This window comes from Rhizobium favelukesii (assembly GCF_000577275.2).
In the GTDB taxonomy this organism is placed as follows: Bacteria; Pseudomonadota; Alphaproteobacteria; order Rhizobiales; family Rhizobiaceae; genus Rhizobium; species Rhizobium favelukesii.
On sequence record NZ_HG916852.1, the window covers coordinates 1,018,040 to 1,128,503 of the forward strand.

Consider the following 110,464-nt stretch of genomic DNA (forward strand, 5'->3'; position numbering starts at 1 on the left):
TGGGTGCCGTTGCCGTGATGCACGTCCCAGTCGACGATCGCCACGCGTTCAGCGCCGTGCGCCTTCTGCGCATGACGGGCGGCAATGGCGGCATTGTTGAAGAAGCAGAACCCCATCGCCGTCGATTTTTCGGCATGGTGGCCGGGCGGACGCGAGGCGACGAAGACGTTGTCCGCCTTGCCGGTGAAGACGTCGTCGACAGCGGCCATGGCGCCGCCGATTGCCGTCAGCGCCGCTTCCAGACTTTTCTGGCTCGCATAGGTGTCGGCTTCGAGCTGATTGATCTCGCCATCCTCTTGCGGCACCTGGCGCATGACCGAAAGCAGGTGCTCTTCCGGATGGGCGAGCAGAACGGCCTCCTCTGCGGCCTGCGGCGCACGCTTGCGGTCGAGCGATGCGAAATTCGGATGCTCCAGAGCCACGTTGATCGCCCGCAGACGGTCGGACCGTTCGGGATGGCCGGCGGGCGTTACGTGTTCCAGGAAGATCGGGTGCTCGTAAAGGCGGGTGCTCATGGGATCACTCTATCGTTCCGTCCCGTCATGATCCACAGCAGATGGGGCTCGACGCTGCGATTTCAACAAGCGGGCGCCGCTGCCACCGCGTCAGTCCGCCGTTTACTTCGGTCGACCTCGCCGCTAGTGTCTGGAGAGGGGAAAATTGGCAGAAAGATCAATGAACGAGGTCACGCGCACCGTTGAAATGAATGTGCCGTTCCGCGACGTCGACATGAACGGCCAGGTATTTTTGGGTTCCTATATTTCCTATGCCGAGTCCGTGCTGGCAACCTTCTGGTCGTCGAGGCCGCAGCTCGAGGATGAGCCGCTTTATATCGCCAGCAAGCTGACCTGCATCCTGCATCGGCCGCTGCATTATGATGAGAGAGTGGTGTTCACTGCGTCGGTCGACAAGATCGGCGTGCGTTCGGTTGGCTTCATTATTGCGGCCGACATTGGCGATGAGCGCTCTGCCGAGGTCGAGATCATCTTGCAGGCGCGCTCGCGCGAAGATCGTTCGCCAGTCCCGCTTCCCGAAGACACGCGCGACTGGCTTTATGGCTTTGTCGACTAGCTGCGCACCGGCAGCAGCGGATAGCCGACCATCACTGCGCGGCCCACGAGTGCTGCGACAAACGCCTTGATGACATCACCCGGGATAAACGCCATCGAGCCAAGGAAGGCCTTGGAGAGGCCAAGCTGGGCGGCGACGGCCAAATAGACGATGCCGAAGGCGTAGAGAACCACGATTCCGCCGATCATCGCCGCAAAGAAAAAGCCGACTGTTTGCACCAGCGCTGACTGCTCGGACTTGACCAGCCGCTCGCTGAGATAGCCGGTGACGAAAGCGGCAAACACCCAGCCGATGAGGTAGCCGGTGGTCGGTGCGGCGAAGGCGGCAAGCCCGCCGCGGCCGCCGGACAGGACCGGAAGGCCGATCGCGACAAGCACCAGCACGATCAGGACAGCGATCGTGCCGCGGCGTGCGCCGAGTACGACGCCTGCCATCATCACGCCGAGCGATTGCGCCGTGATCGGCACCGGAATGAAGCCGAGTGTGATCGGCGGAAGAATGCCGAGCGCGACGATGATTGCCGCAAAGAGGGCGGAGAGAACGAGGTCGCGGGTGTTCATGCAGGGCTCCTGTTAGCGAGTTCTCAAATTGACATGCCGCCGAACGCCGCGCGCGTCAATCGCCGCGGCAATGTTATCCGCATCCCTCAGTGTCAGGATGATCAGCGGTACGAGCACTGTTGTCGGCCTTACCTTGAGGCCGCGCGCGGCGTGCGCTTCGCGGATAGCCTGGTAACGGCCAAGAATCTCTGGAACAAAGCGGACGACGAGCCCGACAGCGAGCCCGACGTCGTCGGCCTGCACCACGCCGATGCTCTCTAATGGTCGAGCGAGCTGCGTAATCTCATCGATGAATTGCGCGATCGTCGTCGTCGCCGTGACCGTGGCGGCAAACAGCATCAAGGCGGTCAGCCGCAGCAATGCGACGACCGCAACATGCCAGGGATTGAAGGCAAGACTGAACAGCGCAACGACGAGGATGGTCAGGAATATCGGCTTTAGCCGCGCAAGCGCTGACCGCGCCGGGAGGCCGATGCTGAAGTAGATCGTGGCCGCTACGACGACGGCTATAGCAAGCAGCAGAAGGTTCGCCGAAACGAACAGCATGACGCCGAGAGTGGCGAGCGCAAGCAGCTTGGCGCGAGCCGACATGCGGTGCATGGCGCTATTGCCTTCGACGAAGAGCGACTTCATCAGCTGGCGATCTCCTTGTAGCGGCGGATCGCTTCTGCGGCAGCTGTGTCGGCAACAAGGCTGCCCTCATGGAAAACCAGCACGCGCTCGTAATCCGCAACCAATTCCAGATCGTGACTGATGACGATTGCGCTTTCAGGAAGGCTTTCAACCAGTTTTTGCACGAGGGCGCGGTTCTTGAGGTCCAGCTGGTTGGTCGGCTCATCCAGGATAAGAATGTCGGGTCCGGTGGCCAGCACCGAGCACAGTGCCGCAAGTTGAAGCTCCCCGCCGGAAAGCTCGTGGGCCCGGCGGTCGGCGAGATGGGCGGCGCCAAAGCGCTCTAGGACTGCCTCCACCTTCGCGGTGATTTCTGCCGGCTTGTAGCCGCGGCTCTTCAGTCCGAAGGCAATGTCGTCACGCACGATAGGCAGGATGATCTGGTTTTGCGGGGACTGGAAGATGAAGCCGACATCGGTAAGGACCGCCATCGCGTTGGCTGTGTCACGGCCGTTGACGACGACGCGTCCGACACTCGGCTTGGTCAGGCCGTTGATCAGACGCGCAAAGGTCGTCTTGCCCGAGCCGTTCAGGCCGATGATGCCGACGCGCTTTTCTGTGAGCTGGAGCGTCACCGGTGCCAGGGCGACGCGCGCACCATAGTTGACCCCTGCGCCTTCGAAACGGATATCCACTTGGTCCCTCGTGAATGAAGAGGCCGTTCTATAATGAATTTCGCGCTTTGAAAGCTCAAAATCTCGCAATGAATGCCGCTTGCTCTTACCTGACTGCTCGCGCAAACTTACCGGGTGGCTAGGAACATTTTCCGTCCTATGATGCGCACATGACGAATCTCATTTTGAATTCCGATGCCCGCCGCATATTTCTCGCCAAGCAGGGTCTGAGCGCGCCGCCGAACAAGGCGCTGACGAAGGCCGGACTGCTGCAGCTCATCCACGATCTCGGCTTTGTCCAGGTCGACAGCATCCAGACGGTGGAGCGGGCGCACCACCAGATCCTGTTTTCCCGCAACCAGACCTACAAGCGCGAGCACCTGACGGCGCTGCTTGAGAAGGAGGGCTCGCTTTTCGAACACTGGACGCATGATGCCTCGATCCTGCCGAGCGCCTTCTTCCGCTACTGGAAGCACAAGTTCCGCCACGAGGAAGAGGTGATTATCGAGCGTTGGCGTAAATGGCGAGGGGAGGGCTTCGAGCACGCCTTCGATGAGACGTATGAGCGGGTCCTTCGTGACGGCGCGATCATGGCCCGCGAGATCAAGGCCGATGGGCACGCCTCCGGCGGCTGGTGGAACTGGCATCCGAACAAGACGGCGCTGGAATATTTCTGGCGAACCGGCAAGTTCGCCATCGCCGGACGCTCCAATTTCCAGAAGATCTATGATCTCGTCGAACGCGTCATTCCTGTCGAATTTCATGAACCCGAGGTCAGCCACGAAGAATTTGTCGACTGGGCCTGCCGCAGCGCGCTGACGCGACTGGGCTTTGCCACGCACGGCGAGATCGCTGCTTTCTGGGATTTGTTATCGCCCGACGAAGCGAAAGCCTGGGTGAACACGCATCGCGGCGACCTCGCCGAGGTACTGATCGAACCGGCGCTCGGCGGCAAGCCGCGGGCGTCCTGGGCGTTCCCCGATTTGCTCGCGAGCCTTTCGGACTTTCCAGAGGCCCCGCCGCGGGTTCGCGTGCTCAGCCCTTTCGATCCGATGATCCGCGACCGCAATCGCACCGAACGCCTCTTCGGCTTCTTCTATCGCATCGAGGTTTTTGTGCCCGAGCCGAAGCGCGAATACGGCTATTACGTCTTTCCGCTCCTTGAAGGCGACAAGCTGATCGGGCGCATCGACATGAAAGCCGACCGCAAGAACGCAAGCCTTGACGTCAAGCGTCTATGGCTGGAGCCTGGAGTGCGCGCATCGACCGGGCGGTTGGACCGGCTCGACGCAGAGCTGCAGCGCCTCGCGCGCTTCTCCGGTCTCGAGAAGATCACTTATCTCGACGGTTGGCGCGCTTAATAGATCTCGGTCTTGCTGATCTTGATGCCGAAGCCTTCGAGGCCGACATAGTGGCGCTCGCGGCTGGTCAGCAGCCGGATCGAGGATACGCCGAGGTCCTTGAGGATCTGCGCGCCGAGACCGATTTCCAGCCATTCGCTGTCACGGATCTTTGCCTCGACATGTGCTTCCCGGCCCTGGCTGCGCGACTTGCGGCCGCTATCGGAATGACCGACGCCGACAGATCCTTCGCGCAGATAGACGATGATCCCACGGCCTTCGTCGGCGATCTTCTTCATGTAATGGTCGACTGGGCGGCGCTTGCCGAAAAGGTCCTCGGCGACGTTCTCCGGATGCAGACGCACCGGAATGTCGATGCCGTCGCGAATGTCGCCGAAAACGACGGCGAGGTGCTGCATCGTATCCCAGGGAAGCGAATAGGTATGTGCCTTGGCCTTGCCGAAGGGCGTTTCGATATCGAAACTCTGACCGAGTTCGATCAGTGTTTCCTTGCGTTGGCGATAGGCAATTAGATCGGCCACCGACACGAGCTTCAAGCCGTTCGTCTCCGCGAATTCGACCACCTGCGGTCCGCGCGTGACAGTGCCGTCATCATTGACGAGCTCGCAGATCACGCCAATCGGCGGAAGCCCGGCAAGCTTGCAGAGATCGACGGCGGCTTCGGTGTGGCCCGAGCGCATGAGCACGCCGCCTTCGCGCGCGACAAGTGGAAAGATGTGGCCCGGACGCACAAAGTCGCTGGCGCCGACATTAGGGTTGGCCAGGTTGCGAACGGTCAGCGTCCGGTCATCGGCGGAAATGCCCGTCGTCGTGCCGTGCTTGAAATCGACCGAAACGGTGAAGGCCGTCGTGTGAGCCGAGTCGTTTTCAGCAACCATCGCATTAAGGTTGAGCCGGCGGGCTTCTTCCTTCGGCATCGGCGTGCAGACGATGCCGGAGGTATGGCGAACGATGAAGGCCATCTTCTCCGCGGTGCAGTGGACAGCCGCAACGATCAGGTCGCCTTCGTTCTCGCGGTCGTTGTCATCCATCACCACGACGATTTCGCCGGCCTCGAAGGCTCGGATCGCATCGACGACGCGCTTCTGATCGTAAGGCATGTCAGTGTTCCTATTTCAGCCGGCCGGTCTGGCCACGGTCACGCAGATAGTGGTCGGCAAGGGCGCAGGCGACCATCGCCTCGCCGATCGGCACGGCGCGGATGCCGACGCATGGATCGTGCCGCCCCTTGGTGCGAACATCGACATTTTTGCCGTCGGCATCGATCGATTGGCGTTCGGTCAGGATCGATGAGGTCGGCTTGATGGCGAAACGCGCGATGACAGGCTGGCCTGTGGAGATGCCGCCGAGGATGCCGCCGGCCTTGTTCGACAGAAACAACGGCTTACCGTCATTGCCCATGCGCATCTCATCGGCGTTTTCCTCGCCGGTGATCTCGGCGGCTTCGAAGCCGTTGCCGATTTCGACGCCCTTGACGGCGTTGATCGACATCAGCAGCGAGGCGATGTCCTGGTCGAGCTTGCCATAGATCGGTGCACCCAGACCTGCCGGTACGCCTTCGGCCACGACCTCGACAACGGCGCCGATCGAGGAGCCGTTCTTGCGAATGCCGTGGAGATAGTCTTCCCAGACCGGAACGATCTTTGCATCGGGTGCAAAGAACGGATTCTGGTCGACCTGATCCCAATCCCAGTTCTGGCGATTGATCTTGTGCTTGCCGATCTGTACCAGCGCGCCACGTACCTTGACGCCGGGCGCGACAAGACGGGCAATGCCGCCAGCTGCCACACGTGCAGCCGTTTCGCGGGCTGATGAACGGCCGCCGCCGCGGTAGTCGCGGATGCCGTACTTTACATCGTAGGTGTAGTCGGCATGGCCCGGCCGGTACTGCCGCGCGATTTCGCCGTAATCCTTGGAGCGCTGGTCGGTATTCTCTATCATCATCGAGATCGGCGTGCCGGTCGTAATCATCGTCTCGCCGTCGGCATCCAGCATCACGCCGGACAGCACCTTGACCAGATCGGCCTCGCGCCGCTGCGTCACAAAGCGCGACTGGCCGGGTTTTCGCTTGTCGAGCCAGGCCTGAATGTCCTCGAGCTTGAAGCGCAGGCCGGGAGGGCAGCCGTCAACGACGCAGCCGAGCGCCGGTCCGTGGCTCTCGCCCCAGGTGGTTACGCGGAAAAGATGACCGAATGTGTTATGCGACATGTGTTCCGACCGGATCGCGCCACCCGGTCGTCACCGGCAGCGTCGTTCATCTGAAAAATGCGCGACACTCATAGGCCAAAAAGCCGCGGCGACAAAAGCCTTTCTTTGCTCGAAACCGTCAACGAAAGGAAATGGTGTTTCCGCAGATTGTAAACGATGGTTTTCAGGACGCGATGCGCCAGGAACTTTCGATCGCCATAAGCGTGAAGTCCTCGAAGGACAGCGGGCGGGAGAATGCGTAGCCCTGCAGGAGGTCGCAGCCGAGTTCGTTGAGGAGAGTGGCGTGAGCCGTCGTTTCGACGCCTTCTGCTACCGTCTCGACACCGAGCGAGCGGGCGATCTCGATGATCGAGCTGACAAGGGCGCGCTCCTGCGGCGAATTCATGATCGGCTGGACCAACTGCCGGTCGATCTTGAGCCGCTTCGGCTTCAGCTTGAGGAGGCTGACGATCGATGTGTGTCCGGTTCCAAAATCGTCGATCTCGATGTCGATCCCAAGTGCCTTGATCCGCTCGAGGTTATGGGCAGCCACATCCTCGCTTTCGTCGAGAAAGATCGACTCGACCAATTCGAAGGACAGTTCACCGGGCCGAATCTGCAGGCCGCTCAGTGTCTCTGCCAGTGTCTCGTCATGCAGCCGTCGCGCCGAAACGTTGACCGAGATCTTCGGAACGTAGATGCCCTTTGCTGTCCAGCGCATCTTATCCTTCAGCGCGGTGTCGAGAACGATACGGTCAAGGGTTTGGACCACATTGATCTCGTCGGCGATCTTCAGGAATTTGTCCGGGGTCAAAAGTCCCCGGGACGGATGATGCCAGCGAACCAGGGCTTCGATGCCGGTCAGTTTCATCGTGCGCGCTGAGAACTGCGGCTGATACCAGGCGGTAAATTCGCCGTTCTCGATACCCGTGAGGATCTCGTCGGCCAGGCGCTTGTTGTTGATGATGTCAGCCTGGAGGTTGTGGTTGAAGAATTCGTAGCGATTCCGCCCCTGGCTCTTGGCGCGGTAAAGGGCGATGTCGGCGTTGATCAGCACCTTGCGCGCATCGACGCGCACGCCGTTGGCGAGTGCAATGCCGATGGAGACACCGCAACGGCAGGCGAACCCTTCGAAGTCGATCGGCTGGCGCATTTGTTCGATGATCCGGCCGGCAAGCGCGGACATATCGCCATCACTGGCATTGAGGGCCAGGATCACGAACTCGTCGCCGCCGATGCGCGCGACGAGGTCATCGCCGCGCAGATTTCGCGACAACACCTGCGACGCATGGATCAGCATCGCATCGCCGGCGGCGTGGCCGAGCGTGTCGTTGATCTCCTTGAACCTGTCCAGGTCGATGTGGAGGATGGCGAACTTCTGCCGTTCGCTGCAGCCGTCAAGCGTCAGCCTTTCAAGGGCGATGTCAAGTTGGCGGCGGTTGGCGAGAGCCGTTAGCGGGTCGTGCAGCGAGTTGTGTTCGATGCGGTTCTTGGCAATCTCGAGCTCGATGTTCTTGGCGATCGCCTCGTCCTTGGCCGCCTTGAGTTGGGCCGTCATCAGCGCATCTTCGGTGATATCGAAAGCAACGCCGATGATCTTCATGTGACCGCTCGGGGTCTGGTGAACCTTTCCGGTCGAGCGTACGTAACGCATCAAACCGTCCTCGGTCGGAACCCGACAGATCAGGGTATGAGTGTCACCGAGTTGCTTGAAATGACGAGCGCTCTCGAGCGCAAGGTCTCGGTCTTCGGGCAAAATGCAGGACAGCCAGACCGGTTCGGTCATAAAGCCGGCCCTTGGCTTCAGCCCATAAAGCTCGTGCATCCGATCGTCCCAAATGGAACCCTCATCGCCGAGCGTCGCTTCCCAGATGCCGCATTGATACGAGTCGAGTGCCAGGTCGAGCTTGCCGGAGAGCTCGGAAAGTTCGGCCTCGCGCCGTGACAGTTCGTCCAGCGCCATCTCCAGTTCGGCATTCTTGATGTCGCTGACATCCTTTGCCTTGCGCAGGGTCTCGGCCGCTTCCGCGTCGGCGGTGACGTCCCAGACGATGCCGATGGTTTTGTCGTCGCCGGCCGCATCCGTATAGAAGGAGCCGATGGAGCGCAGGTGTCGGACAGTGCCGTCCTCGGCCACGACACGGTATTGTGTTTCATAGGCGGAACCGGCGACGTTGTAATTGAAGAAGTGGACTTCCGCGATATGCCGGTCTTCGGGAACGATCGCAGCAAGCCAGTCTTCCAGCGAATGGCTCCCGTCTTCTGCGGGTTTGCCGTGGAGCGCTGCGGCGCGGGCATCCCAGAACAGCGTATGCCCGTGATCATGCAGCTCCCATATGCCGATGTTCGACGATTCCAATGCCAGATCGAGGCGTTGCGACAGCTTCAGCAGCGCAGCCTCGCGCACCTTGAGCTGCTCGATATTGCGGTTGCGCTCGCCAAGTAGCAGGGTCGCAAAGAAGACCGGAATGATCGTGATGCAGGCGGCGGCCGCGATGATCAGGCGAAGCGTTGACTGGTTGTCGGGAACCGCATTCCAGCCGGTCTTCGGGACTGCCGCGATCTGCCAGCGCCCACCGGCAAAGGCGATCTTTCGCGTTATCGGTTGCTTGTCGTGCAGATCCTGCGCACCGAAGAAGGGCGTGGCCGAGTCCGCCATAGCGAGGTCGCGTACCGAGATCGAGAGGTGATCGAGGTGCGGATACTTCTCCTGATTCTCGCTGTTGCGCGCTGGCTGCAAGCCGGTGTTCTGATAGAACATGTCTGCGTCGATCATAACCTCGACCGCGCCCCAGACCCGGCGTTGCCCATTCTCCTTCACGAAGACAGGAAAGAAGATCGCGAAGGCTTCCGTGCCGTCGGCCGCCGTGATCGGGCCAGAGAAGCGCGCCTGCTGCGTACCGGCGGTGCGCATCACCGACTGACGCGCAGCGAGAACGTCGCGGACATCTTTCCCGATTCGGCCTTTGCCGGCCTGTGGCGGATAGACGGCGCTGACGATGAAATCCGGTGCGACGGCAATAGTCAGGAAGTGGGGGTTCTGGATGAGCAGCCAGTTGATCTGCCGCTCCATCTCATCGGCGTTTACGCTGGAATTGACCGCCACCATGTTGGCGAGGTCGCGAACGACCGTGATGTCCATGTTGATCTGCGCGGTCATCCGCGCGCGTATCAAACTTACTTCGTTTTCTGTCCGCATCGTCAGTTCGCGCAGATGAGCGGCAGTATTGGCGCGGTCTAGTCCGAAGCCGACGACGACGACAACAATAGCAACGAGGCTGGAAACCAGGAAGGCGATACGGGTATTCCTGAAGACGCGCCGCAATGTATTGCTGCCTTTGAGGCGGAATAGCAAAACCCAGTCTCCCATGTTCGTGGACGACTTTAGATAGAAGCGGTTAATTTACGATTGCCCGCAGATGCTCTTTGCCGGGCGTGGAAACGTACTGGAAATGCGATTAACGGACGCATGCGGTTATTGTTAAAATACTATTCACCAATTTGGCGCGATGGGTCATTCTTCAGGGCAAATTTCGCCATATTCGGGAGGTTATCTGTGCGCCGTCGGATTATCGAGTCGCGTTTTCGAGGGAATGCCGCCATGCGCTTCGTAGTAGCTACGCTTTTGGCCACAGCCAGTTTTTTGTCGCCGATCAGCGGATTTGCAGAAAGCGCGGATGTCGAGGCGACGATCAAGAAGGTCGATATGACCAATCTCAGCCTCACGCTGGATGACGGAAAAACCTATCAGGCACCGGAGGAGTTCAATTTCGAGGGGCTGAAAGCGGGCGTGAAGGTTATCGTCTTCTACACTGAGGTCGATGGCAAACGCGTCATCAACGATCTCGACATCGTTCAGTAGGCGGACCTAGATCCAGCCGATCAACCCGTTCTCCCGATCGATCTTCAGGATGCGGTCCTGTGGAATTTCACCTTCGGCAGCCTCTTCCTTGGGCAATGCGGCAATCGTCCTGAAGAGACTGCGTATGACGCCGCCGTGGGTCACGCAAACCGTTGGTTTGTCGACGGAATTCAGCCAGGATGCAACGCGCCAGGACATGATTTCGTAGCTTTCCGCGTCGTCTCCCGGCGGAATGAAATCCCATTTGTTGAGATTGCGCTCGGTGACGCGGTCACGGGCCGTGGCCTTTAATTCCTTGATCGTGAATCCTTCCCAATCGCCAAAGGAAACCTCGACGAGGCGCTCGTCGGTCCGATAATCTTTCGATGCAAGACCCATTGCTTCGCGCATGATCTCCATGGTGGCGCGGGTGCGCGCCAGCGGGCTTGCTACGAAATCGAAGGGGATTGCCTCGACTTGGAGGATTTCTGCTAGATCGGTACCGTTCTGCCACGCTTGCGCTCTGCCGACGGCATTGAGCGGAATGTCCTTCTGCCCCTGCAGGCGACGTTCCGCGTTCCAGTCTGTCTGGCCGTGTCTGACGACGTAGATAAGCAATGATCGGCTCCGTTTAGGGCGCGCAACCCCTCAATCGCTGTCGCGAAGAAAGGGGTCGCGAGCACGACGCAGCAAAGGGAGCGCGATCAGTCCTTTATGACGGAAATGTCCGGCGCGTCTACCGCCTTCATGCCGATGACGTGATAGCCGCTGTCGGCGTGGTGGACTTCGCCGGTGACCGAGCGCGAGAGATCGGAAAGCAGATACAGGCCGACATCGCCGACTTCTTCGATCGTCACGGTGCGACGCAGCGGCGCATTGTATTCGTTCCACTTCAGGATGTAGCGGAAGTCACCGATGCCGGACGCCGCAAGCGTCTTGATCGGCCCGGCGGAAACGGCATTGACGCGAATGTTCTTCGGTCCGAGGTCGACCGCCAGATACTTGACGCTGGCTTCGAGTGCCGCCTTGGCAACGCCCATGACGTTGTAGTTCGGCATAACCTTCTCGGCGCCGTAATAGGTGAGCGTTAGCATCGAGCCGCCGTCCGTCATCAGCTTCTCGGCGCGACGCGCGACCGAGGTGAACGAATAGACGGAGATCTGCATCGTCTTGGCGAAGTTGTCAGCCGAGGTATCGACATAGCGACCGGTCAGTTCGTCCTTGTCGGAAAAGCCGATCGCGTGAACGATGAAGTCAATCCTGCCCCACAGCTTTTCGACGTGGTCGAAGACGGCATCGATGGTCGACTCGTCGCTGACATCGCAATGTCCGGCAAGAACGCCGTTTACCTCGGCAACCAGTGGCTCAACGCGCTTCTTCAGCGCATCGCCTTGGTAGGTAAAGGCGATTTCGCCGCCCTGTGCATGAATAGCCTTGGCAATACCCCACGCAATCGAACGATTGTTGGCAACGCCCATGATGACGCCGCGCTTGCCTGACATGAGGCCTGTTGCCTGAGCCATATTTTGCCCCCTAAGGAATTCTGATCGGTCCTGCCTATGGCATAGGCTGCTAATCGGTTCAAGATTGGCAGCAATCATCAACTGTTAGGGATCGTAACAAAGGGTGCGTATGTCACCAAAATTTCACAGAAACAGCCCGTTCTTCATGATTCGCATCAGATCGGTGACTTTGTCGTCGGGTTTTTCCCACAACATAATACGCAGTTCGACGACAAGATCGCCCCTGCCGCCCTCGGCGTTCGCCAGCCCCTGACCCTGAAGTCGGATCGTCTTGTCGGAGCCTGACCAAGCGGGAATCGTGACGGTGATGGGACCATTGGGGCCTTCGAAGCGCGCCTCGGTTCCCAGTACGGCATTTTCGATTGTTACCGGCAACGCCGTATGCAGATCGAAGCCATTGATCGTAAACCGTTCATCGGTAGCAATGTGGATGCTGACAACGGCATCGCCGCGCTGCATGCCGGCGAGCTTGTGACCCTGGCCCTTCAGACGGACCTGATGACCTTCCGTCGTGCCAGCCGCCAGCGCAAATCCGATGTCCCGGCCTTCACCCAGGTCGATGGAGACCCAGCTGCCCTTGATGACCTCGTCGACGGTGACGGTCTTGGTTACGAATTGGTCCGGCGCTTTTTCCGGCGCGGCAGCGCCGCTGCCGGTAAAGCGGCGAACGAGCGAAGTCAGCAAGCTAAGCGGCTGCATGACCGCAGAGGCCTGAGCGGCTGCGTCCTCAGCAGCCTGCTGTTCAGCCTCGGCCTTGCCGGCATCCGGCTGTTTGTCTGAGGTCGCAGGCTCCGCTTCCGGCCGCTTTGCAGCACCGGCGGTAAAGCCTTGGGCGCGGCCGCCACCGGCCGCAGCGCGTGCCTGCGTGCCGAAGATCCGTTCGATCATTTCTTCGGGCGGCTCGGCCGTGCCCGTCTTCTGCTGCATTGCGACGTCGGCTGCAGCCTTTTGCGCGGCGGCGCGGGCAAGCTCTTCCATCACGCGCTCGGCATTGGCCTGCGCTGCCTTGGCACGCACGGCAGCTTCACGGGCTGCCTGGCGCTGCTGCATGATCGTGCCTTCGTTGGCCTTGGCTTCGGCCATGCGGGCGGCATTGTCGAACAGAACCCGCTTCTTCGGATCTTTGAGCGTTTCATAGGCACGGCCGATTTCGGCAAAGCGGGCGCTCGCCGTCGGGTCACCCTGATTGTGATCAGGGTGAACTGCCTTGGCCATGTTGCGCCAGGCTGCCTTGATTTCGTCCTGCCCCGCGTCTCGCTTGACGCCCAAAATCTTATAAGGATCGCGCATGTTCCAAACCGCCGGTGTTCCGATGCGGTGTGCCTGTCCTCTGCCCTAGCACCCCGAAGCCTCTCATTCGGCGCCCGAGCTCATCCCCAGGAAGAAACCGAGCGCACATGAGGAACGATTGTCGGGAGAAGTTGCTAATCAGTTCTTATTCAGCGCGGCGGACATCTCGCTTTTGCGCCGAATGGTTAGCCTTTTGCTAAACATCAGAAGAGAAGGGGGAGCGCGTGTTAAGCATGCTCCCGGTGTTAATTAGCTTTCCGGCTGGAAACTCATGAGTTGCCAGTTGCCACCGCCGACCAGGCAGGTCTTGCCGTAGAAATTTGCGATGCCGACATAGGAGTGCCGCGTTGTGCGGAACTGGCGGCAAACCTGGCCGGAATCCGTATTCTCGACAATGGTGTCGATGACACCGGCGCTGCCGGTCGAAGCATTGGCCCAGGGAAGGGGGCGCCCCTCCAGCCCCTGGATATCGGCTGAGGTCACGGCGTTGCCGACGGTCATTTCGTCGGAAATCGAGTCACTCGTCGGCGCCGGCTGTGGCACGGTGCCGGTTGCAACCGACCGATCGACCTTCGAGCTGCTGAAGAGATCCAACCCGCTGGAGACGCAACCGGAGAGGGAGAGCACCGCCGTACCGACAATGCAGAAGGTCGCGCTTCGACGCAGCAGACCCTTTGTATGACGATCTGACTTTGCTATGACTTCCACCCTGCGTCCTGTCCAGTAGCTAAAGGCTGGGCAAATTTCGAATAAACCCGGGGCATTTGAGCTAATATGTCGGCAAATGAGTTAATAAGCGGTGACTTCACCGAGCGAAACGAACCGTTCGATCTTTTTGCCGAGTGGCTGAAGGAAGCTGAAGCTTCCGAGATCAATGACCCGAATGCGGTAGCGCTTGCGACGGTCGATGAGGACGGCCTTCCCAATGTCCGCATGGTTCTCCTTAAGGGATTCGATCACGACGGTTTTGTCTTCTACACGAATTTCGAGAGTCAGAAAGGCCAGGAAATTCTCGGGCAGAAGAAAGCGGCCATGTGTTTCCACTGGAAAACGCTGCGCCGGCAGGTTCGGCTGCGCGGGCCTGTGGAAGTCGTAACGGACGAAGAAGCCGATGCTTACTTCAAGACGCGAGCCCGCGGCAGCCGGATCGGTGCCTGGGCATCGAAGCAGTCGCGGCCGCTGGAGAGCCGATTCGCGCTAGAGAAAGCCGTGGCTGAATACACTGCCCGCTATGCAATCGGCGAGATCCCGCGTCCGTCGCATTGGTCAGGCTTCCGGATCCGGCCGGTGTCGATCGAGTTCTGGAAGGATCAGAAGTTCCGTCTTCACGATCGCATCGAGTTCCGTCGAGCCTCGCCCGATGGCGATTGGAAAAAGGTTCGCATGTATCCCTGATCAGGCATAAGCAGGAGTGCTCATGCCCTGTTTGATTCGAACTGGAACGGGATGCCCGAGGCCAGCCCGGAAACGTACCGCACCTTCTGGTAAAGGCCGTTGATCGAGAGCCTTGGCAGATAGGTGATGCTGCCGATCGAGCGCTGGGTGACGACGCCGGGCTGCGTCGTCACGGCAATGTCAAAGCCGACCTCGCGTGCGATCGCGGCTTGCCTCTGCGTTACCGCCTCGCGAGTACCGTAGGGGTAGGCGAAGGAGCCGGGTCGGGCGCCGGTGATCGCTGCGACGTAGTCGCGGGAAGCCTCCATCTCGTCGCGAACCTCCCGGTCTGAGAGGCGCGAGATCGCCCTATGGCTGATTGTATGAGCGCCGAGCGAGACCAGCGGGCTAGCTTCAAGCAAATTGAGTTCCGCCGGTGTCATGACGAGATCATCAACGATTTCGTCCGGATCGATCTCGTGCGTTCGCGCCATCGCGTCGATGGCTGTGACGGCGGCGGTCTCGTCATGTCGATGAAGATGGTTGGCGAAACGCGCGAAGGCGCGTTCCTTGGCGAGTGGAACCGCGACGTCCAGCATCTCATGGCCGTGGCCGAAATCGAAGCCGAGCTTCTCTTCCTTGCGCAAAACCGCCGCCAGCGTCTCCCACCAGATCGTATGCGTGCGCTCGGAAAGACCCCTAGCGACGAAGACGGTGAAGGGCACCTTGTGTTTCTCGAAGATCGGCAGGGCGTAGACAAGATTGTTGCGGTAGCCGTCGTCGAGCGTGAAAGCGGCGAAGGGTTGGCTGGAGCCGGATTGCGAAAGCAGCGCGGGAATCTCGTCAAGCGCCACGAAGCGATAGCCGTCCCTTTTCAGGCGAACGAGGACTAGATCGAGGAATTCCGGCGTGATCTCCAGATGCGCATTCGGCGCGAAGGCGGTCTCTTCGTGTGGGCGGACATGGTGGAGCGTGAAGATGGCGCCAAGTCCGCGGGCACCGCGCATCACGCCGGCTGCACGCAGGAGATTGGCAGTCTCAAGGCTGCCTGCAATCGCAATCCGCTTCGCAAGCGTTTTGACACTCGCCGTCATCTCATCTGCCCACTGGTTTCTGGAGCGGCGAAACTAGCAAATCCGCGGTTAAGTCTTGCTGAATGAAGATTTTCGAGTGTCCTCTTTACGGGATTTTCACTATGAAGGATAAAACTTGACAAAAATGGTACCAGTTGCCGCAAAGTCGCGCCACATTGGCGGCTTCTGTAGCGGAACGGGACAAATCCGAATGGCGCCGGCTATTCGTTCATCGAGGGGAATTGCATGAAGAAGCTGTTGGCCGCGATTATGACCGCGACGCTCGTCGCTATGGCGCCGTTGACGGCGATGGCAGGCAGTGCCTCCCTCATTCTGGATGCCCGAACCGGCAAGGTGCTCAGCGCCGAAAATGCCGACGTCCTGAACCACCCCGCTTCGCTGACGAAGATGATGACCATCTACATGGCTTTCGAGGCGATCAACCGCGGCAAGCTCAGCTGGAACACACCGCTCGTCATGTCGAAATACGCCGCCTCGCGTCCACCGACGAAGCTCGGCGTTCGCGCTGGTGATTCCGTTACGGTTCGCGACGCGATCCTCGGCATGATCACCAAGTCGGCCAACGATGCCGCTGCTGCCATGGCCGAAAAGCTCGGTGGTTCGGAAAGCAATTTTGCTCGCATGATGACGCAGAAGGCACGGCAGCTCGGCATGACCCGTACGGCCTTCTATAATGCGTCCGGCCTCCCGGATGGACGCCAGGTCACCACGGCGCGCGACATGTCCACGCTTGCCGTGGCGCTCATGCGGAATTTCCCAAGCGAGTATCGCCTGTTCTCGACAGCCAGCTTCACTTTCCGTGGGCGCACGATCCGAGGCCACAACAACCTGATGTACCGCTATCAGGGCATGGATGGCATCAAGACCGGTTACACCAACGCGTCCGGCTTCAACCTCGTCAGCGCCGTAAAAGACGGCAACCGCCGCGTCGTCGGTGTCGTGCTTGGCGGCCGCACGGCCCGCAGCCGCGACGCCAAGATGGCGGGTCTGCTCGACAAGTATCTCGGCCGTGCGTCAACCAGCGGCAAACTGGTTGCAAGCGTCAATGCGCGCCAGCAGGTGGAAGTCGCCTCGGCCGCCGATGACAGCGACATGCCGGTCCCCGAAACCACGCCGCGCACAAATGAACTCTCGCCAAAGGCGCTCGGCTATCTGAGCGATGCGACGGTTCCGATGGAGCGCCCGTCCGCTCTTGCCGAAGTAGCCAATGCCGGCAAGTCCGCCGGCGCGCCGTCTGCTTCCGGCGACTGGCAGATTCAGATCTCGGCGGCACCGAGCGATGATGCTGCTCGCGCTCTCCTTGCCCAGGCCAAGGCCGAGGGTGGTCCGGCCCTGAAAACCGCGTCGCCCTTTACCGAGGCTGTCGGCAATGGTGCCAACAAGATCTATCGCGCTCGCTTCGTCGGATTCCAGAGCCGCGAAGCTGCCACGGCAGCCTGCGATGCCCTGAGACAGCGCTCCTACGACTGCATGCTGCTGCCTGACCACGGCTGAACCTTCTGGACTTTCCAGCAGAATCAAGGTCCTCCTTTGTAAACAAAAGGAGAACGCCATGCTGAATGATCTCGCCGAAAAATTCGAGCGCGCTTCGCGCACCTATGCCGATGCCAATGGCATAGCGCGCGACGCCGACTGGTTTCTCCTGAAGCTTCAGGAGGAAATCGGCGAGCTCACCCAAGCCTGGAACCGCGTCAGCGGCAGAGGGCGTCGGAAAGGCAGGTCGGATGAGCAACTGGCGCGCGACCTCGCTGATGAAGCAGCCGATGTGCTCGGCCACATCCTGCTTTTTGCGCATAGAAACGATCTGGATCTCGCAGCGGCGATCAAGCGCAAATGGCTGTTCCAGCCAGAGCGGGGCTAGCTTTCGGCCGTGCCGATCCTGCGCCGGTAGAATTTGGTATCCACGGCCATCAGCGGAAATGATCGCGGAAGATCGCCCTTGGGAACCTCCGTGAATCCGTTCTTTTCGTAGAACCGATGCGCGGCGAGGAATTTGTCCGTCGTTCCAAGGAAGATCTCCTTGATCCCCTGATTTTCTGCGTGTCCCACCAGTTCCGCCAGAAGTCGTGCCGCGACGTTATGCTCGCGACCGCGCACATCAGCCGCGACAAACATCTTGCGCAACGCCGTCTGGTTGTTGCCGATGTCCTTCAGCCCAAGCGTGCCGACAACCTGGCCGTTACGGACGGCGACCCAGAACTGACCCTTTCCGGACTGATAGAAATCAGAAATAACCGCGAGATCCGGCTGGTCGTCGGCCGTGATCGCGATGCCGAATTCCTCGCGCTGGATCGGCAGGATCACCGAGAAAACATCATCGAGATCGGCGGCAACGAACGGTCTGATCTCGATTTCGCTCACCACCGCTCCTCGTTCCCGACTAGGCCTTCGTGCCGCCCACGGTCACCTGGTCCATCCGCAGGTGCGGTTGGCCGACGCCGACGGGAACCCATTGCCCGGCCTTGCCGCAATTGCCGATGCCGGTGTCGAGTTTCATGTCGTTGCCGACCATCGAAACACGCTTCATCGCCTCCGGGCCGTTGCCGATCAGCATCGCGCCCTTGATCGGCGCGCCGATCTTGCCGTTCTCGATCAGGTAGGCCTCGGTGCAGCCGAACACGAACTTGCCGGAGGTGATATCCACCTGGCCGCCGCCGAAGGAGACGGCATAGATGCCCTTCCTTACGGAAGAGATAATTTCCTCCGGCGTCTTGTCGCCGCCGAGCATGTAGGTGTTGGTCATGCGAGGCATGGGAACGTGCGAATAGCCCTGACGGCGGCCGTTGCCAGTTGGCTTCATGCCCATCAGACGGGCATTCTGTCGGTCCTGCATGTAGCCGACAAGCTTGCCATTTTCGATCAGCACATTGTAGGCCGAAGGCGTCCCTTCGTCGTCGATGGTGATCGAGCCGCGGCGGTTGTCGATCGTGCCGTCGTCGACGACGGTCACGCCGGGTGCCGCGACCATCTGGCCGAGCAGGCCGGCAAAGGCGGAGGTCTTCTTTCGGTTGAAATCGCCTTCGAGCCCGTGGCCGACGGCTTCGTGCAGCATGACCCCCGGCCAGCCGGAGCCGAGCACGACATCCATGGTGGCGGCCGGCGCGTCGATTGCCTCCAGGTTCACCAGTGCCTGGCGTAACGCTTCGTCGGCGCCGTACTGCCAGCTGTCCTCGGCGATGAAATCGCCAAAGCCGACACGCCCGCCGCTGCCATAGGAGCCGCTCTCCTGGCGCTCGCCTTCACCGACGATGACCGAGATATTGATGCGCGTCATCGGCCGGATATCGCGAACGCGGTGACCATCGGCGCGCAGAATGTCGACGACCTGCCAGCTGGCGGCGACCGATGCGGTCACCTGGCGCACCTTGTCGTCCTTGCCGCGTAAATAAGCGTCGATATCCTGCAGCACCTTGACCTTCGCCTCGAAGGTCGGCGTACCGATCGGGTTCTCGTCCGAGTAGAGCTTCTTGTTGGTTCGCTGGGGAGCCGCTGCATAGCTGCCGGCATAGCCACGGGTGACGGCGCCAACTGCATCGGCTGCACGCTTCAAGGCCGCAACGGAGAGGTCGCCCGCATGCGCATAGCCGACCGCTTCGCCGGCAACCGCACGCAGGCCAAAGCCCTGCTCGGTGTTGAAGCTGCCGCCCTTCAGGCGCCCGTTGTCGAACATCAGCGATTCCGCCTGGGCGTGTTCGATGTAGAGCTCCCCGTCGTCCGCGCCCGAAAGCGCCTCGGCAACGAGCGAGCGCATCTTCGCTTCGTCGGCATCGAAAAGCGTGAGGAGATCCGTATTCATGTCTTTATGCTCCGCTGAAGCAGGAATGCTTTCAGCCGATGTAGGTCCGGTTTACCGTTGCAGCAAGCCCCGAAATCGAGACGATCAGGGGAGGGCGTCGTAGCCTTCGGCAAAACCCTTGAGATCGACGGGGATGCCGATGCCTTCCTCAGGCGTCTGGAAAACGATGAAGGTGGCGCTGGCGCCGCTGCGGAAGGTCTTCAGCAGTTCGTCCTCGAGCACGACTTCGGCATAGCAGCCATCGGCAAAGCAGCGGACGAAATAGGCGCGGCCGATGTCCTTGCCGTCGACATTGAGGCCGAGGCCGTTCGGCAGCAACACGCCGAGCGGGGCCAGAACGCGCAGAATCTTCGACTTGCGGTCGGCGGTCTTCAGCACGACGACCGAGAGGCCGACCTCCGGCCGGTCTTCGGCAATGACGTTCTGCATCAACGCGCACTGCTCGGTCGCGGCGCCCGCCGGCTTGTCGCACACGACCGACCATGCGCCGTGGTTCGACTTTACGGTGCCGGGTGCCTGCGGCTGCGTCTGGCCGGGCGTTGCCCGCGCTGCCGGAGGCGTTGGCGCAGGTTGTGCCGGCGCGGGTTGCTGCTGGGCGAAAGCGGGAGCAGTCGCTGCGGCCGCGATGCACGCTGTCAGCACGAACGGCCGTGCGAGGGAACGGAAACCCATGAAAACCTCTGCAATTCGAATCAGTGCCGCTAAGTTGGGGCGCGCCATCAAAAATGAAAAGCCCCACCCGCTGAAAAGCCGGGGACTACGGCGGAAATGGGACGTTTCCCAGAGAATGTTGGCGCGGCGGCGCGAGTCGCAAGCTATATTTCGCGAATGATAACGAAAAGGTGGAATGTTTCGTTATGCTTGGGTCAGCCTGTTTGAAAGCGAAAATGCCGCACAGACAAATGCTTTGGCCTGTTGCGGCGAATGGCAAACTGTGGTTTGAAGCGCAGAAGATGGCAAGGATTCTGCGTGCATTTTACGCAGATCAGCGCTCGAGGGAGATATTAACGTGATTAAGAAGGCTTATGCAGCTCTGACCGCGCTGGTCTGTCTGCTTTTTGCTTCCGGCAGTTATGCCGACCAGCCGAAGCCGTGGCAGGCGACCTTACAGCCGGCAGCCACGCCTATCATGCGGGACATTCATTGGTTCGAGCAGTATACCTTGTGGTTTATCGTTCCGATCACGCTCTTCGTACTGGTTCTTTTGATCGTTGTCTGTTTCAAGTTTCGTGCCGGTGCCAATCCGGTGCCGTCCAAGACGAGCCACAATACGCTGATCGAAGTCGCCTGGACCGTGGGGCCGGTTCTCGTTCTTCTGTTTCTTGCCGTTCCTTCCTTCAATTTGCTGACCGCCCAGCTCACGCTTCCGGAAAATCCGGATGTGACGATCAAGGCGACCGCAACCCAGTGGCAATGGAATTACGAGTATGAAGGCACCGACGACAGCCCGCTCGCCTTCGATTCCTTCTTGCTCAAGGATCAGGACCGTGCCGCTGCCGGCAAGGAAGACAAGGCGATCTATCCGCGCCTGCTGACTGTCGATAACGAGCTTGTTCTGCCGATCAACAAGACGGTCCGCGTTCTTGTGACCGCCGCCCCGACCGACGTCATTCACGCATTCGCCATGCCGTCCTTCGGCGTCAAGATCGACGCCGTTCCGGGTCGTCTAAACGAAACCTGGTTCAAGGCCGAGCGCGAAGGTCTCTTCTATGGCCAGTGTTCCGAGCTCTGCGGCAAGGACCATGCGTTCATGCCGATCGCCATTCGCGTTGTCTCCGAGGACAAGTACAAGCAGTGGCTCGCCGCTGCCGCTACCGATCTGCCTGGGGCGTATAAAACACTCATGGCCGCAACCGATGGTCCCGCAAAGACCGTCGACGTTGCCGAAAACGTCGCACAGTAAGGGAAGAGGGAACGGGATATGGCTGGACCTTCCGCACACGACGATCATCACTTGCATGATCACTCTCATGGCGCGCACGCCCATGACGACCATCACGATCACTCGCACAAGCCGAGCTTCATCAATCGTTGGTTCTTTTCGACGAACCACAAGGACATCGGCACGCTTTACCTGATCTTCGCGATCATCGCCGGCATCATCGGCGGCGCGCTCTCCGTTGCCATGCGCATGGAGCTGCAGGAGCCGGGCATCCAGATCTTCCACGGTCTGGCATCGATGGTTTACGGTTACGAAGGCGACGCGGCCATCGACGGCGCCAAGCAGATGTTCAACATGTTCACCACCGCTCACGCGCTGATCATGATCTTCTTCATGGTCATGCCGGCGATGATCGGCGGCTTCGCCAACTGGATGGTGCCGATCATGATCGGCGCGCCTGACATGGCGTTTCCGCGTCTGAACAACATCTCCTTCTGGCTGATCGTTCCGGCCTTCCTTCTGCTCATCCTGTCGATGTTCGTCGAAGGACCTGCCGGCGCTTACGGTGCGGGCGGCGGCTGGACGATGTACCCGCCGCTGTCGAGCTCGGGTACGCCCGGTCCTGCAGTCGACCTTGCGATCTTTGCGCTCCACATTGCCGGTGCGTCCTCGATCCTCGGTGCGATCAACTTCATCACCACGATCCTGAACATGCGCGCTCCGGGCATGACGCTGCACAAGATGCCGCTCTTCGCCTGGTCGGTGCTGATCACCGCCTTCCTGCTGTTGCTGTCGCTTCCGGTTCTGGCCGGCGCCATCACCATGATGCTGACGGACCGCAACTTCGGTACCTCCTTCTTCGTACCGGAAGGCGGCGGTGACCCGATCCTCTACCAGCACCTGTTCTGGTTCTTCGGTCACCCGGAAGTGTACATTCTAATCCTGCCGGGCTTCGGCATCGTCAGCCACATCATCTCGACCTTCTCGAAGAAGCCGATCTTCGGCTATCTCGGCATGGCCTACGCCATGGTCGCGATCGGTGCCGTCGGCTTCGTTGTCTGGGCGCACCACATGTACACGGTCGGCCTGTCGCTCGATGCACAGCGTTACTTCGTGTTTGCAACGATGGTCATCGCCGTTCCGACGGGCGTGAAGATCTTCTCCTGGATCGCAACGATGTGGGGTGGCTCCATCAGCTTCCGCACGCCGATGGTCTGGGCGATCGGCTTCATCTTCCTGTTCACGGTCGGTGGGGTGACGGGTGTACAGCTCGCCAATGCCGGTCTCGACCGCTCGCTGCATGACACCTACTACGTCGTGGCCCACTTCCACTACGTTCTGTCGCTTGGCGCCGTCTTCGCCATCTTCGCTGCCTGGTACTACTGGTTCCCGAAGATGACCGGCTACATGTACAACGAGTTCCTTGGCACGCTGCACTTCTGGGTCATGTTCATCGGCGTCAACCTGGTGTTCTTCCCGCAGCACTTCCTGGGCCTCGCGGGCATGCCGCGCCGCTACATCGACTATCCGGATGCATTTGCCGGCTGGAACTACGTTTCCTCGATCGGCTCCTACATCTCGGCCGTCGGTGTGCTGATCTTCCTGGTCGGCGTCTTCGAAGCCTTCGCCAAGAAGCGCGTTGCCGGTGACAATCCGTGGGGTGAGGGCGCAACGACGCTCGAATGGCAGCTGTCTTCGCCGCCGCCGTATCATCAGTGGGAACAGCTCCCGCGCATCAAGTAAGATGCAAGGATGATGCAAGAAATTGCGACCGCCGCGTGCTACAGTGCGGCGGTCGGCTTACAAGTTTGCAGGACAAGAGAATGACAGTAATCGGCAATCGCAAAGCTCTGGCACACGACGGCGAGTTCCGCCTGTCGGAGGCGAGTGCGCGCGATTATTTTGAGCTCCTGAAGCCGCGCGTCATGTCGCTCGTGGTCTTCACGGCATTTGCCGGTCTCGTTATGGCGCCGGGCCACATCAATCCGGTTCTCGGCCTTATTGCCATCCTTTGCATCGCCATCGGCGCGGGCGCTTCGGGCGCACTGAACATGTGGTACGACGCCGATATCGATGCGATCATGACCCGCACCGCCAAGCGCCCGATCCCGGCCGGCCGGATTGCGCCGCGCGAGGCGCTGGCATTCGGTCTGGTGCTTTCCTGTTTTTCGGTGACGATCCTCGGCCTCGCCGTCAATTGGCTCGCAGCCTTCATCCTCGCCTTCACGATTTTCTTCTATGCCGTGATCTACACGATGTGGCTGAAGCGCTCGACGCCGCAGAACATCGTCATCGGCGGTGCTGCCGGTGCCTTTCCTCCCATGATCGGCTGGGCCTGCGTGACCGGTACGGTCACGATCGAAAGCTTCGTCCTTTTCATGATCATCTTCCTGTGGACACCCGCGCATTTCTGGGCGCTGGCTCTTTTCAAGATGGAAGACTATGAGGCGGTCGGCGTGCCGATGCTGCCGAATGTCTCGGGCGAGCGCACGACCAAGCATCAGATCGTCGCCTACGCCGTCCTGACGGCGGTCTGCGGTGTCCTGCCGACAGCCCTCGGCTTTGCGAGCCTCGGCTATGGCCTGGTCGCCGCGGCGCTCGGCGCGATCTTCATCTACTGTTCCATCGCCGTCTGGCGGATGCCAGACGGCGATGAGAAGATGATCCCGGCGAAGAAGCTCTTCGGCTTCTCGATCCTGTATCTCTTCGCGATTTTCTCCGCCCTGATGTTCGACCGGCTCGCGGCCGTGCTCGTTTCACATGCGGGAGGCATTTTCTGATGGACGTCGTCAAGCTCACGGAAGCGCAGCGCAAGTCGCGCCGCAACCGCAACGTCGCTCTTGGTCTGGTTCTGGCCGGCCTCGTCGTGCTCTTCTACGCGATCACGATCGTGAAGTTCACCTCGGGGCATATGTGATGAGCGAGATGCAGAGCGCACCGAGGAAGCCGCGCAACAACGGCGCCATCGTTCTCATGTGCCTTTCCTTCGTCGTCGGCATGGGCGCTGCGAGCTATGCCGCGGTGCCGCTTTACAGGATGTTTTGTCAGCTCACTGGCTACAATGGGACGACGCAGCGCGTCGAGCAGGCCTCCAGCGTGGTTCTCGATCGCAAGATTCGCGTCACCTTCGACGCAAACATTGCGCCGGGTCTCGACTGGGAGTTCAAGCCGGTCGAGCGCGAGGTCAATCCGCGCATCGGCGAAACCATTCAGGTGAATTTCGTCGCGGTGAACAAGTCGAACGAGCCGCAGCGCGGTCAGGCGGTATTTAACGTGACGCCCGGTGAGGCGGGTGCCTATTTCAACAAGGTGCAGTGCTTCTGCTTCAATGAAACCATTCTGAAGCCGGGCGAAAAGCTCGAAATGCCGGTCGTGTTCTATATCGATCCTGATATTACCAAGGCTGTGGAATCGAAGGATATCCACACCGTTACCTTGTCCTATACGTTCTATCCCAAAGAGGGTCCGAAGCCGCTCGCTTCGAACGAGGGTGGAACGGTAAAGCTTGAAAAGAAACTTTGATTGAGGTTCGTTTCCGGCTATGCCGGAGCGGAGAGGAAGAGATCCGGGGATAGCTTACATGGCTGATGCTCATCAGAAACATCACGACTACCACATCATCGACCCGAGCCCGTGGCCAATAATTGCGTCGCTAGGGGCTTTCATCATTACGTTCGGTGGCGTCGGCTTCATGCGCTACCTCAACGGCGGCTCGCTGCACCTCTTCGGCGTCGAATGGGCTCATCCGTGGCTGTTCTTCATCGGGCTTGCGATCATTCTCTACGTCATGTTCGGCTGGTGGTCGGACACTGTGAAGGAAGCTGATGAGGGCGCCCATACGCGCGTCGTCTCGCTACACCTTCGCTACGGCATGATTATGTTCATCGCTTCGGAAGTGATGTTCTTCGTCGCCTGGTTCTGGGCGTACTTCGACGCGAGCCTCTTCCCGAATGAAGCGATCCAGGCCTCGCGCCTTGCCTTCACCGGTGGCCAGTGGCCGCCGAAGGGAATTGAGGTCCTCGATCCGTGGCACCTGCCGATCTACAACACGGTCATCCTGCTGCTCTCTGGCACGACGGTGACCTGGGCGCACCACGCGTTGCTGCACAACGATCGCAGGGGCCTGATTCAGGGCCTCACGCTGACCGTTCTGCTCGGTATCCTGTTCTCCACGGTGCAGGCTTACGAATACGCACACGCTCCGTTCGCCTTCAAGAATTCGATCTACGGCGCGACCTTCTTCATGGCGACCGGTTTCCACGGTTTCCACGTTCTGGTTGGTACGATCTTCCTGCTGGTCTGCCTGCTGCGCGCGATCCGCGGCGACTTCACGCCGAAGCAGCATTTCGGCTTCGAGGCAGCGGCCTGGTACTGGCACTTCGTCGACGTCGTCTGGCTCTTCCTGTTCTTCTGCATCTACGTCTGGGGCGGCTGGGGCGCGCCGCTGGCCGCAGGCTGAACGGACAGCATGGAATCGAAAAGGGCGGGTGCCACGGCACCCGCCCTTTTTTCCGGTCACCGCATGGCGGCGATCCGCTCGAATGCCGAGGGTTCGGGAATGCCGAGGTCCAGGCGCTGCCGGATTGCTTCGGCGCATTCGAAGGGTGTCAGCACCGAGGTATCGACCTCAAGATCGTAGATACCGGGGATATGGACCTGCTCCTGCCAGAGCTGGACGGGATTGGGCACGGCTTCGTCCTCGGTTGCGCGCACATACAGCGTGTGTCGTCCCGGCGAAGGGATGTCCCTTCTCTTCAAGATGACCTCGATCGGACATCTGACGCCGACGAAAAGAACCGGCAATCCCTCAAGCCGGCGCGCGCAATCGGCGAGGATGCCGAGCGGCTGAGAGTAGCTGTCGTGATGGCCGAGGTCGGCAACCACATTGAGGCCTAGTCCGGCATGAATGGCGATCGACTCGTAGAGCGCCACATAGAAAAACGGCACCATCTCCTCAAGATCGGGCCGTTCCCCTCCCGGGCGCAGGCCTATGCCCGGCAGATAGCGCTCCGGCGTCATCTCGTTGTAGGTGTCGACGCCAAGGTTCATCCATGGGCCGTCGAAGTGCTCCTGGATTGCGTTGGCGATCGACGATTTTCCACTGCGCGGGGCGCCGTTCAGAATAATGATCTGTCCGGACGAGCTGTCATATGTCATCAGTTTTCTTCTTCTGTTTGGCGCGAATCGCTGAGGCGAAAGAGCGCAGGTATTTCCTTTCCCTCTGCGAATACTTTATGGGTGAGTTAAGGCGGACGCTCCGGTTGGCCATAGGCAATTGGAAGGATGGCATGAACGACGACAGCGCGCATTTCCCACCGGTCGATCCGGTGAAGACAGGCATCAAGGGGTGCTGCCCGCGCTGCGGCCAGGGAAAGCTGTTCAACGGCCTGCTGGCGCTGAAACCGCGCTGTTCTGCCTGTGGCCTCGATTACGCCTTTGCCGATGCCGGCGATGGTCCCGCGGTGTTCGTCATTCTCATTGTCGGCTTCATCGTTATCGGCTCGGTGCTGTGGCTGGAGGTCAACTACGCGCCGCCGATCTGGCTGCACATTCTGCTGTTCGCTCCCCTGACGATCGTCCTCTCCCTGCTTGCTCTTCGTTGGTGTAAGGGAATTCTGATCGCGATGCAGTATCGCCACAACGCCAGGGAAGGGCGCCTTTCCCGTGACTGAACGTCAAGTGTCGGCGCCCAGTCGAAAGCGGTCGGTCCTGACCGGCATCGCCGTGCTGGTCGCGCTCGCCATCCTCGTTTCGCTCGGGACGTGGCAGGTCGAGCGGCTGCGTTGGAAGGAGAAGCTGCTCGCCGATATCGCCGAGCGCCGCCAGGCGCCGCCGGCATCGCTTGCAGATATCGAAGCTTTGGCGGCAACAGGCGAGGATATCGACTATCGTCACGCCACGGTCAGCGGCGAATACGTAAACAGCAAGGAGCGGCACTTCTTCGCCACCTGGCACGGCCGGACGGGTTTTTACGTTTACACACCGCTGCAGCTTGCCGATCGCCGCTATCTCTTCGTCAATCGCGGGTTCGTTCCCTATGAGAATAAGGAACCCGCAATGCGCATGCAGGGCCAGCTGACCGATCAGCAGACGGTGACCGGTCTTGCCCGCGCGAAGCTGCCCGGCAAGCCATCCTGGGTAGTGCCCGACAACGATGTCGCCAAGAACATCTTCTACTGGAAAGACCTCGATGTGATGGCGTCCAGCGTCGAGCTCGACAAGGCGCAAGTCGTTCCCTTCTTCGTCGATGCGGACGATACCCCCAATCCGAAGGGTCTCCCGATCGGCGGCGTCACCGATGTCGATCTGCCCAACAACCATCTGCAATATGCCTTCACCTGGTACGGCCTGGCGGCAACGCTTGTTGTGATCGTCGTGGTGGCCCGTTTCCGCAAGCGCGGTCCGGCGCAATAGTATCGCTTCAATTCTTGCCTATATTGGGCTAGAGAGCCCTATCCCTACAAACCGGAACAGACATGAATATTGCGGCGAAACCTCCTTTGACGATCAGGCTGTGCGGACCGCGCGGCTTTTGCGCGGGCGTCGACCGTGCCATCCAGATCGTCGTGCTGGCGCTGAAATCCTACGGTGCGCCGGTCTATGTCCGTCACGAGATCGTCCACAATCGTTATGTGGTCGAAGGCCTGGAAGCCAAAGGCGCCGTCTTCGTCGAAGAGCTCGCCGAGATCCCGGAAGAGCACCGCGCCCAGCCGGTCGTCTTCTCCGCCCATGGCGTGCCGAAATCCGTTCCGGAAGACGCGAGCGCCCGTAATCTCTTCTACCTCGACGCCACATGTCCGCTGGTGTCGAAGGTTCACAAGCAGGCGATGCGCCACAACCGCCTCGGCCGCCATGTGATACTGATCGGTCATGCCGGTCACCCTGAAGTCATCGGCACGATGGGCCAGTTGCCGGAGGGCTCCGTGTCCCTGATCGAGACCGTCGAGGACGCAGACGCCTACAAGCCCGCCGACCCGGATAATCTGGGGTTTGTGACGCAGACGACGCTGTCGGTGGACGACACGGCCGGCGTCATCGCGCGCCTGCAGCAACGCTTCCCCAATCTGACGGCGCCGGCCGCCGACTCGATCTGCTACGCCACGACCAACCGTCAGGAAGTGGTCAAGCAGGCTGCCCCCGGCTGCGATCTGTTCATCATCGTTGGTGCGCCAAATTCGTCCAATTCCAAGCGGCTGGTCGAGGTTGCGTTGCGGGCAGGGGCCAAGAAGTCGCTGCTCGTGCAGCGCGCTTCGGAACTCGATTGGGCGGACATCGGCCCGATCTCGACGCTCGGACTTTCCGCCGGCGCATCGGCGCCCGAGGTGATCGTCAACGAGATCATCGAGGCCTTCCGCGCCCGCTTCGATGCCAAGGTCGAGCTCGCCGAGACGGTTCAGGAAAACGAACATTTCCTCGTCAACCGCGAGCTGCGCAACATAGAGCTGACGACATCAGACATGGCTTTCGTAAACGGGTGAGTCGTGATCCCGCTTGAGCGGGAGCAATCGTCGAGGGGATGATTGCAGCGGCCGCCAGCGCCCGGACCGGGCGGGGGCCTTCCATTGATCAAACACTTTCGCGGGACGTAAATTGGCTGTCTACACCGATATTTCCGAAGACGATTTGAAGTGGTTCCTGACGGAGTACGATACCGGCACGCTGCTGTCCTACAAGGGCATCGCGGAAGGTGTCGAGAACTCGAACTTCCTGCTGCACACCACCAAGGAACCGCTGATCCTCACGCTTTATGAAAAGCGAGTCGAAAAGAACGATCTGCCCTTCTTCCTCGGGCTGATGCAGCATCTGGCCGCCCGTGGACTGTCCTGCCCGCTGCCGCTGCCGCGGAACGATGGTGCGCTGCTCGGGACGCTCTCCGATCGCCCGGCCGCGCTGATCTCGTTTTTGGAAGGGATGTGGCTGCGCAAGCCGGAGGCCAAGCATTGCCGCGAAGTCGGAAAGGCGCTCGCGCAGATGCATGTCGCCGGTGAAGGCTTCACGCTGAAGCGGCCGAATGCGCTGTCGGTCGATGGTTGGAAGGTGCTGTGGGAGAAGTCGGAGGCCCGTGCCGACGAGGTGGAAAAGGGCCTGCAGAACGAGATCCGCGGCGAACTCGATTTCCTCGCCGCCAACTGGCCGAAGAACCTGCCGGATGGCGTCATCCACGCCGATCTCTTTCCCGACAATGTCTTCTTCCTCGGCGACGCGCTATCCGGTCTGATCGACTTCTATTTCGCCTGCAACGACCTGCTTGCCTATGACGTCTCGATCATCCTGAACGCCTGGTGCTTCGAAAAGGACGGCGCCTACAACATCACCAAGGGAATGGCGATGCTGGAAGGCTACCAGAGCGTCCGACCGTTGAGCGCTGCCGAGCGCGCCGCGCTGCCGATGCTGTCGCGCGGCTCAGCGCTGCGCTTCTTCCTGACGCGCCTGTACGACTGGCTGACGACGCCCGAGGGCGCGCTGGTCACCAAGAAGGATCCGCTCGAATATCTGCGCAAGCTGCGCTTCCACCGGCAGATCGGCTCTGCCGCCGAATATGGGCTTGCGGCATGAAACACGTCGATATCTTCACGGACGGCGCCTGCTCCGGTAATCCCGGGCCTGGCGGCTGGGGCGCGGTTCTGCGCTATGGCGAGGTCGAAAAGGAGCTCTGCGGCGGCGAGGCCGAGACGACCAACAACCGCATGGAACTGCTCGCGGCGATCTCAGCTTTGTCAGCTTTGAAAGCACCCTGCGAGGTCGATCTTTATACCGACAGCGTCTACGTCAAAGACGGGATCTCCAAGTGGATCTTCGGCTGGAAGAAGAACGGCTGGAAGACCGCCGACAAGAAGCCGGTGAAGAACGCCGAGCTCTGGCAGGCGCTCGAGGAAGCCCGCAACAGGCACAAGGTCACGCTGCACTGGGTCAAGGGCCACGCCGGCCATCCGGAAAACGAGCGCGCCGACGAACTCGCCCGCAAGGGCATGGAGCCGTTCAAGAAACGCTAGAACGTTCTGCGCAAAATTTCGTAGAAACAAAGACGTGGGGCGTTTGGCTGAATCAAGTCGGGAAACGCGTTAGCGCGAAGCGGGAGGAATGCCGTGCGGATTGTCTCGCTGAATGCATGGGGTGGAAAGCTGCATGCGCCGTTGCTTCACTATCTCGCCGAGATCAACGCCGATGTTCTCTGCCTACAGGAAATTACCCGTTCCGTTGCCGTTGCCAGTGACTGGCTGGTCTACCGCGACGGCAGTCATATCCTGCCGCAGCGCGCCAATCTGTTTGCCGAGATCAAGGCGATCCTTCCCACGCACGATGCGTTCTTCGCGCCGACCGCCAGAGGCGAGCTTTTCGACGGCGATGCGTCGGTCATGTCGGAATTCGGTCTGGCGACCTTCGTGCGCGCGTCTCTTCCGGTCATCGGCCAAGCCACGGATTTCGTCCATGGCGACTTCTCGAGTGACGGCTATGGGCCGCATCCTCGGGCGCGCAACGCCCATTGCCTTCGCCTGTTCGATTATCGCGCCAACCGCGCGATCACCGTCGCCCAGCTGCACGGCCTGCGCGATCTGGCCGGCAAGGGCGACACACCGGCGCGTCGCGGGCAGGCGGATGCGTTGGTCGCTCTCATCCGCCGCATATGGCGCGAAGGCGAGCCGCTGGTCGTCTGTGGCGACTTCAACGTTCTCCCCGAAAGCATGATGTTCCAAGCACTTGCCGCGCTCGGCCTCAGCGACCTCGTGACCTTCCGCGGCCATACGGACACGAGAACCTCGCACTACATGAAGGAAGGCCGCTACGCCGACTACATGCTGGTGAGCGCCGATGTGGAGGTCAGGTCCTTCGAGGTCGTCAAGCAGCCTGAGGTCTCCGACCATCGTGCCCTTCTGCTGGAGATTGAATAGGCAAGCCTTGCCGCAGCAGCCGTTCGGGGCGACGCCGAGCATATCCGTGCCATCGCGCTCGTGGCCCTCGGCATCGGCCACAGCGCGAGCGGGCTGTTTGCCCATGAGGGGCAGGGGGCGATACGTCGCTCCCTGCCAAAAGCCTGGGAGGCTTGTCGATTACGCTGCCTTGGCGACCTCGCCATGCGGGTCGAGGACGAACTTCGTCGCTGCGCCGTGGTCGAAGCTTTCGTAGCCCTGCACCGCCTCTTCGAGAGGAATGACCTTGGCATTGACGATATCGGCAATCGGCAGCCGGTCGTGCAGGATCGCCTGCATGAGCTGGCGATTGTACTTCAGCACCGGCGTTTGACCCGTATGGAAGGACTGGGCCTTTGCCCACCCTAGGCCGAAGCGCAGCGACAGGTTGCCGTGCTTGGCGGCATTGTCGACAGCACCCGGATCCTCGGTCACGTAGAGGCCGGGAATGCCGATTGAGCCGGCCGCGCGGGTGATTTCCATCATCTGGTTCAACACGATCGCCGGCTGTTCGCCGCCGCTATGGCCGCGCGCCTCGAAGCCGACGGCGTCAATGGCGCTATCCACCTCGTTGCTGCCGGTCACCTGCGCGATCATGTCGCCCAGGCGATCGCTCTTCGAAAGATCGATCGGTTCGAAGCCAACCTTGGCTGCATGGGCAAGGCGATCCTTGTTGAAGTCGCCGATCATCACGACGGCGGCGCCAAGAATGCGGGCGGAAGCAGCTGCCGCGAGCCCGACCGGGCCGGCACCGGCAACATAGACGGTGGATCCGACGCCGACGCCGGCCCGCACCGCGCCGTGGAAGCCGGTGGGCAGGATGTCCGAAAGCATGGTCAGGTCGCGGATCTTCTCCATTGCCCGGTCGCGATCGGGGAATTTCAGCAGATTGAAATCGGCATAGGGAATGGTGACGTAGCGGGCCTGCCCGCCGATCCAGCCGCCCATATCGACATAACCATAGGCACCGCCGGCGCGCGACGGGTTGACCGTCAGGCAGACGCCGGTGTCCTGCGACTTGCAGCAACGGCAGCGGCCGCAGGCGACGTTGAACGGCACCGAGACGATATCGCCGACCTCGAGCATCTCCACGTCGATGCCTTTTTCGATGATCTCACCGGTGATCTCGTGGCCGAGGACGAGGCCGGGCATGGCAGTGGTGCGGCCGCGGACCATGTGCTGGTCCGACCCGCAAATATTGGTGGAAATCACTTTCAGGATGACACCGTGCTCGATTCTGCGGCCATCGGGCGCTTCAAGCTTCGGATCGTCGATGTCGTGGATTTCGACCTTGCCGGGTCGCATATAGACGACGCCTCGGTTCTTGCTCATTTCCATCTCCTCCGTTGAAAACCTGCCGACCGTGCGTGGCTCCTCAACCCCATACAGCCGTTGATGACAGACTAGAGAAGAATGACCGCAGCACCGTTCCGATTACGACGGTTTGAGGGACGGAAATGGTCGTCGGCCGCGGAGGGCTTCGTTTCCTGTTGAGAGCAGGCTTTATTGTTGCCCCGTCGACACTTCTCTCTCTATGTTTGCAGGCAATGTTGTTTGGGAGGATGCCATATGATCCTGCACTGCGTGCTGATGCGGCTGAAAGCCGCGATGACGGCCGAAGAGAAGCAGTCCTTATTTGAATCGATCGTCGCGTTGCAGCAGGTGATCCCCGGCATCATCGATATCAAATACGGTCCGAACGTCTCGCCGGAAGGTCTGCATGCCGGTTACGTTGACGGTTTTGCCGTGACGTTCGAAAGTGCCGAGGCGCGCGATGCCTACCTTGTGCATCCGGAGCATGTGGATGTCGGCGAGCGCATCGTCTCCTCGACAGATGGCGGATTGGGTGGCTTGATCGTTTTCGATCTCAATTATTGAGGCCGGGCCGAGTCTTTGCGCAATCCGGTGTTTGCCGTCAACTGGCCTTTGCCATGGCCGCCACGAGTTGGTCGACATTATAGCGGAACATCTTTTCGTAGGTTGATGCAGGTCCTTTGGCGTCGGAAAGAGATTCGACATAGAGCTCGCCACCGGGCTCGGCGCCTGTCGCCTTGGCAATCTGCCTGACGAGGCGCGGGTCGTTGGAGTTCTCGAAGAAATACGTCTTCACGTGCTCGGCCTTGATCTGTTCGATCAGTCTTGCGATCTCGGCGGCCGAGGCTTCGCTCTCCGTCGATACGCCGATCGGCGCGAGGAACTGCACGCCGTATTCACGTCCGAAATAGCCGAAGGCGTCGTGGCTGGTCAGGACCTTGCGATGGTCCAGCGCGATCTTTCCGAGTTTCGAATGCGCGTAGGCATCGAGCGCATCGAGCTTCTTCATGTAGGTCTCGGCATTGGTTTTGAACGCAGCGGCATCGGCCGGAGCTGCCTTCGCAAGCGCTTGCTCGATGTTGGCGACCCAGACCTTGACATTGACGGGGCTGTTCCAGACATGTGGATCGGTCACGGTTTGCGCATTTTCGGCCATGGTCCGGAACTTTATCCCGTCTGAGACGACGACCGGCTTGCCCTTATAGCCTGAGGCGCTAATCAAGCGATCCATCCAGCCCTCCAGACCATCGCCGCTGACGAAAGCGATCTGTGCCGCATTGAGGTTCTTCGCGTCGCTTGGCGATGGTTCAAACTCATGGGGATCGCCGTTCGGGCCGACAAGGCTCGTGACCGTTACGTGGTCGCCACCGACTTGGTGGACCACGTCGGCGAGCACGGTGAAGGAGGCGACGACCTTCAGCGGCGCGGCGGAAGCCGACGACGTCGTCGAAAGCGCCACCAGCGCCGGGATCATCACTGAGAGAAGCAGTCTGCGGGAAATCATGCGAAGTCTCCGGGGTTGTCAGCCGTTCAGGTGCGGGCGAGGGAAATACCGCCGGGCGAGGCCCGACGGGGCGAGGAAGATCGAAAGGCCGTAGATCAGCGCCGCCGTCATGATGATCGTCGGTCCGGACGCGAGTTCGAGATGGTAGGAGGCAACAAGCCCGAGATAGCCTGCGGCAGTTGCGCTCGCAGCCGCAATCGCCATCATGGATGGGAGGTTGCGTGACCAGAGTTGTGCGATCGCCGCCGGCAGCATCATCAGGCCGACCGCCATCAGCGTCCCCAAGGCTTGGAAACTGGCGACCAGATTAAGCACGACCAGCAGCAGGAAGAGAAAGTGATAGGTCGGTCCGCGCCCGCCGATGGCCCTTAGGAAACCGGGATCGAAGCATTCCGCGACCAGCGGCCTGTAGATGATCGCGAGCACTGCCAGTGTCACCGTGCTGATGGCGCCGATCTCATAAAGGGCCGGACTGTCGATAGCGAGGATGGTGCCGAAGAGGACGTGCAACAGGTCGATATTCGAACCGCGCAACGAAACGATGAGGACGCCGAGCGCCAGCGAGGACAGGTAGAAGCTGGCGAAGCTCGCATCCTCCTGCAAGGAGGTCACGCGGCTGACCATGCCCGACAGGAGTGCAACCGAAAGCCCGGCAACGAGCCCGCCGAGCCCCATTGCCGTCAGCGAGAGCGAGCCGGCAACAAGATAGCCGATGGCGGCGCCAGGCAGCACGGCATGGCTCATCGCGTCGCCGACGAGACTCATGCGCCGCAACATCAGGAAGACCCCGATCGGACCGGAGCCAAGTCCCAGGCACAGGCAGGCGACAAGCGCGCGGCGCATGAAGCCGTAGTCGGCGAAGGGCGCGAAAAGGAGATCATAGGCCGTCATGCTGCGGGCTCGCACATGCCGGCGCTTTCGTCCCACCGCTCGGCCATGGCACGCGCTTTGCCAAGGTTGAGGGGAGACATAACGTCTGCCGTCGCGCCCCAGCCGATGGTTTCGCGCGCAAGCAGGAGCGTTTGCGGAAAATGCGCCCGGATCTGCTCGAAATCATGAAGGACGGCGAGTACCGTGCGCCCTTCGGCGTGCCAGCGTGCGACGATGTCCAGCAGATCCCGCGTCGTGCGAGCATCGATGGCCGTGAACGGCTCGTCGAGAAGAATGACGCCGGCATCCTGCAGGAGCAGTCGCGCAAATAGGACGCGCTGAAACTGGCCGGCAGAGAGAGACCCAATGCTGCGCCCCTCGAAGCCTTCCAGTCCGACCACGCCAAGCGCCTTGTGCGCCCTGTTTCGCGCCGCCGGTACGACGCATCCGAAGGCTCCAGTTTGCCGCCAGGATCCCAACAGGACCGTGTCGAGCACCGAAATCGGGAACCGGCGGTTGATATCGGCAGCCTGTGGCAGGTAGCCGAAATCGGTGCGCTTCAACTCGTGCCTGACGATCCCCGAGGTGGGACGAAGTTCACCTATGATGGCCTTCAGCAGGCTGGATTTGCCGGCTCCATTCGGGCCGGCGATCGCGATCAGGCTTCCAGCCGCAATCGTTCCGGAGACATGATGGACGGCGGGATGCCGCTCGTAGGCGACGGTCAGATCCACAAGTTCGATCGCCGCGGTGCTCATGGCAGCAGCGTCGCCCAGTGGATCGCCGCCCAGAGCGGGAGGCTGATCAGCGCGACGTAGAAGACACGACGCACGGCGGAAAGCTCCATCAGCCCCGCCGGACTATGATCTCGAATCTTTGAAAAACGCATATCGCACCAAAATGTAATAACATTACAGTTATGGTATAACGACTAAGGCGAAAAAGTGGCGATGGTCAATCATCTTTGATGTGAAAACAAAAAAGCGGCCGCAGGGGCTAATGCAGTTCACTTAGGTTTGCTTACGGCTCTTATCGGGTATCTGGCAGGCAGTTTTTTGACGACACGGGGCATGATCGCCCCCGTTTTTCTGTCAGCAGCAAGTCTGCCAATCTGTTTCTCAATCTGGTGAGGTGGGCGGGGATTTTGCCGGGTGCTTCGATCGCCATCCATCCCCATTCGTGACGCAGGTAATGCAGGGCTGTGATAAAGCTTAGTCGGGTTGGCTCGACTTGGGCTTCGGTCGCGACCTCTGCCATTTCGAGCCGCACCAGATTGTAGGCCAGCAACGCGCCCCAGACCTCCTGATAGACAGTCTCCGGCGTGCCGCTTCGCAGGGTCAGTTCGCTACCGAGAAGCTCCTGCTTGAGTTCGCGATAACTTGTCTCGATGCGCCATCGCTCTTCATACTGATGGACGATTTCGCTTGCCGGATAAGTTTGTCTGTCCATCAGCGATGTCAACAATATGCGCTTTTTGCCATGGCTGGTGGTCGTCTCGATGGCCCTGACCTCCCAGAAGGCCGGCAAGTCCGGTTCTGCCTGCCGCGCCTGGGGCGAGACCTTCATGCGCACCCGATAATCGGTGGGGTGCGGATCCAGTCGTTCCCATGTGCTGTTGGCTTTGGCCGGAATCAGCCAGTGACGCTCATGTCCCTTCGTCTGCAATTGCAAGAGAAGGCTGGCACTGAAGAAGCCCTTGTCGAAGACCGTCAGCGAATGGTCCGGAACCCGGTCGAGCAGGCTTTTGGCATAGAGCATCTCGTTTGTGCCATAGGCTCCGAACACCGCATCACGCACCAGATGCGTCGCCAGCGCCGTCAGCGTCAGCAGCCGCAATTGCGGATAGCTTGCGACAACGCCAGACGCGTAGGCCTGCGCTCCAAAATGCGCCCGGTTCTCCGGGCTGTCGGACGTCCGCAGCGTGCTGCCGTCCACGGCATAACGACAAAGACCCCGCCAGGCACGCCCGGATTGGTGGCGTTCATCCCAGCATGATGCACTCATTGCAAACAACTGCGCCAACGGTGCCTGACCCAAGCGCTGCCGTGCCTGTGTCAACGCGCTCTTGGCAATATCCGCGTTGACCTCATCGGGCAAAACCAGATCAAGATGGGCCACCACCTCCGGGATCGACTGATGACGATAAAGGGCCAACGCAATCACCAGCCAGACGACCTGCTCGGCTGGCAGCTTGCGCTTGCGGATGCTCGCCTTGCCTGTCGTGGCGAGAGCCTGAGCGATCCAGTCCGGGTCGATCGCCTGCGAAAGAGCCGATAATTCGGCCGAATGTCCAAGGGTGCGTGACATCACAAACAAAAACAGGATGGGAAAACGAATCCCCATCCTGAACCATCAAACTTGCCCGCAGCTCACTAAGTGAACTGCATTAGGCCGCAGGGGCCGCTTTCTGATGATCGAGATGCGAAGGCTTACAGTTGCCCTAGCATGGTCGCGGCGCCGGAAACGGTGGCCTGACCGGGGCTCTCTTCGATGTTCAGCGATTTCACGACGCCGTCCTCGACCAGCATGGAGTAGCGCCTCGATCGGACGCCAAGGCCGCCTGCCGAAAGATCGGTGTCGAGACCGAGGGCTTTGGTAAACCCTGCATCCCAATCGGCAAGGAAGTGGATCTTGCCCATGCCGCCGGAGGACTGAGCCCAGGCCCCCATCACGTGCCAATCGTTGACGGCGACGACGGCGATGTCATCGACGCCTCTGGAAAGAATGGTATCGCGGTTCTCCAGATAACCCGGCAGGTGGTTCAGCGAGCAGGTGGGCGTAAACGCGCCAGGGACCGCAAAGAGGACGACGCGCTTGCCCTTGAAGAGTTGCTCCGTGGTGATCTCGACCGGGCCATCCGCCGTCTTTTCCTTGAAGGTGGCCGTAGGAAGCTTGTCGCCGATTGCGATGGTCATGGACGTCTCCTTGTCATGTCTATTCAGGCGGCGCAAATACCGCGATTTGGGCGCGACTATAGAACGCGATCACTCAAAGGCAAGCGGTGCCTCGATGGCGCGCGTGCCATCGATGATGAGTGCGCTCCATGTCTTTCCATGGACATCGTATCCCTTGGGAAGCTTGCCAATGGAAAGCGTTGTCGCGAAGCTTTTGCCGTCGCGGTGGGTGGCCATCTGCCTGGTGAAGACGTGCCCGCTCGGGCCCGCCACAATCACCTCAGGTGCGCTCTCACCGCTCTCCGGCAGGGTAATGTTGAGGGAGAGTTCCTTCATGTCGGTCGACAGCTCGTGGTGGTCGACTTTGAATTCGGAAGAGGCGGCTTCCGGCAAGGTAGAATCGGCGTCCCTGAGAATTGCCTCCTCGGCCGGGCGCGATTGCGCCGATGGCTCAAGGGTCAGCGACAACTCGGCTTGAAAGGGGATACAGATTTCCTTGCAGATGCCGATGAAGGCATTTGCCTTGAGCTCGCGGACAGCGGGGTTTTTCGCCGTCAGCTGCAGCGGGAACGTCACCGACGCGTCGTAGGCGACCTCGTCGACCTTTCCGTCGACGATATGTTTCGGGATCGGGTAGCTGATCCTGTCAAGGGAAACACCCTCGGATAACAAGGTGACCTGCGGCGGAATGCCGCTGTTCCCGGGCTCGTGCCAATAGGTGATCCAGCCTGGCTTAGGCTCGATCTGCAGTCCGGCGCGTATCGTCCCGCTGTCGTCGGGCGGAAGCGCGATCAGCCGCATCCGGCCGCCTTCATTGTCGGCCCAAGCGCTCGTCTGCGCCCGCGCCGGCTGGGAAAGGTGCAGCATGGCCACGAGCAGGCACGAGGCGGGCCAGAGTTGGCGAACGGCGAGTGAAATAGTCTCCATGGATCAACCGTTTATTGAAAATCCCCATGCTCGGCTAGAACTCACCATCGTTTAAGTTTTCATTTTCAGTTGATTGATCTGTGACATTGGCTCATGCTCATCGTGTCGGGGCCTCGTGCGGTCTGGCAGCAGGAGGAATAATGTCCTTAGCAACCCTGAAAAACAGACGCGAACGTGGCTTCTTCGATGGCCAGTTCCTCATTGCCATGCCGGCCATGGAGGATCGCAACTTCGCCCGCACGGTAATCTACATCTGCGCCCATTCTGATGCCGGCGCGATGGGGTTTGTGATAAACCGCCCCCAGAATCTGACCTTTACCGATGTTCTCCTGCATCTCGATATGATCAAAGATGAGGAGGCGATCGTACTTCCCGCTCATGCGCGCGACTGCCCAATCCAGACCGGCGGGCCGGTGGAGAGCGGCCGCGGGTTCGTGCTGCACTCCGACGACTATCTCTGCGATTCCAGCATTCCGGTCAGCGACGATATCTGCATGACGGCGACGCTCGACATCATCCGGGCGATCTCCAAGGGCAAGGGACCGAAGCGGGCCACCATGCTGCTCGGCTATGCCGGCTGGGGCGCCGGCCAGCTGGAGGCCGAAGTCGGAAACAATGGCTGGCTCACATGCCCGGCGAACGAGGAACTGATCTTCGATCGCGGCCTCGACGACAAGTACGAGCGCGCGCTGGCCACCATGGGCATCAATGCTGCCATGCTTTCGGCCGATGCAGGCCACGCATAATCCGCGGAACGATCTGCAAAGAGCGCATTTGCTCCTGGCGCCGGGGCAGCAAGCCTGAGCTTTGAGCGCCGCCTGACGGCAGTCGAACACGCCCGCTGCGTTCCGCCTCGCGGGCTTTTTCGATGATGATATAGGCGAGGGGCGCGATGAGACTGTTTGCCTGCGACAACTGCGATCAGGTCGTGCATTTCGACAACCGTCAATGCGTCCGATGTCATCATCGGCTCGGCTTCCTGCCGAATGACCTTACCATGCATGCGGTGGAGCCGCTGGACGGTGATGTGTGGCAGCTAGCAGGCCGCCCGGATCGATCCGTCCGCTTTTGCGCCAATGCGGGGCTCGATATCTGCAATTGGCTGATCGGTGAGGGGGATGACGGCGATTTCTGCGTCGCCTGCCGCCACAATCGACTGGTACCGAACACCAACACACAGGACGGTGTGGACCGTTGGCGAAACATCAGCCAGGCACAGAGGCACTTGTTCTATTCCCTCCTGCGGCTGAAGCTTCCGCATCCGGATCGGCGGCAGGATCCAGAGGGCGGCCTGGTGTTCGATTTCCTCGAGGACACCGTGCAGAGCGACGGCAACGTCGTTGCCGCGATGACGGGCCACGAAGAAGGCGTGGTTGCGATCCGTGCGGCGGAAGCCGATGGCGTCACCCGCGAACTGGCGCGCACGTCGATGAACGAGCCCTATCGTACGCTGCTCGGTCACTTCCGTCATGAAGCCGGACACTTTATCTGGAACAAGCGGGTTCGCGACCGCAATGCCCTCGACGACTTCCGCACAATCTTCGGCGACGAGCGACAGGACTACGCCACCGCGCTGCAGAACCACTATGCAAACGGCGCGCCGCTCGGGTGGCAGGAAAACTTCATCAGCGCCTATGCGGCAGCACATCCCTGGGAGGATTTCGCCGAGTGTTTCGCCCACTATCTCCATATTGTCGACACTCTGGAGGCGGCGCGCGCATTTGGGATTGCGATCGATCCCCGAGGACATGAGGAGATGGCGGCGGAGGTGGACTTCAAGCCGTATCGGGCGCGCAGCGCCGAGCAGCTTGTCAGCGCCTGGATCCCGCTGAGCGTGGCGATCAACGCCATCCAGCGCAGCATGGGGCAGCCGGATTCCTATCCGTTCGTCCTGTCACCGCCTGTGGTGGCCAAGCTTGAATACGTGCATCAACTCGTCCAGTAACGCGACAGCAGAGCTGCCGCGACCGGCTTACGCGCGTTTCGTCAGCGGGAACCGCTCCTTCAGCAAGCGCAATACGGATTCCGATGCCATGGGCGGCCCGAAAAGATAGCTCTGCCCAAAGGTACAACCCATCTTGGCGAGCTCGATCGCATCCTCGTTCGACTCGATCCCCTCGGCAACGACCTTCATATCAAGTTCGCGCGCCATGGCGATCACGGAGCGAAGCACGGTCGCCTTCTTGTCACTGGCGTCGCGCACCATCGTCTTGTCGAGCTTGATCGTGTCGAACGGGAAGCGCGTCAGATAGGCGAGGGAGGAATAGCCGGTTCCGAAATCGTCGAGAGCAAGGCCGAGACCCATTTCCCTCAGCTTCTCGAGTACAAGGCGTGCCTGCTCCGGGTTCTCCATGACCATGGATTCCGTGAGCTCGAGCTTCAGACGCGAAGGATCGCAATGGGTCTTCGCCAGCACCGACCGCACGTCGTCGTAGAGCTCGTTGTTCAGCAACTGCGCACTGGAGAGATTGATCGAGACGAAGATCGGCAGCTCGCCGGTCTGGTTTTCCCAGCCCATCAGGTCGTTCGTCGCCTGCTCCAGAGCAAAGATCCCAAGCATGTCGATGATATCTGATGTCTCCGCAATCGGAATGAACTCCGAAGGCGGGATGCTGCCGCGCTTCGGATGCTCCCATCGCATAAGGGCTTCGAAGCCGGCGATCTCCACGTCCTCCAGCCCGGCGATCGGCTGGTAAACCATCGACAGTTCCTTGCGCTCGATGGCGCGGCGCAGATCGGATTCGAGCTGCAGCCTGTCGGCGCCGAAATCGCGGAAGGCTGGTTGGAACGGCTCGACGCGATTGCCGCCGGCGCGCTTGGCGCGGTACATCGCGAGCTCCGCGTCGCTGAGCATGCCAGCGGCGCTTTCCTGTTGATCAACGAAGGAGGCAAGCCCGATCGATGCCGTCAGAATGATCTCGCGATTGGCGAAGTTGATCGGCACCATGATCGCCTTGCTGATTGCATCGGCGAAGTCGGCAACCTTGGTCGGATCACGCTCGGAAGTCAGGATGAGGCCGAACTGGTCACCGGAGAGACGGGCGAGCGTATCCTGCGGCTTGAGCAGACGACGCAGGCGGCGCGTGAGCGCTATCAGGATATTGTCGCCAGCGGCGATCCCGAGCGTGTCGTTCACCAGCTTGTAGCGGTCGATATCGATCACCATCACGGTCGGGCGCAGCGTCTCGCCGCCGGGCGCCAGCGCAAGCACGGACTGCAAGCGATCGAGGAACAGCTGGCGGTTCGGCAGGCCGGTCAGGTTGTCGTGCAGCGCGTCGTGCAGCAGCCGCTCGACGGAATTCTTCTGTTCGGTGACGTCGACGATCGTGCCGACGCAGCGGATGATCTCGCCGTTGGAGCCAAGCACCGGCCGGGCGCGGATGAGAAGCCAATGGAAATGACCATCTTCCGCGCGGATACGGAATTCGTGGTTCAGCCGCCCGCGGCGATGTTCGAGCAGGACGTCGAGCGTCGCCCGGAAGCGATCGCGATCGTCGGGATGGAGCCGCGGCAGCCAGTTGCGGGCGGCGCCATGCATCGCGCCGGCCGGAAGGCCGAGCTTGACGGAAACATCCGGGATCGTGACGACGCGGTCGCGCGCCACATCCCAATCCCACACCATGTCTCCCGATCCCGTCAGAGCCAGCGATTGACGCTCCAGATCGGAAAAAAGACCCTGCTGGAACGCGCCGCCGGCAAAGGCGTGCTGCATGACGGTAAAGCCGATCAGCAAGACGATGAGAACGAGGCCGCCGCCGAGAGCCGGCTGGATGATGTCGTTGTCGAGCCGGCCGGTGATCGTCAGCCAGGCTCCGAAGATCCAGACGAGGATCAGCGCCCAGGCAGGCACCAGCAGGATAGCGCGGTCATAGCGGTTGAGGCCGAGATAGACGATCAACAGAAGGCCCATCGTCGCGGTCAGCGCAAACGACAGGCGTGCGATGCCGGCGGCGATTGCCGGGTCGTAGATCGCGACGCCGAAGAGCAGCGCCAGGCCGAGCACCCAGGCAAGCGTCAGGTAACCGAGATGCGTGTGCCAGCGGTTGAGGTTGAGGTAGGTAAACAGGAAGATGACGAAGCTGGAGGCGAGGGCGACTTCCGCACAGGCACGCCATATTCGCTGGTCGGTCGAAGCAATGCTGATCAGCTTGCCGAGAAAGCCGAAGTCGACGCAGATATAGCCAAGCACCGCCCAGGCGAGCGCGGCCGTTGCCGGAAGCATCGATGTGCCCTTGACCACGAAAAGGATCGTCAGGAACACCGCAAGCAGGCCGGCAATGCCGAGCACGATGCCGCGGTAGAGCGTGAAGGCGTTGATTGTGTCCTTGTAGGCGTCGGGTTCCCACAGATATATCTGCGGCAGCTCCGGCGTCGTCAGTTCGGCAACGAAGGTGATCACCGCACCGGGGTTGAGCGTGATGCGGAACACGTCGGCCTCGTCGCTCGGCTGCCGGTCGAGTGCGAAGCCTTCACTCGGCGTGATGGCGATGATGCGTTGCGAGCCCAGGTCCGGCCAGAACAGCTTCGAATTCACGAGACGGAAGTGGGGCGCTACGATCACGCGCTCAAGCTGCTCGTCGGAAACGTTGGCGAGCGCGAAGACGGCCCAGTCGCCCTGATGGTTGTCGGAGCTGGCACGTACCTCAATACGGCGGCGGATACCATCGGCAGCGGCAGCAGTGGAGACCTGAAAGGCTTCCCCCTGATTGGCGTAAATTTCCGTCGTGGCAGTCAGATCGAGTGCGGTATCGTCGCGGGAGATCTTGACCGGTTCGGCTGCCTGAACATGACCTGCCGCTAGCATGAATGCCGACAGCAAGAGAGCTGCGATCACCGCGATCAATCGTCCGGCCGGTGATGAGAGCAGCATGCGGTTGTTAGTCATCGGCTGTCGGTTATCCTGCCTTTATCCGTGTCGGTGGCGAGCAATGAGAACATCATATGGTCGTGCCACTGACCGTTGATTTTCAAGTATCCGCGCAGATAGCCTTCCCGCTGAAACCCGGCTTTTTCAAGCAGGCGGATGCTCCGAGCATTGTCTGGAATACAGGCTGCTTCGATACGGTGCAACTCAAGCCCTGCGAAGATGTAGGGTATAACCAATTGAAGTGCGGCGAACATATGGCCCTGGCCGGCGTATGCCTCGCCCATCCAGTAGCCGATCATACAGCTTTGTGCTGCGCCACGGCGGATGTAGCCGATCGTGATGCCGCCGAGCAGCGTCGCGTTCTGCTTGTGAAACAGGAAAAGCGGAATGGCCTGGCCGGAGGCGTATTCCTGCTTGCCGCGGATGACGCGGGCGCGGTAGGCGCCCTCCGTCAACTCATCGCGGCGCCATGTCGGTTCCCACGGTTCCAGAAACTGCCGGCTGGCCGCCCGCAGCTTGTGCCACTGGTTGAAATCCTGGTAGCGCGGCAGTCGCAGCACATAGTGCTCGTTCTCGAGCTCTACTGAATCCGGCTGCCGCGACAGGAACCGAAAAACCGATTTTGGCATCGATCACTCCCGGCAGGATGGATGTCAGATCAGACGAGGGCCTGTTTGCTCTGAGGAGCGGGCGAGGAAAGAGACGCGGCGATGTCTTCCATCGGCGCCAGATGTTCGAGCGGGCCGATGGCAGAGAGCGTCGGCACGGTATCGAAGAACAGGCGTCCTGCAAGATCCGTCAAGCGTTCGACCGTGATACCTTCCAACCGTTCCATCATCTCCGGGTTGGAAATAGGGCGGCCGTAGAGCATCATTTGCCTTGCGATCTGGCCGGCGCGGGCAGCCGGGCTTTCCTGGCCCATCAGCAGCTGGGCGCGGATCTGGGCGCGGGCGCGTTCGATTTCCTTCTGCTCGATGGTCGCTGCCGACTTGTGCAGCTCGTCAATGATAACGGGCACCAGTTCCGGCAGGTTCTCGCCACCGGTGGCGGCATGGATGCCGAAGATGCCGGTATCGGAAAAGCCCCAGTGGAAGGCATAGATGGAGTAGCAGAGGCCGCGGATCTCCCGCACTTCCTGGAACAGGCGGGACGACATGCCCCCGCCGAGGATGTTGGCGAGAATCTGCGAACAGTAGAAGTCGCGGGCGTGATAGGCCTTGCCTTCGAAGCCGAGCAAAATCTGCGCATCCATCAGGTCGCGCGTCTCGCGGATATTGCCGCCGATATATTTTGCCGGCTCCATGACGGGCGTTGCCGATGGAGAGGTCGGAAGGCTGGCGAAGCGTTCCTCGACCATGCGGACGAATTCGTCATGCTGGACGGCCCCGGTCGCGACGACGAACATCCGGTCGGTCGTGTAGTTGCGGCTGAGATAGCCGCGAATCTGCTGTGGCGTGAACGATACCACCGTCTGCGGCGTGCCGAGGATCGCCCGGCCGAGTGTCTGGTCGCGATAGGCGGTCTCGGAAAACTTGTCGAAAACCACGTCGTCAGGCGTGTCGTTCGCGGCGTTGATTTCCTGCAGGATGACCTGCTTTTCGCGCTCGAGTTCTTCCTCCTCGAAGGCCGATTCCGTCAGGATATCAGCAAGGATGTCGACCGCGAGCGGCACGTGGTCCTTGAGGACGCGGGCATAGTAGGAGGTCGTTTCCGTGGAGGTCGCGGCATTGACCTCGCCGCCGACATCCTCGATCTCTTCGGCGATTTCACGTGCGCTGCGGCGTGCAGTGCCCTTGAAGGCCATATGCTCGAGCAGGTGGGCGATGCCATGCTCGTCTGTCGTCTCATTGCGCGATCCTGATTTGATCCAAACACCCAGCGCAACGCTTTCCAGATGCGGCATGGTCTGTGTGACTACTGTCAGCCCGGATTTGAGCCGGGTGCACTCAACTGTCATTGGCTATCTTTCTGCGCCTGCGTTCCTTAGGCCCGAGCATGCTCGCCGATGAAGGTCTCAATGGCTTTGAGCTCAGGCTTCACAATCTGAAAGCGCTCCTCCTTGTGCATCAGATCAGCAAGCCACGTCGGAAGCGCGGGGTCAATACCGGAGGCCGATTTTACGGCGGCGGGGAATTTCGCCGGGTGTGCGGTGGCAAGGGTCACCATCGGCGTGTTCGGCTTCTCGTGCTTTGCTGCAACGAAGGTGCCGATCGCCGAATGCGGATCGAGAAGATAGCCCGTTTCGGCGTAGGTTTTCTTGATCGTCTGGGCGACCTGCTTCTCGCTGGCGCGGCCGGCGCGGAAGTCCTTCTTGATAAAGGCTAGCGCGTCCTTTCCAATTTCGAAGCCGCTGGACTGCTTCAGGCTGTCCATCGCTGCGCGAACCTTCGAGGCGTCGCGATCATAGGCTTCGAACAGCAGCCGCTCGAAGTTCGAGGAGATCTGGATGTCCATCGATGGCGAGGTCGTGGCCTTAACGGCCTTCATCTCGTAGCGGCCGGTTTTCAGCGTGCGGTCGAGGATATCGTTCTCGTTGGTGGCGACCACCAGCTTGCCGATTGGCAGGCCCATGCGCCTCGCGCAGTAACCGGCAAAGATGTCGCCGAAATTGCCGGTCGGTACGGTAAACGAGATCTTGCGATCCGGCCCGCCGAGCGCGATTGCCGTTGTGAAGTAGTAGACGATCTGGGCCATGATGCGGGCCCAGTTGATCGAGTTGACGCCGGAGAGCTTGACGCGGTCGCGGAACGGCGCGTCGTTGAACATCGCTTTGACGAGGTTCTGGCAGTCGTCGAAATTGCCTTCGACGGCAAGCGCGTGAACATTGGAGGCGGTGGAGGTCGTCATCTGGCGCTGCTGCACCGGCGAGACCTTGCCGTGCGGGAAGAGGATGAAAATGTCGGTGCGTTCGCGGCCGGCAAAGGCGTCGATCGCAGCTCCTCCCGTGTCGCCCGAGGTGGCGCCGACGATGGTCGCGCGCTGGCCGCGCTGTTCCAGCGCGTAGTCCATCAAGCGGGCGAGCAGCTGCATGGCGACATCCTTGAACGCCAGCGTCGTGCCATGGAAGAGCTCCATGATGAAGCTGTTCGGGCCGGTCTGCACGAGCGGGGCGATCGCCGGGTGGCGGAAAGTGCCGTAGGCCTCATCGATCATCGCGCGGAAGGTTTCGTCCGGAATTTCACCGTTGGTGAAGGGCGACAGGACCGCAAAGGCGACCTCCTGATAGCTCTTGCCGCGAAGCGCACGGATTTCCTTTTTCGAGAAATGCGGCCACTTGCGCGGTACATAGAGGCCGCCATCGCGCGCCAGACCCGCCAGCAATGCATCGCAGAAACCGAGGGAAGGGGCTTCGCCGCGGGTCGAGATATAATCCACTGTCGTTATCCTTGATGTGCCGGCCGGAGAAAGTCCGGGTTGGAGGGAAAGTAGGCCTCGCGCCGCATCTCGCTTGCTCTGCCGGCCGTCGCCTGCGATCCGGAAATGTGCATCAAAACGGTTCTTACCCAATCGATTTTTGTTTGCGCCGCTGATATAGACCATCGCAAACTGTCACGAAAGGCCTGCCATCAAGTGATTGGGCCTGCCAAAAAACTTTGTGGAGAGGGTGGAATAATCGTGCTTGGCAAGGTCTCGCGTCTCATCGTTTCGGCTTCGTTTGCGACAATGCTCGCCGGCTGCAATTCACTCGGCGTCGGCGGTGGCTCAGACAGCGCAACGGCACCAGCCCAGCCGAATGGCAATGGGCAGATCATGCCGCTGGCGCCGGCCAATCCGTCGTCCAACAATCCTTCGATCGGTACCGCCACGACTGCGTCGGGCACAACTGCCCCCGTCGTCCAGGGTGCGTGCCCGCAGATGTTCATGAAGGACAGTGATGCGATCTTCCGCACCTATGCGGGCGGCGCCAAGACCGGCGATGCGCAGAAACTCGCCTACCAGGCATCGATCGGCGACTACACGCGCCAGTGCAGCCTGAACGATACGAACCTGACGATGACCGTGGTAGCGCAGCTTCGCGTTCTCGCCGGTCCGAGCGGTGGTTCGTCCGGCAAGATCACACTCCCGGTTCGCATCACGGTCTACGACGGTGAGGACGCGCTCTACTCGGAGGTGACGAATTTCCCGGTCGAGGTCGGCTCAGGAGCCTCGCAGGCCTTGTTCCGCAAGGACGGCATCAAGCTGCCGGTCGGTTCCGGCGCGCTGGTTCGTGTGAACATTGGCTTCGACCAGGGGCCGGTGCCGACGAGCAAGAAAAAGAAGACCTGAGGAACGCCCGTGTTTCCGCATCGCCATGCTGGCCGGCGCGGGGAGAGCAGATCGCTTGAAAATCGGTATCGTATTGAATCCGGCGTCGGGCCGTCGCGGGAAGAGGTTGTTCTGGTCGGCGCTGCGGCGCGCCATCGAGGCGAGATTCACCGATCTTAGCCTGCGTGAAACCAAGGGTTTCGGCGATGCCGAACGCTTCGGGCGCGAGCTGGCGGATGACGGGGCCGATCTGGTGATCGCCGTCGGTGGCGACGGGACGATCGGCGAGGTCGCCGGCGGCATTCTGAAGTCGCATCGGCCGGCCACGGCTTTCTCTTTCATCGCCACTGGCACCGGATGTGATTTCGCCCGCAATTTTCCGATGTCGCGCGATCCTGCCAAGATTGCCCATGAGCTGATCTCTCCTTGCGTTCGGCAGATCGATGCCGGATTGCTCACCTGCGACGATGAGGACGGCGATACGGTCGCGCGCCACTTCGCCAACATCGCGAGCTTTGGCGTGTCCGGTCATATCGTGCGTGCCGTCAATGCGGCGCGCAGGGGCAGACGCCTGACGGGACCGACAGTTTTTTTCTTCCACAGCCTGCTGCAGATCCTGCGCTACAAGCCTCCCAATATCCGCCTTCGGCTCGATGAAGAGAATATTTACGAGGGTCCGATCACGGCGGTCGCCGTTGCCAATGGCGCCTGGTTCGGTGGCGGCATGATGGTGGCTCCCGACGCGGATGTCGCCGATGGCCTGTTTGACGTGGTCATCATCCGCGGTGCGGGCAGGCTGAAGGTGCTGTCGCTGATGAACAGCATCTACAGTGGCGGCCACCTCAAGAGCCCGCTTGTCAGCATCCATCGCGCCAGGCTCGTTGAGGCTTGGCCGATTGGCAAGGCCGCGGTCCCGATCGACAGCGACGGCGAGGCGCCCGGGCAGCTCCCGGCGCGTTTCGAGATTTTGTCGGGCGCCCTCAGCTTGAAAGTGTAGTCTTTGCGGAGGAATTTGTGACCGGCCTCGAAAACCGCCGCCTGGTCAAGCTGGGCGCCGGCGCACACTCCCCGCAGGAAGATCACCCGAGGGATCGGCAGGGCCGTGGCTCAGTGAATGACCGAACACGGCTTATGCAACAGCGCAGATCTGCGGGAAAGCAAAGGTTCGGAGCCAGATCCACGATGCCCCCTGTGGAATTGCGCGTGAGCCAGCGAAAAGCCGCTCGTTGCAGCAGGCCGCGAGCGGCTATCTTATGCGAAGTTCAACCCTTCTATGCGTGCCTGAACCGTCGCGCCGAGGTTGTTTTCGTGGCATTTCTCATAGAATTCCACCACGTGCTGTGCCATGTCGGCCGGGATTGCGACGAAATCCTGAAGCCGAAGGCCAGTTGATTTACCTAGCTCGGGATTCGCTAACTGTGCCTCGCTTAAATTTGCGACGCAGCCGGCCAATGCTTTGAAGTATAACAAGTTGTCGTTCACTGTCGAAGGAGAGAGCGTCCTTCCATGGGCAGGGATGACGAATTCTGCGTCCAAGTCGCGTATTCGTTTGAGGGATGAGCAGATCAGCCGAAGATCACGCGCATTTCTGCCCCAGACCTCCGGGATGGGGTGCTCCACGGCGTCAACGGCCAAGCACACGCGGATTTCAGGAATCCATACCGCAATATGGTCAGGCGTATGCCCCGGTGTATGAATCAATTCGAGCGTGAGATCGCCGCCATGAAGGACCGTTGAACCTGAAAAGGTAATGTCTGGACCTATGAGTTCGACGTTTCGAAATCGCGAATCCTCACGTGTCTTATCTTTCAGAGCTTGAAGAGAAGACGGATCACTCAACCGTTCACGCGCTGCAGCGTGGGCCACAACAAGGGCTTTCCCTGCAATCGCGGCGTTACCCCAGAAGTGATCCCAGTCCATGTGGGAGTTCACGACGACCAAGGGACGTGCGCGCACTTCCTCACCAAGTAGGTCCAGCGCCATCCGGCACTGCTCAGGCGTTCCGAGAGTGTCGATCAGGACGTTCAATCTCTCGGTGCGTACGAACATGGCATCAACTTCGTCTCCTGCCCTGACAACGGTGATCCGATCGTCGAGTTCGGGAAGAGAGCACAATTCCACGGAAACGTTCATGCGAGACAGCCCCACTGGACGGAGATTGTTGCTTCGATATCTGAATAGGTCCGCTTCGTCGCAGAGAGCAGACGTTCCGCTGCGACGGCGCAATTTATCGCAGTTCCCGCCGAAAAGGGGGCGCAGAGCTTCGACTTCTGGTACCGGCTGGGAACTAGCTTCGAATAGGGCTGGGCGCGAGCGCCGCCTGCGCTCGAGAGCAAGCTGAGTTACAAAACGCCTTCCCACTCGGCGAGTGCGGCGACGACGCCGGGCAGATCGCTCATGCGGGAAATCACCGTTTCAGCACCGGCATCGGTCAGTTTGTCGGCATGGGCGGGATAGGTGTGCGAGGCGCCGGTAAAGCCGATGACGCGCATGCCCGCAGCCCGCGCGGCGTGGATGCCATGAACGGAATCTTCGACGACAACGGCGCGATCAGGCGAAACGCCCATCTGCTTGGCGCCGTGCAGGAAGATATCCGGCTTCGGCTTCACGCGATCGGGCCCGAGGTCCTTCGCCGAGAAGATGTGGGGCGCAAAGAGGGGCTTCAAGCCCACCTTGCCGAGCATCATGTCGAGCCGCGCGCTGCCGGAGTTCGAGCAGATGCAACGCTTCAGCTTCAGTCGCGAAATCGCGGTTTCGGCGCCTGATATCGCCTGCACTTCTTGCTCCAGACGGAGATCGAGCAACGTCTCGGACTTATCAAGCAGGGAGGCCGGAATCGGAATGCTGGCCTCGCGCTCGACCTGGAAGAGAATGTTCTGCCAAGTCATGCCCGCGAAGCGCTCGCCCATTTCCTCGACGCTGATCGGGTAGCCCGCTTCGGTGAGAAGCTTGGATTCCACATCCGCAGCGATGATTTCCGAATCGACCAGAACGCCGTCGCAGTCGAAGATGATGAGGTCGAAGCCGTCCATTTACTCGCGCCTTGTTTGGGATGATGCCCCTTTACACGATGCCTGGGCGAAGCTCAACCGATAGCAGGGCATGGCTGGATTGCGCGCCGCGGGCGGCTTGGATCTTGCGGTCGTTCGCAGCTATTTGGTGGCGGGAAACAGGGCAAGAAACTGTCGTTCGCCTTCCGGGGAAAATATGACGGAGCGGCTTTCCGCGGTGCGACGGGCCCAACCCGTCTCCAGGAAATTGGAAAGCAGCGCCTTGCCGAGGCTGCCGGCCAGATGCGCCCGTCGCTCGCTCCAGTCCAGGCAAGAGCGGCAGAGCGGTCGGCGCGACGACTTCAGGGCGTGCACATCTATGCCGATGCGCTTCAGTTCGCTTTCGCCGTTCTCCGTTAATGCAAGGCCTTCGCCGATCGCATCGATCGCGCCCCGGGCAATCAGGCTGTCCAGCATCCGCACGCCGTAATCGCCGGCGAGGTGATCGTAGCAGATGCGGGCTTTGCGCAAGGCCGGCTCCTTCGGCCCTGGCTTGTGGCGCAGATGGCCGCGCCCTGCCGCAAAGCCCATGATGCTTTCCAGGAATTTGCCGACGCTGTCATCTGCCAAGGTGAAATAGCGATGGCGGCCCTGCTTGCGTTGCGCGAGGAGATTGCCTGCCTCGAGCTTGGCGAGGTGCGTGCTTGCCGTCTGCACAGTAATGCCGCCCACCGCTGCGAGCTCTGTCGCCGTCAACGCCTTGCCGCCCATTAGCGCGGTCAGCATGTTGGCACGGGCGGGGTCGCCGATCAGCGCACCGATCTGGGCTATGTCAGGTCCTTCATTCATACTTCGATCTTAACCGAAGCATCGTCGTCGGGCAATGTGCGAAAACTGTTTCCAGATAACAAGGAGACGACGATGATTACCTGTTTCATCCGCTATGAGATCGATCCGTTCAAGAAGGACGCCTTTGCCGAATATGCCCGCAACTGGGGCCAGGCGATCCCGCGCAATGGTGCCGATCTGATCGGTTATTTCGCACCGCATGAGGGCTCGGCGACGACCGCCTACGGCGTCTACAACATCGAGAGCCTCGCCGCTTACGAAGCCTATCGCGTTCGTCTTGCGACCGATCCGCTCGGCAAGGAAAACTACGAGTTTGCCAAACGCGAACGTTTTCTCCTGAAGGAAGATCGCATCTTCCTCAGGAACATTTCCCTGCCTCACGCAAAGCTGGTGATGCCATGATCGCTGTAATCTTCGAAGTTCTGCCCTTCATGGGCGAACGCCACACCTATCTCGATCTCGCCGGCGAGCTTCGGGGTGAACTGGAAAAGATCGACGGCTTCATCTCGATCGAGCGCTTCGAAAGCCTTACCAACCGCGGCAAGCTGCTCTCGCTGTCCTTCTGGCGCGATGAAGAGGCAGTAAGGGCATGGCGAAACCTGGAGGCACATCGCGCCGCCCAGCACGCCGGCCGCAACGGTATCTTCGCGGACTATCGGCTGCGCATCGGCCATATCGTCCGCGACTACGGCATGAACGAGCGAGCGGAAGCTCCCGCCGATAGCCGCAAGGAGCATGACGTCGCGGCTTAGATTAGGCCCCGTTCGCGAAACGCACAGAATGTCGATGGCGCCGCGGAGCCGCGCAATCTCATCGACGATTACACCCCAAAATATCTTGCCGGAGAGACCGTGATATTCGTGGCGTCCGCCGTTTCCGATTGCTTTGATCTGCGGCCAAGGAACCTCTGGACGGATTGCCTTGACGTCTTCTGGCAGGGCTCGGCTTGCGTGCCGGATTTCGCGCGGCATCAAAAGACCTGCCTGGTCGATTCTTCGATCCTTGATCGAAGGCGCGGATGCAAACCGTCACGCGTTGTAATGTCCACGGAGGCGTCAAGCCTTTCCCAGAGCATCAGCTTGATGCTGATCAGGTCGAAAGCGTTGAAACGACTGCTCGGGTCGTAATCGATGAACAATCGATATCACCTTCCCGTTCCGCCTCATCACGGGAGACCGAGCCAAACAGATAAAGCGAAGTAGCACCGAGTGCGCGGATCGCTTCGGCGTTGCTCTTCAATCGTTCGATTGTTCGCTCCTTCCCATGAAATCTGTCTCTAGCATTCCGCTGCGCTTTTCCACGAGACGAGTTATTTTCCTGAAATCGCTCATGCCTTCAGGCTTTGGTAACCAAACTGAGTAACCATAACAGACAGTAAAAGCGTAATGTGTATGAGCGAGTTTCCAGATGGCGTCAGTATTTCCGCTTGCCGATCTCAAGGCCTCCGCAAAGCCGGACTCCTGGATCGACACGATCATCAAGGGCGATTGCGTTGCTGCCCTTGAAGCCCTGCCGAACCATTCCGTAGACGTTATTTTCGCTGACCCGCCCTACAACCTCCAGCTCGGTGGCACCTTGCATCGTCCCGATCAGTCGCTGGTCGACGCCGTCGATGACGAATGGGATCAGTTTGCCTCCTTCGAAGCCTATGATGCCTTCACCCGCGCCTGGCTGCTCGCCTGCCGCCGCGTGCTGAAGCCGACGGGCACGATCTGGGTGATCGGCTCCTATCACAATATTTTCCGCGTTGGCGCCACGCTGCAGGACCTGACCTTCTGGATCCTGAACGACATCGTCTGGCGCAAGACCAACCCGATGCCGAACTTCAAGGGCCGTCGCTTCCAGAACGCGCATGAGACGATGATCTGGGCGAGCCCGAACGCCAAGGCCAAGGGCTACACGTTCAACTACGACGCAATGAAGGCGGCGAACGACGACGTGCAGATGCGCTCCGACTGGCTGTTCCCGATCTGCAGCGGCAATGAGCGCCTGAAGGGCGACGACGGCAAGAAGGTGCATCCGACACAGAAGCCGGAAGCGCTGCTTGCCCGCGTCATCATGGCCTCCTCGAAGCCAGGCGACATCATACTTGACCCGTTCTTCGGCTCGGGCACGACGGGAGCCGTCGCCAAGCGCCTCGGCCGCCACTTCGTTGGCATCGAGCGCGAGCAGGATTATATCGACGCAGCTTCCGCTCGCATCGAAGCGGTCGAGCCGCTCGGCAAGGCCGAACTGACCGTCATGACCGGCAAGAAGCAGGAAGTCCGCGTGGCTTTCAACGTGTTGGTCGAAAGTGGTCTGATCAAGCCCGGCCAGGTGCTGACCGATGCGAGACGCCGTTACAGCGCGATCGTTCGCGCTGACGGCACTGTCGCCTCCGGTGGCGAGGCAGGTTCCATTCATCGCCTTGGGGCAAGGGTCCAGGGTCTTGATGCATGCAACGGATGGACATTCTGGCACTTCGACGACGGGCAGTCCCTGCGCCCGATCGACGATTTGCGGTCCGTTATTCGCAGTGATCTGGCAAAGGCGGAATGACACCCGCTTCGACCTGACGAGACTGCCTTCTTCCGGTGTTTTGTACCTCCAGTTACGGAAGAAGGCCTGGCGCCCGGGGATCAACACCCCGGGCGCTCTTCATTTTGGCTCGCGCGGCGGCGCAATTCCGTGTCATGTATCGGCGACTGATGATCCGAAGCAGGCAAGGAACCCGCCATGTATTTTGCGATCATACTGTTGCTGATGCTTGTTCTGCCGTTGGGCTCCGTTGTCGCCGAAGCGCTCTGGAGCACAGATGCAAACCTCGTCTTCCTCGTCGGAAAATGGTTCGTCTTCTGGGGCGTAGGCCTGCGTCTGCTTGTTGCCAGCCTGAAGCAGATCATCAATCCGGCCTTCACGGCCGAGACGATTTTCGGTGTGACCGATCACAAAGCCCAGTCGCTGGTGCAGGAGATCGGCTTTGGCAACCTGTCGATCGGTATGTTCGGCGTGCTCAGCCTCTTCGAGCCGCAGTGGATTGTCCCGGCAGCGATGACCGGCAGCCTGTTCTACGGGCTTGCCGGTCTCAAGCATCTCCTTGAGCCGGCCAGAAACCGGTCGAGGAACATCGCCATGATCTCCGACCTGTGGCTCTCTTTTGTGCTCGTCTTCTATCTTTCCGCAGCGTTGTTTCAGAACACCTGATAGTCCGTCACTTCGACGTGGGTGACACGACCATCTTCGTTGAAGGTGATCGTCTCTTCGCCCTCCCGCACCAACGGTTTTCCCGTTTTGCTGTGCGTCGCGCGAACCGACCACACGGCGCGGCCGGCATTCGGGCTGACCTTCTCGACCAGCGTGTCGATTGCCGTCTGGTCCGGGTAGTCGTCGAAATACTTGCAGAAGGCGACCATGATGTCGGCTCGCCCGGAAAGGCTTCCAACACCATTCGAGACATAGGTCGCATCCTGCGCGAAGCAGTTCTCGATCGTATCGAAATCCAGCGCATTGATGGCGCCGTGGAAGCGCTTGATTTCCTCAACCGGATCGAATGCCATGGTCAGACCCTGACGCCGCGCGCTGCAAGATCGGCACGCAGCTTGTCGGCGCCGGTAAAGAGAACCGCATCCCAGCCGGCGGCTTTGGCGCCCTCGACGTTGGGGGCGGAGTCGTCGATGAAGATCGTCGCCGCCGGCTTGAGGCCGAAGCTCTTCGCATGCGTTTCGTAGATCGCGATATCGGGCTTGATCAGGCCGACGTCGCCGGAGACCGTGACGCCGCGCGGCTTGGTCAGGAACGGGAAGCGGACCTGTGCCTCGCGGAAGGTGTCGGATGCGAAGTTGGTGAGCATCGTCACATCCTTGCCGTCGGCAATCAGGCCCTCCATGATCGCGACGCTGTCGTCGTAGGAGTGCGGGACCATCTCATGCCAGTGCTTCCGGAACGCGCGGATATGCTCCTCACGATCCGGATGAACCTCGATCAGCAGGGCTTCGGCATCGGCCCAAGTGCGGCCGCGGTCCTGCTCGACGTTCCAATCATGGGTGCAGACATTCTCGAAGAACCACTTGCGCTCGCCATCATCAGGAATGAGGCGGCTGAATGGAATACTCGGATCGTAATGGATGAGAACTTTTCCGATGTCGAAAACAATATGATCAATGGGCATCGATTAATCCTTGGCATGTTTGAACGCGAGCGGGATAGCCGCGGCGATTGCTTTTTTCATGACAGTCGGCAGCGCCTGCGAGTCAAGATTTGTAACCGCTTCCCACCAACCGTTATCTGTTTGAATTAGAGAAGCGATCGCGGCCCGGTAGATCGAAAGCCGGAGTTCGAAATGGGTGAAGACGTGGATCACTGTCCCGCAAGGCTCCCAGGCTGCCGGGAAAGGCGCCGCATCGGCCGACGTCGCTCCGTCCTGTCGCGCCGTCCAATTCGTCGTCGGCACTTCGGTCATGCCGCCGAGCAGGCCGCTCTCGATGCGCCGCCGTAGCAAAATGTCGCCATCCGCCGTCACCGCGATGAAGGCTGCGCCATGGCGAACCGGCTTTTCTTTCTTGGTCGCCTTGACCGGGAAATGCTCGGGATCGTGCAGGCGCAACGCTTCGCACGATCCCCGGAAGGGACAGAGCGAACAAGCTGGCCGCTTCGGCGTGCAGATGGTGGCACCGAGATCCATCATTGCCTGCGCAAAGTCGCCGGGCCGGTGCTGCGGCGTCAGTAGCCCAACCTTCTGCTTGATCAGTGGCTTGGCTGTGGGCAGCGGCGCGGCGATCGCGAAGAGGCGGGAGATCACACGCTCGACATTGCCGTCCATGACCGCGGCTTGCCGGTTGAAGGCGATCGCCGCCACTGCGGCAGCGGTATAGTCGCCGATGCCGGGAAGCGATTTCAGACCCTCTTCGGTGCTTGGAAAGACGCCATCATGGTCGCGTGCCACGGCCTCGGCGCATTTCTTGAGGTTGCGGGCGCGGGCGTAATATCCGAGCCCGGCCCAAGCCGCCATCACGTCTTCGCTGGCGGCATCGGCAAGATCCCGCACGGTCGGCCAGCGTGCCAGGAAGTTGGTGAAGTAGGGCTTTACCGCTGGCACCGTGGTCTGCTGCAACATCACCTCGGAGAGCCAGACATGATAAGGATCGGCCTTGATGCCGCGCGCCGCCATCGGCGGCGAAACCCGCCACGGCAGGTCGCGATGGTGCCGGTCATACCAGTCGAGAAGGGGCTTGGCGGCGCGCGCGTCCAGTGTCGTCGATGTCATCATTTGCCGTCGTCAGGGGAAGTGCCCTATACTTGGCGAAGCAATGCCGCGCGATCAAGGCAGTGGCGCCGGATGGCAGCGCGATGTGAAGGTTTCGATGAGTTATCCACGCAAAGGTGAAAAGCAGATCTCCGAATTGGCGAACGGGCTGATCGATCCGGTGCTTGCAAAGCGCGCCGGCATCAACACGGCGCTGCTCGGCTCGTGGGACGAGATCGCCGGCGCGGAATTTGCCGATTGCACCCGGCCCGAAAAGATTGCCTGGGCGCGCGGCAATGATGACGGAGGCTTCCGCCCAGGTGTGCTCACGATTGCCTGCGAGGGCGCCCGAGCACTCTTTTTGACCCATGCGCAGGGCGAACTCATCCAACGCGTCAACAGTTTCTTCGGCTTCGCCGCCGTTCACCAGATCCGCATCGTCCAGAAGCCTGTTTATCAGGCGGTCAAGCGCTCCCGCACGCCCCCGCCTCTGAAGGGTGCGGCGGCCGCAAGGCTGGAGGATATGATGGAGGGCATCGAGGGCGACAGGCTGCGCGAAGCGGTGAAGCGTCTCGGCACGGCCGTGCTGGGGAAGCGCGGTCGCTAGCGCCTTCCAAGTATTGTCGCGGCAATTCTGTCCGATTTAATCTGGCCGTCCAACCAAGGTCACAATTCTTTGAAGAAAGTTGGCGAAGCGTGCCTTGTTCAGGGCTTCGAGCCGTTATATCGCACTGTCAGCCACTACTCTCATTCATGGGGAACTTCATGCCGATTTCCGAAATGCAACTGACGAAACGCCAGCTCCTGGGCGGCGTGGCTGCCGCGACCGCGTCGACCCTGGCCGGTTTCGGCACCGCGCGTGCCGCCACCGAAATGCCGCAGTCCGATGGCGACGTCGACATGGCCGCCGTCCTGGAGCCGGGCGAGTTGCCGGAAATGGCACTCGGCAAGGAAGACGCCCCGGTCAAGATCGTCGAATACATGTCGATGACCTGCCCGCACTGCGCCCACTTCCACACGACGACCTTCGACGAAATCAAGAAGAAGTACGTCGATACCGGCAAGGTGCGCTTCATCATCCGGGAATTCCCGTTTGATCCGCGTGCGGCTGCCGCCTTCATGCTGGCCCGCTGCAATCCTTCCAAGCCGGAAGAATTGAGCACGGCCGAACAGTATTTTCCGATGGTCGCCATGCTGTTCAAGCAGCAGCAGACCTGGGCTGCCGCGGACGATGGCCGCGCTGCACTGCTTCAGATGTCCAAACTTGCCGGATTTACTGAGGATAGCTTCACGAAGTGCTTGACGAACCAGAAGCTGCTGGATGAAGTGAACGCAACGCGGGAAAGGGGTTCCAAGGAGTTTGGCGTCAATGCCACGCCGACTTTCCTCATCAACGGCAAGCGCTATTCTGGAGACATGACGGTTGACACCATGTCGGCCCTTATCGAGAGCCTGCTCTAGCCTGAACCGTATCCGATCGACGGGCGACGGCGGAAGCCGTGCGCCCGTCGTTTGCTTTGTGCCGCGCGGGGGCGCCGCATGAAGTTCAACAAGCTTCGCGTCGTCGGCTTCAAGTCTTTCGTCGAACCCACCGAATTCATCATCGAGCGTGGATTGACCGGTGTCGTCGGCCCGAACGGTTGCGGCAAGTCGAACCTCGTCGAAGCGCTCCGCTGGGTGATGGGCGAGAATTCCTACAAGAACATGCGTGCGTCCGGGATGGACGACGTCATCTTCTCCGGCTCCGGCAATCGTCCTGCCCGCAACACCGCCGAAGTCGCTCTCTATCTCGACAATGGCGAGCGCACCGCGCCTGCCGCCTTCAACGATAGCGACGAAATCCAGGTCACTCGCCGCATCGAGCGCGAGCAGGGGTCGATCTATCGCATCAACGGCAAGGAAAGCCGCGCCAAGGATGTGCAGCTTCTCTTCGCTGATGCCTCCACCGGCGCCCGTTCGCCGTCGATGGTGGGGCAGGGGCGTATCGGTGAGCTAATCTCGGCAAAGCCGCAGGCCCGCCGCCAGCTCCTGGAAGAGGCAGCTGGCATTTCCGGCCTGCATTCGCGCCGGCATGAAGCCGAGCTTCGCCTGCGTGCTGCCGAAAGCAATCTCGAACGCCTCGACGACGTGACCTCTCAGCTTGAGAGCCAGATCGAGAGCTTGAAGCGTCAAGCCCGTCAGGCGAGCCGCTTCAAGTCGCTGTCCGCAGATATCCGCGCCCGGGAGGCGATGCTTCTGCATATCCGATGGGTTCAGGCCAAGGAAGCGGAAGCCGAGGCAGATAGCGCGCTCAATCAGGCCACGGTCATCGTCGCCGAGAAGGCGCAGATGCAGATGGAGGCTGCCAAGGCCCAGGGCATTGCGAGCCTCAAGCTGCCGGAACTGCGCGAGGGCGAAGCGCGTGCCGCCGCCGCGCTGCAGCGCCTGCAGATCGCCAAGACGCAACTCGAGGAGGATGCCAACCGCATCCTGCGCCGTCGCGATGAACTGACCCGCCGCCTTGCGCAGCTCGGCGAGGACATTCGCCGCGAGGAGCGGCTGGTCGCAGACAACGCCGCGATCTTGGCGAGGCTCGATGCCGAAGAGACCGAAATTGCCGAGATCCTTGCCGATTCCGGTCGGCTTGCCGAAGAGACGCGCGGGGCTTTCGAAGAGGCGGCCGCCAAGCTTGCCGACAGCGAGCGTGTCTTTGCAGTGCTGACCGCCGAACGCGCCGAGGCTGCAGCCGGGCGCAACCAGCTCGAGCGCGCCATCCGCGACCTTGCCGATCGCAAGATGCGCCTTGAGCGGCAGATGGACGAGGCCAATCGCGAGCTCTCCGCAATCGGCGAAACGATTGCCAGCCTACCCGATCCGGACAAGAAGCGGGCCGTGGTGAAGGCGGGCGAGCAGGCTGTTGCCGAGGCGGAAGCCGCGATCCAGGGTGTCGAGCAGGCCTTGGCCGCTGCCCGCCGGACCGAAGCTCTTTCCCGATCACCGGTCGATCAGGCGCGCGCCAAGCTGAACGCCATCGAAACCGAAGCCCGGACCATTTCGCGCATGCTCGCTGCCGGTGCCGCCGCAGGCGAATTTGCGACGGCCGCCGATCAGTTGCGCGTCGACCGCGGCTTTGAAACGGCGCTCGGCGCCGCGCTGGGCGACGACATTGAATCCCCGCTTGATCCCAAGGCGCCGGCTCATTGGTCTGGCAATGGCGACGGTGCCGCGGATGAAGCGCTGCCAGCCGGCACGACGCCGCTAATTGACTATGTTCGCGCCCCTGCCGCGCTAATGCGTCGCCTGAAGCAAATCGGCCTTGTCTCCAGTTCGGATGCTGCAGCCTTGATGAGGGACCTTAAACCCGGCCAGCGTCTTGTGACCAAGGAGGGCGCCGTCTACCGCTGGGACGGCCATGTCACCGGTGCCGATGCCCCGAGCGCGGCCGCGCTGCGGCTGGCGCAGAAGAACCGGCTCGCCGAACTGGAAAACGAAGCCGCACTTGCCCGCGACTTACTCACCGAAGCAGAGGAACGGTTGGCGGGTGCCGTCGATGCCATTGGCCTTCAAGAACAGCGCCTCGCCGAGGCGCGTGAAACAAGCCGCATCTCCGCTCGGCAACTCGCCGAGGCGCGCGAAGCGCTGGCCGTGGCGGAACGAGCCTCCGGCGATCTCATCCGTCGCCGCGATGTCATTGCCGAAGCGGTCAGCCAGCTTCAGATCCAGCTTGAGGATCTCTCTGTCCAGGAAGAGAACGCCCATATCGAGCTGGACGATGCCCCTGATCTAACGGCGATCGACGAGCGGCTTCGGTCGCAGCAGGTCGAGGTCGCGACCGACCGGGGCGCGCTCGCCGAAGCACGGGCCCGCCATGAAAGCCTCGACCGCGAAAACCAGGCCCGCCAGCGCCGCATCGTTGCCATCGGGCAGGAACGCGAGACCTGGCGCCAGCGCGCCGCGAGCGCCGAGGATCACATCGCCACGCTTCGCGACCGCGAGGAGGAAGCGCGCGAGGAAGCGGCCGAGCTCGAAATGGCTCCCGATGAGTTCGACGACAAGCGACGCGCGCTGTTGAACGCACTCCAGAAGACCGAGGATGCGCGCCGCCACGCAGCCGATGTGCTTGCCGAAGCCGAGCTCGTGCAGCGCGATGCCGACCACAAGGCGGCGACGGCTCTCTCCGAGCTCGCCGAGAGCCGCGAGCGCCGCGGTCGCGCCGAAGAACGCCTGGTATCCGCCCGTGAAAAGCGGCAGGAAACGGAGGCGCGAATTCGCGAGACCCTGAACGTCGCGCCCCATGAGGCACTTCGGCTTACCGGACTGGAGTCGCTGCAAACAGCACCTGACCTTCGCGAGGTCGAGCGCGAACTCGAGCGCCTCAAGATGGAGCGCGAGCGACTTGGCGCGGTCAACCTGCGCGCCGAGGAAGAACAGGAGGAGCTGAGCGGGAAACTCGAGGCACTGATCAAGGAGCGAGACGACGTGATCGACGCGATCCGCAAGTTGCGTGGCGCGATCCAGAGCCTCAATCGCGAGGGCCGCGAGCGGCTGATCGTTGCGTTTGATGTCGTCAACGGCCAGTTCCAGCGCCTCTTCACCCATCTTTTCGGCGGAGGCACGGCCGAACTGCAGCTGATCGAGTCCGACGATCCGCTCGAAGCCGGTCTCGAAATCCTCGCCCGTCCGCCAGGCAAGAAGCCGCAGACGATGACGCTCCTTTCGGGCGGCGAGCAGGCGCTAACGGCAATGGCGCTGATCTTTGCGGTCTTCTTGACCAATCCGGCACCGATCTGCGTTCTGGACGAAGTGGACGCCCCACTGGACGACCACAATGTCGAGCGCTATTGCAACCTGATGGACGAAATGGCTGCGTCCACCGAGACGCGTTTCGTCATCATCACGCACAATCCGATCACCATGGCGCGCATGAACAGGCTGTTCGGCGTGACGATGGCGGAGCAAGGGGTATCGCAGCTCGTGTCCGTCGATCTTCAGACGGCTGAGCAACTGCGTGAGATCGCCTGAGCAAGCGGCCGAGAAAAGCCCAAAAAAAGTCTGCCGGAATTGGGATATCTCCCCCTTCAGATGATGTTTTCGTACCGATCTTGTATTAGAGATTGCTTCATGTCGCCGCCGAATGACCGCGAAAGCGTATCGGCAGCAGAGTTTCCTGCGCGACGCGCTCGGAGCAATACGCTTTTGGCTCCGACAGTCGTATGGGCGGAACCCCCCGTCCGGTTTTCCTGGCCGGACGGACATAAGGCTTTGCGGGACTTTGTTGCAGTCCCGCAAAGCTTTTTTTCCCTTCAATTGCTTCAGTCTGTCGCAGTTATTGTGCGTCGCAACATTTCGGCCGCATTTGTCGATTTTCATTTCAACACCAACGGATTAAGTTGATCCGGATTTGGTGTTGGGGGGAATATGACCAAGTGGGTCTATACATTTGGCAGTGGTCAGGCAGAGGGCAGTGCCCTCGACGGTGAGCGCTTGGGCGGCAAAGGCGCAAACCTCGCGGAGATGTGCAATCTCGGCCTTCCTGTCCCTCCCGGTCTGACGATCATTGCTGACGCCTGCTCTGCTTACTACAAGAACGAGCGCCAGATTGCCGAAGAGCTGAAAGTGCAGGTCCGCGCCGGCATCGAACGCATCGAGGAAATCACCGGCCGTCGGTTCGGTGCGGGTGATCGGCCGCTGCTGCTGTCCGTGCGCTCCGGAGCGCGGGTTTCGATGCCAGGAATGATGGACACCGTCCTCAATCTCGGCCTCAACGACGAGACCGTCCAGGCGCTCGGCCACGACGCCGGCGACGCACGTTTCGCCTGGGATAGCTACCGGCGTTTCATCCAGATGTATGCCGACGTCGTCATGCGTCTCGATCATGAGGTGTTCGAGGAGATACTCGAGGATGAGAAGGCGCGCCTTGGCTATGAGTTCGACACCGAAATGACCGCCAGCGAATGGCAGCACGTGGTCTCGCTCTACAAGAGCGTGATTGAGGAAGAACTGGGTTTGGAATTTCCCCAGGATCCCGAGGTGCAGCTTTGGGGGGCAGTCGGCGCCGTATTCGCCAGTTGGATGAGCGCCCGTGCCGTTACCTATCGCCAGCTTCACAATATTCCCGAAGGCTGGGGAACGGCGATCAACATCCAGGCCATGGTCTTCGGCAATCATGGCAATTCGTCCGCGACGGGTGTTGCCTTCACGCGCAATCCTTCGACGGGCGACAAGTCGCTCTACGGCGAATTCCTCGTCAATGCGCAGGGCGAGGATGTCGTCGCCGGCATCCGCACGCCGCAGAGCATTACCGAGGAAGGCCGTATCAGTTCCGGCTCCGAGCGGCCGTCCATGGAAAAGCTGATGCCGGATGCCTTCAAGGAGCTGTCGCGCATCTGTTCCGAGCTTGAGACGCATTATCGCGACATGCAGGACATCGAGTTCACCATCGAGCGCGGAAAACTCTGGATGCTGCAGACGCGGTCCGGCAAGCGCTCCACGCGCGCGGCGATGAAGATTGCCGTCGACATGGTAGATGAGAAGGTGATCACCGAAGAGGAGGCGGTGCTGCGCATCGAACCTTCGTCCCTGGATCAGCTCCTGCATCCGACGATCGATCCGCGTGTTGCACGCGAGGTCATCGGCAGCGGCTTGCCGGCGTCGCCCGGCGCAGCCACCGGTGAAATCGTCTTCACGGCCGAGGAGGCTGTGACGGCGTCCGATGAGGGGCGCAAAGTCATCCTGCTGCGCGTCGAGACCAGTCCCGAAGACATCCATGGGATGCATGCAGCCGAGGGCATTCTGACGACGCGTGGCGGCATGACCAGCCATGCCGCTGTCGTCGCGCGTGGCATGGGTATCCCCTGTGTCGTCGGGGCCGGCAGCATGCGCATCGACGCCCGCAACGAGCGCCTGATTGGCGTCGGTGTCACGCTGAAGAAGGGCGATGTCATCACCATCGACGGCTCGGCTGGACAGGTGCTGAAGGGCGACGTGCAGATGGTCCAGCCTGAGCTTTCGGGTGATTTCGGGCGCATCATGCAATGGGCCGATCGGGCACGCCGCATGACCGTGCGCACAAATGCCGATACGCCGGCAGATGCGCGCGCAGCTCGCTCCTTCGGGGCCGAGGGCATCGGCCTTTGCCGCACCGAGCATATGTTCTTCGAGGGCGACCGCATTCATCTGATGCGCGAGATGATCCTTGCTGAGGACGAGACCGGCCGCCGTACCGCTCTCGACAGGCTGTTGCCGGTGCAACGGCACGATTTCACCAGCCTGTTCAATGTCATGCACGGACTGCCGGTGACGATCCGGCTGCTCGACCCGCCATTGCACGAATTCCTGCCGAAGACGGACGAGGAGATCGCCGACGTTGCCGCTGCGATGGGCATGGACGCGGCGGCGCTGCGCCTGCGCGTCGATGCGCTGCACGAATTCAATCCGATGCTCGGGCATCGCGGCTGCCGGTTGGCAATCTCCTATCCTGAAATTGTCGAAATGCAGGCGCGCGCCATTTTCGAGGCGGCCGTCGCGGCAGCCCATGAAACGGGTGCGGCTGTCGTGCCAGAGATCATGGTGCCGCTTGTCGGGCTGCGCTCGGAACTGGACTACGTCAAGGAGCGCATCGATGCCATCGCCGGGGACGTAATGGCGGAGGCGGGTATGCGGATCGATTACTTGGTCGGCACGATGATCGAACTGCCGCGCGCAGCTCTCAGAGCCCATATCATTGCAGAAGCGGCGGAATTCTTCTCCTTCGGCACCAACGACCTGACGCAGACGACCTTCGGCATCTCGCGCGATGATGCATCCGCCTTCATTCCCACCTATCAGCGCAAGGGAATCATCGAACACGATCCCTTCATTTCGCTGGATTTCGATGGTGTCGGGGAGTTGATCCGCATTGCCGCCGAACGCGGCAGACGGACGCGCAACGACATGAAGCTCGGAATCTGCGGCGAACATGGCGGCGATCCCGCATCCATCCATTTTTGCGAGGAAATTGGATTGGACTACGTGTCCTGTTCACCCTTCCGCGTGCCGATTGCGCGGCTGGCCGCGGCGCAGGCGGTGATTACCAATGGCGCCAGTATCGGCGGCCATAGTAAGGATGGTCGAGATCGTAAGCCATCTGCATCATGAGCATATCACTGTCGTAGCGGGCCTGTGCACGGCGATAGAGATCGATGCGTTGCAGGCACGCCGCAAAGCCATCCGTGCCACGTCTGAAACCATAGTGTAGGCATTGCGTCTCGTCGGCGGCGTGCCGCTGCTCCGGCGTCAGCGTTTGACATGCCGAGAGGCAAGTGGCGGCTGCGGCAAGTGCGAGAGATAAAGCGAGAATGCGCATCGGCGTGTCTTTGCAACGAAAATTCCCCACAGGCAGATGACGCTGATCGCGGCTTACAGTCAACTAAAAGAACGGCTTAGGGTTGATGTTGCTCTTTGGGATCGCGCCCAGCCACCCAACTTGGCGCGCGGACGGCTTTCGCCGGACCGGGATCGTCTGTAAGAAGGCTGCTCGGACGACATTGGAAGGCAAGCATGGCACTGCGCGATCGATTCTCGAAGAAACTGACCTGTCCGCAATGCGGCAATACCGGCTTTGCAGAAGCCTCCGAGATCGACGATGCGAAACGCAAGCATCCGGGCTTCAGCGTCGATCACCTGCCGCGCGGCTTCTTCGTCCAGCGCGCATCCAATCATCAGGAAACCTGCATGATCAAGTGCGAGTGCGGGCGAAAATTCCCATTCCGCAGCGTGGCGGAAGCGGCAGCCCAGCGCGACTAGGTCAGAACCGTTCGAGGACCTTGACGAAGGCCTCGGCGAAACGGGCGAGGTGGGCTGTCGCAGGGTCCGGCGCTTCCATGCGGATTTCGGTGCCGCTGTGATCGAGCACGGCAAGAACGACGCGCATTTGCTGTTCGGACGACGGGATACGAAGCACGGCGATCCGCTTGCAGTCGTCCATCAATCCTTCGGCCGGAAGATCGAAGAGAAGTTCTCCCCCGGCCTTGGCCGAAGCCACGCGGACTGTCTCGCAGAAGTCGGATTTGCCATCGTATCCGTCGAGCGACAGTTCCAGTTCCAGAAGCTCCATCGGCAGAAGTGGATCCGCATGATCGGCTCTCCTCAGCGGCGGCGCCTGGGTTCCCGATGCAAGCCCCGGTGCAATCATTGCCCTTCTCCTGTTGGTCGGTGTGCGACGCAATCTACACAACCGCAAATCAAGGAATATCAGAAAATGCTCACGCACGCCATTGTCGTCTTCTTCGTGGATTGCGCCCCCCGGATCGACACAACAGTTTCAATTTAGGCGAATCTTGCACTAAACAAGTCGAGGGCGATTTTGCGCGTTCATGCGGGACGCGCCGCTTGCGACTCACCGGTAAGTTTGATGGCAATCCGTTTCGACCGCCCTGTTTCAAATGCCGCCCGCTTCTCGCGACGCTTGGGGGCATTTGCACTGGTTCTCTGCCTTGCGGCTCTGGTTGGTCACCGCTTCGCCGGCCTTGTCACGCCATACCTGGTGCTGGTTCTGCTCGTTTCGGCCGGTTTCGCGCTGCTGGCGGCGCTGCTTGCCGTTGCCGGGCTGCGCAGCCTTTGGCTGACCGGTGCCGAAGGCGGGCTTGATGCGCTGAAGGCCCTGATTTTTGCTGCTCTTCCGCTTGCGATCGGCGGGATTGCGGTCGAGCGTTATTTCATGCTGCCGGCTATCTATGATGTATCGACCGATCTCGTCTCCGCGCCGGATTGGCTGAAGACGCCGAACGCCGATCAGATCTGGCTGAAGCGCCAGCCGGCGGTGACGCCGGAGGACCGTGAAAAGCAGCTCGAAGCCTATCCGGAACTCACAGGCCGTCGCTATGACGGCGCGATCGATCGTGTGCTCGAGGCCGTCAAGAAGGTCGCCAAGCAGGGCGGCGTCCGTATCACCCGCGCCGACGGCGACAGCGAGCCAAACCGCGATCTCGAAGACCGGCCGGCGAAGCCGCAGCCGGACGAAGGCGCGGTTGCCGAAGCGCCGGAGGCGGTGCCGATCCCGACACCGCGGCCCTATGACGACGATGTGGCGCTGTTGATTCGCCGGGCTAATGGCGTGACGCTGCAGGGCGAAACCCGCACCCTCGTCCTCGGCCTGCGTTTCGACATCGTCATCCGCCTGCGCGAAGAAGCAGAAACCACCCTCGTCGACGTTCGCGTCGCCTCGCGCTACGGCCCGCACGACCTTGGCCTCAGCGCCGATATTGCTGAGGATTATCTAAGGGCTCTCGATTCCGAATTGCTCGGCATCGCCGGCAGCTAATCGGTCCGCATTTTGGCGATCGATTGAGCGGCCTTCGCCGCCGGACAGCTATCCCAGGAAGCGGTCCTTAAGCTCAGGGCTCGGCACGAAGCAGGTCTGGCGTTGGCCGGCAATTCGAAGCCGGTTGCGGGCGATAAGTTCGTAAAGCCTGTCGGCAAGTCCCTGCGGCAGCACCCGAAGGATCTTGACCAGCGACCAAGGAAAGCCGAGGCCTGCAAGCATCCGGATTGTGCCTCTCGACTTGAAGTGGGCGCTCCCGTCTTCGATCAGGATGTTGGTCTCGTAGTCGCGCTCGTTCAGTCCATAGTGCCGGTAAAGCGCTTCCCCGAGCGGCGACTGCGCCGCGAGGAAGCGATAGCGCTTCGCCTTGTCATGCCTCAGGACGAACTGGACCCAGGTGGAGCAGAACACACACGCTCCATCGAAGACGATGAGCGGCTTGTCATCGGCAAAGGTCGGCACAGCGACGTCGGCACGGTAACTGTAGGCATTGCCCATGAGCTATCTCCGCGTCGCAGGCCGGTACGATCCGAGCAGGGCAGGCGGGTCGTCCGTTTCGACCTCGCCGCGCTCTACCAGGTCCTCGATATGGGCAAGAACCGAAAGGGCCGCGGCGCCGTGGAGGCGCGGATCGGTCTCGCGATAAATCACCTTCACCATCTCGGGAATATTGCGATCGCCGGCACGGATGCGGCCGAGCACGGCGCGTTCGCGCATCCGCCGATGGGTTTTGAGCGCCCGCATGAACGAGATCGGCTTGCGGACTGGGCCCCCATGGCCGGGAAGCAGGAGACGATCGTGCCGCGCGATCAGCTTGTCGAGGGACGTCATGTAGTCGGACATGGAGCCGTCTGGCGGCGCGACGATGGAGGTAGCCCATGCCATCACATGATCGGCGGAAAACAGGATGCCCGTTCCCTCGAGCGCGAAGGCCGCATGGTTGGCGGTGTGGCCCGGCGTCAGCACGCCCGTCAGCCTCCATCCGTCGCCCTCTATCGTCTCTCCGTCGCCGATCGCAATGTCGGGCCGGAAATCCACGTCAGAGCTCTCGTCGAAGGGATTGACCTCGCCTTGGTGCAGCGGACGGGCTGCGCGGTGTGGCCCCTCCGCAACGATCTGCGCACCGGTAGCGGCCTGCAGGCGCCGAGACAGTGGGGAGTGGTCGCGATGCGTATGGCTGACGAAGATATGCGTGACTTCGCGTCCCCCGAGCGCTGCCATCAACGCCTGGAAATGCGCCTCGTCCTCAGGGCCGGGGTCGATGACCGCTGTGGAACCATGACCGACGATATAGCTGTTGGTGCCATGGAAGGTGAAGGGACTTGGATTGTTGACCGTGATCCGTTGCACGCCGGGGGCAATCGGAAGAGCCTGGCCGTACGCTGGCTCAAAGGCAAGATTGAACTCGGGACTTGCCATCTATTTGTATTCGATCTCGACGAAGGACATCGGCTGATCGCCGGCGTTGACGACAGTGTGCTCGATGCCGGCATCGCGCCGGTAGGCCGCGCCCTTGGCGACATCGACCCTGCGGCTTTCACCCTTTTCCTCAAGCAGAAATTGGCAATCGGTCATCGGCACGACAACGTAGCCCAGACCATGCGTGTGAACGCCAGTGTCCGCCCCCGGCTCGAAATCCCAACGCGTGATCCGAACCACGGCATCGTCGAGCAGCAGCGTTGCAAGGGCAGGCGGGCGGGCGCGGTACTGGCTCATCGTCACTCCTGATCGTCTTGGACGGCTGACCCGAGACCTAGCATGGCGACGCAAAAAGCGCACAGAAATATGCCGTGGCCCGAAACTTAATGATTGTGACTGCCGGCGAGCTTTGCTAAGCAGGCGTCGATTTGGAAAGCGGTCTCCGCTTTCAAGCTCTGGTGGGGCGTCGCCAAGCGGTAAGGCACCGGTTTTTGGTACCGGCATTCCCAGGTTCGAATCCTGGCGCCCCAGCCATCCGACTGTTGCTCGCCTCTTGCTCGCCACATACCCCTGAACTTTCGCCACTGAAATTGAGCAAGCCAAATCGCAGGCGGCGGCTTCACAATGCTTGCTCTTAAATGCTATCTTCGGTTGCGCTGGTGGCGTGGCATCTCGTTTTACAACGAGCGAGGATTGGGCGAAGCTTCTCGTCTGGTCGTTCCGGCTTCTCTGAAAGGTTGGCGCCGGAGATTCTGGACAATCGGTCGGCCAGAGTGCGCACCTCGGAAGCCGGCTTTGCCGAGGCAGCCGAGCCAAAGGGGAACGCGACCAAGTGTGTGGCCGTCGATTGACGATCGGTGTTTGCGCTCGTCGAAAAGCGACCCGCCGGGCCGCCTTCCAAATTCGCTCGCTCTGAACCTCTTACTGCGTGGGCTGGGCCGGTGCCAGGAACTCGGCGCAATAGGACGGGCCGTTGACGCCGGGGATGTCGCCGACGACGCGGATGCTGCGGATCGTGTAGTCGGAGCTCGTGGCGATTTCCGCCTGGCAGCGCAGGTACTGCGTGCGTGCGGGCGAGATCTGCTTGCCGCGCTTGCCATCGGCACCTTCTGCGTATTTCGCCGGGACGCGAACCGTCTTGTAGCCGCCCTTCCAGGTGTAGTTGACGCCGGCGCCGTTCTCGGTGTCGCTGATCGGCGGGCCGAAGGCGGCGAAGAACTTGCCAGCCGACTGACCAACCCAGCGGCTGGAGATCGGATCGGCGGAGGTCGGAATCGTCGTGCAGCCGGCAAGCGCAATGGCAAGCCCAGCCGCGGCAAAGGTGCGGAGTGTCATTCTATCGTCCCTGAAGTTGTCGCGCATTCGACGGCGGGAAACGCTGGTCTGCAGCGGTTTCCGCTTGTCCCGCCGAGCGCTTTAGCGCGGAACCCGACAAAAGAAAATCGACCCACCTTCGCAATCGCAAAATTTGCCGCAAGTGTGTCTTTTTGCTCCAGTTAGCCCTGCGCAGAGGTGCGCCAGCCGCGCCGGCGAAAAATGCGCCGGCTTTTGAATTTTCGTGCTTGCGCAACAGGATGCGCCGGTCTATAGAGGCGCCGCTGGTCACGGAGTGTAGCGCAGTCTGGTAGCGCACCACGTTCGGGACGTGGGGGTCGAGTGTTCGAATCACTCCACTCCGACCAGCCGATAACCTCTTGAATTAAAAGAGGAAATGTCTCTCCCGAAACGCTCTCCGAATTTACGTCTCCTGAAATGTCTCCGGACTGAATCGGGGCAGACCCCTTATGCCTTCCTTCGAGTCGGCCAAACTTGCCGCAACATAGGTGCGCGCTGGCGACCGGGTCTTGATCGGAACATGACGATGTCCGTGGTCGATGTATGGCAGGACGGCCGGCCACACGAGACACCTCGCGCAGCGAAAAGGAAGCTTGAATTTGCACAATAGGGGAGGCCGAAAGCACCAGGAATGCGACAGCGCTTTTTGGGGAGCTTCTGACTGATAAACCATTGTGCGTGTGACCGGCCGAGGGCAATGTCGTTAGACCGAAGGTTGCACTGGAGACGCTGCACTAAGCCGCTCACTATCCGCCGGTATTTGGTTTTAGGGGTGCCGACTTAGACCTACCCATGGTCAAATTGAGTAGCCGAAACCATACATCTTACCCGGTGACGATAGGCGGATTGACGCCGGACGGCTCTGCGTCTCGTCGAAGCAGGATGAACAGCCGACGATAGCCAAAGCGCCGTCGTTCATTTGCGAGGTTGCGTAACTTCGCTCGCAACTCGACCTCCGGCGGTCGGCATCGGTAGCGGATCGACTTGCGGTCGGCGGATATAATCTGGCAGGCCCGCCGTTCCGAAAGACTTATGGCGGCCTTCAGATGTGTGACGGCATCACGATTGGCGGCAGGCCCGACCGTTTTTTTTGAAGAAGCTCGCGGAGTGCGGCTGCCAGCATATGCTCGCCAAGCAGTTTCTTCAGTCTGGCATCCTCATCTTCCAGCGCCTTTAACCGCTTCGCCTCGGACACTTCCATGCCGCCATATTTGGCTTTCCAGTTGTAGAAGGTCGCTTCCGAGATGCCGTGGTTGCGGCAAAGGTCGGCCGTTTTCGCGCCAGCTTCCTGCTCACGCAAAACGCCGATGATCTAATCAATTCTGGAGGAAATTCGCAGTGGCAGGTCACAGGACTTCTATCTTGGGATGGTGACTAGTCATAATGGGCACATTACTTCGCAGACTTATCAAGTGGGAGATCGTGTCCGGATATTCATGGGGCCATTACACAAAACGAGACATAACTTGAGGGGAATAACGGTACATTAACTCATAATTAGTGGTTGCAGCATAATTGTTTGCTCAGTCAGTCTATGGCGAATCTCATCGTCTAGGCTCAACGATGTTCGGGTTTGGTCCTGTCGAATGTCGAGGTTTAGGAGACGGTCGTTTCACGCACCGTGCGCATGATGCCTTATCCTAAACATTAGCTCCTTCGAGCGATGTCTTCCGAAATATTTTGTCTAAGCGTCTCGGCCATGCAGTTGTGCACGGCGCGAACCCTCCACCTATGGACTGGCGCGCGCCAGCTTTTGCTACGAGACGCGAGACGAAAGACACCGTCACCGCTAACGCCAGTGCAAGGGCAATTTCATGACCTCGATCGTTTCTTCTCTTTCCAATACCCAGATCAAATCTCTATCGGCAAAGACGATTAAGGGCTTCTCTACCGAGGATGTCGCGGCGCTTTCCACAGAGCAGCTCAAGATTTTCAACAAAGATCAGATATCCGCCCTTGAGGCTGAAGATATCGAAGCGCTCGATTCAGATCAGCTCGGCGCGATTTCAACGACCGCGATCGCAGGATTGAAGCCGGAATTGCTTGCCGCACTCGACGCCACGAAAATCGGGGCTCTGGGGAACGATCAGATTGCAGCCTTCAGCGCCACGCAGATTGCGGCTCTTACTCCCGACCAGATCGAAGGCCTCACGGCTGATCAGATCAAGGGCCTAAATGCGACACAGATCGGCTCCATCGGTGCGGAAGACATTGCCAAGTTCTCTGACGACGAAATTGCGGCCATCAGCACCAAGGCCATCGGCAGCCTGAAGAACGAAGCGATCGCTGTGTTGAGCGACAGCCAGGTCGGCAAGCTCAGCGCCGATCAGATCAAGGTGATGACACCGAAGCAGATCAGCGGCTTCACGGCTGGCCAGATTGGCAAGTTCAGCGACGAGCAGATCGGTGCGCTGTCGGCAGCCCAGGTGGGTGCGCTCACCAACGACCAGATCGGCGGTCTTTCCGCAGGTCAGATCGGCAAGCTCAGCAACGCGGCCGTTGCCGGTCTGAAGGCAACGCAAGTCACTGCGATGAGCGCTGATCAGGTGGCGGGCATCACTGCGGGCCAGAGTGCTCTACTGAGCGCCGCACAGGTCGCAGGCTTCAGCGCCACGAACGTCACCAAGCTGACCGACGATGCCGTTGCAGCCCTCAGCACCAAGGCCATCGGCAGCCTGAAGAACGAAGCGATCGCTGTGTTGAGCGACAGCCAGGTCGGCAAGCTCAGCGCCGATCAGATCAAAGTGATGACACCGAAGCAGATCAGCGGCTTCACGGCTGGCCAGATCGGCAAGTTCACCGATGAGCAGATCGGTGCCCTGTCGGCAGCCCAGGTCGGCTCGCTGACCAACGATCAGATCGGCGGTCTCTCCGCCGCTCAGATCGGCAAGCTCAGCAACGCGGCCGTTGGCGGTCTGAAGGCAACGCAGATCGCTGCGATGAGCGACACGCAGCTTGAAGGTCTGAGCGTTGCTCAGGCTGGTGCGCTGAGCGGCAGCCCAGGTGGGTGCTCTGAGTGCGGAAGACATTGCCAAGTTCTCTGACGATGAAATTGCGGCCATCAGCACCAAGGCCATCGGCAGCCTGAAGAACGAAGCGATCGCTGTGTTGAGCGACAGCCAGGTCGGCAAGCTCAGCGCCGATCAGATCAAGGTGATGACACCGAAGCAGATCAGCGGCTTCACGGCTGGCCAGATCGGCAAGTTCACCGATGAACAGATCGGTGCGCTGTCGGCAGCCCAGGTCGGCGCGCTGACCAACGACCAGATCGGCGGTCTTTCCGCAGGTCAGATCGGCAAGCTCAGCAACGCGGCCGTTGCCGGTCTGAAGGCAACGCAGATCACTGCGATGAGCGCTGATCAGGTGGCGGGCATCACTGCAGGCCAGAGTGCTCTACTGAGCGCCGCACAGGTCGCAGGCTTCAGCGCCACGAACGTCACCAAGCTGACCGACGATGCCGTTGCAGCCCTCAGCACCAAGGCCATCGGCAGCCTGAAGAACGAAGCGATCGCTGTGTTGAGCGACAGCCAGGTCGGCAAGCTCAGCGCCGATCAGATCAAGGTGATGACGCCGCAGCAGATCACCGGCTTCACGGCAGGCCAGCTCGGCAAGTTCACCGACGAACAGGTCGGCGCACTGTCGGCAGCCCAGGTCGGAGCGCTGACCAACGATCAGATCGCGGGTCTCTCCGCCGCTCAGATCGGCAAACTCAGCGACACGGCCGTTGCAGGTCTCAAGGCAACGCAGATCACCGCGATGAGCGACACGCAGCTCGAGGGTGTCAGCACTACTCAGGCTGGCGTGCTGACGGCAGCCCAGGTTGGGGCTCTGAGTGCAGCAGACATCGCCAAGTTCTCCGACGATGAAATCGGAGCGATCGGTGCGAAGGCGATCAACGGCCTGAAGAACGATGCGATTGCCGCCCTTAGCGAAAGCCAGATCGGTAAGCTCAGCACCGATCAGATCTCTGGTCTGCTATCGACTCAGATCCCTGGCTTCACGGCAACCCAGATCGGCAAGTTCAGCGATGCGCAGATCGGTGCCCTGTCGGCAGCCCAGGTGGGTGCGCTCACCAACGATCAGATCGGCGGCTTGACTGCGGGTCAGATTGGCAAGCTCAGCAACACGGCCGTTACCGGTCTGAAGGCAAGCCAGATCACCGCGATGAGCGCTGATCAGGTGGCGGGCATTACTGCAGGCCAAGCTGGCCTTCTGACTGCGCTGCAGGTCGCAGGCTTCAGCGCTGCCAACGTTACCAAGCTGACCGATGACGCAGTCGCCGCGATCAACACCAAGTCGATCAGCGGTCTGAAGAACGAAGCCATCGGTGTTCTCAGCGACAGCCAGATCGGCAAGCTCAGCGCCGATCAGATCAAGGCTGTCACCACGCAGCAGATCACCGGCTTTACGGCAGGCCAGCTCGGCAAGTTCACCGATGAACAGATCGGCGCACTGTCGGCAGCTCAGGTCGGAGCGCTGACCAACGATCAGATCGCGGGTCTCTCCGCCGCTCAGATCGGCAAGCTCAGCGACACGGCCATCACCGGCCTGAAGGCAAGCCAGATCACCGGAATGAGCGTCGCTCAGATCGAAGGGATCACGCTGTCGCAGACTGCTAAACTGAACGCTGCACAGATCGGCGCAATGGCACCGGAAGGCGTAGCGAAATTCTCTGTCGACGAAATCGCCGCAATTGACGTCAGCGCGATCTCGGGACTTTCTGCGGATGACATCTCGGCCTTGGACAAGGATCACGCCAACGCCTTCACCACACCGCAGATCCAGGCAATGAATGACGATCAGCTGGCCGCCGTCGTGGCAGCCTACAACGAAGCCTAAAGAGCAAAGGAGGCGCGGTCTTCATGGCCGCGCCTCACCGAATTGTCGCGATCGGGCCTGCAGCCTTGCAGGCCCTCTTCGTTTTCTGACGTCAACTTCGGCGCGGGGGCCGGAAGCAAAGCGAGGAACTCGGCCAGGGGTTTAAACATCCCGAACATCACATCCGTCGGGTGCGTCCTATGCCCCGAGAATGGCATCGATTTCCGCAATCAGAGCCGCATAGGTCTCGATGTGCCGATAATACTCGTTGCGGATCTGCTCGGTGATATCGGAGAGCGGCCCGGCTCCCTCCGCGCGGAAGTGCTTGACCTCATTCTCGGTCATGGATTTGAGATTGTCCTCGTACTCCTTGACCCTCTGAACATAGTCTTCCCGAAGCTTTTCCAGGTTCATCACGTCCCTCCTGCGGTAGCCAAGCGCCGCGGACATTCTGACGCGCGGCGGCGGCAATCTAAAGGTTGCCTAGAAGAGATGCGGCGCTTAAAGCAGATTGACAATCCCGGCCGGTGAAAAGTGAACCAATGAGCAGCTCGAACTTCTATTCCAACATGGGCGGCCTGCCGCCACAGACCGAACTCCTGTCCAGCAAGGCCGTGTTCACGACGGCCTATGCAGTCATCCCCCGCACCGTTATGACCGACATTGTCACCAGCTATCTCCCGCACTGGGACGGTACGCGAGCCTGGGTCATCTCCCGCCCGTTGAGCGGTTTTTCCGAGACCTTTTCGCAATACATCATGGAAGTGCAGCCGGGCGGCGGCAGTGATAGGCCGGAGCCGGAAAAGCGCGCGCAAGGCGTGCTTTTCGTCGTCGAGGGCGAGATGACCGTCGAGTTCGAAGGTGCGTCGCATGCGATGCGTCCCGGCTCTTTCGCCTTCCTGCCGGCCGGCTCCCGCTGGACTTTGTGGAACAAGAGTGCTGCACCCGTGAAGTTTCATTGGATCCGCAAGGCCTTCCAGGAAGCCGAAGGCCTGGAGCCGCCGCCGGCGATCTTCACGCATGAGGAAAACCATCCGCCTCAGCCGATGCCAGATACGGACGGCGCCTGGGCGACGACGCGCTTCATCGACCCGGCCGATCTTCGTTATGACATGCACGTCACCATCGTCACCTTCGAGCCCGGCGGCGTGATCCCCTTCATGGAAACGCATGTCATGGAACACGGCCTCTATGTGCTCGAGGGCAGGGCCGTCTATCGTCTCAACAAGGATTGGGTTGAGGTCGAAGCGGGCGACTTCATGTGGCTGCGCGCCTTCTGCCCGCAGGCCTGCTACGCCGGTGGCCCCGGCCGCTTCCGCTACCTGCTCTACAAGGACGTCAACCGCCACATGCCTTTGTGGTAGGCGGAGAGAGAGACGGGTTACAATGAGAAACGGGGCCGATCTGGCCCCGTTTTCGTTTTATCTAGATGTCGCTTGCCGCATTCGACCAGAGGTCGGCGGCCTGGGCGGCGGTCATGCGCCGCACCTCCGCCTCGTGGCGGCGGTTGGCGAAGAGTTCGCTCGCCATGATCTGGTCGGCGAGGTCGGCGGGCAGCGACAGGATCACGCGGGCGTCGCCGCCGTGGATGCCGCCGAGTTCGCTGCGCTTTCCGCTCACCATGCCACCGGCCACCGTGTTGTTGGTGTCGGGGTCGATCAGGATGAACGAGCCGGATGCACGGTTCTGCTCATAGGGGTCGAAGATTGCCTGTTCGTCGAAGGCGAGGCGCACCTTGCCGATGGCATTCATGTAGAGCGTATCGACGGGAACCCAGGCACCGCTCTTCAGCTCAAGCTGCGCCAATGGCTGCACCTGCACACGCTGGCGGCGGCTGCCGCTCTTCAGCCAGTAGCGCTTGCCGGCTTCGATGCCTTCCGGCTGCAGCGCAACGATCTGTGCGTCGAAGGAGAGGCCGACCTGCGGCTGGCTGTCGATCGAGACGATCATGTCGCCGCGCGCGACGTCCACCTGCCGGTCGAGAACCAGCGTGATCGCGTCGCCGGCAACTGCGGCATTGCGCACCAGATCGAAGGTGACGATCTTGGAGACGTTGGCGACCATGCCCGAGGGCAGGATCATGACGCTGTCGCCCGGCTTGACGGAACCGCCGGCAACCGTGCCCTGGTAGCCGCGGAAGCTTTCGCCGGGGCGCGAGACGCGCTGCACAGAGAAACGGAAGCCCGTCGCCTGCGAGGAGCGGACGGTAGCAAGCTCAAGGGTTTCGACCAGCGTCGGGCCGGCATACCACGGCATCGACGCTTCACCGGAATAGACGACATTCTCGCCCTTCAGGGCGGACATCGGGATCGCGGTGATCTGCTTGACGCCGAGCGACAGCGCGAACTCGCGGAATTCATGGGTGATCTTGTCGAAGCCGGAGCGGTCGTAGTTCGTCAGGTCGATCTTGTTGATCGCAAGCACGAACTGCTTGATGCCGAGCAGGGAGGCGATAGTTGCGTGGCGGCGGGTCTGTTCCAGAATGCCGGCGCGGGCGTCGACCAGCAGGATGGCGAGGTCGGCGGTGGAAGCGCCGGTTGCCATGTTGCGGGTGTACTGCTCGTGGCCGGGTGTGTCGGCGACGATGAAGGAGCGCTTGTCAGTCGAGAAGTAGCGATAGGCAACATCGATGGTGATGCCCTGTTCGCGCTCGGCCTGAAGGCCGTCAAGCAACAGGGCAAAGTCAGGCAAGCCGAGGTCGTTCTGCTTGCCCGTCGAATCGCGCTGGAGCGTAGCGGCCTGGTCTTCCTTGACGGCCTTGGTATCCCAGAGCAGGCGGCCGATCAGGGTGGACTTGCCATCATCGACGCTGCCGCAGGTGATGAGGCGCAGCGGTCGCGCGTCGCGCGTCGCCGTTGCAGGTTCTGCGGCGGGCACGGTAAGGGCGTGTGCGGTTACGGCTGCGGTCATCTCAGAAATATCCTTCACGCTTCTTCTTTTCCATGGAGCCCGACTGGTCGCGGTCGATGGCGCGGCCCTGTCGTTCGGAAACCGTGGCAATTTCAAGTTCGGCGATCACCTCTTCGAGCGTGGTCGCTTTCGATGGGATGGCGCCCGTCAGCGGAAAATCGCCAAGGGTGCGGAAACGGATCATGCCTTCCTGGCGCACTTCGCCGGGAAGCAGTTCCAGCCGCGGATCTTCGGCGAGGATCATCATGCCGTCGCGCTCAACATAGGGACGCTTCTTGGCGTAGTAGAGCGGTACCAGCGGAATGTCTTCGGCCTGGATGTAGCGCCAGATATCGACCTCGGTCCAGTTCGACAGCGGGAAGACGCGAACGCTTTCGCCCTTGCGGATCTGGCCGTTATAGATGTTCCAGAGTTCCGGCCGCTGGTTGCGCGGGTCCCAGCGATGATCCGGCGTGCGGAATGAATAGATGCGCTCCTTGGCGCGGCTCGCCTCCTCGTCGCGGCGCGCGCCGCCGAAGGCTGCATCGAACTGGCCGGCATCGAGAGCCTGGCGCAGCCCTTCGGTCTTCATGATGTCGGTGAAGGCTGCCGAGCCATGCGTGAACGGCGTCACGTTTTCAGCCGCACCGCGCGGATTGATGTGCTCGATCAGGTCGAGGTCGTATTTCTTCGCGGTTTCGTCGCGAAAAGCGATCATCTCGCGGAATTTCCAGCCGGTGTTGACGTGCAGCAGCGGGAAGGGGACGCGACCGGGATAGAATGCCTTGCGTGCGAGATGCAGCAGGACGGACGAGTCCTTGCCGATCGAGTAGAGCATGACGGGCTTCTCGAACTCGGCGGCGACCTCGCGGAAAATGTGGATCGCTTCGTTTTCGAGCGCCTTCAAATGCGGATCGAGCGGCGGCTTCGCGCTCCGGGGATTGTTGATTTCCGTATCCGGACGGCTATCGGGCATTTCTAACTCCAGACTTCAATCATTCTCGGAAGGGAGGCGTCCGGAATGAGGTGCATTTCAGACTTCGAGGAGCGCAGGCGGCAGCCGCGCTCCGATCCCGAAGTCGACGGGTTACTGTTGCGCGGAAATCGCCGTGGCCTCTTCGGCCACGTGCAGACCGCATTCACGCTTTTCGTCCTGTTCCCACCACCAGCGGCCAGCGCGTTCCGGCTCGCCGGGCTTGATCGCCCGGGTGCAAGGCTCGCAGCCAATCGAGGGATAGCCGCGGGCGTGCAGCGGATTGACCGGCACGCTGTTGTCGGCAACGTAGGCCTTGATGATGTCGAGATCCCAGTCAGCGAGCGGGTTGACCTTCAAGAGATGACGCTCGGCGTCATACTCGGCAAACGGCGTGTCGGCGCGGTTGCTCGACTGGCCGCGGCGCAGACCGGTGATCCAGATCGTCGCCCCTGCCAGGGCTCGCGCAAGCGGCTTCAACTTGCGCACGCCACAACAGGCATGCCTGGCTTCGACGCTCTCATAGAAGCCGTTGAGGCCATATTTGGCGGCATAGGCGTCGATATCGGCCTGCTCGGGCTCGTAGCGGCTGATGTGGATGTCGTACTGCTTCTCGGTCTCGTCGATCAGGGAGAGCGTTTCCGGAAACAGCCGTCCGGTCTGCAGCGTCACGACATCGATCGGAAGGCGGTGGTTGCCGATCTCAGCGGTGATGACCTGGTCCTCAATACCGAGAGAGGTCGTGAAGACGACGCGGCCGCCGAGACCGGCGACAAGCGACAGACGCTCTGCAAGGTCAAGGCCTGCGAGTTTCGCGTTCAGCGTTTCCGCTTCGGCGTTTGGATTGGCAGCAACAGTCATGGGGATCCTGTCCTTGATGTTGGCCGGAGTATCGCAGGTCGGGGTCGGATCGGACAGAAAAACGCATTTCGAAAGCGGGCGCGATAGGAGCAAATATCTCTCCCCCGCCGCTGCAATGCGGAAAAGCAGCCGCACCGGCGATGTTTTGCCGACGGTCAGCCTAATTGTCTATTGATTTAGTAGAGTAACACGTTGCCTGTCAATCGGAAATGTGAATTGATGACATCAGGGGCACATTTTGCAGTAGATTTCAGGTATCGGCCGAGGGTGAAAAAACAAGGCCAAAAACCTTGTCTCTCAAGGGTTTCGCAGGCTTGTTCAAATTCCGTTCATGCTGCGCATGCCATAGAGGCAGGATCGAGCTTGCGGTGAGCTGGTGATTCCGCCCACCATGTGTGTGTCGACGGTCAAATATGATTACGCAGAAGGCAAAATATGCGCTGAGGGCGCTGACGGTATTGGCTGAAGCCGATGACGGCGAGCCTGTGATGATCTCCGACATCGCAGCGCAGCAGAAGATACCGAAGAAGTTCCTGGAACAGATTCTGCTCGACCTGAAACATCAGGGCATCGTCGTCAGCCGTCGCGGCAAGCAGGGGGGGTATCTCTTGCTGAAGCCGGCCGACATGATCACCTTAGGCGAGGTGCTGCGCATCATTGACGGTCCGATCGCACCGCTTCCCTGCCTCTCGATCACGGCTTATCGCAAATGCGATGATTGCGACGGCGAGCAGAACTGCGAGATCCGCCACGTCTTCGCCAAGGTGGCGGACGCAACCCGCAAGGTGCTGTTTTCCACGACGATCGCTGATGCCGTGGCGCCGGCAAAGGGCGCGCAAGTCACCCGCCTGCTGGCCTAGCGCAACCGCCTCGACGGCCGCTTATGCTCTGCCGCACGCCGCGCGCGAATGGCGGCCGCGACTGCAATTTGGGCACAGGATCGCAATTCACTGCCTTCCGGGATGTGCGCTTGATGCTTGCTTCAAGATTCGGTGAGATAGCTTTCAATCGCTCGCCTGTGCGCCAATTCGCTCCTGTCCAGTGGTAGGGAGAAACGAACATGCACGTCATGGGCTCGAAACGAATGGCAATCGGCGCAATCCTCGCAGTCACTTTGGCCACGGGAGCGGCCGCGCACCACGGCTGGTCATGGGCCGAGGGAGAGCAGACGGAATTGCGCGGCACCATCGAAAAGGTAACGATGGGCGGCCCACATCCGACGCTCGATGTTGCGACCGCCAGCGACGGCGTCTGGCTCGTCGAACTCGGCAACCCGCGGCAGACGGAGCGCTCGGGCTTTGTCGAAGGCTCGGCGAAGAAGGGGGATCCGGTTGTCGTTCTCGGAAACCGTTCGCTAAAGGCTGACGAAAAGCGAATGAAGGCCGTGCGGATCACGGTCGCCGACAAGCGCTACGATATTTACCCGGAACGGATCCAGACGAACTGAGTGATGGCGATCGAGTTCCTGGAATGGCTCGCCGCAACGCCGCTGTCGTCCGGGCTGCGGCGCTCAGCGCTTGTCTATATGGCAGTCAACGCCGCCCATATCCTCTCGATCGGGCTGCTGATAGGGGCAATCCTGCCGCTTGATCTGCGGCTGATGGGCCTCTTCGGATCGGTGCCGCTGGCGGTCATAGGTCCGTTCTTGTCGAGGGCGGCGGCCATCGGACTTGTCGGAGCGGTGATCACCGGCCTTGCCCTTTTCAGCGTAAAGCCGGTCGAATATGCGTCCAACACTGCCTTTCTTTGGAAGCTTGGACTGATCTCATTCGGGTTCTGTAATGCAGCGTTTGTTCATCTCGGGCGAGGATGGCGGGCGGGCCTTTCCAAGGGTTCGGCTACGACTGGCGTCAGATTGTCCGCAGCCCTATCGGCCGCGATTTGGGTCAGCGCTCTGATCTCAGGGCGATGGATCGGTTTTCTGTAATGATTCTGAGCTCCAAGAAGGTCGCTGTGCATTGCAATTGCAACGATCGTATAGGGCATTGCGACGTTGGAGGAGTTTCCGTTCAGTTGTCGAAAGGCGACGGGCAGCAGCGCTCTCTTGCGCGAACTGCTGATCCCCTTCGGTTCGGCAGGCCACGTCGTGCTTTTCCAGATCGAAGACAGCCACACAGTCATCATCGCTGCCGTCCGTCATCAGCGCGAAGAAGACTACCACTGATCGCGCGGCAGTCTACCGATCACTCACCGCCCAGCGCGGGCTGATCCATGGCTCCTGGTTGGAGCGCGGCAGCGCCTGCTTGCCGAGGATATGGTCGGCCGCCTTCTCACCGGTCATGATCGAGGGACCGTTGAGGTTTCCGTAGGTGACGTGCGGAAAGATCGACGAATCTGCTACGCGCAGCCCGTCTACGCCGATGACACGGGTCTCGGGATCGACGACCGCCATCGGGTCGCTCTTCGCGCCCATCTTGCAGGTGCCGCAGGGGTGGTAGGCGCTTTCCAGATGCTTGCGCAGGAAGGCGTCGATCTGCTCGTCGGTCTGCACAGTCTCGCCCGGCTGGATCTCCGGTCCGCGATACTGGTCGAAGGCCTTTTGTCCGAAGATCTCGCGCGTGAGCCGCACACAATGACGGAATTTCTCCCAGTCCTCTGGATGGCTCATATAGTTGAAGCGAATGACGGGGTCGGCCTTCGGGTCCGAGGACTGCAGCGTGACGTTGCCGCGCGACTTCGACAGATTGTAGCCGACATGCACCTGGAAGCCATGGCTCTTGGCCGCCGCCTTGCCGTCATAGCTGATCGCCACCGGCAGGAAGTGATACTGGAGGTCAGGCTGCTTGACACCAGGCGCCGAGCGCAGGAAGGCGCAGGCCTCGAACTGGTTCGAGGTGCCGAGCCCGGATCTGGTGAACATCCACTGCGCGCCGGCGACGCCCTGCCAGAACCAGGGAAGCCACGAATAGAGCGAGACCGGTTTGGTGCTGACCTGCTGGAAGTAGAATTCCATGTGATCCTGCAGATTGGCGCCGACGCCCGCCCGGTTCGCCTTCACCTCGATGCCCATGTCCTGCAGATGGGCGCCGGGGCCGATGCCCGAGAGCATCAAGAGCTTCGGCGAGTTGAAGGAGGAGGCCGAAACGATGACCTCCCGGTTCGCCTTCACCACCTCGACCCTGCCGCCGCGCTCGATCTCGACGCCGGTCGCCCGGCCGTTCTCGACCACCACCTTGTGGGCGTGGCCATAGACGACCTCCACGTTCGGCCGCTTCAGCGCCGGTTTCAGATAGGCGTTGGCCGCCGACCAACGGCGGCCGCCGAAGATGGTTTGCTCCATCAGCCCGAAGCCTTCCTGCTTCGAGCCGTTGTAATCCTCCGTCGCCTCGAAGCCCGCCTGCTTGCCAGCCTCGATGAAGGCGTGGAACAGTGGGTTGCGAAAGACGCCGCGCTGGACATGCAACGGTCCGTCAGTGCCGCGCCAGCCTTCCTCGCCGCCGTGGCTGTGCTCCATCCGCTTGAAGTAGGGCAAGACGTCCGCATAGGCCCATCCCTGGGCCCCGAGCTCTTCCCAGCGATTATAGTCCTCGGCGTGGCCGCGCACATAGACCATGCCGTTGATCGAGGAGGAGCCACCGATCACTTTGCCGCGCGGCGCGGTGATGCGCCGGTTGTTGAGAGCAGGCTCGGGCTCGGAGAGATAGCCCCAGTTGTAGCGCTTCATGCTCATCGGCCAGGCAAGGGCTGCCGGCATCTGGATGAACGGCCCGAAATCGGAGCCGCCCGCCTCGATGACGATCACGGTGTTCTTGCCGTCTTCCGAAAGCCGATAGGCGAGGGCGGAGCCCGCCGAGCCGGAGCCAATAATGACGAAATCTGCCTGCTGCATGGTAGTTCCTCTAGTGTTTTATCGTGCCGTGCCGCTCGTATGGCCTCGTGGTTCGAGACGGCCCTCAGGGCGGGCCTCCTCACCATGAGGCGGGAGCGAAGCGACCCTCGAAGGGTGAGGGCAGGCCGCGCCCCGTCAATACGGCGCCTCGACCTTTCCCATGCCGACGTACACCGTCTTCAGTTCCGAATAGTGTTCCAGCGCTGCGAGCGAGTTCTCGCGCCCGAAGCCGGATTGCTTTAAGCCGCCGAAGGGAATCTCGACAGGGCAGAGGTTGTAGGTGTTGATCCAGAGCGTGCCGGCCTCGAGCTGATCGACGACGCGATGGGCGCGTGTCAGATCGGCGGTGAAGACGCCGGCCGAGAGGCCGAATTCCGTGGCGTTGCCGCGCGCGATCACCTCTGCCTCGTCGTCGAAGTCGAGAACGCACATGACAGGCCCGAAGATCTCTTCACGAGCGATCGTCATATCGTCAGTGACGTCGGCAAAGACCGTCGGCTGGACGTAATAGCCTTCGCCGGAGACATTGTTCGGAATGCCACCGCCGGTGACAAGCGTCGCGCCCTCCGCCTTGCCCTTCTCGACGTAGGATAGAACCTTGTCGCGCTGCGCCCAGGAGACCATGGGCCCGAGCTGCGTGGCCTCATCCATCGGGTCGCCGATCAGGATGGCCTCCGTACGGGCCTTCAGCCGCTTCAGGAATTCCGCCTTGATCTTTCGCTGCACGAAGACACGCGTGCCGTTCGAGCAGACCTGGCCGGTCGAATAGAAGTTGCCGAGCATGGCGCCGCCAACGGCACTGTCGATATCGGCATCGTCGAAGACGACAAGCGGCGACTTGCCGCCGAGCTCCATGGTGACGTGCTTCAGGCTGCCGGCAGCAGCGGCAGCGACCTTGCGGCCGGTCGGCACCGAGCCCGTCAGCGACACCTTGGCGACGTCAGCATGGTTGACGAGCAGCGGGCCGGTTTCGCGGTCACCCTGGATGACATTGTAGAGCCCCTTCGGCAGGCCGGCCTCGTGCAGGATCTCTGCGATGGCAAGCGCGCCAAGCGGCGTGTTCTCCGACGGCTTGAAGACCATGGCATTGCCGGCGGCGAGCGCCGGCGCGCCCTTCCAGCATGCGATCTGCTGCGGATAGTTCCAGGCGCCGATGCCGACGCAGACACCGAGCGGCACGCGCTTGGTGTAGGCGAAGTCGCCGCCGAGAGGGATGTAGGAACCGTTGAGGCCGGCAGCGGCGATGCCGCCGAAGAACTCGAAACTGTCGGCGCCCGAGGTCGCATCGGCAACGATGGTTTCCTGGATCGGCTTGCCGGTGTCGAGTGTCTCCAGCTCGGACAGCTCGCGATTGCGCTCGCGCATGATCTCGGCAGCCCGCTTGAGGATACGGCCGCGCGCCGTCGGACTCATCGCCGCCCATTCGGGCTGGGCGCGCTTGGCCGCGGCGATCGCCTTTTCGACGATCGCGGGTGTCGCCGCGTGCAGCCGGGCGATCACCTCGCCGGTCGCCGGATAGATGCTTTCGATGACGCTGCCTGCTTCATCCTCGACATATTCGCCGTCAATGAAGTGGGAGGCTTTCGGCTGGGCTTTGAGGGTCACTGGATTTGTCCTTTCGCAAGGGCGGCAAGCTGTGAATTGATGTAGTCTTCGGTGAGCGAGATCGATGCCTCGATGCTGACAGGCGCTGACCTCAGACTTTGGCGGATGTAGAGCCCGTCGATCATCGCAGCCGCGCCTTCAGCAATGCGTTCTGCGGCATCCGCAGGGCAGAGCGCCTTCAGGTTGGCAAGCAGGTTCGACCGCAGGCGGCGGGCATAGATGACGAGGAAGCGCCGCGTCTCCTCCGAGCGCTGCGCCTCGGCATAGAAGGCAAGCCAGGCGGCGATGGTTGACGGCGCAAACTGGTCGGCCTGGAAGCTGACCCGGATCACGGCGGAGAGCTTTTCGCGCGACGTGACTGCCGCCTTCAACGCTTTCACCGCGTCGTCGCGCAACTGCTTTAAGAGAGAGCGAACGGTCTCGATCAGCAGCTGTTCCTTGCTGCCGAAATAGTGATGCGCCAGCGCCGGCGAAACACCGGCCTGCCGGGCAATTTCGGACATGGTGACGGTGAGCGAGCCGTGATCCCCGATCACGCGCAGCGCTGCATCCACGAGCGCCTTGCGGCGTACAGGCTCCATTCCGACTTTGGGCATGCCGCCACTCCATCAATGGAGATGAGTATAATTTTGATTGACTGATCAATCAATAAAAAACGCGCACTGCGCCCGGATGGGCGAACCCCTTCCCATTCCGTGTTTTTGCGGCATATTCTCCTACCAACCAGGAGGTGCGTCATGGCTGATATTCCTGACCGACTGAGCTTTCCGTCCTTGCAATCGAAATGGGGTTGGTTCGTTGCACTTGGGGTCCTGTTGATCGCATGCGGCCTTATAGCAGCGGCAAATATCGTGCTCGCGACCGTCGCGTCCGTCTACTACGTCGGGATGCTGATGCTGATCGGCGGCATCGTCTATCTGGTTCACGCGTTTCAGGTGCGAAGCTGGGACCAGGTGCTGTTTTGGGCGCTGAGCGGCGTACTTTATGTGCTGGCCGGTGTTTTCGCCTTCACGAATCCGCTACTTGCCTCGGCCGCGCTGACGCTGTTCCTCTCGATCGCGCTTCTGATTGCCGGCGTGTTCCGCACGTGGGTCGGCTGGCGCATGCGTCCGGTGAAGGGGTGGGGTTGGGTGCTCGCAAGCGGCATCATCACCGCGCTGGCGGGCGTGGTCATCGCGCTCGGATGGCCCGTCAATAGTCTCTGGATCCTGGGGCTTTTCCTCGCCTGCGACCTTCTCATCCAAGGCTGGTCGATGCTTGCCTTCGGCTTCGCGATCCGCCGCTAAGTTATGCCCGGAATTCACAGCCCTGGCTCACGAATTGTTTCTTTTTTGACAAGCATGTGAGCGAGGGCTAAAATTTGTCCCCACGAGAGGCAGCCGAGGCGGCGGGTGCATCGGTCATGCCGTGGACTGGCTAACCGTCCCCTGAGAGGGCAGTCATATGCCCGACGAGGTAAAGGGAGGAATCTCATGCCGATGGTCACCGTATCCATTTCACCACTGCAGGCGGCGGACATTCGCGCCGCGGTAGACAATGGCAGCTATGCTTCGAGCAGCGAGGTCGTGCGCGAAGCCCTGCGTCTGTGGGACGCCGCCCGAAAGGTCGGTGGACACGACAGCGAAATGCTCAATCAGGACTGCATCCCTGGAGGCGGCAAATGCGTTGCCGAGATGTTCGCCGATCACGAGGCCGAGCATCGGCGCACCGCCTGACCAAACCATTGATCGGGGAGCAAAATTCGCTCGCTTGAACGGTCGGGTTCGCCGGTTTCACAAAAGTTTCATATTGGGGAAAGGGTTCGTTGATCCTTCTCCGCCAGTGTCCCTGCGAAAAAACAATAAGACACAGCGATCCGGCGCTCGTTCGTCGCTACGCAAGCGATCAAATCGTAACCCTTGCGAAACTCGTCATCGAAAATGCGTTTCAACCCATCGTCGAGGCCGGGACGGGTGTCGTATTCGGCTATGAATCGCTGATGCGCGGACAGGAGCGCATCGGCTTCAGCTCCCCGGTCGAGATTCTGGACGAGGCCCATAAGAACCAGCAGCTGCTGCAGCTGGAGCAGATGGTGGCAAGCCGCGCGCTTGCGAAGTTCGCCACGCTCCCGCATTTCTCGAGCTCGACGCTGTTCCTCAATCTCGATGTCCGTCTGATCCCACATGGCGAGCGGCTGGTGGAAGGCCTGCTGCAGCATCTGAAGCTTGCCAATATCCCACCCTCCTCGATCTGTTTCGAATTCTCCGAGCGCTTCGACAATACCAGTGTGCCGGAGTTTGCGGCCCTCGTATCACTGCTGCGCAAGGCCGGCTTCAAACTGGCGATTGACGATTTCGGCGTCGGCCACGGCGAAATGAAGCTGCTCTGCGACCACCCGGTAGACTATCTGAAGATCGACCGGCATTTCATCGCCGATATCGACAGCAGCCCGCGCAAGCGACACCTTCTGAAGAACATCGTCCACATCGCCCACGTGCTTGGCACCCGCGTCATCGCGGAGGGGATCGAGACCGAGGCAGAGTTCGTCGCCTGCCGCGAATTCGGCGTCGATCTCGTCCAGGGCTGGTTCATCTCCCGCCCGACGACCCATATCACCGAGCTGCAGCCGTCGTTTCCGCACCTGCTGGACCTTCCCAAGGGCAAGCGCAGCCCGCAATCGCTCGACGAGATCCTGATCCGCAAGCAGATCGAGATGCTGCCGACGGTCTACGAGAACGACACGATCGACAGCGTCTTCGAGCTCTTCCGTCGCAATCCGCATCAGGCCTTTTTCCCGGTATTGAACGCGAACGGCGAGCCGCGCGGCATCCTGCACGAGCGGCATCTGAAGGAATACATCTACCAGCCCTTCGGCCGGGATCTGCTGAAGAACAAGGTCTACGAGCGAACCATCTCGCATTTCGTCGAAATGGCTCCGATCGTCGGTCTTGACTCCGATACCGAACAGCTGATGGCGATCTTCGCCAACATGGAAGGCACGAACTGCCTGCTGCTGACCGACAACATGCGCTATGCGGGCGTCGTATCTGCCGCGTCGCTCATCAAGGTCATGAACGAGAAGAAGCTGAAGACCGCCCAGGACCAGAACCCGCTGACCGGGCTGCCGGGCAACAGGGCGATCCGCGACTTCATGCGCGAGTCGAGCCTCGATGGGGACGAGAAGCGTCACTTCTGCTACTGCGATTTCGACAACATCAAGCCGTTCAACGATGCCTACGGTTTCCACCTCGGCGATCACGCGATTTCGCTCTTTGCCGCGCTCATGCGTCGCTATTTCTTCGCCGAGCGCCACTTCCTGGGGCATGTCGGTGGCGACGATTTTTTCATCGGCGTCCGTGGTTGGACCAACGAAGAGCTGACTGAAATTCTCGATCGCTTGATCAGCGATTTCCACGATGATGTGCTCGACCTCTATTCCGACGCCGATCGGGCCGCCGGCCGCATTCGCGGCCATGACCGCGCCGGCGTCGAAGCGCTGTTCCCCCTGATGCGCTGCTCGATCGGCGTGCTGGAGCTGCCGGAAGGTCTCGTCATCGACGACATCAATCGCGTCAGCGCCGAAATCGCCCATATCAAGGCCGAGGCCAAGGAAAGCGATGAAGGGCTCGTCTTCCATCTCTTGGGCGAGACGAATTGACGCCACCTGCGCTTGCCTCCTTCTCAAGTCCGTAGAGCTGAACTATCTGACATGCTTTCGGAACGAGGAGACCGGATCATGTCTTTGCCCACGCAGATGCGCTTCATCGACCTGCCGAGCTTCGGCGCGCCTGATGTGATGCGGATTGCCACCGAACCCTTGCCGGTACCGGGGGAGGGCCAGCTCCTTGTTCGCACCGAGGCGATCGGCGTCAACCGGCCCGACGTCGCACAGCGCCAGGGCATTTATCCGCCGCCGAAGGATGCAAGCCCCGTTCTCGGCCTTGAGATGGCAGGAGAGATCGTCGCCGTCGGCGCGGGCGTTCGTGACTTTGCTGTCGGCGACAAGGTGTGCGGCCTGACCAACGGCGGTGCCTATGCCGAATATTGCCTGCTGCCCGCGGGCCAGGCTCTGCGCTTCCCCAAGGGCTACGACGCGGTCAAGGCCGCGGCGCTTCCGGAGAATTATTTCACGGTCTGGGCAAACATGTTCCAGATGGCCGGGCTGACCGAAGGCGAGACGGTTCTCGTGCATGGCGGCTCGAGCGGCATTGGAACGACCGCTATCCAGCTTGCGCGGTCCTTCGGCGCAAAGGTCTACGCGACGGCCGGTTCGCAGGAGAAATGCGACGCCTGCGTAAAGCTCGGCGCAAAGCGGGCGATCAACTACAAGACAGAGGATTTTGCAGAGGTCATCAAGGCCGAGACCGGCCACGGTGTCGATATCATCCTGGATATGATCGGGGCTGCCTACTTCGAGCGGAACCTGGCATCGCTTGCAAAGGACGGTTGCCTGTCGATCATCGCCTTCCTTGGCGGGGCGGTCGCCGAGAAGGTCAATCTGGCGCCGATCATGGTCAAACGGCTGACGATCACCGGCTCGACGCTACGCCCGCGCACTGCCGAGGAAAAGCGGGCGATCCGCGACGATCTCCTGTCGCAGGTCTGGCCGCTTCTGGATGAAGGCAAGCTTGCGCCGGTCATCGATACCGTCGTCCCCTTCGAAAACGTTGCCGAGGCGCATCGGCGGATGGAAACGAGCGGTCACATCGGCAAGATCATGCTGCGTCTGTGACCGCTCGCACGTCGCTCACCGGGCCTGCCGTTCGGCGGGCGACGAGAGGGTCAAGGATATTGTGACGGCAATCAGGCCAGGAAGTGCCATCAGCACGTAGAGCCAGTGTGCGGCCGAGACGCCGCCCGCAACGCCACCGGGATCCACCAGCCCAGTGCTGTTGACAATCACGCCAGCAACGGCGGCGCCGAAGGCGCTGCCGAGCGACTGCACCGTCGAGATCGCCGCCGAGGCCTTGTCCTGTTCGGCGTTGCCGACGAGGCTAAGAACCTTGGTCACCAGATGCGCCCAGCCAAGGCCGACGCCGAAGCCCATCAGGAACATGCCGATGACGGCCGGTCCCAGCACCGCCAGATTGCCGGACGGATTGTCCGTTGCGAGGAAGGTCGTCAGGGACGCAACCGCAACCATCTCGATCACGCAACCGGCGACGATTGCCGTGTTGGCACCGCGTCCGAAGAGCGTTGCGCTGAAGAACGCGGCAAAGGTCCAGCCGAGTGCGACAAGGGCGGTCAGATAGCCTGACATCAGCGGTGTCACGCCGTGCAGCACCTGCAGGAAATAGGGAATGTAGATGTCGCTTGTCAGCACCAGCAGCAGCACGAACATCGTCAGGTAGACGCGTGCCACGGGCTTTGCGAGCATGACGGCGCCCGTCGGCAGAAGACGGTTCTTGCCGCGCCGCTCGACGGTCAGCATCGATAGGGTCGCAACGATCGATGCGGCAATCAGCAACGCTTTTGAGCTTGCTTCGTCGATCGTTCCGGCAATGCTGACGAGCAGAACGGCCGCAAGCAGCAAAGCAATCTGAAGGATCGGTATCTTGCCATGGGCGCGATCGTCTTCGGCGCGCGGCAGCAACAAGGGCGCGAGTGCCGCCATCAGCACACAGAGCGGAACCAGCAGCATGAAGGCATGCCGCCATGCGCTGCCTTCGGAAAAGAGGCCTCCGAGGCTAGGGCCGAGCAAGGTCGACACGCCCCAGATGGCCGCATAGAGCGTTGAAGCCTTCTGCCACAGCGGCTCGGGGTAGGCGAAGCGAATGAAGGCGTAGGCAAGTCCGGCAAGAATGCCGGCGCCGAACCCCTGTACCGTGCGCCCGGCTAGCACCAGTGGCATCGCCGGGGCCAGCGCACAGATCAGGCTGCCGGCCCCGAACATGAGCGCGCCTGCGACGTAGACGCTGCGAAGCCCGATACCGCGCGGACGCATGGCGACGAAGATCGACCCCAGGACCGCCGCGGCGACGAATAGCGTCGTCATCCATGACAGCAGTTCGAGCCCGCCAATGTCGCGCACGATCGATGGTGCGATTGTCGCCGTGATGTAGGTCTCAACGGCGTAGAGCGTGACGCCGCCCCCGAGCATGAGGGTCGCGGGCAGCAGCGGCGCGGAAAACAGATGAAAGACGGAGGGCCTGTCTGCGGAAATCTCATCAATGCCGGTCATAATTCATGCCTTGTGTGCTTCCAGGGATGTGCATTATTTTTGCAAGTTATTACTTGGAAAAAATACACGGCCATGATATTAAAGCAAGTGTGAACTTGGAAAATTAGATGAGACAATCCCCGGCGAACCGCATTCTGCTGCTGATCAAGACCGAAGGACCCCAGCTTGCCGCCGCACTTGCGGCAAGGCTCGGGATTTCCTCGGAGGCTGTCCGTCAGCAATTGACGAAGATGGCGCAGGAGGGGCTTGTCGAAGCGGTGAGCGAAGCCGCAGCCGGCCGGGGTCGACCGAGGCAGTTCTGGAGCCTGACGCCTGCCGGCAACCAAACCTTTCCAGATGGTCACGCCGAACTCACCGCCACGCTCCTGACGACACTGGTCACGCAACTGGGGAAGCCCGCCCTGGATGCCGTCATTTGCGCCCGGGAAGCAGAAACCCTCAAGCGCTACCGCGAGGAAGTCGACGCTGAGGATGTCCAATCCCGTGTGTTGCAGCTCGCCGCCGTGCGCACGCGCGAAGGATACATGGCCGACAGCTGGCAGGAGGCTGACGGCTCGCTGCTGCTTGTCGAAAATCATTGCCCGATCTGCGCCGCTGCAAGTGTTTGCGCCGGCTTCTGCCGGTCGGAGCTGGACACCTTTCGAACCGTCCTCGGCGCTAACGTGGAGCGCGAGGAGCACATACTGCTTGGGGCCCGTCGTTGCGCCTACCGCATCACGCCGCTTTGACCTGCATCTGCGCGTGCCGAAAGGCAATTGCATTATCGGCGTGACTCGCTATGCGTGACGCATCTGCGCAAACGATCAGGACCATGCCATGACCAATCCCGTCATCGTCGAAGTTACTCGAGGCTCGCTCGTTGAAAGCCAGCATCGTGGCGCCCTCGTTGCCGTCGATGGCGATGGAAAGGTCGTGTTCTCGATCGGCGATATCGATGCGCCGACGTTCCCGCGTTCGGCCTGCAAGGCGATGCAAGCGTTGCCGCTGATGGAAAGTGGCGCGGCGGATGCCTATGGCTTCGGCGACAAGGAATTGGCGCTCGCCTGCTCCTCGCACAATGGCGAGGACGCGCATGTGGCGCTCGCCGCCGCCATGCTGGCACGGGCCGGACGCGGTGTCGAAACGCTCGAATGCGGGGCGCATTGGTCCTCGAGCCAAAAGGTGCTGATCCACCAGGCGCGCACGATGGACAAGCCGACGGCACTGCATAACAACTGCTCGGGCAAGCATGCCGGCTTTATCTGCGCTTGCTGCCATCGGGGCATCGACCCTAACGGATATGTTGGCTACGACCATCCGCTGCAGGCCGAAATCCGCGGCGTCATGGAAAGCCTGACCGGCGCCGTGCTCGGCCACGACAATTGTGGCACCGACGGCTGCTCCATTCCGACCTACGCGGTTCCCTTGCGCGGTCTGGCGCACGGCTTTGCCAAGATGGCGACCGGCAATGGCCTGGAACCGCTTCGCGCCAAGGCGTCCCGACGGCTTTTCGACGCCTGCATGGCCGAACCCTTCTATGTTGCCGGAACCGGCCGCGCCTGCACCGCGCTGATGGAGGCAGCACCGGGCCGCATCTTCGCCAAAACGGGCGCTGAGGGTGTCTTCTGCGCAGCCATTCCCGAGCAGGGAATTGCGATCGCCGTCAAATGCGACGACGGCCATTCGCGTGCCTCCGAGGCGATGGTTGCCGCCGCGCTCAGCCGCTTCTTCGGCAAGGACGACCCGATTCGCGCAAGCTTGGCCGCCATGGCGACTATCGAGATGCACAATTGGAACGGTATTCATGTTGGCGACATTCGCGCGACGGCTGCGCCGACCGCATAAGCCGTTCCGGAACGGGACAGTCGCATCGCCAGAACAGAAATTGCTAATGTATGCGAAACTACAGCCCACGAGAACGGATGCGGTTTTCGAGGGTTGAGTTACCCTTTGCCCAGTACAGCGAACGCCATGAGGGCAGGATATGTTTGCGGGCCGCTATCTTTGGTGGATGTTGATCGCGATCGCGATCTTTCTCTTCTTCACCATGTGTTTCGATTATGTGACCTGGCTGACGGTCGTTTCCTCGGGTTGCGCCCGGATCGCCGGCTCCTGCGGACCGATCATCCTGACCATGACCGGGTCCATGAAACCGTCGGGCGTCTACCTCGCGGGCGGCATCATTCTCGTCGTTACCCTTGCCCGCATCCACTATCTGTCGATGGGCTGGGTCTGGGGTGTCGTCGTCGCAATCTGGTTCGTTGCATCGGCGTCGTTTCCGCTGCTGCTCGCCAATGGTTGGACCGGCCAGTTGAAGCCGGAGACCGTACTTGAGGGGTTGCCTGTGGCGTTCCTGTTCCTCGTGGTCTTCTGCGCCTATATCGGCTGGTCATTTGAAGACAGTGGCGCGCGGCCGCTTGGTGTGTGGCGTACGCTGCGAGCGACCATTTTCCTCTCTGCCGTCTATGGCACCCTGCTGGCGCTGTCGGAGACGCCTGCCGTTGCCACCATGCCCGGTCGTCTCCTCGGTGAGATGCAGCTTTCGACGTCGATCGCCGCGTTGCAGCCCACACTGCATGATGTCCTGACACTCGGGATGGCCCGCGACACCTTCGCCTATATTGTCGTCGCAATCTTTGTCGCCGGCCTCGCCGTGAGCCTGCTGCAGAACCTCGGGGAACTAAAGGCGCGCTTCATCCAGCCGTTCATGCTTCGAGGATCTCGGCAGTGATCTTGCGATAGGGCTCAATGGCCGCCGCGGCGATGTCCGCGGTGACGATCAGCCCCGACACGCCTGACACTGGCAGAATATGACAAGGAGAGACGTGGTCGAACTTCTCCTGCGTCAGCGGCACGTAGGTCTCGGCTGCGCAGGACGCGATGTGCCGCTTGATGGCCGCTTCCTCGAAATCGCCCGTCGACAGGCCGTGTACGGGATGGGCAGCCGTCACGCCGAGAAAGAAGATGTCGGGCCGAAGCTGCGAAATCGCGGCCATGGCAACAGATCCGACTGAGACCATTGAGTGCTTGTAGAGCTTGCCGCCGATCAGGATCACACTCGCCGTCGGGTGATGTTCTAGCTCCGCGGCGATCGTCGGGCTGTGTGTCGCCACCGAGAACGCGAAGTCGCGCGGCAGTTGCCGGGCGATCTCAGCCGTTGTCGTACCACCGTCCAGAAAGATCAGCTGGCCCGGCTGCACGAGTGAAGCTGCCTTCCTTCCCAACCGCGCCTTGGCCTCCGACGAGACGCTTTTTCGCGTCGAGAAGTCCGGAAGTTCGGGCGCAACAGGCATTGCCCCGCCGTGGACCCGCTTCAGCAAGCCTCCCGCCGCCATCTCCCTGAGATCGCGACGGATCGTGTCCTCCGACAGCGAAAAGTCTTCGGCGACGCGCTTGGCGACCACCTGGCCGTCTCGCCGAAGAATGTCGAGGATCAACGATTTGCGCTGGCTCGTGAGCATGTTTCAATCCGATCGTTACACGAATTATCGTGAAATTGCACGAAACGAATCGACATTCAAGAAATATCGTGCAGTTATTTGACTTCTCGTGCATGAGGCCGGGAGAAATGGAGTTTGAGCATGTTGATTTTGATTGCTGGGCCTTACAGGTCCGGGACGCGGGACGATCCCGCAAAAATGGCAGCCAATTTGCAGCGGCTGGAGCAGCCCTCGCATAGGCTGTTCAAGGCCGGTCACGTGCCGATGATCGGGGAATGGGTGGCTCTGCCGGTGTGGAACGCCGCCGGCGGAAAGGCTGTTGGTGATGATCTCTACGAAGAGATATTCCACCCCGTTGCCGGTCGCCTGCTGCAGCTTTGCGACGGCGTGCTTCGGCTCGAGGGAGAATCGAAAGGCGCCGACAACGACGTTCGTATCGCGCGCGAACGCGGCATCCCGGTCTGGCACCGGGTCGAAGATGTTCCGGGCTGTGCCTGAAGCAGCTTGATTTTTGGAGGCCGGCTTGCCGGCCTCGATCTGTGCGTTTGCAGATAGCCGCGCTATAACGTCAGCATCGAAGGGAGTCGATTATGCTGACATTGTATTTTGCGCCGCACACTTGCGCGCTTGCAAGCCTCATTGCGCTGGAGGAGTCCGGTCTGCCGTTCAAAACCAAGAAACTGAACTTCGCCGAAGCGGAGCAGCGTTCGCCAGAGTATCTCGAAATCAACCCGAAGGGCCGGGTCCCCGCGCTTGGGACGGAACGCGGCATCCTAACCGAAACGCCGGCAATCCTGGCCTACATCGCGCAGCTCGCGCCGGCCGCGCAGCTGGCGCCGCTCGATCCTTTCGAGTTCGCCCGCATGCAGGCCTTCAACAATTACATCTGCGCGACCGTGCATGTGAACCACGCGCATGGCCGCCGGGGCAGCCGATGGGCGGATGATCCGACGGCTCACGAGGCGATGAAGGCGAAGGTGCCGCAGACCATGAGCGAGTGCTTCGAGCTTATCGACGAGCGGATGCTGGAGGGCCCGTGGGTCATGGGCGAGTACTACTCGGTCGCCGACCCCTACCTCTTCGTCATGACCGGATGGCTGCGGTCCGATGGCGTCGATCCGATCCGTTTCAGGAAGTCGACGGCGCACTATGCCCAGATGATGGAGCGCCCGGCCGTCCAGCGAGCATTGGAGCGCGAGCAGGCATAACGACCATAGCCGAAGCGCGAGTGCGACGTTGGTATGGGTGGCGCCTGCAGCGCATGCGCTCACCCCTGGAAACGTGCGGCAAGCTTTTTCGGTGCGCGGAACCGCCAGGCGCCGATCAGCCGCTCTTTCAGTTCCGCGTCGCTGATTTCGCCGGCGCGCAAGGGCAGCGATGGCCAGCCGACATAGTGGTCGGTCTGATAGTAGATGTCGGGCGCCATCTCGATCAGACGTTCCTTATCGTCGATCGAGACGGAAAGCACGACGGTCTCGTTGTTCTTGACCGCCACAAAGGATTTGCCGCCCACCTTCAGCGCCGGGTTGCCGTAGGACGTGCTTTCCTCCACGCCTGGCAAATTCGCTTCCGCAGAAAGACGCTTGAGGCGCGCATATATCGTGTCGACGCTGTCGGTCATGGGCTCGCTCGAATGAAAAGCTCACGCAGACTAGCAGATTTCACGCACCTTGCGAGCGGTTGCGGTTCGGGCTTTGGCGTGCTTGGCTGCGGGCCGAGCGGCAGGTCCGCCAACGCGGTCGGTGACATCCGCGCCAGATCAGGATGGTACAGCGGATCCCGGTTGATATCAGCGCCGTAGGGCGGCTCTATTGTCTCGACGCTAAAGAAAAACTTCAGGATTTGCATGGCGTGCCTCGCTTCCTTTCAGGGTGGCGAACGGAGCATCTGCTCAACACAGGCACATTATTGCGGCCGGCCGGGCACGTTTCAATTGAGATTACCAATCTCGCAGTATAGAAAAACTATATGCGGAACCTGAACTCGGTCCACCTGAACGGATTGCGGGCGCTCGAAGCGGTGGGGCGGCTTGGCTCTCTGCAGGCCGCTGCAGAAGAGCTGGGTGTCTCGATCGGTGCGGTTAGCCAGCAGGTCATCAAGGCCGAAGCGCAGCTCGACCACGTGATTTTCGAACGCAGGCCGAAAGGTATGGTCGCGACGGAGGCAGGCGCGCGATTGCTGGCCGGTCTGACGGAGGGCTTCAATGCCTTGTCACAGGCGGTGGCGACGACACAGCGACGCGACGACGGTATCCTGACAATCTCGGTGGCGCCGGTATTTGCTGCACGCTGGCTCGTCTATCGGCTCGATCGCTTTGCGGAAAGGCATCCCGAAATCAGCCTGCGGATGGATGCCACCACCCGCCTCGTCAATCCGGCGCTGTGCGATGTCGATATCGGCATTCGCGTCGGAAGCGGGCAGTGGCCGGATGTGAAGGCGGAATTGTTGCTTGCGCAGGAGGTCTTTCCCGTCTGCTCGCCAGCGATGGCGGCGCGGTTGCGCGAGCCCGCCGATATCCTCTCGCTTCCGGCGGTGATCGACGGCCGCGCCATGTTCACCTGGGAGGTTTGGATGCGCGAGGCTGGCCTTTCGGGTGCCACGCTTGAGACGCGCCACGTCTTCAACGACGCCTCGCTCTGCCTCGATGCGGCAATCGCAGGGCAGGGCGTCATGCTCGCCTGGCAGACTCTGGCGGACTTTGCCCTGCAGCAGGGACAGCTGGTCGCACCGTTTGCCATCCGCGCCAAAACCGGCTTCGGCCACTATTTCATAACGGCCGAAGGTTCGCGCGAGCCCAAGAGCGTCAGGGATTTCAAGGCCTGGATCCGTGAGGAAATGGCCGGCACCCTGAAGCTCTTTGCCTGATCAGACCGGCTCCTCGGAACGCGTCGCCTGCATGGCAATATAGGCCGGACGAGACTGGCAGCGCTTGATCCAGGCGCTGATATTGGGATGGGCGTCAAACAGCGCCTGTTGCGTCTGCGCGTAGCGAAGCACCTCGGCGATATTGAGATCGGCGGCGGTGAAGCGGTTGCCAACAATGTAATCGTTGGTCGCCAGGTGCTTCTCCAGCGTCGCGAATGGCTTTTTCAGCGAGCGCACAGCAACGTTGATCGTCGCCTTGCCGTCGTCGCTGTTCTGCTTCTCATCGTCGTAGACGTAGACGATCCTCACCGAATGCGGTTCCACCTCGGTTGCCGCCCAGATCGTCCACATGGTCATCAAACCGTCTTCCTCGACTGTTTTACCGGAAAGCGGTCCGCCATGCTTGCGCGCGAGATAGAGCGTGATGGCAAGCGACTCGTGCATCACGAGGTCGCCGTCCTTGATGCTCGGGATGAGCGCCATCGGATTGATCGCCAGAAAGTCCGGCGACAGCGTGTTGATCAACGCATCGGCGGCGAGCGGGTTGGCAAGGCGCCGCGCTTGAATGACGCGCACGGACTCGAATTCCAGCCCGAGCTCTTCCACCATCCAGTAAACGCGCGAGGCGCGCGAGCGATAGACCCCATAGATCGTCAGCATGTCGATGTCCCCCTTGTTCGGCTGGCCTCAGGGTAGGAGCCGAAGCGTCACGGCGGAAGCTGCCAAGCCTTATGAATCGATGAAAGCTTTTGATGCATCTCAGGAGATGCGGTTGCGCTCGACCGTCAGTTGCCCATAGGGCGAGGAACCCGCCGTCGCCAGCTCGCCGGACACCTTCTTGTCCCATTCGAAACCGAGGACTGCACCGTCTGGTGTTTCCTGAAACACGTTGTCGGTGATGACGGCCGGTCCCGCGCCCTTGGCGACCGAGACGGCGCAGCCGACAGGCGCCTTGCGGATGATATTGCCGGTCACGACGAGATTACGCAGATAGGGTCCCCAACCGAGTTGCATGCCCCACCGCGGCGCACCTTCGATGACGTTGCCGGAGACCAGCGTATCGGCCTCGGCGGCGATGCCGATGCCGAAGCCGACCTCGTGTTCATAGGGGCCTTTCAAGGTCAGGTTGCGCACCACGTTGCCGGTGACGCTTGCCAGCCTGCCGCCCTGGTCGAAATTGGCGATCGAGATGCCGTTCGCCGCGCCATCCACCATGTTGTCGGAGACGAGGGCGCCCTGGAACTCGAATTCGACGTAGATCGCCGTCTCGCCCGAGCGCTGGCACTGGTTGCCGGTGATCTGGATGTTGGAGGCCGAGTTGGCGCGGATGGCGGTGAAGGCGCAATCGGAGATGTGGTTGTTCGCCACCATGACATTGTCGGCGCGAAAGATGTTGATGCCATTGCCGTTCTGGCCGGTGCCGCCGGCATTGGCCTTGATCCTGTGGATGCGGTTGCCGTTGACGACGCTGTTGTCGACCGCCTTCTTCCAGCGATGCACGAGAATGCCGCCATTGCCGCAGTCGAAGACCTCGTTGCCGGTGATCGAGAGGCCGTTGGCTTCGACGGCATAGATGCCGGATTGGGCGGCACCCGATATGCGGCTGCGCTCGATCCGTCCGCCGCATCGCTCGAGCTGGACGGCGTGTTTGCGGCTGCCGCCGATCTCGCAATTGTCGATCAGCACCTCGTCGACGCCGGTAAATTGCAGCAGCGCGCTGGCATAGTCGCCAAGCCAGCGGTTCTGCCCGTCGATGACGATGTCCGACAGTTCGACGCGCTTGATGTTCTCTGCGCTGAAGAGGTGGCCGTCGCCGGTGTAGACGATGCGTGATGCGCCGGGCACGCCTGTTATGCGGGTATTCTCCGGTAGCACGAGATTGGAAACCTTGTAGGTGCCTGGCGGCAGGAAAACCGGGACATTTTCTGCGGCGGCCTGATCGATCATTTTCTGCAGGCTGACGCTTTTTCGATCGGCCGCGCTCGACGTCGTCTTGTACCGGACGGCATCGATCGGTCCGCGCAGATCGCCCTCCCGCGTGGTCGCGAAGCTGCGGAAGGCAATCAGCGTAAGCGCGGATGCTCCCGCAAGACGGAGCAGGTGACGGCGCGAGGAGACCAACGAACTGTTTTTCATTCGGTAAGCTCTGCAGGAAACGTGCCAGCGCACCTGTTTCATTTCGATACAGGCGACAGTTTCAGGAGCACGACGCTTGTCCGAACCTGCATCCCACTGGCCCTTCCGTTCTTTCCCGCTATCTTTGCACGCATGAAACCAGACGCCTTGCTCTATCCCGCCCCCGAGGGGCTCTATTGTCCGGAGGGGGGATTCTATGTGGATCCCGTGCGACCGGTAGAGCGAGCGCTGATAACCCACGGCCATTCGGACCACGCGCGACCCGGCCACACAAACGTGCTCGCCACGCGACAGACGCTGGACATCATGCAGATCCGCTATGGTGACGGCTTCTGCGCAAGCGAGCAGGCAGCGGCGTTCGCAGAGGAGATCCTGATCAATGGCGTCAGGGTCAGCTTCCATCCTGCCGGCCATGTGCTCGGCTCCGCGCAGATCGCCATCGAAAAGAACGGTACCCGCATCGTTGTCTCAGGCGACTACAAACGACGGGCGGACCCGACGTGCGCTGCCTACGTGCCGGTTCCCTGCGATGTCTTCATCACCGAGGCCACCTTTGGGCTGCCCGTCTTTCATCATCCGGATCCGGTCGATGAGATGGGCAAGCTCTATGCGTCGCTGCGCCAGTTTCCGGAGCGCACGCATCTGATCGGGGCCTATGCGCTTGGCAAGGCACAGCGGGTCATCCGTCTGCTGCGCGATACCGGTTATGACCAGCCGATCTATATTCATGGCGCGATGGAAAGGCTCTGCGACTACTATGTAGGGCAGGGCATTGATCTCGGTGAGCTTCGCCCCGCGACCATCGAAAGTCGTGACAGATCCGCCTTCATGGGAGCCGTCGTCGTCGGTCCGTCCTCTGCCTTTGCAGATCGCTGGGCGCGCCGCTTCCATGAACCCTTGCCGGCTTTCGCCTCGGGCTGGATGATGGTGCGTCAGCGCGCCAAACAGCAAGGCGTCGAACTGCCGCTCGTCATCTCCGACCATTGTGATTGGCCCGAGCTCACAGAGACAATCACCGATCTGCATCCGGGGGAGGTGTGGGTCACGCATGGCCGTGAGGAAGCCCTGGTGCGCTGGTGCCAGCTGCAGGGAATCAGGGCCCGACCGCTCCACCTGGTCGGCTACGAAGATGAGGCCGATTGATGAAAGCATTCGCCGACCTGCTCGACCGCCTCGTGCTCACCCCCAGCCGCAACGGCAAGCTGAAGCTGCTCACCGATTACTTCCGAAACACCCCGGACCCGGATCGCGGCTACGGTCTTGCCGCCATTGCCGGCACGCTCGAAGTGCGCAACGTCAAGCCAGCCATGCTGCGCGAGTTGGTGCTGGAACGCATGGATGACGTGCTCTTTCGCTATTCTTACGACTATGTCGGCGATCTCGCAGAAACGATTTCCCTGGTGTGGGACAACGAGAAGGACATCGAGCGGTCGCCGCTTGCCCAGCCGCGTCTCGGCGAGGTCCTCACGCAGATGAATGCACTCGGCCGCACCGAGGTACGCAGCTTCGTGCGCGATCTGCTCGACAGGCTGGATACCTCAGGTCGCTTCGCCTTCATCAAGCTCGCGACCGGGGCGCTGCGCATCGGCGTTTCCTCGCGTCTGGCGAAGCAGGCGCTCGCCGATCTCGGCAGCCGAGACGTGACGGAAATCGAGACGCTGTGGCATGGCCTGCAGCCGCCCTATGAATCCTTGTTTCGTTGGCTGGAAGGGCAGGGCGACAAGCCGATCCTGGCAACGCCTGCAATCTTCCACTCCGTCATGCTCGCCAATCCGGTCGAGGAGGGGGATCTGGATCAACTTGATCCAGCCGAATATGCCGCGGAATGGAAATGGGACGGCATCCGCGTGCAGCTGTCGCGCTCCGGCGACACGCGCAAGATCTACTCGCGCTCCGGCGACGATATCTCAGGCGCGTTCCCCGATATCCTTGAGTCGATCAGCTTCGACGGCGTCGTCGACGGCGAGCTGCTGGTCGGGGGAACGAGACGCTCGAACAGCCCGACGCGCACCTTTTCCGATCTGCAGCAACGCCTGAACCGCAAGACGGTGACGACGAAGATGCTCGACGAGTATCCAGCCTTCATTCGTGCCTACGATTTGCTTTTCGATCGGGAGGAGGACGTGCGTGGCCGCTCCTACGTCGATCGCCGTGCGCGTCTTGCGGAGGTCATCGATAGCGCGCCGCACGACCGCTTCGACCTCTCCCCTCTGGTGGAATTCTCTTCATGGGACGAACTGGACGAGCTGCGGTCGATGCCGCCGGACCCTGTCATCGAAGGGGTGATGATCAAGCGCCGCGACAGCATCTATCAGGCCGGGCGACTGAAGGGGCCTTGGTTCAAGTGGAAGCGCAATCCCTACAATGTCGACGCCGTGCTGATGTATGCGCAGCGCGGCCACGGCAAGCGCTCGAGCTATTATTCGGACTTCACCTTTGGTGTGTGGACCGAGACCCCGGAAGGAGAACAGCTGGTTCCCGTCGGCAAGGCCTATTTTGGCTTCACGGATGCCGAACTCGAAGTGCTGGACAAGTTCGTTCGCAACAACACGACGGAGCGGTTTGGCCCTGTGCGGGCCGTCAGAGCGGACAAGGACTTCGGCTTCGTCGTGGAAGTCGCCTTCGAAGGCATCAACCGCTCGACCCGCCACAAGTCGGGCGTGGCAATGCGCTTTCCGCGAATCGCGCGCCTGCGTCCCGACAAACCGTCCTACGAGGCGGATCGCCTTCAGACGCTGGTCGCCATGATCGATGCCAAGGGTCAGCAGTAGGCTTTTCTGGAGCAAAACGCCGCAGGGCCACCTTTTTCAACACAACGTGTGTTGGCGACCGCGCGCTTCCGGTGCAATTCTCGAACCGCCGGGAACAATGGAAGTGTGAAATGACGTCAGACGAAGGTAATGCATTTTTCCGCCACCGCCGCATGGTTCTTGCCGGCCTGGCCGGAGCCCTTGTACTCCCGGGCATAGCAAGTGCATTCGAGGTTCCGGAGGTGCCAAAGCTGATCGATCATGATTATGCCAAGGCCCGCAAGCGCTTCCGCACCAAGCTGCTCCAGAAGGGGCCGGCTCCCGACAAGTACGAACCGCTGGATGCGCCTCCGGAGGGCGAGAAGATTCTCTATCGGTCCGGCTACGGCGGCGAATTGGAGCTGGTTGCCTGGGTCTCCAAGTACAAGCGCGGTAGCAAGCCGAAGCCCGGCGTTCTTTTCCTGCACGGCGGCAACGCCATGGGTCTTGGCCACTGGGTTCTGCTCAAGACCTATGCCGATGCCGGCTTCGTGGTGATGATGCCATCGCTGCGTGGCGAAAACGGCCAGATGGGCAATTTCTCCGGTTTCTATGACGAGGTGGATGACGTGCTTTCAGCGGCCGATCGTCTGCGCCATCTTCCGGGCGTCGATGCCGATCGTCTGTTTATCGCCGGCCACAGCATTGGCGGCACGCTGACCATGCTTGCGGCGATGAGCAGCCACAAGTTCCGTGCCGCCGCGCCGATCTCGGGCAATCCGGACGCTTTCCGCTTCTTCAATCGCTACCCGCAGGACATTCGTTTCGACGATAGCAACGCCCACGAGTTCGAGGTCCGCAGCGCGCTCTGCTATGCCAAGAGCTTCAAATGCCCGGTCCGCGTCGTTCATGGCACGGAGGAGGCGCATTTCAACGACCGCGCCGGTCTGCTTGCCAGCCGCGCGCGCTCGGGCGGTGTCCGTATCGAAACGGATACCGTGACCGGCAACCACACGTCGGCGCTGCCGGCCGAGATCGAACAAAGCATACGGTTCTTTCACGGCGTTGCAGCCTGAGTGTGGTCCGACTCCAATTGATGCGAGGCTGATGTCGTCACCAGCCTCGCGCCAGCCGCAAGTGCCATCCTTGCCGCAGCTATACGTCTCGCTGTTGTCGATGAGGGTGCTTTATGACTGTTTTCAGCCGGGTGTCGCCACTTGCCGGGCTTGCGGCCGCTGCTTTTTGTCTGAGCGGTTGTAATATCCTCATTCCAGATACCGGCGCCACCGATCCCGCCCGTTTCGTGCAGGAGACGTCGCCCGTCTTCTATAATCCGCCTGGCGTCGATCCCATGCGCGTCAAGGCGGTGGATACGCCGGTGCCGCAGAGGCGCGAGATCGAGCCGCCGACGCTGTACAATCAGACCTACGGCCTGTCGGCCACGAGTTACAATCGGACCTACGGCCTGCCGGTCACCAATCCGGTGAATAGCGCCATGTATAGCCAGGTGCGCGACACCGACTTCACGTTGCCGGCCATACCGATCAGCCGCATCGATCCGCAGTATCTGCGGCAGGAAGTCGACTATCCCTCGAACGAGAAGCCGGGCACGATCATCGTCGATACGAAGAGCAAGCATCTCTACTTAATCGAGCCGGGCGGTAAGGCGATGCGCTACGGCGTCGGGCTCGGCCGCGAAGGCTACGCATGGTCCGGCCGCGGTCTCATTCAATGGAAGCAGAAATGGCCGCGCTGGACACCGCCGGCCGAAATGGTCTCGCGTCAGCCCGACATACGCTCCTTTTCCGCAGAAAACGGCGGCATGAACCCCGGCCTCGGAAACCCGCTTGGTGCGCGCGCCCTCTATATCTTCAAGGATGGGAAGGATACGCTTTACCGTATCCACGGTACGCCGGATTGGCAGTCGGTCGGAAAGGCCACGTCGTCGGGCTGCGTGCGCATGCTGAACCAGGACGTGGTTGACCTTTACAATCGCGTTCCGGCGAAGGCCGAGATTGTCGTGATGTAGCCGCGCAACAGCGTTTGGGATATCGTGTGTCCACGGGCGGACACGACTTCGTGAGGTGATGGTTTATTTAGCGCAAGTGGATAGATTTCTTGTGCGTCACCGGCGTTGACCCACCCTCCGCGAAGGGCGTTCGTCCTTCCAGCGCAACAGGAAACCAGACCCGCGTCATGAGCTTTGAAAAATCCCTTTCCCGCCGCAGCTTCCTTTCGCTTTCGGCAATGACCGCAGCTTCGGCGCTGACCGGGTGTGCATCCACCGCCGGGCCGTCTGCGACGGCTCAGCCGGTCGTCATGCGCAATCCGATCAACATGTTCCAGGCGCCGCAGACGCCGGGTGATGCCGAGCTGGCGGTCATGTACGGTCCGATTGAGGATGGTGGCTTTCTCATTCCGGCCGTGCCCTACCAGCAGATCGATCCGCGCTTCTATCGCCAGCAGGTCGTCGATCCGACCGGCCAGGCGCCCGGCACGATCGTCGTCGATACCCCCTCGCGTTTCCTCTACCTGGTGCAGCCCGGCGGCACGGCGATGCGCTATGGCGTCGGCATCGGCCGCGAAGGCTTCGCATGGCAGGGCTCGGGCGTCATCCAGTGGCGTCAGAGATGGCCGCGCTGGAAGCCGCCGAACGAGATGGTCGCGCGTCAGCCAGAGCTTGCCAAGTATTCGATCGAAAACGGCGGCATGGAGCCGGGCCTGAAGAACCCGCTTGGTGCACGCGCACTCTACATCTTCTCGAGTGGCGAAGACACGCTCTACCGCCTGCACGGCAACCCGGAATGGCGTTCGATCGGCAAGGCGGTGTCGTCTGGCTGCGTGCGCCTGCTGAACCAGGACATCATCGATCTCTATGACCGCGTGCCGAACAAGGCGCCGGTCGTCGTTCTGCAGTAATCCGCGCAGGTGCGGCCGGCCGATTGGCTGGCCGCATTCATTGCCGATTTTCGGCGATCTGGAATTCGGTTGGCGGCGACAGTTCCCTGATCAGCTTCTTGCGGATCGCTGCCGAATAGTCTGCAAAACTCCTGACTTCCATCACGAACGCGTCCTCGCCGAGGATGACGCGTCTTTCGTAGTAGCCGGGAAGATCGGGTTCCTCGTCGGAAATGACCAGTCCATTGACCGTTGTGCCCGTCTTCATGGCGCGCTGGCGCGCCTGATAGAGAGATGGCGTCTGCCGTCGTTTCGGCGCAATCGTCTCCTTGCCATCGCCGGAGACGTTGATGATGGTTTTGACGGCGCAGAAGCGTGGATCAGATAGCATGTCGAGCGCGGACCACATGCCGTTGCCGATATCGGTGTTGCCAAAGACTTTGCGCCGGTTGGCCTCCATCGCCAGCGCGAAGGGCTCGGCGCCGTTGCCGCTCTCTATGACGAACCAGTCGAGTTTCTGGGTGGAGAACTCGCCGTCGCCCCAGAATACCGCCGATACGGCGACGCCGCCGTCATTTCTCAAGGCCGCCAGGACGTCATCGTCCCGGAAGGCCGCGGCGATGGCAGACTTCTGAAACTTGTATTCGTCGTCGGTGATGCTGCCGGATCCGTCGACGGCGAGAACAAGTGCGATATCGATACAGGCCGAGGATTGAGAGGCTGCCATAGTCCAAACCAATGCCACAGCCAAACCGATCAGCTTCTTCAGCATCGCCGCATCATCCCCTCGCTCACCGCCCCGTGAAAATGACTATGACAAACGGCCGCTTTCCTGCTGTTATCGGAATGTTAAAGCGATCGCTAAAATAAGGCTCGGAGGGGAGCTCGATGGGGTTCACGCTGCGCCTGCTTGGTCGATTCCAGATGCTCTCGCCCACAGGCGAGAGCATTGCGATCGCCTCGCGCAAACATCAGGCGCTGATCGCGATGCTCGCGCTCTCGAACGGAAAGCCGATCGCGCGATCGAAACTGGCCGGCATGCTGTGGGCCGAGCGGACGGAAGAGCATGCCCGCAACAGCCTCCGCCAGGCGTTCTTCACGATCCGTCAGGCCGTCGACGGCCACGGCGTGTCACCTCTCGTGTTCGACAACGGCTGCGGTTGGACGAGAAGCGATGCCATTGTCACCGATATCCAGGCTCTTACTGAAAGCGCAAGGGCAGGGTGTCTGCCACCGTCGCTTGATGCTTTCGAGGGGGAATTTCTCGAGGGGCTGAGCTTCAACGACGAGACGTTGGAAGCATGGCTTCGCATGGAGCGCGGCCGACACCGCGATTTACTGGTCGATTGCCTTGCGAGCCTGGTCGACGGATTGGAGAAGGCGGGCGACCTGGAGCCGGCGCTTCTCGCTGCACAATACCTTTTACGGCACGATCCCTACCACGAACCATCTCACCGGACGATCCTGCGCCGTTACCGGGCGCACGGCGAGCGCGCTCGCGCCATCAAGCACTACGAGAGCCTGAAAGCATTGCTGGAGGCCAATCTGAGTGTTGCGCCTGATCCGGAGACGCAGCAACTCATCGGTCAAATTCGCGAGCGGCAGGAGCCGCCGGCGCAGGTGGATTTGACCAATGGCAAGCCTAGGATCGCCATTCTGCCGATCAGGAGCCTGTCACATGAACGAGACGACAGTCTGGTCGCCGAGTCCCTGACGCGCAAGCTGATCGGAGAACTCGGCCTGTTCTCGCCGCTCTCAGTGGTTGCCGCCGCGACGATGTTTGCCTTGAATGCGAGGCACGAGACCGTGGAAGAAATCGGCAAGCGGGTCGGCGCCGACTACGTCCTGGAAATTGCGGTTCAGGGCCACGAGGAAGGTGGCTGGGCGCTGGTGCAACTCGTGTTGGTGCAAAGCGGGACACAGGTATGGAGCCGCAAGTATCTCGGCGAAAGCGCGGGTTCGGACCTCGGTCAGGACCGGCTCGTCCGCAAGATCAGCGGTAACCTCTATCATGTTCTGATGAAGCACGCGGCAGCCCGTTCGGCGATGGAGCCGGAAGGTGGGATCGGCACCGAGAAGCTGTATCTGCAGGTGTTCAACCACGTCGAGCGGCCGACATTGAAGGGGATGATCCGCGCCCGGCGTCTGTGCGAGCGGCTCCTGGCCATCGATCCCAATCACGTTCTGGTCCGCGAGAGCCTTGCCTGGATAAACTTCCACTCCTGCTTCAACGGCTGGCTCGACGATCCGGTGCATGGTTTCAGGCAGGCCCGCGATATCGTGCGGGCCGGACTGGGGCTGGACGATCGCGAGCCCTATCTGCTGAGCGCCTTTGGCCTCGCCGAAACGTATCTCGGAAACGCTCGAGCCGGCCTGGATGCACTGAAAAGGGCTGTCGACCTCAATCCGAACGACGCCGAGTTTCATACATGGCTCGGCATCGGCCTGACCTTTGCCGGTCGGATCGGCGACGCGCATATGGCGTTCGACCAGGCTGATCAGGTCAGTCCAGACTATCATCCGATCTTCCTGTTTCGGGGCGACGCTCATTTCGTTTCTGGGAACTATGAGGAGGCGGTTGCCTGCCTGGACCGTTTCCTGATCGTGCTGCCGGAATATCATTGGGCGCGGCTGCTGCGAGCGGCGTCATACGAGGCGCTCGGCAAAGACATGGTGGCGCGGCTCGACGTGGCGTATGTCAGGGAGAACACGCTTCTGTTGAATGGCCGATATCTCGAACAATTACTTCAGGCTCGCGCCCTGTCGTTCCGGCAAAATCTGTGGCTGAGGCTGGAGGCCGCAGGGCTGCCCTGGGCGAAATAAGGCGTTGACGCTGGTTGCCTTCTGCTCACACCGCCGACATCAGGTTAGACCGCAACCCTTTCAGCATCTCGCGTATTGTCGCCATTTCCTCGAGCGTGCAGCCTGCCGCCTGGCCGATCGCGGCCATGATCCTATCGACCTCGCTCCTCATCATGCGGCCTTTCTCGGTCAGCGACACGATGACCTGCCGCTCGTCGCGGGAATCGCGGGTGCGCTTGATCAGGCCATTCTGCTCCAGGCGCTTGAGCAGCGGCGAGAGTGTGCCCGAATCGAGATCGAGCTGCTCGCCGATCGCTTTCACCGGCTGCTCTGACTTTTCCCACAGCGCCAGCATGACAAGATATTGCGGGTAGGTGAGGCCGACCTTGTCCAGGATCGGCTTGTAGGCGCGGGTGAAAGCATGCGCCGTCGAGTAGACCGCAAAGCAGAGCTGGTTTTCCAGCCGTCTTTCCTCTTCCGGAATTTCCATCGTGTTTGCCAGATGCGCTTTCATTGTCGTTGTCCTCGAGGCGCGATTGTCCTCTTTTCGAATTCCAAATGCAATTTGCAAAATTAACTTGCGTACAATTTAATTGCGCATTATACAAAATCCAACCCCAACGCAAAGGAGACTGACATGCCTATCCTCTACACGACCAAAGCTTCCGCCACCGGTGGCCGCGCAGGCCGCGCCGTTTCCGAAAACGGCGTTCTCGATGTCACGCTGACGGTTCCGAAAGAACTCGGCGGCGATGGCGCGACCGGCACCAACCCTGAGCAGCTCTTTGCGGCCGGCTATTCAGCCTGCTTCCTCGGTGCTTTGAAATTTGTCGCCGGCAAGGAAAAGGTCAAGATTCCGGAAGAAACCACTGTCAGCGCCACCGTCGGCATCGGCCCGCGCGAAGACGGCACAGGCTTCGGCATCGAAGTCGCCCTGACGGTCAACATTCCCGGCCTTGACAAGCCGACCGCCGAAAAGCTTGCCGCGGCGGCTCACATCGTGTGCCCCTATAGCCACGCAATGCGCACGTCGACCGAAGTTCCGGTTACCGTTGCTTGACCAAAGCAAAAAAGAGCGTCGTGCATCGCGGCGCTCTTTTCATCTGAAATAAATTCGCTATATTCTTTCTAGTGAAAGGAGTATGGCATGGCAGTAGCACATCCGATCTCCGGCGCCCGGTCCCCCGAGGCTGCCGTGATCACCAAAGCGGCCGTCAATGCTGCCGACCATCTTGGCCTCAACGCCCGAACGCTTTCGGCGGTGCTCGGTGTTTCCGAAGCAACCATCTCGCGCATGAAGCGACAGGATTATCTGCTCGAGCGCGGCTCGAAGTCCTTTGAACTCGCCATCCTGCTCCTGCGTCTGTTTCGTTCGCTCGATGCGATCGTCGGCGGCGACGAGGCGGTTGCCCGGCAATGGTTGCGCAACGCCAATACCGCCCTCGGCGCCAAGCCGCTCGAAAAGATCGTCAGCATCTCCGGATTGACCGATGTCCTTGCCTATCTGGACGCCCGCCGCGCTATCGTCTGAAAAGCGGGCGATCTCGGGCAGGTTCTGGCGTCTGGTCGAGGCGCAGCACCAGATTTCGACGCTGAAGCTTGTCGATACGCTCGAGGAGCAGGCGCTGCTCGAAACCCTGCTCGAAGAAAGCAAGCCGGCATTGCCGCCGGAGTGCATCGGGCTGGACTATCTGCTCGCCACTCCGTTCCGCTATGGGGCCGTCTACCCGCATGGCTCGCGCTTTCGCCGGGCAGGGCGAACGCTCGGCGTCTTCTACGCCTCCGAGCGGGTGGAAACCGCGCTCGCCGAAATGGCCTTCTACCGGTTGCTGTTCTATGCCGAGTCGCCGGCGACATCGCTTCCTGCCAATGCCGCCGAGTACACGGCCTTTGCTGCAGCGATCGCCACTGCGTCCGCAATTGACCTGACCCGCGCGCCTCTCGATGCCGACCGTATCATATGGACCGATCTCCAGAACTATGCACCGTGCCAGGCTTTGGCCGATGCTGCCCGCGAAGCGGGCTGCCAGGCGATCCTCTACGAATCCGTGCGGGACCCGCAGCGCGGCCGCAACATCGCGCTTTTGACCGCCGCGGCATTTGCGGCCCGCGAGCCCGTCGAACGTCAGACATGGAGGATCCGGCTTTCGGGGATCGGTGTCCAGGCGCTTTGCGATTTCCCGAGGGTCAGGATTGGATTTTCGGTCGAGGATTTCGCCAGGGACCCGCGCATGGCGGGCGACTGACGTATGCCGCAGGCGACCGGTCTTTAGGCGAGGGCCTGCAGGTCGCGGCGCAGCCGCTCCGGATCGCCGTCCGGTAAGGCCGCCTCAATACTGGCGTGCGTGCTTTCCCAGATCGGCAGTGCGGCGGCGAGCACTGCCTTGCCCTCCGGTGTCAGGCTCAGCAGACGCCGGCGCTTGTCTTTCGCATTCTGCGTTACATTTACCCAGCCACGGCGCTGCAATGGCTTGAGCGCTGCCGTCAACGTGGTCTGATCCATCGCAAGCAGGGTCGCGACCGGTCCCATCGGCGGCGGCTCAGGCCGGTTCAGCGACATCATCAGCGAGAACTGGCCGTTGGTGAGCCCGAC

General features: G+C 61.0%; 113 protein-coding genes, 2 tRNA genes and 2 pseudogenes (2 of these 117 cut by a window edge). 61 read left to right on the forward strand and 56 right to left on the reverse strand.

The window, feature by feature from the left end:
* On the reverse strand, positions 1-515 hold the 5' portion of the coding sequence (locus LPU83_RS43390; protein ID WP_024314258.1) for a histone deacetylase family protein. The gene continues 421 nt to the left of window position 1, outside the view; the window shows 515 of its 936 coding nt (coding positions 1-515); the start codon lies at positions 513-515; its stop codon lies beyond the left edge, outside the window.
* Positions 516-675: 160 nt separating this feature from the next.
* On the opposite strand from LPU83_RS43390, the gene LPU83_RS43395 reads away from it, so the two are divergent.
* A complete protein-coding gene (locus tag LPU83_RS43395) occupies positions 676-1,071 on the forward strand; it encodes an acyl-CoA thioesterase (RefSeq protein ID WP_024314257.1) in 396 nt (131 codons plus the stop codon).
* Here the strand turns inward: LPU83_RS43395 and LPU83_RS43400 are convergent.
* The 3 genes from LPU83_RS43400 to LPU83_RS43410 are packed head-to-tail and all read right to left on the reverse strand — an operon-like array spanning position 1,068 to position 2,938.
* Positions 1,068-1,631, reverse strand: coding sequence for a biotin transporter BioY (locus LPU83_RS43400; protein ID WP_024314256.1), 564 nt, complete (start codon positions 1,629-1,631; stop codon positions 1,068-1,070). The genes LPU83_RS43395 and LPU83_RS43400 overlap by 4 nt on opposite strands.
* 12 nt (positions 1,632-1,643) lie before the next feature.
* On the reverse strand, positions 1,644-2,264 hold the full coding sequence (locus LPU83_RS43405; protein ID WP_024314255.1) for an energy-coupling factor transporter transmembrane component T family protein: 621 nt from the start codon (positions 2,262-2,264) through the stop codon (positions 1,644-1,646).
* Positions 2,264-2,938, reverse strand: a complete 675-nt coding sequence (locus tag LPU83_RS43410) for an energy-coupling factor ABC transporter ATP-binding protein (protein ID WP_024314254.1) — start codon at positions 2,936-2,938, stop codon at positions 2,264-2,266. The genes LPU83_RS43405 and LPU83_RS43410 overlap by 1 nt, the downstream gene beginning before the upstream one ends.
* Positions 2,939-3,087: 149 nt before the next feature.
* Here LPU83_RS43410 and LPU83_RS43415 point away from each other — a divergent pair, with 149 nt between their 5' ends.
* The gene (locus tag LPU83_RS43415) at positions 3,088-4,278 is read left to right on the forward strand and encodes a winged helix-turn-helix domain-containing protein (protein ID WP_024314253.1); all 1,191 of its coding nucleotides are present in this window, start codon (positions 3,088-3,090) and stop codon (positions 4,276-4,278) included.
* Here LPU83_RS43415 and ribB read toward each other — a convergent pair.
* From ribB to LPU83_RS43430, 3 genes are all read right to left on the reverse strand, one after another.
* Positions 4,275-5,378: a 3,4-dihydroxy-2-butanone-4-phosphate synthase gene (gene ribB / locus LPU83_RS43420; protein WP_024314252.1), complete on the reverse strand. Its 1,104-nt coding sequence runs from the start codon at positions 5,376-5,378 to the stop codon at positions 4,275-4,277. The two genes, LPU83_RS43415 and ribB, sit on opposite strands and share 4 nt — an antisense overlap.
* A 10-nt stretch (positions 5,379-5,388) precedes the next feature.
* Positions 5,389-6,486, reverse strand: coding sequence for a chorismate synthase (aroC, locus tag LPU83_RS43425; protein WP_024314251.1), 1,098 nt, complete (start codon positions 6,484-6,486; stop codon positions 5,389-5,391).
* Positions 6,487-6,649: 163 nt separating this feature from the next.
* Positions 6,650-9,820 (reverse strand): bifunctional diguanylate cyclase/phosphodiesterase, encoded by a 3,171-nt coding sequence (locus tag LPU83_RS43430; RefSeq protein ID WP_024314250.1) that lies wholly within the window; start codon positions 9,818-9,820, stop codon positions 6,650-6,652.
* 246 nt (positions 9,821-10,066) lie between these two features.
* Here LPU83_RS43430 and LPU83_RS43435 point away from each other — a divergent pair, with 246 nt between their 5' ends.
* Complete coding sequence (locus tag LPU83_RS43435) at positions 10,067-10,327, forward strand: DUF1344 domain-containing protein (protein ID WP_024314249.1); 261 nt, start codon at positions 10,067-10,069, stop codon at positions 10,325-10,327.
* Between the two features lie 6 nt (positions 10,328-10,333).
* On the opposite strand, the gene LPU83_RS43440 is transcribed toward LPU83_RS43435, so the two are convergent.
* The 4 genes from LPU83_RS43440 to LPU83_RS43455 all read right to left on the reverse strand — a co-directional run bounded on the left by LPU83_RS43440 (position 10,334) and on the right by LPU83_RS43455 (position 13,827).
* Entirely contained in the window at positions 10,334-10,924 is a 591-nt protein-coding gene (locus LPU83_RS43440; protein ID WP_024314248.1) for a histidine phosphatase family protein, read from the reverse strand.
* 86 nt (positions 10,925-11,010) lie between these two features.
* Positions 11,011-11,829, reverse strand: coding sequence for an enoyl-ACP reductase FabI (gene fabI / locus LPU83_RS43445; RefSeq protein WP_024314247.1), 819 nt, complete (start codon positions 11,827-11,829; stop codon positions 11,011-11,013).
* 123 nt (positions 11,830-11,952) lie between these two features.
* Complete coding sequence (locus LPU83_RS43450; protein ID WP_024314246.1) at positions 11,953-13,119, reverse strand: J domain-containing protein; 1,167 nt, start codon at positions 13,117-13,119, stop codon at positions 11,953-11,955.
* A gap of 249 nt (positions 13,120-13,368) precedes the next feature.
* Positions 13,369-13,827, reverse strand: coding sequence for an RT0821/Lpp0805 family surface protein (locus LPU83_RS43455; protein WP_024314245.1), 459 nt, complete (start codon positions 13,825-13,827; stop codon positions 13,369-13,371).
* A 66-nt stretch (positions 13,828-13,893) separates the two neighbouring features.
* Between LPU83_RS43455 and pdxH the strand changes: the two genes are divergently transcribed.
* Entirely contained in the window at positions 13,894-14,514 is a 621-nt protein-coding gene (gene pdxH / locus LPU83_RS43460; RefSeq protein WP_024314244.1) for a pyridoxamine 5'-phosphate oxidase, read from the forward strand.
* A gap of 20 nt (positions 14,515-14,534) precedes the next feature.
* Here the strand turns inward: pdxH and LPU83_RS43465 are convergent, their stop codons facing one another.
* Positions 14,535-15,587: a polysaccharide deacetylase family protein gene (locus LPU83_RS43465; protein ID WP_024314243.1), complete on the reverse strand. Its 1,053-nt coding sequence runs from the start codon at positions 15,585-15,587 to the stop codon at positions 14,535-14,537.
* 225 nt (positions 15,588-15,812) lie between these two features.
* On the opposite strand from LPU83_RS43465, the gene LPU83_RS43470 reads away from it, so the two are divergent.
* Together LPU83_RS43470 and LPU83_RS43475 are read left to right on the forward strand one after the other, a co-directional pair.
* Positions 15,813-17,081 carry a D-alanyl-D-alanine carboxypeptidase family protein gene (locus tag LPU83_RS43470; protein WP_024314242.1) on the forward strand — a complete coding sequence of 423 codons (1,269 nt, stop codon included), beginning with the start codon at positions 15,813-15,815 and terminating at the stop codon, positions 17,079-17,081.
* A gap of 58 nt (positions 17,082-17,139) precedes the next feature.
* Positions 17,140-17,448 (forward strand): nucleoside triphosphate pyrophosphohydrolase family protein, encoded by a 309-nt coding sequence (locus LPU83_RS43475; RefSeq protein ID WP_024314241.1) that lies wholly within the window; start codon positions 17,140-17,142, stop codon positions 17,446-17,448.
* On the opposite strand, the gene LPU83_RS43480 is transcribed toward LPU83_RS43475, so the two are convergent.
* From LPU83_RS43480 to LPU83_RS43490, 3 genes are all read right to left on the reverse strand, one after another.
* Positions 17,445-17,948: a GNAT family N-acetyltransferase gene (locus tag LPU83_RS43480; protein WP_024314240.1), complete on the reverse strand. Its 504-nt coding sequence runs from the start codon at positions 17,946-17,948 to the stop codon at positions 17,445-17,447. The genes LPU83_RS43475 and LPU83_RS43480 overlap by 4 nt on opposite strands.
* 19 nt (positions 17,949-17,967) lie before the next feature.
* Positions 17,968-19,383 carry a metalloprotease TldD gene (gene tldD, locus LPU83_RS43485; protein ID WP_024314239.1) on the reverse strand — a complete coding sequence of 472 codons (1,416 nt, stop codon included), beginning with the start codon at positions 19,381-19,383 and terminating at the stop codon, positions 17,968-17,970.
* An 84-nt stretch (positions 19,384-19,467) separates the two neighbouring features.
* Complete coding sequence (locus LPU83_RS43490) at positions 19,468-20,055, reverse strand: invasion associated locus B family protein (RefSeq protein WP_024314238.1); 588 nt, start codon at positions 20,053-20,055, stop codon at positions 19,468-19,470.
* 337 nt (positions 20,056-20,392) lie between these two features.
* Between LPU83_RS43490 and coxB the strand changes: the two genes are divergently transcribed.
* The 6 genes from coxB (at position 20,393) to LPU83_RS43515 (ending at position 25,724) form a co-directional block, all read left to right on the forward strand.
* Positions 20,393-21,286: a cytochrome c oxidase subunit II gene (gene coxB / locus LPU83_RS43495; protein ID WP_024314237.1), complete on the forward strand. Its 894-nt coding sequence runs from the start codon at positions 20,393-20,395 to the stop codon at positions 21,284-21,286.
* An 18-nt stretch (positions 21,287-21,304) separates the two neighbouring features.
* Positions 21,305-23,008, forward strand: coding sequence for a cytochrome c oxidase subunit I (gene ctaD / locus LPU83_RS43500; RefSeq protein ID WP_024314236.1), 1,704 nt, complete (start codon positions 21,305-21,307; stop codon positions 23,006-23,008).
* An 80-nt stretch (positions 23,009-23,088) separates the two neighbouring features.
* The gene (locus tag LPU83_RS43505; RefSeq protein ID WP_024314235.1) at positions 23,089-24,045 is read left to right on the forward strand and encodes a heme o synthase; all 957 of its coding nucleotides are present in this window, start codon (positions 23,089-23,091) and stop codon (positions 24,043-24,045) included.
* A complete protein-coding gene (locus LPU83_RS72975) occupies positions 24,045-24,182 on the forward strand; it encodes a hypothetical protein (RefSeq protein ID WP_024314234.1) in 138 nt (45 codons plus the stop codon). The genes LPU83_RS43505 and LPU83_RS72975 overlap by 1 nt, the downstream gene beginning before the upstream one ends.
* Positions 24,182-24,787: a cytochrome c oxidase assembly protein gene (locus tag LPU83_RS43510; RefSeq protein ID WP_024314233.1), complete on the forward strand. Its 606-nt coding sequence runs from the start codon at positions 24,182-24,184 to the stop codon at positions 24,785-24,787. Before LPU83_RS72975 ends, LPU83_RS43510 begins: the two co-directional genes overlap by 1 nt.
* A 58-nt stretch (positions 24,788-24,845) precedes the next feature.
* Positions 24,846-25,724 (forward strand): cytochrome c oxidase subunit 3, encoded by an 879-nt coding sequence (locus tag LPU83_RS43515; RefSeq protein WP_024314232.1) that lies wholly within the window; start codon positions 24,846-24,848, stop codon positions 25,722-25,724.
* A gap of 56 nt (positions 25,725-25,780) precedes the next feature.
* Here LPU83_RS43515 and LPU83_RS43520 read toward each other — a convergent pair whose 3' ends face one another.
* A complete protein-coding gene (locus tag LPU83_RS43520) occupies positions 25,781-26,422 on the reverse strand; it encodes a chloramphenicol phosphotransferase CPT family protein (protein ID WP_024314231.1) in 642 nt (213 codons plus the stop codon).
* A 131-nt stretch (positions 26,423-26,553) separates the two neighbouring features.
* Between LPU83_RS43520 and LPU83_RS43525 the strand changes: the two genes are divergently transcribed.
* The 6 genes from LPU83_RS43525 to LPU83_RS43550 all read left to right on the forward strand — a co-directional run bounded on the left by LPU83_RS43525 (position 26,554) and on the right by LPU83_RS43550 (position 31,155).
* Complete coding sequence (locus LPU83_RS43525; protein WP_024314230.1) at positions 26,554-26,937, forward strand: DUF983 domain-containing protein; 384 nt, start codon at positions 26,554-26,556, stop codon at positions 26,935-26,937.
* Entirely contained in the window at positions 26,930-27,679 is a 750-nt protein-coding gene (locus LPU83_RS43530) for an SURF1 family protein (protein ID WP_024314229.1), read from the forward strand. The genes LPU83_RS43525 and LPU83_RS43530 overlap by 8 nt, the downstream gene beginning before the upstream one ends.
* Before the next feature lie 62 nt (positions 27,680-27,741).
* Positions 27,742-28,743: a 4-hydroxy-3-methylbut-2-enyl diphosphate reductase gene (gene ispH / locus LPU83_RS43535; RefSeq protein WP_024314228.1), complete on the forward strand. Its 1,002-nt coding sequence runs from the start codon at positions 27,742-27,744 to the stop codon at positions 28,741-28,743.
* Positions 28,744-28,855: 112 nt separating this feature from the next.
* Positions 28,856-29,821, forward strand: a complete 966-nt coding sequence (locus LPU83_RS43540; RefSeq protein WP_024314227.1) for a homoserine kinase — start codon at positions 28,856-28,858, stop codon at positions 29,819-29,821.
* On the forward strand, positions 29,818-30,258 hold the full coding sequence (gene rnhA / locus LPU83_RS43545; protein WP_024314226.1) for a ribonuclease HI: 441 nt from the start codon (positions 29,818-29,820) through the stop codon (positions 30,256-30,258). Before LPU83_RS43540 ends, rnhA begins: the two co-directional genes overlap by 4 nt.
* A gap of 93 nt (positions 30,259-30,351) precedes the next feature.
* Positions 30,352-31,155: an endonuclease/exonuclease/phosphatase family protein gene (locus LPU83_RS43550; RefSeq protein WP_024314225.1), complete on the forward strand. Its 804-nt coding sequence runs from the start codon at positions 30,352-30,354 to the stop codon at positions 31,153-31,155.
* 159 nt (positions 31,156-31,314) lie between these two features.
* Here LPU83_RS43550 and fdhA read toward each other — a convergent pair whose 3' ends face one another.
* Positions 31,315-32,505 (reverse strand): formaldehyde dehydrogenase, glutathione-independent, encoded by a 1,191-nt coding sequence (gene fdhA / locus LPU83_RS43555; protein ID WP_024314224.1) that lies wholly within the window; start codon positions 32,503-32,505, stop codon positions 31,315-31,317.
* A 237-nt stretch (positions 32,506-32,742) separates the two neighbouring features.
* Between fdhA and LPU83_RS43560 the strand changes: the two genes are divergently transcribed.
* Positions 32,743-33,051 carry a Dabb family protein gene (locus LPU83_RS43560; RefSeq protein ID WP_024314223.1) on the forward strand — a complete coding sequence of 103 codons (309 nt, stop codon included), beginning with the start codon at positions 32,743-32,745 and terminating at the stop codon, positions 33,049-33,051.
* 37 nt (positions 33,052-33,088) lie between these two features.
* On the opposite strand, the gene LPU83_RS43565 is transcribed toward LPU83_RS43560, so the two are convergent.
* The 7 genes from LPU83_RS43565 to LPU83_RS43590 all read right to left on the reverse strand — a co-directional run bounded on the left by LPU83_RS43565 (position 33,089) and on the right by LPU83_RS43590 (position 38,682).
* Positions 33,089-33,991 carry a metal ABC transporter solute-binding protein, Zn/Mn family gene (locus LPU83_RS43565; protein ID WP_024314222.1) on the reverse strand — a complete coding sequence of 301 codons (903 nt, stop codon included), beginning with the start codon at positions 33,989-33,991 and terminating at the stop codon, positions 33,089-33,091.
* Between the two features lie 18 nt (positions 33,992-34,009).
* Positions 34,010-34,882 carry a metal ABC transporter permease gene (locus LPU83_RS43570; RefSeq protein ID WP_024314221.1) on the reverse strand — a complete coding sequence of 291 codons (873 nt, stop codon included), beginning with the start codon at positions 34,880-34,882 and terminating at the stop codon, positions 34,010-34,012.
* Positions 34,879-35,619: a metal ABC transporter ATP-binding protein gene (locus tag LPU83_RS43575; protein ID WP_024314220.1), complete on the reverse strand. Its 741-nt coding sequence runs from the start codon at positions 35,617-35,619 to the stop codon at positions 34,879-34,881. Before LPU83_RS43575 ends, LPU83_RS43570 begins: the two co-directional genes overlap by 4 nt.
* Positions 35,616-35,750, reverse strand: a complete 135-nt coding sequence (locus tag LPU83_RS75105; RefSeq protein ID WP_258579358.1) for a hypothetical protein — start codon at positions 35,748-35,750, stop codon at positions 35,616-35,618. Before LPU83_RS75105 ends, LPU83_RS43575 begins: the two co-directional genes overlap by 4 nt.
* 140 nt (positions 35,751-35,890) lie before the next feature.
* The gene (locus tag LPU83_RS43580; protein ID WP_197901944.1) at positions 35,891-37,204 is read right to left on the reverse strand and encodes an IS4 family transposase; all 1,314 of its coding nucleotides are present in this window, start codon (positions 37,202-37,204) and stop codon (positions 35,891-35,893) included.
* Positions 37,205-37,290: 86 nt separating this feature from the next.
* Positions 37,291-37,776 carry a peroxiredoxin gene (locus tag LPU83_RS43585; RefSeq protein ID WP_024315830.1) on the reverse strand — a complete coding sequence of 162 codons (486 nt, stop codon included), beginning with the start codon at positions 37,774-37,776 and terminating at the stop codon, positions 37,291-37,293.
* 69 nt (positions 37,777-37,845) lie between these two features.
* A complete protein-coding gene (locus tag LPU83_RS43590) occupies positions 37,846-38,682 on the reverse strand; it encodes a protein-disulfide reductase DsbD domain-containing protein (protein WP_024315829.1) in 837 nt (278 codons plus the stop codon).
* 140 nt (positions 38,683-38,822) lie between these two features.
* Between LPU83_RS43590 and LPU83_RS43595 the strand changes: the two genes are divergently transcribed.
* Positions 38,823-39,428, forward strand: a complete 606-nt coding sequence (locus LPU83_RS43595) for a YqgE/AlgH family protein (RefSeq protein WP_024315828.1) — start codon at positions 38,823-38,825, stop codon at positions 39,426-39,428.
* 146 nt (positions 39,429-39,574) lie between these two features.
* Entirely contained in the window at positions 39,575-40,627 is a 1,053-nt protein-coding gene (locus LPU83_RS43600) for a zinc-binding metallopeptidase family protein (protein WP_024315827.1), read from the forward strand.
* A gap of 27 nt (positions 40,628-40,654) precedes the next feature.
* On the opposite strand, the gene LPU83_RS43605 is transcribed toward LPU83_RS43600, so the two are convergent.
* From LPU83_RS43605 to thrC, 4 genes are read right to left on the reverse strand one after another with little or no spacing between them, the layout of a single operon-like run.
* Positions 40,655-43,567 (reverse strand): sensor domain-containing phosphodiesterase, encoded by a 2,913-nt coding sequence (locus LPU83_RS43605; RefSeq protein WP_024315826.1) that lies wholly within the window; start codon positions 43,565-43,567, stop codon positions 40,655-40,657.
* Positions 43,564-44,178 carry a GNAT family N-acetyltransferase gene (locus LPU83_RS43610; protein WP_024315825.1) on the reverse strand — a complete coding sequence of 205 codons (615 nt, stop codon included), beginning with the start codon at positions 44,176-44,178 and terminating at the stop codon, positions 43,564-43,566. Before LPU83_RS43610 ends, LPU83_RS43605 begins: the two co-directional genes overlap by 4 nt.
* Positions 44,179-44,207: 29 nt before the next feature.
* On the reverse strand, positions 44,208-45,506 hold the full coding sequence (locus tag LPU83_RS43615) for a M16 family metallopeptidase (protein ID WP_024315824.1): 1,299 nt from the start codon (positions 45,504-45,506) through the stop codon (positions 44,208-44,210).
* Between the two features lie 26 nt (positions 45,507-45,532).
* On the reverse strand, positions 45,533-46,924 hold the full coding sequence (thrC, locus tag LPU83_RS43620; RefSeq protein WP_037070204.1) for a threonine synthase: 1,392 nt from the start codon (positions 46,922-46,924) through the stop codon (positions 45,533-45,535).
* A gap of 237 nt (positions 46,925-47,161) precedes the next feature.
* Here thrC and LPU83_RS43625 point away from each other — a divergent pair, with 237 nt between their 5' ends.
* Positions 47,162-47,815, forward strand: coding sequence for a hypothetical protein (locus LPU83_RS43625; protein ID WP_024315822.1), 654 nt, complete (start codon positions 47,162-47,164; stop codon positions 47,813-47,815).
* Positions 47,816-47,870: 55 nt separating this feature from the next.
* Entirely contained in the window at positions 47,871-48,791 is a 921-nt protein-coding gene (locus tag LPU83_RS43630) for a diacylglycerol/lipid kinase family protein (RefSeq protein WP_024315821.1), read from the forward strand.
* 254 nt (positions 48,792-49,045) lie between these two features.
* On the opposite strand, the gene LPU83_RS43635 is transcribed toward LPU83_RS43630, so the two are convergent.
* The 3 genes from LPU83_RS43635 to LPU83_RS43645 form a co-directional block, all read right to left on the reverse strand.
* Positions 49,046-49,927 (reverse strand): MBL fold metallo-hydrolase, encoded by an 882-nt coding sequence (locus LPU83_RS43635; RefSeq protein WP_024315820.1) that lies wholly within the window; start codon positions 49,925-49,927, stop codon positions 49,046-49,048.
* 209 nt (positions 49,928-50,136) lie between these two features.
* Positions 50,137-50,826 carry an HAD family hydrolase gene (locus LPU83_RS43640; protein WP_024315819.1) on the reverse strand — a complete coding sequence of 230 codons (690 nt, stop codon included), beginning with the start codon at positions 50,824-50,826 and terminating at the stop codon, positions 50,137-50,139.
* Positions 50,827-50,946: 120 nt separating this feature from the next.
* Complete coding sequence (locus LPU83_RS43645; RefSeq protein WP_024315818.1) at positions 50,947-51,633, reverse strand: ArsR/SmtB family transcription factor; 687 nt, start codon at positions 51,631-51,633, stop codon at positions 50,947-50,949.
* Between the two features lie 72 nt (positions 51,634-51,705).
* Between LPU83_RS43645 and LPU83_RS43650 the strand changes: the two genes are divergently transcribed.
* The 4 genes from LPU83_RS43650 to LPU83_RS43665 all read left to right on the forward strand — a co-directional run bounded on the left by LPU83_RS43650 (position 51,706) and on the right by LPU83_RS43665 (position 54,816).
* Entirely contained in the window at positions 51,706-52,035 is a 330-nt protein-coding gene (locus LPU83_RS43650) for an NIPSNAP family protein (protein WP_024315817.1), read from the forward strand.
* Positions 52,032-52,385, forward strand: coding sequence for an antibiotic biosynthesis monooxygenase family protein (locus LPU83_RS43655; RefSeq protein WP_024315816.1), 354 nt, complete (start codon positions 52,032-52,034; stop codon positions 52,383-52,385). The genes LPU83_RS43650 and LPU83_RS43655 overlap by 4 nt, the downstream gene beginning before the upstream one ends.
* Positions 52,386-53,040: 655 nt before the next feature.
* Complete coding sequence (locus LPU83_RS43660) at positions 53,041-54,171, forward strand: site-specific DNA-methyltransferase (protein ID WP_024315815.1); 1,131 nt, start codon at positions 53,041-53,043, stop codon at positions 54,169-54,171.
* Positions 54,172-54,348: 177 nt separating this feature from the next.
* On the forward strand, positions 54,349-54,816 hold the full coding sequence (locus LPU83_RS43665; RefSeq protein WP_024315814.1) for a DUF6790 family protein: 468 nt from the start codon (positions 54,349-54,351) through the stop codon (positions 54,814-54,816).
* Here LPU83_RS43665 and LPU83_RS43670 read toward each other — a convergent pair.
* Genes LPU83_RS43670 through mutY form a run of 3 tightly spaced genes read right to left on the reverse strand, consistent with a single transcriptional unit; the run spans position 54,804 to position 56,875 of the window.
* Positions 54,804-55,169, reverse strand: a complete 366-nt coding sequence (locus LPU83_RS43670) for a nuclear transport factor 2 family protein (RefSeq protein ID WP_024315813.1) — start codon at positions 55,167-55,169, stop codon at positions 54,804-54,806. The two genes, LPU83_RS43665 and LPU83_RS43670, sit on opposite strands and share 13 nt — an antisense overlap.
* 2 nt (positions 55,170-55,171) lie before the next feature.
* Entirely contained in the window at positions 55,172-55,780 is a 609-nt protein-coding gene (locus LPU83_RS43675; protein WP_024315812.1) for an HAD family hydrolase, read from the reverse strand.
* 3 nt (positions 55,781-55,783) lie between these two features.
* A complete protein-coding gene (mutY, locus tag LPU83_RS43680; RefSeq protein ID WP_024315811.1) occupies positions 55,784-56,875 on the reverse strand; it encodes an A/G-specific adenine glycosylase in 1,092 nt (363 codons plus the stop codon).
* A 97-nt stretch (positions 56,876-56,972) separates the two neighbouring features.
* Between mutY and LPU83_RS43685 the strand changes: the two genes are divergently transcribed.
* The 4 genes from LPU83_RS43685 to ppdK all read left to right on the forward strand — a co-directional run bounded on the left by LPU83_RS43685 (position 56,973) and on the right by ppdK (position 64,969).
* The gene (locus tag LPU83_RS43685; protein WP_024315810.1) at positions 56,973-57,461 is read left to right on the forward strand and encodes a DUF721 domain-containing protein; all 489 of its coding nucleotides are present in this window, start codon (positions 56,973-56,975) and stop codon (positions 57,459-57,461) included.
* 158 nt (positions 57,462-57,619) lie between these two features.
* Entirely contained in the window at positions 57,620-58,315 is a 696-nt protein-coding gene (locus LPU83_RS43690; protein ID WP_024315809.1) for a DsbA family protein, read from the forward strand.
* Positions 58,316-58,393: 78 nt separating this feature from the next.
* Positions 58,394-61,855, forward strand: coding sequence for a chromosome segregation SMC family protein (locus LPU83_RS43695; protein WP_024315808.1), 3,462 nt, complete (start codon positions 58,394-58,396; stop codon positions 61,853-61,855).
* Positions 61,856-62,251: 396 nt separating this feature from the next.
* Complete coding sequence (ppdK, locus tag LPU83_RS43700; protein ID WP_024315807.1) at positions 62,252-64,969, forward strand: pyruvate, phosphate dikinase; 2,718 nt, start codon at positions 62,252-62,254, stop codon at positions 64,967-64,969.
* On the opposite strand, the gene LPU83_RS74030 is transcribed toward ppdK, so the two are convergent.
* Positions 64,902-65,177, reverse strand: a complete 276-nt coding sequence (locus LPU83_RS74030) for a hypothetical protein (RefSeq protein WP_082321173.1) — start codon at positions 65,175-65,177, stop codon at positions 64,902-64,904. The two genes, ppdK and LPU83_RS74030, sit on opposite strands and share 68 nt — an antisense overlap.
* 194 nt (positions 65,178-65,371) lie before the next feature.
* On the opposite strand from LPU83_RS74030, the gene LPU83_RS43705 reads away from it, so the two are divergent.
* Positions 65,372-65,617 carry a hypothetical protein gene (locus LPU83_RS43705; RefSeq protein WP_024315806.1) on the forward strand — a complete coding sequence of 82 codons (246 nt, stop codon included), beginning with the start codon at positions 65,372-65,374 and terminating at the stop codon, positions 65,615-65,617.
* A gap of 1 nt (position 65,618) precedes the next feature.
* Here LPU83_RS43705 and LPU83_RS43710 read toward each other — a convergent pair whose 3' ends face one another.
* Entirely contained in the window at positions 65,619-66,005 is a 387-nt protein-coding gene (locus LPU83_RS43710) for a hypothetical protein (RefSeq protein WP_024315805.1), read from the reverse strand.
* A gap of 219 nt (positions 66,006-66,224) precedes the next feature.
* Here LPU83_RS43710 and LPU83_RS43715 point away from each other — a divergent pair, with 219 nt between their 5' ends.
* Complete coding sequence (locus LPU83_RS43715; RefSeq protein WP_024315804.1) at positions 66,225-67,133, forward strand: DUF1499 domain-containing protein; 909 nt, start codon at positions 66,225-66,227, stop codon at positions 67,131-67,133.
* Between the two features lie 48 nt (positions 67,134-67,181).
* On the opposite strand, the gene LPU83_RS43720 is transcribed toward LPU83_RS43715, so the two are convergent.
* From LPU83_RS43720 to LPU83_RS43730, 3 genes are read right to left on the reverse strand one after another with little or no spacing between them, the layout of a single operon-like run.
* Complete coding sequence (locus LPU83_RS43720) at positions 67,182-67,631, reverse strand: thiol-disulfide oxidoreductase DCC family protein (RefSeq protein ID WP_024315803.1); 450 nt, start codon at positions 67,629-67,631, stop codon at positions 67,182-67,184.
* A gap of 3 nt (positions 67,632-67,634) precedes the next feature.
* Positions 67,635-68,552, reverse strand: coding sequence for an MBL fold metallo-hydrolase (locus LPU83_RS43725; protein ID WP_024315802.1), 918 nt, complete (start codon positions 68,550-68,552; stop codon positions 67,635-67,637).
* Positions 68,553-68,849 carry a cupin domain-containing protein gene (locus LPU83_RS43730; RefSeq protein ID WP_024315801.1) on the reverse strand — a complete coding sequence of 99 codons (297 nt, stop codon included), beginning with the start codon at positions 68,847-68,849 and terminating at the stop codon, positions 68,553-68,555.
* Between the two features lie 162 nt (positions 68,850-69,011).
* Between LPU83_RS43730 and LPU83_RS43735 the strand changes: the two genes are divergently transcribed.
* Positions 69,012-69,086: transfer RNA gene (locus tag LPU83_RS43735), tRNA-Gln, on the forward strand.
* A gap of 387 nt (positions 69,087-69,473) precedes the next feature.
* Here the strand turns inward: LPU83_RS43735 and LPU83_RS43740 are convergent.
* Positions 69,474-69,887, reverse strand: coding sequence for a hypothetical protein (locus tag LPU83_RS43740; RefSeq protein ID WP_024315800.1), 414 nt, complete (start codon positions 69,885-69,887; stop codon positions 69,474-69,476).
* Between the two features lie 270 nt (positions 69,888-70,157).
* Here LPU83_RS43740 and LPU83_RS43745 point away from each other — a divergent pair.
* A tRNA-Pro gene (locus tag LPU83_RS43745) sits at positions 70,158-70,234 on the forward strand.
* Between the two features lie 498 nt (positions 70,235-70,732).
* On the opposite strand, the pseudogene LPU83_RS43750 reads toward LPU83_RS43745, so the two are convergent.
* Positions 70,733-71,199, reverse strand: a pseudogene (locus LPU83_RS43750) (transposase); the annotation flags it as partial.
* A gap of 502 nt (positions 71,200-71,701) precedes the next feature.
* Between LPU83_RS43750 and LPU83_RS43755 the strand changes: the two are divergent.
* Complete coding sequence (locus tag LPU83_RS43755) at positions 71,702-72,931, forward strand: hypothetical protein (RefSeq protein ID WP_037069123.1); 1,230 nt, start codon at positions 71,702-71,704, stop codon at positions 72,929-72,931.
* Complete coding sequence (locus tag LPU83_RS43760; RefSeq protein ID WP_037069125.1) at positions 72,891-74,726, forward strand: autotransporter outer membrane beta-barrel domain-containing protein; 1,836 nt, start codon at positions 72,891-72,893, stop codon at positions 74,724-74,726. Before LPU83_RS43755 ends, LPU83_RS43760 begins: the two co-directional genes overlap by 41 nt.
* Before the next feature lie 177 nt (positions 74,727-74,903).
* Here LPU83_RS43760 and LPU83_RS43765 read toward each other — a convergent pair whose 3' ends face one another.
* Positions 74,904-75,119 (reverse strand): hypothetical protein, encoded by a 216-nt coding sequence (locus tag LPU83_RS43765; RefSeq protein WP_024318011.1) that lies wholly within the window; start codon positions 75,117-75,119, stop codon positions 74,904-74,906.
* A gap of 128 nt (positions 75,120-75,247) precedes the next feature.
* On the opposite strand from LPU83_RS43765, the gene LPU83_RS43770 reads away from it, so the two are divergent.
* Positions 75,248-76,069, forward strand: a complete 822-nt coding sequence (locus LPU83_RS43770; RefSeq protein ID WP_024318010.1) for a bifunctional allantoicase/(S)-ureidoglycine aminohydrolase — start codon at positions 75,248-75,250, stop codon at positions 76,067-76,069.
* A 61-nt stretch (positions 76,070-76,130) separates the two neighbouring features.
* On the opposite strand, the gene cysN is transcribed toward LPU83_RS43770, so the two are convergent.
* The 3 genes from cysN to LPU83_RS43785 all read right to left on the reverse strand — a co-directional run bounded on the left by cysN (position 76,131) and on the right by LPU83_RS43785 (position 79,428).
* Positions 76,131-77,615 carry a sulfate adenylyltransferase subunit CysN gene (gene cysN / locus LPU83_RS43775; RefSeq protein WP_024318009.1) on the reverse strand — a complete coding sequence of 495 codons (1,485 nt, stop codon included), beginning with the start codon at positions 77,613-77,615 and terminating at the stop codon, positions 76,131-76,133.
* 1 nt (position 77,616) lies between these two features.
* Positions 77,617-78,570 (reverse strand): sulfate adenylyltransferase subunit CysD, encoded by a 954-nt coding sequence (gene cysD / locus LPU83_RS43780; RefSeq protein WP_024318008.1) that lies wholly within the window; start codon positions 78,568-78,570, stop codon positions 77,617-77,619.
* Positions 78,571-78,681: 111 nt separating this feature from the next.
* Positions 78,682-79,428 carry a phosphoadenylyl-sulfate reductase gene (locus tag LPU83_RS43785; protein ID WP_024318007.1) on the reverse strand — a complete coding sequence of 249 codons (747 nt, stop codon included), beginning with the start codon at positions 79,426-79,428 and terminating at the stop codon, positions 78,682-78,684.
* 413 nt (positions 79,429-79,841) lie between these two features.
* On the opposite strand from LPU83_RS43785, the gene LPU83_RS43790 reads away from it, so the two are divergent.
* The 4 genes and pseudogenes from LPU83_RS43790 to LPU83_RS43805 form a co-directional block, all read left to right on the forward strand.
* Complete coding sequence (locus LPU83_RS43790; RefSeq protein WP_024318006.1) at positions 79,842-80,288, forward strand: RrF2 family transcriptional regulator; 447 nt, start codon at positions 79,842-79,844, stop codon at positions 80,286-80,288.
* A gap of 200 nt (positions 80,289-80,488) precedes the next feature.
* Complete coding sequence (locus LPU83_RS43795) at positions 80,489-80,875, forward strand: DUF6152 family protein (protein WP_024318005.1); 387 nt, start codon at positions 80,489-80,491, stop codon at positions 80,873-80,875.
* A 3-nt stretch (positions 80,876-80,878) separates the two neighbouring features.
* Positions 80,879-81,355: a hypothetical protein gene (locus LPU83_RS43800; protein ID WP_024318004.1), complete on the forward strand. Its 477-nt coding sequence runs from the start codon at positions 80,879-80,881 to the stop codon at positions 81,353-81,355.
* A gap of 57 nt (positions 81,356-81,412) precedes the next feature.
* A pseudogene (locus tag LPU83_RS43805) lies at positions 81,413-81,592 on the forward strand (type II toxin-antitoxin system RelE/ParE family toxin); the annotation flags it as partial.
* A gap of 12 nt (positions 81,593-81,604) precedes the next feature.
* Here the strand turns inward: LPU83_RS43805 and betA are convergent.
* The 3 genes from betA to betI form a co-directional block, all read right to left on the reverse strand.
* A complete protein-coding gene (gene betA / locus LPU83_RS43810) occupies positions 81,605-83,257 on the reverse strand; it encodes a choline dehydrogenase (RefSeq protein WP_024318003.1) in 1,653 nt (550 codons plus the stop codon).
* A 135-nt stretch (positions 83,258-83,392) separates the two neighbouring features.
* Positions 83,393-84,862 (reverse strand): betaine-aldehyde dehydrogenase, encoded by a 1,470-nt coding sequence (betB, locus tag LPU83_RS43815; RefSeq protein WP_024318002.1) that lies wholly within the window; start codon positions 84,860-84,862, stop codon positions 83,393-83,395.
* Positions 84,859-85,458: a transcriptional regulator BetI gene (betI, locus tag LPU83_RS43820; protein ID WP_024318001.1), complete on the reverse strand. Its 600-nt coding sequence runs from the start codon at positions 85,456-85,458 to the stop codon at positions 84,859-84,861. The genes betB and betI overlap by 4 nt, the downstream gene beginning before the upstream one ends.
* Before the next feature lie 141 nt (positions 85,459-85,599).
* Here betI and LPU83_RS43825 point away from each other — a divergent pair, with 141 nt between their 5' ends.
* The 4 genes from LPU83_RS43825 to LPU83_RS43840 all read left to right on the forward strand — a co-directional run bounded on the left by LPU83_RS43825 (position 85,600) and on the right by LPU83_RS43840 (position 89,573).
* Complete coding sequence (locus LPU83_RS43825) at positions 85,600-86,148, forward strand: HdeD family acid-resistance protein (RefSeq protein ID WP_024318000.1); 549 nt, start codon at positions 85,600-85,602, stop codon at positions 86,146-86,148.
* A 186-nt stretch (positions 86,149-86,334) separates the two neighbouring features.
* A complete protein-coding gene (locus LPU83_RS43830; RefSeq protein ID WP_024317999.1) occupies positions 86,335-86,577 on the forward strand; it encodes a ribbon-helix-helix domain-containing protein in 243 nt (80 codons plus the stop codon).
* 89 nt (positions 86,578-86,666) lie between these two features.
* On the forward strand, positions 86,667-88,499 hold the full coding sequence (locus LPU83_RS43835) for a GGDEF domain-containing protein (RefSeq protein WP_024317998.1): 1,833 nt from the start codon (positions 86,667-86,669) through the stop codon (positions 88,497-88,499).
* 78 nt (positions 88,500-88,577) lie between these two features.
* Positions 88,578-89,573, forward strand: coding sequence for an NAD(P)H-quinone oxidoreductase (locus LPU83_RS43840; protein ID WP_037069131.1), 996 nt, complete (start codon positions 88,578-88,580; stop codon positions 89,571-89,573).
* Between the two features lie 15 nt (positions 89,574-89,588).
* Here LPU83_RS43840 and LPU83_RS43845 read toward each other — a convergent pair whose 3' ends face one another.
* Positions 89,589-91,022: an MFS transporter gene (locus LPU83_RS43845; RefSeq protein WP_024317996.1), complete on the reverse strand. Its 1,434-nt coding sequence runs from the start codon at positions 91,020-91,022 to the stop codon at positions 89,589-89,591.
* 107 nt (positions 91,023-91,129) lie between these two features.
* On the opposite strand from LPU83_RS43845, the gene LPU83_RS43850 reads away from it, so the two are divergent.
* From LPU83_RS43850 to LPU83_RS43860, 3 genes are all read left to right on the forward strand, one after another.
* Positions 91,130-91,750: a helix-turn-helix transcriptional regulator gene (locus LPU83_RS43850; protein ID WP_024317995.1), complete on the forward strand. Its 621-nt coding sequence runs from the start codon at positions 91,130-91,132 to the stop codon at positions 91,748-91,750.
* A gap of 88 nt (positions 91,751-91,838) precedes the next feature.
* Entirely contained in the window at positions 91,839-92,846 is a 1,008-nt protein-coding gene (locus LPU83_RS43855; RefSeq protein ID WP_024317994.1) for an asparaginase, read from the forward strand.
* 139 nt (positions 92,847-92,985) lie between these two features.
* Positions 92,986-93,732, forward strand: coding sequence for a hypothetical protein (locus tag LPU83_RS43860; protein WP_024317993.1), 747 nt, complete (start codon positions 92,986-92,988; stop codon positions 93,730-93,732).
* Here the strand turns inward: LPU83_RS43860 and LPU83_RS43865 are convergent.
* Entirely contained in the window at positions 93,707-94,462 is a 756-nt protein-coding gene (locus LPU83_RS43865; protein ID WP_024317992.1) for a DeoR/GlpR family DNA-binding transcription regulator, read from the reverse strand. The two genes, LPU83_RS43860 and LPU83_RS43865, sit on opposite strands and share 26 nt — an antisense overlap.
* Positions 94,463-94,582: 120 nt before the next feature.
* Here LPU83_RS43865 and LPU83_RS43870 point away from each other — a divergent pair, with 120 nt between their 5' ends.
* Together LPU83_RS43870 and LPU83_RS43875 are read left to right on the forward strand one after the other, a co-directional pair.
* On the forward strand, positions 94,583-94,939 hold the full coding sequence (locus tag LPU83_RS43870) for a hypothetical protein (RefSeq protein WP_024317991.1): 357 nt from the start codon (positions 94,583-94,585) through the stop codon (positions 94,937-94,939).
* 92 nt (positions 94,940-95,031) lie between these two features.
* Positions 95,032-95,649: a glutathione S-transferase family protein gene (locus LPU83_RS43875; RefSeq protein WP_024317990.1), complete on the forward strand. Its 618-nt coding sequence runs from the start codon at positions 95,032-95,034 to the stop codon at positions 95,647-95,649.
* 59 nt (positions 95,650-95,708) lie between these two features.
* Here the strand turns inward: LPU83_RS43875 and LPU83_RS43880 are convergent, their stop codons facing one another.
* Complete coding sequence (locus tag LPU83_RS43880; protein WP_024317989.1) at positions 95,709-96,062, reverse strand: MmcQ/YjbR family DNA-binding protein; 354 nt, start codon at positions 96,060-96,062, stop codon at positions 95,709-95,711.
* Between the two features lie 347 nt (positions 96,063-96,409).
* Here LPU83_RS43880 and LPU83_RS43885 point away from each other — a divergent pair, with 347 nt between their 5' ends.
* Positions 96,410-97,306: a LysR substrate-binding domain-containing protein gene (locus LPU83_RS43885; RefSeq protein ID WP_024317987.1), complete on the forward strand. Its 897-nt coding sequence runs from the start codon at positions 96,410-96,412 to the stop codon at positions 97,304-97,306.
* Here LPU83_RS43885 and LPU83_RS43890 read toward each other — a convergent pair whose 3' ends face one another.
* On the reverse strand, positions 97,307-97,966 hold the full coding sequence (locus LPU83_RS43890) for a glutathione S-transferase family protein (protein WP_024317986.1): 660 nt from the start codon (positions 97,964-97,966) through the stop codon (positions 97,307-97,309).
* Between the two features lie 99 nt (positions 97,967-98,065).
* Positions 98,066-99,442, reverse strand: a complete 1,377-nt coding sequence (locus LPU83_RS43895) for a TIGR03808 family TAT-translocated repetitive protein (protein ID WP_029710376.1) — start codon at positions 99,440-99,442, stop codon at positions 98,066-98,068.
* 132 nt (positions 99,443-99,574) lie between these two features.
* Here LPU83_RS43895 and LPU83_RS43900 point away from each other — a divergent pair, with 132 nt between their 5' ends.
* The 5 genes from LPU83_RS43900 to LPU83_RS43920 all read left to right on the forward strand — a co-directional run bounded on the left by LPU83_RS43900 (position 99,575) and on the right by LPU83_RS43920 (position 105,090).
* The gene (locus LPU83_RS43900) at positions 99,575-100,585 is read left to right on the forward strand and encodes a ligase-associated DNA damage response exonuclease (RefSeq protein ID WP_024317984.1); all 1,011 of its coding nucleotides are present in this window, start codon (positions 99,575-99,577) and stop codon (positions 100,583-100,585) included.
* Entirely contained in the window at positions 100,585-102,213 is a 1,629-nt protein-coding gene (locus LPU83_RS43905; protein WP_024317983.1) for a cisplatin damage response ATP-dependent DNA ligase, read from the forward strand. The genes LPU83_RS43900 and LPU83_RS43905 overlap by 1 nt, the downstream gene beginning before the upstream one ends.
* A 110-nt stretch (positions 102,214-102,323) precedes the next feature.
* Complete coding sequence (locus LPU83_RS43910; RefSeq protein WP_024317982.1) at positions 102,324-103,247, forward strand: alpha/beta hydrolase family protein; 924 nt, start codon at positions 102,324-102,326, stop codon at positions 103,245-103,247.
* A 113-nt stretch (positions 103,248-103,360) separates the two neighbouring features.
* Positions 103,361-104,200 carry a L,D-transpeptidase gene (locus tag LPU83_RS43915; protein ID WP_024317981.1) on the forward strand — a complete coding sequence of 280 codons (840 nt, stop codon included), beginning with the start codon at positions 103,361-103,363 and terminating at the stop codon, positions 104,198-104,200.
* 167 nt (positions 104,201-104,367) lie between these two features.
* The gene (locus tag LPU83_RS43920) at positions 104,368-105,090 is read left to right on the forward strand and encodes a L,D-transpeptidase (RefSeq protein ID WP_024317980.1); all 723 of its coding nucleotides are present in this window, start codon (positions 104,368-104,370) and stop codon (positions 105,088-105,090) included.
* Between the two features lie 37 nt (positions 105,091-105,127).
* On the opposite strand, the gene LPU83_RS43925 is transcribed toward LPU83_RS43920, so the two are convergent.
* A complete protein-coding gene (locus LPU83_RS43925; RefSeq protein WP_024317979.1) occupies positions 105,128-105,841 on the reverse strand; it encodes a DUF1194 domain-containing protein in 714 nt (237 codons plus the stop codon).
* 116 nt (positions 105,842-105,957) lie between these two features.
* Here LPU83_RS43925 and LPU83_RS43930 point away from each other — a divergent pair, with 116 nt between their 5' ends.
* On the forward strand, positions 105,958-107,892 hold the full coding sequence (locus LPU83_RS43930) for a BTAD domain-containing putative transcriptional regulator (RefSeq protein WP_037069135.1): 1,935 nt from the start codon (positions 105,958-105,960) through the stop codon (positions 107,890-107,892).
* A 25-nt stretch (positions 107,893-107,917) separates the two neighbouring features.
* On the opposite strand, the gene LPU83_RS43935 is transcribed toward LPU83_RS43930, so the two are convergent.
* Positions 107,918-108,385, reverse strand: a complete 468-nt coding sequence (locus tag LPU83_RS43935) for a MarR family winged helix-turn-helix transcriptional regulator (protein WP_024318974.1) — start codon at positions 108,383-108,385, stop codon at positions 107,918-107,920.
* Between the two features lie 123 nt (positions 108,386-108,508).
* Here LPU83_RS43935 and LPU83_RS43940 point away from each other — a divergent pair, with 123 nt between their 5' ends.
* The 3 genes from LPU83_RS43940 (at position 108,509) to LPU83_RS43950 (ending at position 110,117) form a co-directional block, all read left to right on the forward strand.
* Positions 108,509-108,931: an organic hydroperoxide resistance protein gene (locus LPU83_RS43940; RefSeq protein ID WP_007791565.1), complete on the forward strand. Its 423-nt coding sequence runs from the start codon at positions 108,509-108,511 to the stop codon at positions 108,929-108,931.
* 87 nt (positions 108,932-109,018) lie between these two features.
* Positions 109,019-109,402 (forward strand): MbcA/ParS/Xre antitoxin family protein, encoded by a 384-nt coding sequence (locus LPU83_RS43945; RefSeq protein ID WP_024318975.1) that lies wholly within the window; start codon positions 109,019-109,021, stop codon positions 109,400-109,402.
* Positions 109,362-110,117 carry an RES family NAD+ phosphorylase gene (locus LPU83_RS43950; protein WP_024318976.1) on the forward strand — a complete coding sequence of 252 codons (756 nt, stop codon included), beginning with the start codon at positions 109,362-109,364 and terminating at the stop codon, positions 110,115-110,117. The genes LPU83_RS43945 and LPU83_RS43950 overlap by 41 nt, the downstream gene beginning before the upstream one ends.
* A gap of 23 nt (positions 110,118-110,140) precedes the next feature.
* Here LPU83_RS43950 and LPU83_RS43955 read toward each other — a convergent pair whose 3' ends face one another.
* Positions 110,141-110,464, reverse strand: the 3' portion of a protein-coding gene (locus LPU83_RS43955; RefSeq protein ID WP_024318977.1) for a MarR family winged helix-turn-helix transcriptional regulator. It continues 123 nt past the right edge of the window; only the last 324 of its 447 coding nucleotides appear in the window; the start codon falls outside the window, past its right edge; the stop codon is at positions 110,141-110,143.

Coding starts and splice junctions, on each gene's coding strand:
- LPU83_RS43615 (WP_024315824.1), bottom strand. CDS start 45,506: ATGACAGTTGAGTGCACCCGGCTCAAATCCGGGCTGACAGTAGTCACA.
- LPU83_RS43765 (WP_024318011.1), bottom strand. CDS start 75,119: ATGAACCTGGAAAAGCTTCGGGAAGACTATGTTCAGAGGGTCAAGGAG.
- LPU83_RS43670 (WP_024315813.1), bottom strand. CDS start 55,169: ATGGCATTCGATCCGGTTGAGGAAATCAAGCGCTTCCACGGCGCCATC.
- LPU83_RS43945 (WP_024318975.1), top strand. CDS start 109,019: ATGGCAGTAGCACATCCGATCTCCGGCGCCCGGTCCCCCGAGGCTGCC.
- fabI (WP_024314247.1), bottom strand. CDS start 11,829: ATGGCTCAGGCAACAGGCCTCATGTCAGGCAAGCGCGGCGTCATCATG.
- LPU83_RS43665 (WP_024315814.1), top strand. CDS start 54,349: ATGTATTTTGCGATCATACTGTTGCTGATGCTTGTTCTGCCGTTGGGC.
- LPU83_RS43685 (WP_024315810.1), top strand. CDS start 56,973: ATGAGTTATCCACGCAAAGGTGAAAAGCAGATCTCCGAATTGGCGAAC.
- LPU83_RS43885 (WP_024317987.1), top strand. CDS start 96,410: ATGCGGAACCTGAACTCGGTCCACCTGAACGGATTGCGGGCGCTCGAA.
- LPU83_RS43795 (WP_024318005.1), top strand. CDS start 80,489: ATGCACGTCATGGGCTCGAAACGAATGGCAATCGGCGCAATCCTCGCA.
- LPU83_RS43645 (WP_024315818.1), bottom strand. CDS start 51,633: ATGAATGAAGGACCTGACATAGCCCAGATCGGTGCGCTGATCGGCGAC.
- LPU83_RS75105 (WP_258579358.1), bottom strand. CDS start 35,750: ATGCGTTTTTCAAAGATTCGAGATCATAGTCCGGCGGGGCTGATGGAG.
- LPU83_RS43695 (WP_024315808.1), top strand. CDS start 58,394: ATGAAGTTCAACAAGCTTCGCGTCGTCGGCTTCAAGTCTTTCGTCGAA.
- LPU83_RS43520 (WP_024314231.1), bottom strand. CDS start 26,422: ATGACATATGACAGCTCGTCCGGACAGATCATTATTCTGAACGGCGCC.
- LPU83_RS43770 (WP_024318010.1), top strand. CDS start 75,248: ATGAGCAGCTCGAACTTCTATTCCAACATGGGCGGCCTGCCGCCACAG.
- LPU83_RS43740 (WP_024315800.1), bottom strand. CDS start 69,887: ATGACACTCCGCACCTTTGCCGCGGCTGGGCTTGCCATTGCGCTTGCC.
- LPU83_RS43690 (WP_024315809.1), top strand. CDS start 57,620: ATGCCGATTTCCGAAATGCAACTGACGAAACGCCAGCTCCTGGGCGGC.
- LPU83_RS43585 (WP_024315830.1), bottom strand. CDS start 37,776: ATGACCATCGCAATCGGCGACAAGCTTCCTACGGCCACCTTCAAGGAA.
- LPU83_RS43925 (WP_024317979.1), bottom strand. CDS start 105,841: ATGCTGAAGAAGCTGATCGGTTTGGCTGTGGCATTGGTTTGGACTATG.
- ppdK (WP_024315807.1), top strand. CDS start 62,252: ATGACCAAGTGGGTCTATACATTTGGCAGTGGTCAGGCAGAGGGCAGT.
- LPU83_RS43450 (WP_024314246.1), bottom strand. CDS start 13,119: ATGCGCGATCCTTATAAGATTTTGGGCGTCAAGCGAGACGCGGGGCAG.
- LPU83_RS43790 (WP_024318006.1), top strand. CDS start 79,842: ATGATTACGCAGAAGGCAAAATATGCGCTGAGGGCGCTGACGGTATTG.
- LPU83_RS43675 (WP_024315812.1), bottom strand. CDS start 55,780: ATGCCCATTGATCATATTGTTTTCGACATCGGAAAAGTTCTCATCCAT.
- LPU83_RS43855 (WP_024317994.1), top strand. CDS start 91,839: ATGACCAATCCCGTCATCGTCGAAGTTACTCGAGGCTCGCTCGTTGAA.
- betI (WP_024318001.1), bottom strand. CDS start 85,458: ATGCCCAAAGTCGGAATGGAGCCTGTACGCCGCAAGGCGCTCGTGGAT.
- LPU83_RS43570 (WP_024314221.1), bottom strand. CDS start 34,882: ATGACGGCCTATGATCTCCTTTTCGCGCCCTTCGCCGACTACGGCTTC.
- LPU83_RS43660 (WP_024315815.1), top strand. CDS start 53,041: ATGGCGTCAGTATTTCCGCTTGCCGATCTCAAGGCCTCCGCAAAGCCG.
- LPU83_RS43405 (WP_024314255.1), bottom strand. CDS start 2,264: ATGAAGTCGCTCTTCGTCGAAGGCAATAGCGCCATGCACCGCATGTCG.
- LPU83_RS43435 (WP_024314249.1), top strand. CDS start 10,067: ATGCGCTTCGTAGTAGCTACGCTTTTGGCCACAGCCAGTTTTTTGTCG.
- LPU83_RS43600 (WP_024315827.1), top strand. CDS start 39,575: ATGAGACTGTTTGCCTGCGACAACTGCGATCAGGTCGTGCATTTCGAC.
- fdhA (WP_024314224.1), bottom strand. CDS start 32,505: ATGAGCAAGAACCGAGGCGTCGTCTATATGCGACCCGGCAAGGTCGAA.
- LPU83_RS72975 (WP_024314234.1), top strand. CDS start 24,045: ATGGACGTCGTCAAGCTCACGGAAGCGCAGCGCAAGTCGCGCCGCAAC.
- LPU83_RS43705 (WP_024315806.1), top strand. CDS start 65,372: ATGGCACTGCGCGATCGATTCTCGAAGAAACTGACCTGTCCGCAATGC.
- LPU83_RS43880 (WP_024317989.1), bottom strand. CDS start 96,062: ATGACCGACAGCGTCGACACGATATATGCGCGCCTCAAGCGTCTTTCT.
- LPU83_RS43830 (WP_024317999.1), top strand. CDS start 86,335: ATGCCGATGGTCACCGTATCCATTTCACCACTGCAGGCGGCGGACATT.
- LPU83_RS43505 (WP_024314235.1), top strand. CDS start 23,089: ATGACAGTAATCGGCAATCGCAAAGCTCTGGCACACGACGGCGAGTTC.
- LPU83_RS43710 (WP_024315805.1), bottom strand. CDS start 66,005: ATGATTGCACCGGGGCTTGCATCGGGAACCCAGGCGCCGCCGCTGAGG.
- LPU83_RS43730 (WP_024315801.1), bottom strand. CDS start 68,849: ATGAGCCAGTACCGCGCCCGCCCGCCTGCCCTTGCAACGCTGCTGCTC.
- LPU83_RS43610 (WP_024315825.1), bottom strand. CDS start 44,178: ATGCCAAAATCGGTTTTTCGGTTCCTGTCGCGGCAGCCGGATTCAGTA.
- betA (WP_024318003.1), bottom strand. CDS start 83,257: ATGCAGCAGGCAGATTTCGTCATTATTGGCTCCGGCTCGGCGGGCTCC.
- aroC (WP_024314251.1), bottom strand. CDS start 6,486: ATGTCGCATAACACATTCGGTCATCTTTTCCGCGTAACCACCTGGGGC.
- LPU83_RS43840 (WP_037069131.1), top strand. CDS start 88,578: ATGTCTTTGCCCACGCAGATGCGCTTCATCGACCTGCCGAGCTTCGGC.
- LPU83_RS43640 (WP_024315819.1), bottom strand. CDS start 50,826: ATGGACGGCTTCGACCTCATCATCTTCGACTGCGACGGCGTTCTGGTC.
- LPU83_RS43525 (WP_024314230.1), top strand. CDS start 26,554: ATGAACGACGACAGCGCGCATTTCCCACCGGTCGATCCGGTGAAGACA.
- pdxH (WP_024314244.1), top strand. CDS start 13,894: ATGTCGGCAAATGAGTTAATAAGCGGTGACTTCACCGAGCGAAACGAA.
- LPU83_RS43650 (WP_024315817.1), top strand. CDS start 51,706: ATGATTACCTGTTTCATCCGCTATGAGATCGATCCGTTCAAGAAGGAC.
- LPU83_RS43395 (WP_024314257.1), top strand. CDS start 676: ATGAACGAGGTCACGCGCACCGTTGAAATGAATGTGCCGTTCCGCGAC.
- LPU83_RS43895 (WP_029710376.1), bottom strand. CDS start 99,442: ATGAAAAACAGTTCGTTGGTCTCCTCGCGCCGTCACCTGCTCCGTCTT.
- LPU83_RS43515 (WP_024314232.1), top strand. CDS start 24,846: ATGGCTGATGCTCATCAGAAACATCACGACTACCACATCATCGACCCG.
- LPU83_RS43785 (WP_024318007.1), bottom strand. CDS start 79,428: ATGACTGTTGCTGCCAATCCAAACGCCGAAGCGGAAACGCTGAACGCG.
- LPU83_RS43635 (WP_024315820.1), bottom strand. CDS start 49,927: ATGAACGTTTCCGTGGAATTGTGCTCTCTTCCCGAACTCGACGATCGG.
- LPU83_RS43825 (WP_024318000.1), top strand. CDS start 85,600: ATGGCTGATATTCCTGACCGACTGAGCTTTCCGTCCTTGCAATCGAAA.
- LPU83_RS43595 (WP_024315828.1), top strand. CDS start 38,823: ATGTCCTTAGCAACCCTGAAAAACAGACGCGAACGTGGCTTCTTCGAT.
- ctaD (WP_024314236.1), top strand. CDS start 21,305: ATGGCTGGACCTTCCGCACACGACGATCATCACTTGCATGATCACTCT.
- LPU83_RS43565 (WP_024314222.1), bottom strand. CDS start 33,991: ATGATTTCCCGCAGACTGCTTCTCTCAGTGATGATCCCGGCGCTGGTG.
- LPU83_RS43580 (WP_197901944.1), bottom strand. CDS start 37,204: ATGGGGATTCGTTTTCCCATCCTGTTTTTGTTTGTGATGTCACGCACC.
- LPU83_RS43510 (WP_024314233.1), top strand. CDS start 24,182: ATGAGCGAGATGCAGAGCGCACCGAGGAAGCCGCGCAACAACGGCGCC.
- cysD (WP_024318008.1), bottom strand. CDS start 78,570: ATGCCCGATAGCCGTCCGGATACGGAAATCAACAATCCCCGGAGCGCG.
- LPU83_RS43475 (WP_024314241.1), top strand. CDS start 17,140: ATGCTGAATGATCTCGCCGAAAAATTCGAGCGCGCTTCGCGCACCTAT.
- LPU83_RS43415 (WP_024314253.1), top strand. CDS start 3,088: ATGACGAATCTCATTTTGAATTCCGATGCCCGCCGCATATTTCTCGCC.
- LPU83_RS43850 (WP_024317995.1), top strand. CDS start 91,130: ATGAGACAATCCCCGGCGAACCGCATTCTGCTGCTGATCAAGACCGAA.
- LPU83_RS43875 (WP_024317990.1), top strand. CDS start 95,032: ATGCTGACATTGTATTTTGCGCCGCACACTTGCGCGCTTGCAAGCCTC.
- LPU83_RS43920 (WP_024317980.1), top strand. CDS start 104,368: ATGAGCTTTGAAAAATCCCTTTCCCGCCGCAGCTTCCTTTCGCTTTCG.
- LPU83_RS43470 (WP_024314242.1), top strand. CDS start 15,813: ATGAAGAAGCTGTTGGCCGCGATTATGACCGCGACGCTCGTCGCTATG.
- LPU83_RS43605 (WP_024315826.1), bottom strand. CDS start 43,567: ATGACTAACAACCGCATGCTGCTCTCATCACCGGCCGGACGATTGATC.
- LPU83_RS43915 (WP_024317981.1), top strand. CDS start 103,361: ATGACTGTTTTCAGCCGGGTGTCGCCACTTGCCGGGCTTGCGGCCGCT.
- LPU83_RS43720 (WP_024315803.1), bottom strand. CDS start 67,631: ATGGGCAATGCCTACAGTTACCGTGCCGACGTCGCTGTGCCGACCTTT.
- ribB (WP_024314252.1), bottom strand. CDS start 5,378: ATGCCTTACGATCAGAAGCGCGTCGTCGATGCGATCCGAGCCTTCGAG.
- rnhA (WP_024314226.1), top strand. CDS start 29,818: ATGAAACACGTCGATATCTTCACGGACGGCGCCTGCTCCGGTAATCCC.
- LPU83_RS43655 (WP_024315816.1), top strand. CDS start 52,032: ATGATCGCTGTAATCTTCGAAGTTCTGCCCTTCATGGGCGAACGCCAC.
- LPU83_RS43930 (WP_037069135.1), top strand. CDS start 105,958: ATGGGGTTCACGCTGCGCCTGCTTGGTCGATTCCAGATGCTCTCGCCC.
- ispH (WP_024314228.1), top strand. CDS start 27,742: ATGAATATTGCGGCGAAACCTCCTTTGACGATCAGGCTGTGCGGACCG.
- LPU83_RS43865 (WP_024317992.1), bottom strand. CDS start 94,462: ATGCTCACGAGCCAGCGCAAATCGTTGATCCTCGACATTCTTCGGCGA.
- LPU83_RS43490 (WP_024314238.1), bottom strand. CDS start 20,055: ATGGGTTTCCGTTCCCTCGCACGGCCGTTCGTGCTGACAGCGTGCATC.
- LPU83_RS43860 (WP_024317993.1), top strand. CDS start 92,986: ATGTTTGCGGGCCGCTATCTTTGGTGGATGTTGATCGCGATCGCGATC.
- tldD (WP_024314239.1), bottom strand. CDS start 19,383: ATGAATACGGATCTCCTCACGCTTTTCGATGCCGACGAAGCGAAGATG.
- LPU83_RS43845 (WP_024317996.1), bottom strand. CDS start 91,022: ATGACCGGCATTGATGAGATTTCCGCAGACAGGCCCTCCGTCTTTCAT.
- LPU83_RS43800 (WP_024318004.1), top strand. CDS start 80,879: ATGGCGATCGAGTTCCTGGAATGGCTCGCCGCAACGCCGCTGTCGTCC.
- LPU83_RS43910 (WP_024317982.1), top strand. CDS start 102,324: ATGACGTCAGACGAAGGTAATGCATTTTTCCGCCACCGCCGCATGGTT.
- LPU83_RS43935 (WP_024318974.1), bottom strand. CDS start 108,385: ATGAAAGCGCATCTGGCAAACACGATGGAAATTCCGGAAGAGGAAAGA.
- LPU83_RS43755 (WP_037069123.1), top strand. CDS start 71,702: ATGACCTCGATCGTTTCTTCTCTTTCCAATACCCAGATCAAATCTCTA.
- LPU83_RS43575 (WP_024314220.1), bottom strand. CDS start 35,619: ATGAGCACCGCGGCGATCGAACTTGTGGATCTGACCGTCGCCTACGAG.
- LPU83_RS43900 (WP_024317984.1), top strand. CDS start 99,575: ATGAAACCAGACGCCTTGCTCTATCCCGCCCCCGAGGGGCTCTATTGT.
- LPU83_RS43725 (WP_024315802.1), bottom strand. CDS start 68,552: ATGGCAAGTCCCGAGTTCAATCTTGCCTTTGAGCCAGCGTACGGCCAG.
- LPU83_RS43940 (WP_007791565.1), top strand. CDS start 108,509: ATGCCTATCCTCTACACGACCAAAGCTTCCGCCACCGGTGGCCGCGCA.
- LPU83_RS43400 (WP_024314256.1), bottom strand. CDS start 1,631: ATGAACACCCGCGACCTCGTTCTCTCCGCCCTCTTTGCGGCAATCATC.
- mutY (WP_024315811.1), bottom strand. CDS start 56,875: ATGACATCGACGACACTGGACGCGCGCGCCGCCAAGCCCCTTCTCGAC.
- LPU83_RS43560 (WP_024314223.1), top strand. CDS start 32,743: ATGATCCTGCACTGCGTGCTGATGCGGCTGAAAGCCGCGATGACGGCC.
- LPU83_RS43870 (WP_024317991.1), top strand. CDS start 94,583: ATGTTGATTTTGATTGCTGGGCCTTACAGGTCCGGGACGCGGGACGAT.
- LPU83_RS74030 (WP_082321173.1), bottom strand. CDS start 65,177: ATGCGCATTCTCGCTTTATCTCTCGCACTTGCCGCAGCCGCCACTTGC.
- LPU83_RS43715 (WP_024315804.1), top strand. CDS start 66,225: ATGGCAATCCGTTTCGACCGCCCTGTTTCAAATGCCGCCCGCTTCTCG.
- LPU83_RS43590 (WP_024315829.1), bottom strand. CDS start 38,682: ATGGAGACTATTTCACTCGCCGTTCGCCAACTCTGGCCCGCCTCGTGC.
- LPU83_RS43465 (WP_024314243.1), bottom strand. CDS start 15,587: ATGACGGCGAGTGTCAAAACGCTTGCGAAGCGGATTGCGATTGCAGGC.
- LPU83_RS43905 (WP_024317983.1), top strand. CDS start 100,585: ATGAAAGCATTCGCCGACCTGCTCGACCGCCTCGTGCTCACCCCCAGC.
- LPU83_RS43890 (WP_024317986.1), bottom strand. CDS start 97,966: ATGCTGACGATCTATGGGGTCTATCGCTCGCGCGCCTCGCGCGTTTAC.
- LPU83_RS43950 (WP_024318976.1), top strand. CDS start 109,362: ATGTCCTTGCCTATCTGGACGCCCGCCGCGCTATCGTCTGAAAAGCGG.
- cysN (WP_024318009.1), bottom strand. CDS start 77,615: ATGACCGCAGCCGTAACCGCACACGCCCTTACCGTGCCCGCCGCAGAA.